Source organism: Paenibacillus sp. plas6 (genome assembly GCF_057221655.1).
Window position 1 is genome coordinate 3698059 of record NZ_CM170151.1, and the last position, 115343, is coordinate 3813401.

103 protein-coding genes, 1 tRNA gene and 4 other annotated features (2 of these 108 only partly in view) are annotated in these 115343 nt (G+C 39.8%); of the genes, 93 read left to right on the plus strand and 11 right to left on the minus strand.

Annotated elements, in window-relative coordinates:
- Positions 1-681 carry the 3' portion of an IS30 family transposase gene (locus tag AC2TDL_RS16250; protein WP_484696043.1) on the plus strand. The gene continues 279 nt to the left of window position 1, outside the view, so only the last 681 of its 960 coding nucleotides appear in the window; the start codon falls outside the window, past its left edge; it ends in the stop codon at positions 679-681.
- A gap of 675 nt (positions 682-1356) precedes the next feature.
- On the opposite strand, the gene AC2TDL_RS16255 is transcribed toward AC2TDL_RS16250, so the two are convergent.
- Positions 1357-1433: transfer RNA gene (locus AC2TDL_RS16255), tRNA-Arg, on the minus strand.
- Between the two features lie 230 nt (positions 1434-1663).
- On the opposite strand from AC2TDL_RS16255, the gene AC2TDL_RS16260 reads away from it, so the two are divergent.
- The 9 genes from AC2TDL_RS16260 to AC2TDL_RS16300 all read left to right on the plus strand — a co-directional run bounded on the left by AC2TDL_RS16260 (position 1664) and on the right by AC2TDL_RS16300 (position 13250).
- Complete coding sequence (locus tag AC2TDL_RS16260; protein WP_484697109.1) at positions 1664-2545, plus strand: hypothetical protein; 882 nt, start codon at positions 1664-1666, stop codon at positions 2543-2545.
- 100 nt (positions 2546-2645) lie between these two features.
- Positions 2646-3935: a trigger factor gene (tig, locus tag AC2TDL_RS16265; RefSeq protein ID WP_484697110.1), complete on the plus strand. Its 1290-nt coding sequence runs from the start codon at positions 2646-2648 to the stop codon at positions 3933-3935.
- A gap of 340 nt (positions 3936-4275) precedes the next feature.
- On the plus strand, positions 4276-4863 hold the full coding sequence (gene clpP / locus AC2TDL_RS16270; protein WP_484697111.1) for an ATP-dependent Clp endopeptidase proteolytic subunit ClpP: 588 nt from the start codon (positions 4276-4278) through the stop codon (positions 4861-4863).
- A 30-nt stretch (positions 4864-4893) separates the two neighbouring features.
- Positions 4894-6156: an ATP-dependent protease ATP-binding subunit ClpX gene (clpX, locus tag AC2TDL_RS16275; RefSeq protein ID WP_484697112.1), complete on the plus strand. Its 1263-nt coding sequence runs from the start codon at positions 4894-4896 to the stop codon at positions 6154-6156.
- An 81-nt stretch (positions 6157-6237) separates the two neighbouring features.
- The gene (ispG, locus tag AC2TDL_RS16280; RefSeq protein ID WP_484697113.1) at positions 6238-7347 is read left to right on the plus strand and encodes a flavodoxin-dependent (E)-4-hydroxy-3-methylbut-2-enyl-diphosphate synthase; all 1110 of its coding nucleotides are present in this window, start codon (positions 6238-6240) and stop codon (positions 7345-7347) included.
- 246 nt (positions 7348-7593) lie between these two features.
- The gene (lonB, locus tag AC2TDL_RS16285; RefSeq protein ID WP_484697114.1) at positions 7594-9300 is read left to right on the plus strand and encodes an ATP-dependent protease LonB; all 1707 of its coding nucleotides are present in this window, start codon (positions 7594-7596) and stop codon (positions 9298-9300) included.
- 32 nt (positions 9301-9332) lie between these two features.
- Positions 9333-11669, plus strand: coding sequence for an endopeptidase La (lon, locus tag AC2TDL_RS16290; RefSeq protein ID WP_484697115.1), 2337 nt, complete (start codon positions 9333-9335; stop codon positions 11667-11669).
- Between the two features lie 3 nt (positions 11670-11672).
- A complete protein-coding gene (yihA, locus tag AC2TDL_RS16295) occupies positions 11673-12416 on the plus strand; it encodes a ribosome biogenesis GTP-binding protein YihA/YsxC (protein WP_484697116.1) in 744 nt (247 codons plus the stop codon).
- A gap of 243 nt (positions 12417-12659) precedes the next feature.
- Entirely contained in the window at positions 12660-13250 is a 591-nt protein-coding gene (locus tag AC2TDL_RS16300; RefSeq protein ID WP_484697117.1) for a non-ribosomal peptide synthetase module, read from the plus strand.
- A 78-nt stretch (positions 13251-13328) separates the two neighbouring features.
- On the opposite strand, the gene AC2TDL_RS16305 is transcribed toward AC2TDL_RS16300, so the two are convergent.
- Positions 13329-13787 (minus strand): hypothetical protein, encoded by a 459-nt coding sequence (locus AC2TDL_RS16305; protein ID WP_484697118.1) that lies wholly within the window; start codon positions 13785-13787, stop codon positions 13329-13331.
- Positions 13788-14190: 403 nt separating this feature from the next.
- On the opposite strand from AC2TDL_RS16305, the gene speD reads away from it, so the two are divergent.
- The 13 genes from speD (at position 14191) to murC (ending at position 31042) form a co-directional block, all read left to right on the plus strand.
- Positions 14191-14589 carry an adenosylmethionine decarboxylase gene (gene speD, locus AC2TDL_RS16310; RefSeq protein ID WP_484697119.1) on the plus strand — a complete coding sequence of 133 codons (399 nt, stop codon included), beginning with the start codon at positions 14191-14193 and terminating at the stop codon, positions 14587-14589.
- Between the two features lie 194 nt (positions 14590-14783).
- A complete protein-coding gene (hemA, locus tag AC2TDL_RS16315; protein WP_484697120.1) occupies positions 14784-16175 on the plus strand; it encodes a glutamyl-tRNA reductase in 1392 nt (463 codons plus the stop codon).
- A gap of 64 nt (positions 16176-16239) precedes the next feature.
- Positions 16240-17058, plus strand: a complete 819-nt coding sequence (gene ccsA / locus AC2TDL_RS16320; RefSeq protein WP_484697121.1) for a cytochrome c biogenesis protein CcsA — start codon at positions 16240-16242, stop codon at positions 17056-17058.
- 46 nt (positions 17059-17104) lie between these two features.
- Positions 17105-17749 (plus strand): precorrin-2 dehydrogenase/sirohydrochlorin ferrochelatase family protein, encoded by a 645-nt coding sequence (locus tag AC2TDL_RS16325; protein WP_484697122.1) that lies wholly within the window; start codon positions 17105-17107, stop codon positions 17747-17749.
- A gap of 4 nt (positions 17750-17753) precedes the next feature.
- Positions 17754-18701, plus strand: a complete 948-nt coding sequence (hemC, locus tag AC2TDL_RS16330) for a hydroxymethylbilane synthase (RefSeq protein ID WP_484697123.1) — start codon at positions 17754-17756, stop codon at positions 18699-18701.
- Between the two features lie 5 nt (positions 18702-18706).
- Complete coding sequence (gene cobA, locus AC2TDL_RS16335) at positions 18707-20257, plus strand: uroporphyrinogen-III C-methyltransferase (protein ID WP_484697124.1); 1551 nt, start codon at positions 18707-18709, stop codon at positions 20255-20257.
- 38 nt (positions 20258-20295) lie between these two features.
- Positions 20296-21288: a porphobilinogen synthase gene (hemB, locus tag AC2TDL_RS16340; protein ID WP_484697125.1), complete on the plus strand. Its 993-nt coding sequence runs from the start codon at positions 20296-20298 to the stop codon at positions 21286-21288.
- A 39-nt stretch (positions 21289-21327) separates the two neighbouring features.
- The gene (gene hemL, locus AC2TDL_RS16345) at positions 21328-22617 is read left to right on the plus strand and encodes a glutamate-1-semialdehyde 2,1-aminomutase (RefSeq protein WP_484697126.1); all 1290 of its coding nucleotides are present in this window, start codon (positions 21328-21330) and stop codon (positions 22615-22617) included.
- Positions 22618-22636: 19 nt separating this feature from the next.
- Positions 22637-23629, plus strand: coding sequence for an RluA family pseudouridine synthase (locus AC2TDL_RS16350; protein ID WP_484697127.1), 993 nt, complete (start codon positions 22637-22639; stop codon positions 23627-23629).
- Between the two features lie 87 nt (positions 23630-23716).
- A complete protein-coding gene (locus AC2TDL_RS16355; RefSeq protein ID WP_484697128.1) occupies positions 23717-25240 on the plus strand; it encodes a LysM peptidoglycan-binding domain-containing protein in 1524 nt (507 codons plus the stop codon).
- 53 nt (positions 25241-25293) lie between these two features.
- Positions 25294-25542, plus strand: a binding site (T-box leader).
- A gap of 53 nt (positions 25543-25595) precedes the next feature.
- Positions 25596-28238 (plus strand): valine--tRNA ligase, encoded by a 2643-nt coding sequence (locus AC2TDL_RS16360; RefSeq protein ID WP_484697129.1) that lies wholly within the window; start codon positions 25596-25598, stop codon positions 28236-28238.
- 16 nt (positions 28239-28254) lie between these two features.
- Positions 28255-29628, plus strand: a complete 1374-nt coding sequence (locus tag AC2TDL_RS16365; RefSeq protein WP_484697130.1) for a bifunctional folylpolyglutamate synthase/dihydrofolate synthase — start codon at positions 28255-28257, stop codon at positions 29626-29628.
- 7 nt (positions 29629-29635) lie between these two features.
- Complete coding sequence (gene murC, locus AC2TDL_RS16370) at positions 29636-31042, plus strand: UDP-N-acetylmuramate--L-alanine ligase (RefSeq protein ID WP_484697131.1); 1407 nt, start codon at positions 29636-29638, stop codon at positions 31040-31042.
- A gap of 135 nt (positions 31043-31177) precedes the next feature.
- Here the strand turns inward: murC and AC2TDL_RS16375 are convergent, their stop codons facing one another.
- On the minus strand, positions 31178-31888 hold the full coding sequence (locus tag AC2TDL_RS16375; protein ID WP_484701239.1) for an NPP1 family protein: 711 nt from the start codon (positions 31886-31888) through the stop codon (positions 31178-31180).
- A 244-nt stretch (positions 31889-32132) separates the two neighbouring features.
- On the opposite strand from AC2TDL_RS16375, the gene AC2TDL_RS16380 reads away from it, so the two are divergent.
- From AC2TDL_RS16380 to yajC, 33 genes are all read left to right on the plus strand, one after another.
- Positions 32133-33581, plus strand: coding sequence for an SPOR domain-containing protein (locus tag AC2TDL_RS16380; RefSeq protein WP_484697132.1), 1449 nt, complete (start codon positions 32133-32135; stop codon positions 33579-33581).
- Positions 33582-33648: 67 nt separating this feature from the next.
- Positions 33649-33891 (plus strand): DUF4321 domain-containing protein, encoded by a 243-nt coding sequence (locus tag AC2TDL_RS16385; protein ID WP_484697133.1) that lies wholly within the window; start codon positions 33649-33651, stop codon positions 33889-33891.
- 27 nt (positions 33892-33918) lie between these two features.
- A complete protein-coding gene (locus AC2TDL_RS16390; protein WP_484697134.1) occupies positions 33919-34686 on the plus strand; it encodes a Maf family protein in 768 nt (255 codons plus the stop codon).
- A 110-nt stretch (positions 34687-34796) separates the two neighbouring features.
- Positions 34797-35180, plus strand: a complete 384-nt coding sequence (locus AC2TDL_RS16395) for a DUF4183 domain-containing protein (RefSeq protein ID WP_484697135.1) — start codon at positions 34797-34799, stop codon at positions 35178-35180.
- Between the two features lie 64 nt (positions 35181-35244).
- Positions 35245-35628 (plus strand): DUF4183 domain-containing protein, encoded by a 384-nt coding sequence (locus AC2TDL_RS16400; RefSeq protein WP_484697136.1) that lies wholly within the window; start codon positions 35245-35247, stop codon positions 35626-35628.
- A gap of 371 nt (positions 35629-35999) precedes the next feature.
- A complete protein-coding gene (radC, locus tag AC2TDL_RS16405) occupies positions 36000-36683 on the plus strand; it encodes a RadC family protein (protein WP_484697137.1) in 684 nt (227 codons plus the stop codon).
- Between the two features lie 41 nt (positions 36684-36724).
- On the plus strand, positions 36725-37747 hold the full coding sequence (locus AC2TDL_RS16410) for a rod shape-determining protein (RefSeq protein ID WP_484697138.1): 1023 nt from the start codon (positions 36725-36727) through the stop codon (positions 37745-37747).
- A 24-nt stretch (positions 37748-37771) separates the two neighbouring features.
- Positions 37772-38668, plus strand: coding sequence for a rod shape-determining protein MreC (gene mreC, locus AC2TDL_RS16415; protein ID WP_484697139.1), 897 nt, complete (start codon positions 37772-37774; stop codon positions 38666-38668).
- Positions 38669-38670: 2 nt separating this feature from the next.
- Positions 38671-39195: a rod shape-determining protein MreD gene (gene mreD / locus AC2TDL_RS16420; RefSeq protein WP_484701241.1), complete on the plus strand. Its 525-nt coding sequence runs from the start codon at positions 38671-38673 to the stop codon at positions 39193-39195.
- A gap of 50 nt (positions 39196-39245) precedes the next feature.
- On the plus strand, positions 39246-39908 hold the full coding sequence (locus AC2TDL_RS16425; protein WP_484697140.1) for a septum site-determining protein MinC: 663 nt from the start codon (positions 39246-39248) through the stop codon (positions 39906-39908).
- Positions 39909-39911: 3 nt separating this feature from the next.
- Complete coding sequence (minD, locus tag AC2TDL_RS16430; protein ID WP_484697141.1) at positions 39912-40703, plus strand: septum site-determining protein MinD; 792 nt, start codon at positions 39912-39914, stop codon at positions 40701-40703.
- Between the two features lie 50 nt (positions 40704-40753).
- The gene (locus tag AC2TDL_RS16435) at positions 40754-41854 is read left to right on the plus strand and encodes an FtsW/RodA/SpoVE family cell cycle protein (RefSeq protein ID WP_484701243.1); all 1101 of its coding nucleotides are present in this window, start codon (positions 40754-40756) and stop codon (positions 41852-41854) included.
- Positions 41855-42001: 147 nt separating this feature from the next.
- The gene (locus AC2TDL_RS16440) at positions 42002-42712 is read left to right on the plus strand and encodes a peptidoglycan DD-metalloendopeptidase family protein (protein WP_484697142.1); all 711 of its coding nucleotides are present in this window, start codon (positions 42002-42004) and stop codon (positions 42710-42712) included.
- Entirely contained in the window at positions 42705-43580 is an 876-nt protein-coding gene (locus AC2TDL_RS16445) for a M50 family metallopeptidase (RefSeq protein ID WP_484697143.1), read from the plus strand. Before AC2TDL_RS16440 ends, AC2TDL_RS16445 begins: the two co-directional genes overlap by 8 nt.
- Before the next feature lie 35 nt (positions 43581-43615).
- Positions 43616-44827 carry an Rne/Rng family ribonuclease gene (locus AC2TDL_RS16450; protein ID WP_484697144.1) on the plus strand — a complete coding sequence of 404 codons (1212 nt, stop codon included), beginning with the start codon at positions 43616-43618 and terminating at the stop codon, positions 44825-44827.
- 48 nt (positions 44828-44875) lie between these two features.
- Positions 44876-44949 (plus strand) — a sequence feature (ribosomal protein L21 leader region).
- Between the two features lie 15 nt (positions 44950-44964).
- A complete protein-coding gene (gene rplU, locus AC2TDL_RS16455; RefSeq protein WP_484697145.1) occupies positions 44965-45276 on the plus strand; it encodes a 50S ribosomal protein L21 in 312 nt (103 codons plus the stop codon).
- A 12-nt stretch (positions 45277-45288) separates the two neighbouring features.
- On the plus strand, positions 45289-45633 hold the full coding sequence (locus tag AC2TDL_RS16460; protein WP_484697146.1) for a ribosomal-processing cysteine protease Prp: 345 nt from the start codon (positions 45289-45291) through the stop codon (positions 45631-45633).
- Positions 45634-45649: 16 nt separating this feature from the next.
- The gene (gene rpmA / locus AC2TDL_RS16465; RefSeq protein ID WP_484697147.1) at positions 45650-45958 is read left to right on the plus strand and encodes a 50S ribosomal protein L27; all 309 of its coding nucleotides are present in this window, start codon (positions 45650-45652) and stop codon (positions 45956-45958) included.
- A 91-nt stretch (positions 45959-46049) separates the two neighbouring features.
- A complete protein-coding gene (locus AC2TDL_RS16470; RefSeq protein WP_484697148.1) occupies positions 46050-46781 on the plus strand; it encodes a Spo0B domain-containing protein in 732 nt (243 codons plus the stop codon).
- A gap of 13 nt (positions 46782-46794) precedes the next feature.
- Complete coding sequence (gene obgE, locus AC2TDL_RS16475; RefSeq protein ID WP_484697149.1) at positions 46795-48138, plus strand: GTPase ObgE; 1344 nt, start codon at positions 46795-46797, stop codon at positions 48136-48138.
- A 154-nt stretch (positions 48139-48292) separates the two neighbouring features.
- Positions 48293-48730 carry an ACT domain-containing protein gene (locus AC2TDL_RS16480; RefSeq protein ID WP_484697150.1) on the plus strand — a complete coding sequence of 146 codons (438 nt, stop codon included), beginning with the start codon at positions 48293-48295 and terminating at the stop codon, positions 48728-48730.
- Between the two features lie 73 nt (positions 48731-48803).
- Positions 48804-50090 carry a homoserine dehydrogenase gene (locus AC2TDL_RS16485; RefSeq protein WP_484697151.1) on the plus strand — a complete coding sequence of 429 codons (1287 nt, stop codon included), beginning with the start codon at positions 48804-48806 and terminating at the stop codon, positions 50088-50090.
- Positions 50091-50095: 5 nt separating this feature from the next.
- Complete coding sequence (gene thrB, locus AC2TDL_RS16490; RefSeq protein WP_484697152.1) at positions 50096-51073, plus strand: homoserine kinase; 978 nt, start codon at positions 50096-50098, stop codon at positions 51071-51073.
- Between the two features lie 2 nt (positions 51074-51075).
- Entirely contained in the window at positions 51076-51960 is an 885-nt protein-coding gene (gene pheA / locus AC2TDL_RS16495) for a prephenate dehydratase (RefSeq protein WP_484701245.1), read from the plus strand.
- 275 nt (positions 51961-52235) lie between these two features.
- The gene (locus tag AC2TDL_RS16500; RefSeq protein ID WP_484697153.1) at positions 52236-55178 is read left to right on the plus strand and encodes a LysM peptidoglycan-binding domain-containing protein; all 2943 of its coding nucleotides are present in this window, start codon (positions 52236-52238) and stop codon (positions 55176-55178) included.
- Between the two features lie 143 nt (positions 55179-55321).
- A complete protein-coding gene (locus tag AC2TDL_RS16505) occupies positions 55322-55951 on the plus strand; it encodes a BofC C-terminal domain-containing protein (protein ID WP_484697154.1) in 630 nt (209 codons plus the stop codon).
- Between the two features lie 251 nt (positions 55952-56202).
- Positions 56203-56706, plus strand: coding sequence for a crossover junction endodeoxyribonuclease RuvC (ruvC, locus tag AC2TDL_RS16510; RefSeq protein WP_484697155.1), 504 nt, complete (start codon positions 56203-56205; stop codon positions 56704-56706).
- Complete coding sequence (gene ruvA / locus AC2TDL_RS16515; protein ID WP_484697156.1) at positions 56703-57335, plus strand: Holliday junction branch migration protein RuvA; 633 nt, start codon at positions 56703-56705, stop codon at positions 57333-57335. Before ruvC ends, ruvA begins: the two co-directional genes overlap by 4 nt.
- 26 nt (positions 57336-57361) lie before the next feature.
- Complete coding sequence (ruvB, locus tag AC2TDL_RS16520) at positions 57362-58366, plus strand: Holliday junction branch migration DNA helicase RuvB (protein ID WP_484697157.1); 1005 nt, start codon at positions 57362-57364, stop codon at positions 58364-58366.
- A 14-nt stretch (positions 58367-58380) separates the two neighbouring features.
- Positions 58381-60483, plus strand: a complete 2103-nt coding sequence (locus tag AC2TDL_RS16525) for a SpoIID/LytB domain-containing protein (RefSeq protein WP_484697158.1) — start codon at positions 58381-58383, stop codon at positions 60481-60483.
- Positions 60484-60486: 3 nt separating this feature from the next.
- The gene (queA, locus tag AC2TDL_RS16530; protein WP_484697159.1) at positions 60487-61533 is read left to right on the plus strand and encodes a tRNA preQ1(34) S-adenosylmethionine ribosyltransferase-isomerase QueA; all 1047 of its coding nucleotides are present in this window, start codon (positions 60487-60489) and stop codon (positions 61531-61533) included.
- Between the two features lie 20 nt (positions 61534-61553).
- Positions 61554-62711: a tRNA guanosine(34) transglycosylase Tgt gene (tgt, locus tag AC2TDL_RS16535; RefSeq protein ID WP_484697160.1), complete on the plus strand. Its 1158-nt coding sequence runs from the start codon at positions 61554-61556 to the stop codon at positions 62709-62711.
- Between the two features lie 49 nt (positions 62712-62760).
- Positions 62761-63072 carry a preprotein translocase subunit YajC gene (yajC, locus tag AC2TDL_RS16540; RefSeq protein ID WP_484697161.1) on the plus strand — a complete coding sequence of 104 codons (312 nt, stop codon included), beginning with the start codon at positions 62761-62763 and terminating at the stop codon, positions 63070-63072.
- 110 nt (positions 63073-63182) lie between these two features.
- Here yajC and AC2TDL_RS16545 read toward each other — a convergent pair whose 3' ends face one another.
- Positions 63183-63563 carry a TIGR04086 family membrane protein gene (locus AC2TDL_RS16545; protein WP_484697162.1) on the minus strand — a complete coding sequence of 127 codons (381 nt, stop codon included), beginning with the start codon at positions 63561-63563 and terminating at the stop codon, positions 63183-63185.
- Positions 63564-63751: 188 nt separating this feature from the next.
- Between AC2TDL_RS16545 and AC2TDL_RS16550 the strand changes: the two genes are divergently transcribed.
- Positions 63752-64504: a YetF domain-containing protein gene (locus AC2TDL_RS16550; protein WP_484701248.1), complete on the plus strand. Its 753-nt coding sequence runs from the start codon at positions 63752-63754 to the stop codon at positions 64502-64504.
- A 19-nt stretch (positions 64505-64523) separates the two neighbouring features.
- Here the strand turns inward: AC2TDL_RS16550 and spoVB are convergent, their stop codons facing one another.
- Complete coding sequence (gene spoVB, locus AC2TDL_RS16555) at positions 64524-66125, minus strand: stage V sporulation protein B (RefSeq protein WP_484697163.1); 1602 nt, start codon at positions 66123-66125, stop codon at positions 64524-64526.
- A gap of 222 nt (positions 66126-66347) precedes the next feature.
- Between spoVB and AC2TDL_RS16560 the strand changes: the two genes are divergently transcribed.
- The 13 genes from AC2TDL_RS16560 to AC2TDL_RS16620 all read left to right on the plus strand — a co-directional run bounded on the left by AC2TDL_RS16560 (position 66348) and on the right by AC2TDL_RS16620 (position 81594).
- Positions 66348-66590, plus strand: coding sequence for a post-transcriptional regulator (locus AC2TDL_RS16560; protein WP_484697164.1), 243 nt, complete (start codon positions 66348-66350; stop codon positions 66588-66590).
- An 84-nt stretch (positions 66591-66674) separates the two neighbouring features.
- A complete protein-coding gene (gene secD / locus AC2TDL_RS16565; protein ID WP_484697165.1) occupies positions 66675-67913 on the plus strand; it encodes a protein translocase subunit SecD in 1239 nt (412 codons plus the stop codon).
- Entirely contained in the window at positions 67903-68823 is a 921-nt protein-coding gene (gene secF / locus AC2TDL_RS16570) for a protein translocase subunit SecF (protein ID WP_484697166.1), read from the plus strand. Before secD ends, secF begins: the two co-directional genes overlap by 11 nt.
- Before the next feature lie 127 nt (positions 68824-68950).
- The gene (locus AC2TDL_RS16575; protein WP_484697167.1) at positions 68951-69343 is read left to right on the plus strand and encodes a cation transporter dimerization domain-containing protein; all 393 of its coding nucleotides are present in this window, start codon (positions 68951-68953) and stop codon (positions 69341-69343) included.
- Between the two features lie 26 nt (positions 69344-69369).
- Positions 69370-71379 (plus strand): single-stranded-DNA-specific exonuclease RecJ, encoded by a 2010-nt coding sequence (gene recJ / locus AC2TDL_RS16580; protein ID WP_484697168.1) that lies wholly within the window; start codon positions 69370-69372, stop codon positions 71377-71379.
- Positions 71380-71410: 31 nt separating this feature from the next.
- A complete protein-coding gene (locus AC2TDL_RS16585; RefSeq protein ID WP_484697169.1) occupies positions 71411-71941 on the plus strand; it encodes an adenine phosphoribosyltransferase in 531 nt (176 codons plus the stop codon).
- Positions 71942-72135: 194 nt separating this feature from the next.
- Positions 72136-74316, plus strand: coding sequence for a RelA/SpoT family protein (locus tag AC2TDL_RS16590; protein WP_484697170.1), 2181 nt, complete (start codon positions 72136-72138; stop codon positions 74314-74316).
- A gap of 13 nt (positions 74317-74329) precedes the next feature.
- Complete coding sequence (gene dtd / locus AC2TDL_RS16595) at positions 74330-74773, plus strand: D-aminoacyl-tRNA deacylase (RefSeq protein WP_484697171.1); 444 nt, start codon at positions 74330-74332, stop codon at positions 74771-74773.
- A 250-nt stretch (positions 74774-75023) separates the two neighbouring features.
- Positions 75024-75271 (plus strand) — a binding site (T-box leader).
- Positions 75272-75422: 151 nt separating this feature from the next.
- Positions 75423-76667, plus strand: coding sequence for a histidine--tRNA ligase (hisS, locus tag AC2TDL_RS16600; protein WP_484697172.1), 1245 nt, complete (start codon positions 75423-75425; stop codon positions 76665-76667).
- A gap of 74 nt (positions 76668-76741) precedes the next feature.
- On the plus strand, positions 76742-78550 hold the full coding sequence (aspS, locus tag AC2TDL_RS16605) for an aspartate--tRNA ligase (RefSeq protein WP_484701250.1): 1809 nt from the start codon (positions 76742-76744) through the stop codon (positions 78548-78550).
- 29 nt (positions 78551-78579) lie between these two features.
- Positions 78580-79320, plus strand: coding sequence for a tRNA threonylcarbamoyladenosine dehydratase (locus AC2TDL_RS16610; RefSeq protein ID WP_484697173.1), 741 nt, complete (start codon positions 78580-78582; stop codon positions 79318-79320).
- Positions 79321-79458: 138 nt separating this feature from the next.
- Positions 79459-80262 (plus strand): class I SAM-dependent methyltransferase, encoded by an 804-nt coding sequence (locus tag AC2TDL_RS16615; RefSeq protein ID WP_484697174.1) that lies wholly within the window; start codon positions 79459-79461, stop codon positions 80260-80262.
- Between the two features lie 18 nt (positions 80263-80280).
- The gene (locus AC2TDL_RS16620; protein ID WP_484697175.1) at positions 80281-81594 is read left to right on the plus strand and encodes a replication-associated recombination protein A; all 1314 of its coding nucleotides are present in this window, start codon (positions 80281-80283) and stop codon (positions 81592-81594) included.
- Positions 81595-81671: 77 nt separating this feature from the next.
- Here the strand turns inward: AC2TDL_RS16620 and AC2TDL_RS16625 are convergent, their stop codons facing one another.
- Both AC2TDL_RS16625 and AC2TDL_RS16630 read right to left on the minus strand, forming a co-directional pair.
- Positions 81672-82829: a copper resistance D family protein gene (locus AC2TDL_RS16625; protein ID WP_484697176.1), complete on the minus strand. Its 1158-nt coding sequence runs from the start codon at positions 82827-82829 to the stop codon at positions 81672-81674.
- A 1-nt stretch (position 82830) separates the two neighbouring features.
- Positions 82831-83421: a copper resistance CopC family protein gene (locus AC2TDL_RS16630; RefSeq protein WP_484697177.1), complete on the minus strand. Its 591-nt coding sequence runs from the start codon at positions 83419-83421 to the stop codon at positions 82831-82833.
- 435 nt (positions 83422-83856) lie between these two features.
- Between AC2TDL_RS16630 and AC2TDL_RS16635 the strand changes: the two genes are divergently transcribed.
- Positions 83857-84585 (plus strand): hypothetical protein, encoded by a 729-nt coding sequence (locus tag AC2TDL_RS16635; RefSeq protein WP_484697178.1) that lies wholly within the window; start codon positions 83857-83859, stop codon positions 84583-84585.
- An 81-nt stretch (positions 84586-84666) separates the two neighbouring features.
- On the opposite strand, the gene mnmA is transcribed toward AC2TDL_RS16635, so the two are convergent.
- Positions 84667-85785: a tRNA 2-thiouridine(34) synthase MnmA gene (mnmA, locus tag AC2TDL_RS16640; protein ID WP_484697179.1), complete on the minus strand. Its 1119-nt coding sequence runs from the start codon at positions 85783-85785 to the stop codon at positions 84667-84669.
- Positions 85786-85986: 201 nt separating this feature from the next.
- Between mnmA and cymR the strand changes: the two genes are divergently transcribed.
- The 4 genes from cymR (at position 85987) to AC2TDL_RS16660 (ending at position 88475) form a co-directional block, all read left to right on the plus strand.
- On the plus strand, positions 85987-86418 hold the full coding sequence (gene cymR / locus AC2TDL_RS16645; protein ID WP_484697180.1) for a cysteine metabolism transcriptional regulator CymR: 432 nt from the start codon (positions 85987-85989) through the stop codon (positions 86416-86418).
- Between the two features lie 23 nt (positions 86419-86441).
- The gene (locus AC2TDL_RS16650; protein WP_484697181.1) at positions 86442-87605 is read left to right on the plus strand and encodes a cysteine desulfurase family protein; all 1164 of its coding nucleotides are present in this window, start codon (positions 86442-86444) and stop codon (positions 87603-87605) included.
- 117 nt (positions 87606-87722) lie between these two features.
- Positions 87723-88259, plus strand: coding sequence for a PRC-barrel domain-containing protein (locus AC2TDL_RS16655; RefSeq protein WP_484697182.1), 537 nt, complete (start codon positions 87723-87725; stop codon positions 88257-88259).
- A gap of 12 nt (positions 88260-88271) precedes the next feature.
- A complete protein-coding gene (locus AC2TDL_RS16660; RefSeq protein ID WP_484697183.1) occupies positions 88272-88475 on the plus strand; it encodes a hypothetical protein in 204 nt (67 codons plus the stop codon).
- 166 nt (positions 88476-88641) lie between these two features.
- Here the strand turns inward: AC2TDL_RS16660 and AC2TDL_RS16665 are convergent, their stop codons facing one another.
- Complete coding sequence (locus AC2TDL_RS16665; RefSeq protein ID WP_484697184.1) at positions 88642-90204, minus strand: IS1182 family transposase; 1563 nt, start codon at positions 90202-90204, stop codon at positions 88642-88644.
- Positions 90205-90450: 246 nt separating this feature from the next.
- On the opposite strand from AC2TDL_RS16665, the gene AC2TDL_RS16670 reads away from it, so the two are divergent.
- The 14 genes from AC2TDL_RS16670 (at position 90451) to AC2TDL_RS16735 (ending at position 107784) form a co-directional block, all read left to right on the plus strand.
- The gene (locus tag AC2TDL_RS16670; RefSeq protein WP_484697185.1) at positions 90451-91518 is read left to right on the plus strand and encodes an AI-2E family transporter; all 1068 of its coding nucleotides are present in this window, start codon (positions 90451-90453) and stop codon (positions 91516-91518) included.
- Between the two features lie 76 nt (positions 91519-91594).
- Positions 91595-91828, plus strand: a binding site (T-box leader).
- A gap of 47 nt (positions 91829-91875) precedes the next feature.
- A complete protein-coding gene (gene alaS / locus AC2TDL_RS16675) occupies positions 91876-94509 on the plus strand; it encodes an alanine--tRNA ligase (RefSeq protein WP_484697186.1) in 2634 nt (877 codons plus the stop codon).
- A 46-nt stretch (positions 94510-94555) separates the two neighbouring features.
- Positions 94556-94816 (plus strand): IreB family regulatory phosphoprotein, encoded by a 261-nt coding sequence (locus AC2TDL_RS16680; RefSeq protein ID WP_484697187.1) that lies wholly within the window; start codon positions 94556-94558, stop codon positions 94814-94816.
- 16 nt (positions 94817-94832) lie between these two features.
- Positions 94833-95240, plus strand: a complete 408-nt coding sequence (gene ruvX / locus AC2TDL_RS16685; protein ID WP_484697188.1) for a Holliday junction resolvase RuvX — start codon at positions 94833-94835, stop codon at positions 95238-95240.
- Positions 95241-95256: 16 nt separating this feature from the next.
- The gene (locus AC2TDL_RS16690) at positions 95257-95550 is read left to right on the plus strand and encodes a DUF1292 domain-containing protein (protein ID WP_484697189.1); all 294 of its coding nucleotides are present in this window, start codon (positions 95257-95259) and stop codon (positions 95548-95550) included.
- Positions 95550-95861, plus strand: coding sequence for a DUF1292 domain-containing protein (locus AC2TDL_RS16695; RefSeq protein WP_484697190.1), 312 nt, complete (start codon positions 95550-95552; stop codon positions 95859-95861). Before AC2TDL_RS16690 ends, AC2TDL_RS16695 begins: the two co-directional genes overlap by 1 nt.
- Before the next feature lie 94 nt (positions 95862-95955).
- Positions 95956-97089: an endolytic transglycosylase MltG gene (gene mltG, locus AC2TDL_RS16700; protein ID WP_484697191.1), complete on the plus strand. Its 1134-nt coding sequence runs from the start codon at positions 95956-95958 to the stop codon at positions 97087-97089.
- 27 nt (positions 97090-97116) lie between these two features.
- Positions 97117-98046: a peptidase U32 family protein gene (locus tag AC2TDL_RS16705; protein ID WP_484697192.1), complete on the plus strand. Its 930-nt coding sequence runs from the start codon at positions 97117-97119 to the stop codon at positions 98044-98046.
- Between the two features lie 54 nt (positions 98047-98100).
- A complete protein-coding gene (locus AC2TDL_RS16710) occupies positions 98101-99357 on the plus strand; it encodes a peptidase U32 family protein (RefSeq protein WP_484697193.1) in 1257 nt (418 codons plus the stop codon).
- Between the two features lie 340 nt (positions 99358-99697).
- Entirely contained in the window at positions 99698-101797 is a 2100-nt protein-coding gene (locus tag AC2TDL_RS16715; RefSeq protein ID WP_484697194.1) for a methyl-accepting chemotaxis protein, read from the plus strand.
- 168 nt (positions 101798-101965) lie between these two features.
- Complete coding sequence (locus tag AC2TDL_RS16720; protein ID WP_484697195.1) at positions 101966-104131, plus strand: methyl-accepting chemotaxis protein; 2166 nt, start codon at positions 101966-101968, stop codon at positions 104129-104131.
- Positions 104132-104216: 85 nt separating this feature from the next.
- Positions 104217-105230, plus strand: coding sequence for an SDR family oxidoreductase (locus tag AC2TDL_RS16725; protein ID WP_484697196.1), 1014 nt, complete (start codon positions 104217-104219; stop codon positions 105228-105230).
- A gap of 161 nt (positions 105231-105391) precedes the next feature.
- Positions 105392-107236 (plus strand): peptidoglycan D,D-transpeptidase FtsI family protein, encoded by a 1845-nt coding sequence (locus AC2TDL_RS16730; protein ID WP_484697197.1) that lies wholly within the window; start codon positions 105392-105394, stop codon positions 107234-107236.
- 59 nt (positions 107237-107295) lie between these two features.
- Complete coding sequence (locus AC2TDL_RS16735; protein WP_484697198.1) at positions 107296-107784, plus strand: GyrI-like domain-containing protein; 489 nt, start codon at positions 107296-107298, stop codon at positions 107782-107784.
- 125 nt (positions 107785-107909) lie between these two features.
- Here AC2TDL_RS16735 and AC2TDL_RS16740 read toward each other — a convergent pair whose 3' ends face one another.
- A complete protein-coding gene (locus AC2TDL_RS16740; protein WP_484697199.1) occupies positions 107910-109022 on the minus strand; it encodes an AI-2E family transporter in 1113 nt (370 codons plus the stop codon).
- A 167-nt stretch (positions 109023-109189) separates the two neighbouring features.
- Here AC2TDL_RS16740 and AC2TDL_RS16745 point away from each other — a divergent pair, with 167 nt between their 5' ends.
- Positions 109190-110500 carry a polysaccharide deacetylase family protein gene (locus AC2TDL_RS16745; RefSeq protein ID WP_484697200.1) on the plus strand — a complete coding sequence of 437 codons (1311 nt, stop codon included), beginning with the start codon at positions 109190-109192 and terminating at the stop codon, positions 110498-110500.
- 154 nt (positions 110501-110654) lie between these two features.
- On the opposite strand, the gene ilvD is transcribed toward AC2TDL_RS16745, so the two are convergent.
- Positions 110655-112340 (minus strand): dihydroxy-acid dehydratase, encoded by a 1686-nt coding sequence (gene ilvD / locus AC2TDL_RS16750; protein WP_484697201.1) that lies wholly within the window; start codon positions 112338-112340, stop codon positions 110655-110657.
- A 281-nt stretch (positions 112341-112621) separates the two neighbouring features.
- On the opposite strand from ilvD, the gene AC2TDL_RS16755 reads away from it, so the two are divergent.
- The 3 genes from AC2TDL_RS16755 to AC2TDL_RS16765 form a co-directional block, all read left to right on the plus strand.
- On the plus strand, positions 112622-113104 hold the full coding sequence (locus AC2TDL_RS16755) for a MarR family winged helix-turn-helix transcriptional regulator (protein ID WP_484697202.1): 483 nt from the start codon (positions 112622-112624) through the stop codon (positions 113102-113104).
- A 166-nt stretch (positions 113105-113270) separates the two neighbouring features.
- A complete protein-coding gene (locus AC2TDL_RS16760) occupies positions 113271-114338 on the plus strand; it encodes a BMP family protein (protein WP_484697203.1) in 1068 nt (355 codons plus the stop codon).
- A gap of 69 nt (positions 114339-114407) precedes the next feature.
- Positions 114408-115343, plus strand: partial view of an ABC transporter ATP-binding protein gene (locus tag AC2TDL_RS16765; protein ID WP_484697204.1) — the 5' portion only. The gene runs 564 nt beyond the window's last position; the window shows 936 of its 1500 coding nt (coding positions 1-936); it begins with the start codon at positions 114408-114410; the stop codon falls past the right edge of the window.

Here is a 115343-nt window from a genome sequence, read left to right on the forward strand (position 1 = left end):
CAAATTGAAGGGCGCATGAAACAAGACTATCCTGAGCAAGCGGTATCCTTCAAAACCATTTACCGCTGGATTTACCAAGGTAGGCTAGTCCAAGGGAACACCATCTTCTTACGACAGAAGGGAAAGCGTAGAAAGCCTCGTGAAAGCAGAGGTCGCTTTAATCTCGGGTTATCCATCAGGCAACGTCCAAAAGAAGTGAAGCAACGTGAATCCTTTGGTCATTGGGAGCTTGATACTGTCGTTTCTAGCCGTGGTAAAAGTAAAGGCTGCTTGGCTACTTTTGTTGAGCGAAAAACACGCTATTACCACGCTGTAAAAATGCCAGACCGTTCAGCGGCATCTATGGAGCAAGCGGTTGCTACGGTGCTAGAAGAACTCGCGTTGCCTATGCTCACAGCTACCGTTGACCGTGGAAAGGAATTCGCCTGCCATCAAGCATTGTTAGAAGAGCATGGCTTGACGGTATACTTTGCTGATCCATATTCATCTTGGCAAAGAGGCAGTAACGAAAATGCAAATGGACTTCTCCGAGAATTCTTTCCTAAGAAGTACGACTTAAACACCGTTGATCAAGCTGAACTTCAATGTGCTTTGGATTTAATTAACCATAGACCACGCAAATGTCTGAATTGGAAAACTTCTCATGAGGCAGTTATGGAAGAGTTGTCGCACTTAGCTTGACAATCTATCGTGATAATATATTAATTCATAATAATAATTTTTAACAGTAAAATATTCATTAATTTGCATGAATTATCCTTATTTTGCGATCATTAACATTGGAATAGAGGTTGTTGTTTATTAAATGATTGGAATGATAGGGATCTGAGGAAATAGAGGGCGAAAGAAAAAGCCTGAGTCCGTAAAGATCCAGGCTTGTTTTATGTATTAAAACTTTGCTTATTTTAATAAAAACGAATGTCTCGTAAGCGCGCTCTAACTATTCAAAGCGGTAATAAAAAACAGACGGATGTGATCAAGGATAAAGGTGTCATAACAGCAAATAAAAAAATGAAAACCATTGAATAATTACTGAAACTACACAAGCAATTCTCATTTGATTCGGCATTATTTTGTGTTTACCGCTCATCGCAAAATCTCCAAAGGGAAGACCAAGAGCTAATAGTATATACAGAATAGATACTCCCTTTCTAGCAAGGAACATTGTCAAAGTGGCTCTGGAGTAGAAGCTTTTTTATCTACACTTTCTACATTATTAAATGAGTCATTCTATAGTGTTGTTTTCTATCGCATTCTCACCAAATTTGCTAAGGCAACAAAAAAGCCTGAAACCCAATCATATCAAGGGTTTCAGGCTTTTTCTTTATGTATTAACTTCGCTTATTTTAACAAAACTGGCGTCCCAGGAGGGATTCGAACCCCCGACAACTCGCTTAGAAGGCGAGTGCTCTATCCAACTGAGCTACTGAGACAAGACAAAATAATTAAGCGAACGAATAATAATATAACAAATGATTAGCATTTTGACAATACCTTTTTCGAAAAAAGTTGAAAAAATTATTACGTTCATTTTTAATTTGCTGTCAACATGCTATAATTTGACGAAAGAATGTTAAGCAATAGTTATTATTAGCTTAGTTAGGCGGTGTTAGAAATTACAGATCTACCAGGTAATGAAATGCATCGAGGAGACAATGTATATTTGTTTCCATCTATGCTCGATAAATATCAGATTCAGCTAACGATGTTATTAGAAAAGGAAATGTATGAGGAAGCCAAAAGTCTTTTGCGATTTTTACTGCAATGTCAGGGGGAAGAACGGCAGCATGCAGTAGAATGGGGGAACTTGCTTAGCTGGCTAGAACAGGCGTTTCCAAGTCATGATGCTGCCGATGAGGATAATGTTGATGATACGGATAATTTGGAGCAGCAATTCAGACGAGCGGCATTAGGAGATTATGGTTCTATTGAGCCTAGAGAAGCGACTGCGAAAGTTATGGAGTTGCTGAAAAACGCAAGCTCAACTGATCAGCATTTGTTAGCGTTAGAGCGAGCTGAATTTATCCAAAGCGATGAATTAGATGAGCAATTAATCCAATGGTTAACTTCAGAAAAGCTTCATCCTGCCCTTCAATTTAAAACATTGCAAACGTTGAAAAAACGTGGGGCTACAGGAACGATTGAAATTGAGCGGCTAGGAGAGCTTGTTGAATTGGAAATTGAGGCGACCCCATTAAATTTGTCACAGTTTCCGCCAGTCGTTAATGCAATTTTAGAAAAAGTGGTGTTAGCACTTGAATCAGTTGACGTAACAATGCCAATACTTGTTACTGAGCTATGGCAGGAATGTCTGCATTGCTTATACGGTACAAGAAGTTATGGTTGGATGTTAAACGAAGATGATTATATCGAGGATTGCTTTGCTGCAGGATTGCATACTACAATTGAGCTTATCGTTTATGGTCAAGTTAACGAAGATGATATTCGTGAATTATATGGCATAACTGAGCAATATCGCTTCCGTTACGAGCAAGCAAGTCGAATAATTCGTGACGTTACATTATATTTACAGGAACTTCGTTAATTCATGCCTTGAAAAGATACTGTAACTTGTATATAATAGAGTGGTTTATTAGACGTGAAAACATGTAATGCATGAGCATTTTTGGAGGGGAAAGCATAAAATGAAAGCAACTTGGGAAAAAATAGAGCTGAACACTGTACAATTGAATGTTGAGGTTGATGCAGATAAAGTAACAGCGGCTCTAGATCAAGCGTTCAAAAAAATATTACCAAAACTTAACGTGCCTGGATTCCGTAAAGGTAAAGTACCTCGCAACATCTTTGAAGCAAAATTTGGTGTTGAAGCACTTTATCAGGATGCAATTGACATTCTTTTGCCAGAAGCTTACGCTGAAGCAGTAAAAGAAACAGGTATCGAGCCAGTTGATCGTCCAGAAATCGATGTAACACAATTCGGCAAAGGACAATCCTTCATCTTTACTGCAAAAGTAACAGTTAAACCAGAAGTTACTCTTGGTGATTACAAAGGCGTAGAGGTTTCTAAACCGTCAGTTGAAGTAACTGAAGAAGATATTAATGCTGAACTTGAGCGTCTACAACAACGTCATGCTGAGCTAAACGTAGTAGAAGATGGCGCAGCAGAAAAAGGCGATATTGCTGTAATCGACTTTGAAGGCTTTGTTGATGGCGTAGCATTCGAAGGCGGTAAAGCTGAGCGTTATTCACTTGAACTAGGTTCAGGCTCTTTTATCCCTGGTTTCGAGGATCAAATTGTTGGTATGCAGCTAGGTGACTTCAAAGATATTGAAGTAACATTCCCTGAAAACTACCATGCAGAAAATCTTGCAGGTAAACCAGCTGTATTTAAAGTGAAACTTCATGAGCTTAAACGCAAATCTTTGCCGGCGCTTGATGATGAGTTCGCTAAAGATGTAAGTGAATTTGATACGCTTGAAGAATTTAAACAAGATCTTGCTAAAAAACTTCAAGAAAACAAAGAAAAAGAAGCTAAACTAGCTCAAGAAGCAGAAGTAATTGAGAAAGTTGCTCAAGCAGCTACTGTAGAGGTTCCTGAAGCAATGGTAGTTACAGAACAAAACTACATGCTAAGAGACTTTGAAAACCGTCTTCGTGCACAAGGTATGACTTTAGACCTTTACTATCAATTCTCTGGACAAGATGAGCAAGCACTTCGTGATCAAATGAAAGGCGATGCTGAAAAACGCGTATTGAACAACCTTGTTCTTGAAGCGGTAGCAAAAGCTGAATCACTTGAAGTTTCTGAAGAAGAAATTAACGAAGAATTAGAAAACTTGGCAAAAGCATATAACCGTCCTGCAGAGGAAATTCGCAGCATCTTTACTCAAAACGGTACTATGGAAAATCTTACAGAGGACTTGTTGCTTCGCAAAGCGATTAAGTTCCTTGTTGACAACAGCGTAGCAGTTTAAGCTGATATATTTCAGTATGCTCTAGGGATAAGGCACGTACTACACGTGCCTTATTTTTAAACTGCATGTTATCTTCTAGGCTGCTTGTTAGAGACTTGCCGAACATGTGCTGATCTAGATTAAACAAATACATAACGCTTTAAGTATTTTCTATACATAAAAAAGTGAAGCAAAGTACTTCACAACCACGTATATACATACTATGAAAAGAGTATATCAAGGAAAGTGTTTATGTCATTTGGATGCAAGCTATTAATTTTACGAAAAAATGACATCATCCTTTCAACATGATACAATAGAAGTGTTCGCATAAAGTTAATTTTGAAAGAAGGTTGATCGCATGAACTTAGTTCCAATCGTTGTTGAACAAACGAATCGTGGGGAAAGGTCTTACGATATTTATTCTCGCCTGCTAAAGGATCGTATTATTTTCCTAGGAAGTGCGATTGATGATGACGTAGCTAATGCAGTTATTGCACAGTTGTTATTTTTAGCTGCAGAGGATCCAGAAAAAGATATCCACCTTTACATTAACTCACCTGGTGGTTCTGTAACTGCAGGGATGGCAATATATGATACAATGCAGTATATTAAACCTGATGTAAGCACCATTTGCATGGGTATGGCAGCTAGTATGGGGTCTCTTCTTCTTACTGCTGGGGCTAAGGGAAAACGATTTGCGTTACCTAATGCTGAGGTGATGATTCATCAACCGCTTGGCGGTGTTAGAGGTCAAGCTTCTGACATTAAAATTCATGCTGATTGGATTTTAAGAACAAAACAGAAGTTGAATGAAATTTATGTGCAATGTACTGGTCAATCATATGAAAAAATTGATCGTGATACAGATCGTGATAATTTTATGAGTGCGGAAGAAGCACTAGCATATGGCTTGATTGATAAAGTCATTACTGCTCCAGAGATTTAATGGGGTTAGCTTAGTTGAAGGGGTGAATCAATGTTTAAGTTTAATGATGAAAAAACACAATTGAAATGTTCATTTTGTGGTAAATCGCAGGAACAAGTGCGTAAATTAGTTGCAGGTCCTAGCGTTTATATATGCGATGAATGTATTGATCTATGCTCAGAAATTGTGGAGGAAGAGCTTGGTCAAGAAGAAGAAATTGATTTGAAAAATATACCGAAGCCGAAAGAGATTCGTGCAACGCTGGATTCATACGTTATTGGACAGGATTCTGCTAAAAAATCTTTGGCAGTTGCAGTGTATAACCACTATAAACGTATTAATACAGGCAGCAAAATCGAGGATGTCGAGCTGCAAAAAAGTAATATTTTGCTGCTAGGTCCGACTGGCTCAGGTAAAACGTTGCTTGCTCAAACAATGGCAAGAATTCTAAATGTACCGTTTGCAATTGCTGATGCTACATCACTAACAGAAGCTGGTTATGTAGGTGAGGATGTAGAGAACATCCTGTTAAAGCTAATTCAAGCGGCTGATTATGATGTTGAAAAAGCAGAGCGCGGTATTATTTATATCGATGAAATTGATAAAGTAGCTCGTAAATCTGAAAATCCTTCAATTACACGTGATGTGTCCGGTGAAGGTGTTCAACAAGCATTGCTAAAAATTCTTGAAGGTACGGTTGCTTCTGTACCGCCACAAGGTGGACGTAAGCATCCTCATCAAGAATTTATTCAAATCGACACCACGAATATTTTATTTATTTGTGGCGGCGCGTTTGACGGTCTTGAATCGATTATTAAACGTAGAATCGGTAAAAAAGTCATCGGTTTTAATTCAATCGGAGAGACCACGAAAGACCTTAAGCCAGGTGAATACCTATCCATGGTACTGCCAGAGGATTTATTGAAATTTGGTTTAATTCCAGAGTTTGTAGGTCGTCTGCCAGTTATCTCTACGCTTGAGCCGCTTGATGAAGCAGCGCTTGTTCGTATTTTAAGCGAGCCTAAAAATGCTCTAGTGAAGCAGTATCAAAAACTGCTTGAACTAGACAATGTGAAGCTTGAATTCGAACCTGCAGCGCTTGAGGCAATTGCTAAAGAAGCAATTAAGCGTAACACAGGTGCTCGCGGCTTGCGCGCGATCATTGAAGGCATTATGCTTGATTTGATGTACGAAGTTCCATCTCGTGATGATATTACAACATGTGTCATTACAGAGGAAACTGTGAAAAATAAGGTGTTGCCAGAGCTTGGCAGTGCCGAAAAAAATGATGGTAAGAAAGAAGAAAGTGCTTAAGCACCTGAAATATAATCAAAGGAGCCACCCCAAGCTTTTCAAAGCTAGGGGTGGACTTTGATGTTTATGGGAGAGGTTAGTATGTACCTACGTCAACACACTAAGCCTGTTAAAGTCGGTAATTTAACGATTGGCGGTAGCAACGAAGTGCTTATTCAAAGCATGTGTACCACTAAAACAGCAAATGTAGATGCAACAGTAGCAGAAATATTGCGACTTGAGGAAGCAGGCTGTCAGCTAGTTCGTGTGACGGTGAACAATGTTGAAGCAGCTGAGGCAATAAAAGAAATTAAAAAAAGAATCCATATTCCGCTAGTTGCAGATATTCATTTTGACTATCGTCTTGCATTGAAAGCAATTGAAAATGGAATTGATAAAGTTCGTATCAATCCAGGCAATATTGGACGCCGTGAAAAGGTTGAAGCAGTAGTAAAAGCTTGTAAAGAAAAAGGGATTCCAATTCGTATTGGCGTTAATGCTGGATCGCTTGAAAATCATTTACTTGAAAAATACGGCTATCCTACGCCAGAAGCGATGGTTGAATCTGCACTATACCATATCGGAATTTTAGAAGAGCTTGATTTCCACGACATTATCGTATCCTTGAAGGCATCTGATGTACCGATGGCTATTAAAGCTTATACGATGGCAGCGGAAGTCATTCCGTATCCGCTCCATCTTGGGATTACAGAGGCTGGTACACTGCATGCAGGAACAATTAAAAGCTCAGCAGGTATCGGTGCATTGCTTTCACTAGGCATCGGGAATACGTTGCGGATTAGTCTGTCTGCCGATCCTGTCGAGGAAGTGAAGGTTGCACGTGAGCTGTTAAAAACGTTCGGCTTGATTACTAATGCAGCTACACTTGTATCTTGTCCGACTTGTGGTCGCTTGGATATTGATTTGTTCTCTGTTGCAAATGAAGTAGAGGAATACATTTCTAAGCTTAAAGTGCCAATTAAGGTGTCTGTCCTAGGCTGTGCGGTTAATGGTCCTGGTGAGGCGCGTGAAGCGGATATTGGGATTGCAGGTGCGCGCGGTGAAGGTTTGCTGTTCCGTTATGGACAAATGATTCGTAAAGTGCCGGAGGCAGAGCTTGTCTCGGAACTAAAAAAAGAAATCGATGAAATTGTCCGCATTTATGAGGAAACAGGAGAAATTCCTGGTCGCAAAGAGCATGTGAAGCATTAAGAAGCATTAATTAAATAGATAATTATCGTCATTTATATTAAAGCTCCTGCCGAGCAACATTGTTTGGCAGGAGCTTTCCATTTATACGAGGACTCTTGAACTTTATATCAACACTTTTCTTTTCATAAAGCAAGATTATTCCATCTAATAGAAGGCAATACTAACGGATATGTAACGAATGGAGTATATGTATTTGTAAGTTGAACAGCTCTGTTCAGCTTATGGAAATGAGGAGAGTGAAGTTTAATGGACATGAGTCTTTTACTGATGATCATTCAAGTATTCTTTGCAGTAGTAATCGGTCTATACTTTTTCAATTTACTGCGCAATCAGAAGTTGAACAAGGCTGCGATTGAGCGAGAATCACGAAAGGAAATGGAGAAGCTTCGTAAACTGCGTTCGATTTCGTTAACAAAGCCTTTAGCTGAAAAAACAAGACCGCAAACAATGGATGATATTATTGGGCAAAAAGATGGTCTTAAGGCGTTAAAAGCGGCTTTATGCAGTGCTAATCCGCAACATGTCATTATTTATGGTCCGCCTGGCGTTGGGAAAACTGCAGCAGCTCGCGTTGTTTTAGAGGAAGCGAAGCGCAATGCTGCTTCTCCATTTTTGCCAAGTGCTAAATTTACCGAAATCGATGCAACAACTGCTCGTTTTGATGAACGCGGCATTGCAGATCCATTAATAGGTTCAGTTCATGATCCGATCTATCAAGGCGCAGGAGCGATGGGGGTAGCAGGTATCCCGCAACCAAAACCTGGGGCGGTTACAAAGGCGCACGGCGGAATTTTATTTATTGACGAGATTGGTGAATTGCATCATGTGCAGATGAATAAACTATTGAAGGTGCTTGAGGATAGAAAAGTATTTTTAGAAAGTGCCTATTATCATTCAGAGGATATGAATATACCTGCCTATATTCACGATATTTTTCAAAATGGATTGCCTGCTGATTTCCGTTTAGTAGGAGCAACAACCCGTTCGCCTCAAGAAATTCCACCTGCTATACGCTCCCGTTGTATGGAAATTTATTTCCGCCCATTGCTTCCTGATGAGATAGCGGAAATTGCCAATAATGCGGTGCAAAAAATAGGCTTTGCTCCTTGTCCAGAGGCGGTTGAAGTCGTGAAGCAGTATGCTACAAATGGACGGGAAGCAGTTAATATTGTTCAGCTTGCTGCTGGACTAGCAATGTCTGAGAAGCGAGATAAAATTACTGCGGCAGATATTGAATGGGTAGTTAACAGCAGTCAAATACCACCGCGCCCTGAACGTAAAGTCCCGCCTGCTCCACAAATAGGCTATGTCAACGGACTAGCAGTATACGGTCCGAATATGGGGGCGTTGCTAGAAATTGAAGTTAGTGCTATACCAGTTAGTAAAGGCAAAGGCAATTTTACGATAACAGGAGTTGTCGAAGAGGAAGAACTCGGAGGTTCTTCACGTACATTGCGTCGTAAAAGTATGGCGAAAGGCTCTGTTGAGAACGTTATTACAGTTCTCCGTGCAAAGGGGTTAAATCCTCAGGATTATGATCTACATATTAATTTTCCTGGAGGCTCTCCTGTTGACGGACCTTCTGCTGGCATTGCGATGGCAGTGGCGATCACTTCGGCAATTTTGAAGCTGCCTGTAGATAATCGTATCGCCATGACAGGGGAAATTGGGCTTCATGGCAATGTAAAACCAGTCGGTGGTGTACTGGCAAAAGTAGAAGCCGCTTTCCAAGCAGGGGCACTAACTGTTATAATTCCTAAAGAAAACTGGCAAGAGATTTTTTCTAATTTGAACGGGTTAAAGGTTGTTCCCGTTACGCGAATTGAAGAAGTGCTTGCCCATGTATTTCCCGAGCATGCGAAATGGAGCTCAGAGGATCAAACTGAGCAATGGAAGCTAAATCTATTTACTCAGCAGACCTATCCCTATTTGCAGGCAGAATCATTAGAGTGATAAGATAAAGATTGAGAAATGGAGGTGCTGGAATGGGAACTAGCAAAGGTAAAACACGTCGTATTCCATTGTTACCGTTAAGGGGCTTGCTTGTCTATCCCAGCATGGTGCTCCACCTAGATGTGGGAAGAGAGAAGTCAATACGTGCATTAGAACGTTCAATGGTAGATGATCAAACGATTTTATTAGTTTCTCAAGCTGAGGTTAATATTGAAAATCCGGTAGAGGAAGATATTTTCCGAGTTGGAACGATTTCCAAAGTAAAGCAGATGCTTAAGTTGCCAAATGGCACAATTCGCGTGTTGGCAGAAGGGTTAGTGCGCGCCGAAATCGTCGATTACGTCAACAATGAGGATTATTATGAGGTATTGGTAAAAGAGCTGCCAGAACCAGTAGAGCAATCTCCAGCAATAGATGCGTTAATGCGCTCTGTATTATCGCAATTTGAAAATTATGTTTCGCTATCCAAAAAAATTACTGCGGAAACCTATGCTGCAGTTTCGGATATCGATGATGCTGGGCGTTTGGCAGATGTAATAACAAGTCATCTCTCCTTAAAGATAAAAGATAAGCAGCGTATTCTGGAAACTGTGGATGTAGAGAAGCGCCTTGAGGCGCTTCTTGATCTGCTTAACAATGAACGTGAAGTGCTGGAGATGGAACGGCAAATTAATTCACGCGTTAAAAAGCAGATGGAAAAAACTCAAAAGGAATATTATTTGCGTGAGCAAATGAAAGCAATCCAGAAAGAGCTTGGAGAGAAAGACGGCAGACTTGGTGAAGTCGAAGAGTTGCGTAAGCAGATGGAGGAACTAGCGCTGCCGGAGCATGTAGCTGAAAAAGTTGCAAAAGAAATTGATCGATTAGAAAAAATGCCGCAATCTTCAGCCGAAGGTGGAATTATTCGAAATTATATTGATTGGTTGCTTGCCTTGCCATGGAGTAAAATGACCGATGATGATCTAGACATTCATAAAGCTGAGCAGATTTTAGACGGAGATCATTACGGATTGGAAAAGCCTAAGGAGAGAGTATTGGAGTATTTGGCAGTACAGAAGCTGGTTAAAAAGCTGAAGGGGCCAATCCTATGCCTTGTAGGGCCTCCAGGAGTAGGTAAAACCTCATTAGCTAAGTCGATTGCCAAATCACTTGATCGTAAATTTGTTCGCATATCATTAGGCGGCGTACGTGACGAGGCTGAAATTCGTGGACACCGCCGTACCTATGTTGGGGCAATGCCAGGTCGCATTATGCAAGGGATGAAAACAGCAGGCACGAAAAACCCAGTTTTCTTACTTGATGAAATTGATAAAATGGCATCGGATTTCCGTGGTGATCCGTCAGCAGCCTTGCTGGAAGTATTGGATCCAGAGCAAAATAGTACGTTTAGCGATCATTTTATTGAAATTCCGTTTGATCTTTCTTCTGTCATGTTTGTAACAACAGCGAACTCGTTGCATACAATACCTCGTCCTTTGCTTGATCGAATGGAGATATTGCAAGTTTCTGGTTACACAGAACTGGAGAAGAAGGAAATTGCTAAACGTTACTTATTCCCTAAGCAGCGACGTAACCATGGCTTAGAGGAAGAGCAACTCACAGTAACCGATGATGCACTAAGTTTAATTATACGTCGTTATACTCGCGAGGCTGGGGTGCGTAATCTTGAGCAGCAAATTGCATCGATTAGTCGTAAAGCAGCAAAAGCGTTTGTATCCGATCCGAATTTAACATCGATTGAAGTGGATGAGGCTAAAGTTCAAGAATGGCTTGGCAAACCAATTTTCCGTTACGGCTCAGTGGATAGTGATCATCAGATTGGTGCAGTTACTGGACTAGCTTGGACAGAAGTTGGCGGAGATACGCTAGTTATTGAAGTGTCAACAATGCCTGGCAGCGGTAAACTCAATCTTACAGGTAAGCTTGGCGATGTGATGAAGGAATCAGCGCAAGCAGCATTTAGCTACATTCGAGCTAATGCAGAGAAGCTTGGCATCGATCCTGCTTTTCATGAAAAGCTGGACATCCATATTCATATTCCTGAGGGGGCAATACCTAAGGATGGACCTTCGGCTGGGATTACGATGGCTACTGCGCTTATCTCTGCCTTAAGTGGACGCTATGTGTCTAAGGATGTGGCGATGACAGGAGAGATTACGTTGCGAGGCCGCGTTCTGCCGATAGGGGGCTTAAAGGAAAAATCACTAGCAGCTCATCGCGCAGGAATTAAAAAAGTGTTGCTGCCGTATGATAATGTGCGTGATTTGGATGATATTCCTGATAGTGTTAAGCAAGAAATGGAGTTTATTCCTGTCGCTCATCTAGACGAGGTGCTAAAGCATGCATTAGTCCAGCAGGGAGGACATTAATCAATGAAAATTAAGCAAACAGAATTTGTTGTAAGTGCGGTTCGACCGAGTCAATATCCGGTAGATGGCCTGCCAGAGATCGCTCTGGCAGGTCGTTCTAACGTTGGAAAATCATCGTTGATCAATAAGATGATTCTGCGTAAAAATTTAGCAAGAACAAGCTCACAGCCAGGTAAAACTCAGCAGTTGAATTACTATCGCGTTAATCAAGACGTCTATTTTGTAGACTTTCCAGGTTATGGCTATGCAAAGGTATCAAAAAAGCAGCGCGAGCAGTTCGGGGTAATGATTGAAACTTACTTGCGTGAGCGTAAGCAATTGGTATTGCAGCTTTTAGTCATTGATATTCGACATGAGCCATCGAAAGATGATGTTTTAATGTACAACTGGCTAAAGCACTACGAAATTCCTACTTGTATTGTTGCTACTAAGGCGGATAAAATCCCGCGTTCAAAATGGGACAAGCATCTAAAAATGATTAGACAAACATTAGGAGCAGATAAAGAAGTTCCGATTGTGCTATTTTCTTCGGAAACAGGACAAGGCAGAGATCAGCTTTGGGAAATGATATTAAATGCGATTGATGCAGCGGGGATGAATGCTGAGCAGCGACAAGCAAAAGAAGCTGAGCTAACTGCTAAGGCAACAGATACAGATGAAGTTACAGAAACCGAAGAAGCAGCTAATCACGAAATAGCTGCTAATCATAATATAAGCGAAACAAGCCCCGCTTTACATAATGAGTAGTAGCGAATTAGAGAGCTTTTGAGCAGATGATATAGATAGTGAATTATAGCTGCTTATTTGCTGGGAAATTAGCCTTATTTCTTGAAATATGTGCAATATTCAAAGTTAGTAAGCAGGAATATGAGTTTAAAATACAGTATAATATTAAATACAGTTAATGAAACTTATCGTTTCATTAGGCTTTGTCTGTATTCAGCTTTTCTGAATGCGTATCAGAAAAGTAAAGAATTGAGGAGATTTTTTATGGCTAAACGAATAGCCACAGAATATGTTCATGCAAGATTTCAATTAAGCAGCATTGAAATGCAAACTTTTATTAAATTTATGGATCAACAGCAGTTATGCCACCAAGTGCTTATTCATGATAACGGCAGTCAATCTCTTGTCTTAGAGGATTGCGTCGGTCATGAGAAAATTAAAATGACATTTGAACGTCAAAGTGATCACTATGTTTGTGAAATGTCCTGCAGAATTGTTCATGTGAAATTGACCGATGCTATGCGCAAAGCAGTTTCTTTATTCCACGGTAATGCGATAGTAAATCGAATATATAGCAATTATACAATGCAATATACTTATAAAGACGGTAAAGTGCATAGAATCGTTGAAGTTTGCGGTCAACAAAAACGTATTGTATTTGAGAAAAAGGATACTTTACAAAAGCTGCAGAACGTGTTTAATCGTGAACTAATTGAAAAAGAAATTATGCAGATATATGCAAGAATTGATGGACTGCTTGATCGTCGCAATATTGTCAGCTCTCAGGAAGAACTGATAAACATTGATGCTGAATTGAAGCAATTAACTTTTAACTTATTTAAGCTTGAAGCTTAAAAATCATGAATAAAAACCGAGCTAATTTTGAAATCTTTAGCAGATTCCAGGGATTAGCTCGGTTTTCGCTTTTAGTACTTATAACGTTCCTAGTGGATAGACACTTGATTCCAGCTTTATATTTTTTTCTTTGACCCATTTTGTAAAAATATCCTCTGTTGATGGCTGACCAGTAGAAAATTTAAATTGGTGCGCTGGTTTAATAAATTTTCTGCCCTTTAACTGTATATAATAACTCGGGGTAAAATAACCTCGCACGATAATTCTGCGTATTTCTTCCAGTTTAATTTCTGTATCGAAGATAACAAGCGCATCGTCCTTCAAAACTAGCTCGGCTTTGTATTTTTTACTTACAAAGTATGCTTTTGCATAAAAAAGATATTGAGCGGAACTTGTAGCGAGCAAAATGAATAATGGCGACAAAGCTTTATTATGAAAAAATTGTGAGATAAGAAGTGTGCCAAAAATGATTAAGCCACAGGTGATAAAAATGAAGCCGAAGGTTGAAGTTATACTTCTTATTTTAATTGGCTCCATAAAATAACATCCTTTCAAAATCATTCTTTTTATCCTATTATATTTGGAGAAAAAAGATTATTCAATTTTTATGCAAAAATATAGGCTAACAATTTTATCGCTGCTGCTGCTAAACAAAAAAACTCGCGAAATCTGTAGCAAATTAGAGCATTTGTGAGTAATCTAAAAGTAAGTCGTTGTCATATTCGTTAGCGGCTAAAATTTTAAAAAAACTGTTGCATTTCTCCTGATTAGATGGTATTTTTAATCTCGTTGAAAATAATAATACTGTTCACATTTAGGAACCAGGATTCACTCAGGACATCGAAATGTTGAGAGAGATTATCCCTCGAGAAGTGAATGACGTAGGTCCTAGCGGATGAAATTTTTAAACATTTTATTCCTAGGAAGGGGGAACCGAAGGATGGAATATTCTACTTTCGGAAGACATGTTGCTGTTGATGCATGGGGTGTTGATTTTGAATTACTAAACAGTGCAGAAGAGCTTCAATACCATATGGTAGAAGCGGCAGAAGCATGTGGAGCTACAGTGCTTTCTGTACAATCTAAGCAGTTTGAACCTCAAGGCGCTACTGTGCTTGTACTGTTATCAGAGAGTCATCTCTCCATTCATACGTATCCTGAGAAAGGATTCGCTGCATTAGACTGCTATACATGCGGTGAAACTGTTGATCCTCAACTTGCGATTGACTACATGCTTTCGGTTTTGAAGCCAAAGCAAGCTCACGCAAAAAAGTTGATACGTGGTGTAGGTGAACTTCAAATCGTAGATACAGAAACACAAAAAACTGAGCTAGTTTAATTGACGATATTGAATAACCATAGGCTGTTGTCTATGGTTATTTCTTTTCTCAGCGAGCAATACTAATACTAGGCAAGCAATGCCAATGTACATATCAGTTTTCAAATATTAGTCAAAAATTATGCCTCGAAGCATCTGCTATTATGTTATAATTAGAATTATTCTAAATTGTTTCAGGAAGAAAGGAGATCACCATGCATATTGTCGTTGTTGGCTTAAATTATCGCACCGCACCAGTAGAGGTTCGTGAGCGTTTTACGTTTTCTGAGGATCAATTGAATAGTGCGCTAATTGCATTAAAAGCGACAATGAACATTATGGAATGTGTGATTGTTGCTACCTGCAACCGTACTGAAATATATGCTGTTGTGGAGACACCACAAATATGTGGCCATGACGTTCGTTATTTTATGGAAAATTGGTTTGGCTTGCCAAGAGAGCAGTTTACAAGCTATTTATATATGTATGAAGATTCGCATGCGATTGAGCATTTATTTAAAGTGGCATGCGGCTTAGATTCGATGATTATTGGCGAAACGCAAATTTTAGGACAAGTTCGTTCAGCTTTTCTTGAAGCGCAAAGTCTAAAAACAACTGGAACGATCTTTAATATGCTTTTTAAACAAGCGATTACTTTAGCAAAACGTGCGCATTCTGAAACGAAAATTGGGGAGCTGGCAGTATCTGTTAGTTACGCTGCTGTGGAGCTAGGTAAGCAAATCTTTGGCAGCTTCAATCAAAAAAATGTCGTTGTGCTTGGAGCCGGTGAGACAGGTGAATTGACGGCGAAGCATCTTCATAGCAATGGCGCTTCCCAGATCTCAGTTGTTAACCGTACACTTGAAAAGGCACAGGAGGTTGCTGCACAGTTTAATGGCAATGCCTACACTTATGAGCAAGCTCAAACAGTGCTCGAGCAAGCTGATATTATGATCAGCTCAACAGCGGCAAAGCAATATATTATGACTGCTCCAGATATTCAAAAAATTATGGACAAGCGTCGCAATCGACCATTGTTTTTAATAGATATTGCTGTACCGCGCGATTTTGATCCTGCAATTGCCGATATTGATAACGTCTATTTGTATGATATTGATGATTTAAAGGACATCGTAGAAAGTAATTTGGCACAGCGTAAAAGTGAAGCTATTAAAATAGAGGCGATGATTTCAGAAGAAATTCATAATTTTGAAAGCTGGTATCAGACGCTTGGAGTAGTACCGCTTATTCGTGCACTGCACAAAAAAGCGGAGCAAGTTCATGCCTCGACAATGGAAAGCTTAAGCAATAAGCTGCCTAATTTAACAGAGCAAGAGCTTAAAGTGATTCGTAAGCTGACTAAAAGCATGGTTAATCAAATGATTCAAGAGCCGGTAGTACGCATAAAAGAACTTGCTGGTAAAAAAAAGGCGGATGAAGCGTTTGAATTATTTACTCAACTGTTTGCATTGGAGGATGAGTTAACAATGCAGGCGCAAGCAGAGCAAGCTGCTAAGCATAACGCTCAAGCTACCGCTGCCCCTGCTCAAGAACGAAACACAATTGTTCGTTCTGCTAAAAAACTAGCAGCTTTAGTGCGTTCATAAAATTAACGTTATTGCCCTCAAGTTTCGCAGTGCAGATTGATGTAGAACGCAGGGTGGTGTAATAATGGATTGGGAATTATTAATATCCGACAGTATTGTATATATATATGCCCTGAGTCTGTTGTTTTACTTTTCTGATTTTATTAATGAGAATCGGAAGGCGAAGCAGCTAGGCACAGGGCTGCTTGTTTTTGTGTGGATGCTTTCAGGTGCATTTATTATGATGAGATTGGTAACGGAAATGAGAGCGCCTATATTTCAATTTAGCAATATAGATATTTTGCAAATATTTTCTTGGATGATGATCACAATTTCATTTATCGTAAGCAGGTTTTATAATATTGGACTAATCGTATTTTTTGTAAATATAGTTGGATTTGCTCTGTTTACGCTGAACTTATACAGCTTTTCCAGCAAAGGTATTACACTCGAGCAATGGCAGACTACTAGAGAACTGCTATATGTTCATATTAGTCTAATCATAAGCTCATATGCGATCTTAACGGTAGGAGCTTTGCTTGCGATTATGTATTTACTGGTGCATTACGCATTAAAGAAGAAAAAATGGATGAAGTGGCTGCGTCGTTTTCCAAGCTTGGCCCTAATATCTAGCACAATGGAACGGATGGTTATTTTCGGCTTTCCATTACTGCTAATGTCATTAGCGATTGCAGTTATTTCAATCGTTTTTGAAGGTAAAGCGTATCTTTTGCTTGATATTCAAATTGTAACGAGTCTTGTAGCGATTGGCATATATGGATATTTTATATATCAACGAGCTGTTTATAAAAAGCCAGGACATGAAATAGCAAAGTTGTATTTGCTTGCTTATGCTGTACAAATTATCAATATGCTATTTGGGGAATATTCAAACTTTCATTAAAAACCTTGTTTACGATGTTTACGATTAAGGGAAAGAGGCTTGCAGAATGGACAGTTACTATCCAATTATGTTAAAGCTTAGCACGCAACGGATTGTTGTTGTTGGCGGCGGTGATATTGCTGCTCGCAAAATCGGCAATTTACTTAATAGCGGAGCGCAGCAAATTACAGTAATTGCTTTATCAATATGTCCAGAACTAGAGCAGCGACTGGCAGAAAAGCAAATTAGATGGCTGAAGCAAAGCTATGAAATAAGCATACTGAAAAGTGCGACACTTGTTTTTGCTGCTAGCGATGATAAATCATTAAATGAGCAAATTAGTAAAGATGCACTGGCTTGCGGTATACTGGTATGTAATGTGAGCGATGGAGTGCAGGGCAATTTTATTACTCCTGCTATCGCCAAACATGATGGACTAACAATTGCGATTTCATCTGCTGGCGCCAGTCCAAGTTTGCTTAAGCATATCAAAAAAGAACTTGGTGAGCAGTATTTGCCACGTTATGCTCAAGCAAAACAATGGCTGGAGCAATTGCGTAAAGATGTACTAAGAAGCCCATTAACTCAAAATCAACGGCAGGCGATGATGGAGCTTGCAGTTCGTGAAGCGATCGAGGGAAAAATAAAGTCATATGAACAATGGTATAACAGCTTATATAATGTAATTGTTCAAATAGAAGGCGAGGATTAAATACATGGAAGCTAAAGTTATAAAAGTTGGGACACGCCAAAGTCAACTTGCACTTACACAAACAGGTCAAGTGATTAAGCAGCTTGAGGAGCTTTGTGCGAAGCATGGACTTCCTTATACATTTGAAATTCATAAGATTGTAACGAAAGGCGATAAAATTCTTGATGTTACCTTGTCAAAGGTAGGCGGTAAAGGTCTTTTTGTGAAGGAGATTGAGCAAGCTCTTTTGACTGGAGTCATCGACATAGCGATTCATAGTATGAAGGATATGCCGTATGAGCTTCCACAAGGATTAATAATTGGAGCTGTGCCAAAAAGATTATCACCGCAAGACTGTCTTGTATTAAAGCAAGGAAGTTCGTTTGCAGATTTGCCGCACGGCGCAAAAGTTGGGACAAGCAGTTTACGCAGAAGCAGTCAACTAAAATTTGCTCGTCCTGACCTTGATCTGCAATGGATTCGTGGCAATATCGATTCACGTTTGCGCAAACTGGAAACAGAGGGTTTTGATGCAATTGTGTTAGCTGCGGCAGGATTAACTAGAATGGGATGGGAGGATCGAATCTCTGCGCTATTGCCGATTGATGTATGTGTGCCAGCCGTTGGTCAAGGGGCACTAGGTGTACAATGTCGCGGCGATGATCAATCAGTTGTCGAGCTGCTTGCGTTGTTGAATGATGCCGAGTCACAGCTAACCGTTACTGCGGAAAGAAGCTTTTTAGGCACGTTACAGGGCGGCTGTCAAGTTCCGATTGGTGCCCATGCGACCATTGTAGAGCAATCAGCGGAAGACGCGGTGCTAGAACTAACGGGCATCGTAGGTTCTCCAGATGGTGTTACATTGCTTAAAGAGATACGTCGTGGTCGTGATCCAATCGCGCTTGGACAAGAGGTAGCAAATGAATTGCTAAATAATGGAGCGCGCGATATTTTAGCGAAAATTGAGGGATAAAGAGGATGAATAAGGGGAAAGTGTATTTGGTTGGAGCGGGTCCAGGTGATCCAAGGCTTATTACAATTCGCGGTATGCAATGCATCAAAGAATGTACGGCAATTGTTTATGATCGCCTGGCTAGTCCGATACTGCTGCGTTATGCAAGACCAGATGTCGTACGTATCTATGTTGGTAAGCTTCCAGATCGCCATACAATGAAGCAGGAAGAAATTAATCAGTTGTTAGTTGACTTAGCGCTTCAGGGGCATATCGTTACTCGTTTGAAGGGCGGCGATCCGACAATTTTTGGCCGAGTTGGGGAAGAGGCGGAATTGCTTAATCAACACGGGATTCCGTTTGAGATTATACCAGGTATTACTTCAGCGATTTCAGTCCCTGCTTATGCAGGGATTCCTGTTACGCATCGTGAACATGCCTCATCCTTTTCCGTTATTACTGGCCATGAAAGTCCAGATAAGCTGGAACGCTCGATCTACTGGGATAAGGTTACGAATGCGACAGGAACTTTGCTATTCCTTATGGGGGTTGCCAAAATCGATTACATATCTAAACAGTTGATGAAGCATGGTCGCAGCCCTCTAACTCCAGTAGCGTTAGTGCGCTGGGGAACAACACCAGAGCAAGAAACGCTTGTTGGTACATTAGAAACCATAGCAGATTTAGTTAAGCAGCATAATTTTGAACCGCCAGCCGTTATTATTGTTGGCGATGTAGTTAAGCAACGTGAATCATTGCAATGGTATGAAAAGATGCCATTGTTCGGATTAAGAGTTTTAGTCACTCGCGCTCGCGCACAAGCAAGTGAATTTGCCGAAAAGATTGAACGGCTCGGCGGAGAACCGTGTGAATTTCCGGTTATTGAAATCCGCAAGCCGAAACAGCAAGAGGTACTTACCCATATAAAGGATTGTATTGAACAAGCTGAGCAATATGACTGGCTAGCATTTACGAGCGTTAACGGCGTCGATTACTTTTTTCAGGCATTGCTTGAACAGCAAGTTGATGTACGTCGTTTTTATCGAGCCAAAATCGCTGCAGTTGGTCCTAAGACAAAGGAAAGTTTGGAGCAGCGAGGTTGGCAAGTGGACTTGCAAGCTAGCCGCTATGACGCAGAAGGCTTGGTTGAAGTGTTGGCAGAGGCTATGCAGCCTGGAGAGCGTATACTGTTGCCGCGCGGGGATCTTGCACGTTCTGTTTTGCCAGAACAGCTGAGAAAGCATGATATAATCGCAGATGAGATTAGTGTTTATGAGACAGTTATGCCTGATAAACAGGAGCCAATTGTGCTCGACTGGATTAGAAATAATCATATTCATATAATAACCTTTACGAGTTCCTCGACTGTTCATAATTTAGTGAAAGTACTTAAGCGTCATGGCTTTGAAGATCCGATCGCTTTGTTATCCAAGTATCCAATCGCTAGTATTGGACCGATTACTTCAGAAACTATTCGTGGATATGGGTTGCAAGTGACGGTAGAAGCAGAGGAAGCAACGATTGACTCGCTAGTTGCAGCTTTAGTTCTTTATAACGCTAAAAGACAGAATTCATAACACCAAGACCAAACAAAAAAATTTAGGAGGAAGCATTTATGACTTTTCCAATTACCCGTAACCGCAGATTGCGTCGTACAGCAGCATTGCGCAGTATGGTGCGTGAGAATACTTTGCGTGCAGAAGATTTAATTTATCCGATTTTTGTAACACATGGTGAAGGCGTGAAGGAAGAAATTCCATCTATGCCGGGAGTTTATCATCTTTCTTTAGATTTATTAAAACAAGAAATTGATGAAGTTGTTGAGCTTGGGATCCCGGCCGTACTTATTTTTGGTGTGCCAGCATATAAAGATGAGCTTGGCAGCTCTGCCTACGATGATAACGAAATCGTACAACAAGCGATTCGCAAAATAAAAGAATGGGCACCAGGTCTTGTTGTAATCGCCGATACATGCCTATGCCAATTTACTGACCACGGTCATTGCGGAGTAGTTCATGTAGAGCAGGCAACAGGTGAGGCAGTGATTGATAACGATGAATCTTTGCAGTTGCTTGTTAAAACTGCGGTATCGCAGGCTAAGGCAGGTGCAGACATTATTGCTCCTTCTAATATGATGGATGGCTTCGTAGCAGCAATTCGTCAAGGATTGGATGAAGCCGGCTTTTCTCATATTGCGATTATGTCTTATTCCGTGAAATATGCATCTGCATTTTATGGTCCATTCCGTGATGCTGCTCATTCAGCGCCTCAATTTGGTGATCGTAAAACTTATCAAATGGATCCGGCTAATGCGCTTGAAGCATTGCGTGAGGCTGACAGCGATGTAGCAGAAGGGGCAGACTTCTTAATGGTTAAACCCGCACTTGCTTATCTAGATATCGTGCGTACACTTGCAGATCAATTTGACCTGCCGATTGTCGCTTATAATGTAAGTGCAGAATATTCAATGGTTAAAGCTGCGGCGGCTAGTGGCTGGATTAATGAGCAAGCGATTGTGCTTGAAACATTGCTTGGCATGAAGCGGGCAGGAGCAAACCTAATTATTACTTATCATGCAAAAGATGCAGTAAGATGGCTTAAAGGCTAATTCGTTAAAATGTTGAAAGGTTAAAGGAGGAGCTGTAGGATGAGCAAGCGTATTGATACATTGTCTAAACAAGCATTTGAACGAGCAAAAAAAGTAATTCCTGGCGGCGTGAACAGTCCAGTTCGTGCCTACAAATCGGTTGGCTTAACGCCAGTTTACGTTGAACGAGGTGCAGGAAGTAAAATTTATGATATTGATGGAAATCAATATATTGACTATATCCTATCCTGGGGACCGCTTATTGCTGGTCATGCTCATCCAGAAGTTGTTCAAGCGCTGCAAGAGACTGCTGCGAAGGGGACTAGCTTTGGCGCGCCAACAGAGCTTGAAACATTAATGGCTGAGCTTGTTGTGGAGCGTGTACCGTCCGTTGATATTGTACGTATGGTTAATTCAGGTACAGAAGCAACAATGAGTGCGTTGCGTTTGGCAAGAGGTTACACAAATCGTCCGAAAATTTTAAAATTCGAAGGCTCTTACCACGGACATGCGGATAGCTTGTTAATTAAAGCTGGCTCAGGTGTTGCAACTTTAGGCTTGCCTGATTCACCAGGCGTGCCGCAATCTGTTGCGCAAAATACGATTACAGTTCCATACAATGATTTAGAAAGCGTAAAGTTGGCATTCCAGCGTTACGGTGAGGAGCTTGCTTGTGTAATCGTTGAACCAATTGCAGGAAATATGGGCGTAGTGCCTCCGCTTCCAGGCTTTTTAGAGGGATTAAGAGAGATTACAAAGCAATACGGTACGTTACTTATTTTTGACGAGGTAATGACAGGTTTCCGTGTAGATTATCATTGTGCGCAAGGCAGATTCGGCGTTACTCCTGACTTAACTTGCTTCGGTAAAGTAATTGGCGGAGGTTTGCCTGTCGGTGCATATGGCGGCCGTCGTGAAATCATGGAGCAAATCGCGCCTAGCGGTCCGATTTATCAAGCAGGTACTCTATCAGGCAATCCTTTGGCGATGGTTGCAGGCTATACTACATTAAAGCTAATGACGAAAGAAGCTTATCAGCAGCTAGAAGTGAAGGCAGCAAGACTGCAACAAGGATTTGAAGAAAACGCTAAGGAATATGGTATTCCGCTTACCGTTAATCGAGTGGGCTCCATGGTTTGTCCGTTTTTCACTGATCAAAAGGTAATCAATTTTGAAACTGCGAAAACATCAAATCTAACTCATTTTACAAGTTACTTTGGGCATATGTTAGATCAGGGCATTAGTGTCCCACCATCCCAATTTGAAGGGCTGTTCCTCTCCACTGCACATAGTGACGAGGATATAGAGCGGACCATTGAAGCGCAACGTTATGCATTATCACAGCTGTAGTCATTGCTGTTGATTTGAGGTGAAAAAATTGAGTGTAAACTATGTTAATCTGAGCGGTTTAATTACTCGCGAAGGAACGGATTTAGTGCTTGACTATAAAGGCTTAGCGAAGCGTTTAAACAAGGAGCAGGTGAAATATCAGCCTGAGATTGGCAGTCATCCTCATATTGTTCGTCAATGGTTACTTGCATGCGACGTTTTTCCTGTCAAATGGATTAATCGCATTTTCTCAGTAGGCGGCATTAAGTGGGTTGGAGATAAGCTATATTTACTTGCCTATAATTATGCAGATCTGTCCCAGGATGATGATTATCGTGCTGCACAAACGGAGCATAAATCAGGAGCTGCACGGATTGAAGTATTGTATGAGGATGAGCATTTATTAGTTGCTAACAAACCTGCCGGCATGCCAGTTCACGGGGCAAACAAAGGACAACGTAACAGTCTAGATGTAGCTGTCGCTGTTCATATGTTGCGGCAAAATGATCCGCTTATTGTAAGACATATTCATCGTTTGGATGATGATACATCGGGGCCAGTTCTATATGCAAAAAATGAACTTGCACAGCAGCGTTTGGATGAGCAAATGAGAAATAAACAAATTGAGCGACAATATTTAGCGATTGTCCATGGCAAGCTGCGCAACAAAAAAGGAACGATTGCTGAGCCGATTGGCAAAGATCGTCATCAACCTAAACGGAGAATTGTTACTCCTAAAGGAGAAAGTGCAATTACCCATTATGAGCTGCTTGAGGCTGGAGAGCTTTATTCGATCGTTAAGCTGCAACTAGAAACAGGCAGAACTCATCAAATTCGTGTACATATGAGCCATATTCGTCATCCGTTAGTTGGTGATTTTCTATATGGCGGTAATACGGAGCTGCTTAGTCATCAAGCTTTACATGGAGCAAGCTTAACCTTTTTCCATCCGTTATCTGGCGAGAAGATTGTTATTGAAGCAAAACCGCCGGCTTGGTTTGGAGAAATAAAACAATATATTGCAAAAAGTTAGTCATGCTACGCATTCCTGCACCATATAGATAAATAGTGAAAGCTTACGTTATACAAGCATTCATTATTGGTGAAGGGAGGCTTTTTCGTGTCTAATGGCAATCAAGGACTTCGATTTGATATTTATGAGCGCGTGCATTTGCCTGATAATGTAGCGGGTATTGATGAGCTTGAGGAAATTGAGCTTGTTCCGCGTATTCAAGTGATAGAGCAAGGAGAAAATGCTATTTTACAAGGGCAGCTTGTATTGAATGGAATTTATCGAGCGCAAGGAACAGAAGGCGAGCAGGTTGCTCTTGAACATTGGATACCGGTTGAAATTACATTACCGCTAAATCGCGTTACAACATTGTCTGAGGTTACGGTTGATATCGATACATTTGATGTTGTGCTGCTATCCTCTAGAGCGCTTAATTTGACAGGGATATTGTCACTAAGAGGTATTGTGCTGGAGCAAGAAGAAAGCAATAGCTGGGACAGTGAAGTGTTCACTGTATCTCATTCGCGCGGCAGCGACGATCAAGATGCAGAATATGCATATGAGGAACAAGAAAAAACAGAGCAGCAAGCTCAAAATGAGTATTATGACTCGAATGAGAACGGCTTGTCTTTTTACGCGGAAGAGGTGCGCAATGCTCAAGAGGAAGCGGAGGAAGCAGAAAGGGTTGAGGCAGAGAAGTACGAAGGTCAACAGCTTAGCTATTTGCAGCAGCTCGAACTTCGTTATGGGCAGCTAGCTACGCAGGAGGAGCAGTATCAGAGGTCTGAGCAACAGGAGCAATACGAACAATATGAGCAATATGAGCAACAGGAGCAATATGAACAGTACTCACAAGAAGCAGATGATACACAGACGGAAGTAAATGAGCAGGAAGTTTTACTAACACGATCATCAGATAATAAAGCTGCAAATGAGGAAGAAAGTGTGCGGTACACTGAAAGTGAAAATAAACAAGACAGTAACACCGATGTTTACGCACCATTACAAACGGTGTATGCTGCAACGGAGGAAGTAGACTCGCGCACAGAACAAGAAGAGCAGTTTGCAGAGCATAATAACAATGAAGAGATCCAATGGTCTTCTTCATCATGGGATACGCCAAAAGATGCAGAAGATTCGTTGCAACAGGAGGAACGCGAGTCAACCTTGCAATCACTCCAGCTTGATGAAGAAAATCCAGAGCAGGTGCCTGAGCTGGAAAAGGTCGATCAGTCACTTGCAGAACCGCCAATTGAACGAGAGCTTCATATCGCGCTTAATGCCAATCAAAAAGAGCAAAATGAAGTGTTAGGCATTCGTACAATACTCAATTCTAGTTTGCGTGAACAGGCAGCACAGCAAGCTGCAAGTTTACAACAAGAACAAGAGCGTGAGCGTGATGAGCAAGAAAAGAAACGCTCTAATGATGAGCAAATTGAATGGAAGCAGCTATTTTTAAGCAAACGACAAGAGCAGAACGAATTTAAGCGGATCAGAATGTGCATTGTCCAGAAAGAAGATACACTTGAGCAAATCGCTTCTCGTTACAGTGTTAATCCGCGCGATATTTTACAACATAATAATTTGTTCGAATCGGCAATTACAGAAGGACAGCTATTGTATATACCTTAATAGCGAATAAAATTGACTAGTTGCTCGTCTTACGTTATTATATTGATATATGTGTAATAATGTTGATGAGGAATAATATACATTTGTTTCCTTCAGAGAGTAGAGCTGTTCGCTGAAAGGCTCTATAGGTTAACGTGTATATGGGTCGCCTCTGAATTGCCAGGCTGAACGCAAAGATTTTTGTCATTAGGTGTGGCCGGTTACAGCCGTTATCTGTTAAAGTGCCATATGCTCAAGCAGTTTTACTGCTTACATATGGAATGAAGGTGGTACCACGGAAGCTTAAGCCTTTCGTCCTTTTAATTAAGGATGAGGGCTTTTTTTATTGCATATTTAATTTGTGGAGGATGAAGATATGTCAGACAATCAATCTAAATTGAGCATGCCAACAACTTATGATCCAAAAGCTGCTGAACAAAAGTGGTATGATTTTTGGATTAAAAATAACTTCTTTCAAGCTGGCAAGCGTCCAGATGCAGAGCCTTTTACAATTGTAATACCGCCGCCAAACGTTACTGGTATGCTGCATATTGGTCATGCGCTTGATTTCACTTTGCAAGATATTATTATTCGTCAAAAACGAATGCAGGGCTATGATGCTTTATGGCTGCCAGGTACGGACCATGCCGGGATTGCAACGCAAACAAAGGTAGAACAAAAACTGCGTGAGCAAGGCTTGTCGCGTCATGATCTTGGTCGTGAGAAGTTCCTTGAGCAAGTATGGGCTTGGAAAGATCAATATGCGAATACAATTCGTGAACAATGGAAAAAAATAGGACTTTCTCTTGATTACTCACGTGAGCGTTTTACGCTTGATGAAGGGCTTTCTAAGGCGGTGCGTGAAGTTTTCGTTCGCTTGTATGAGAAAGGCTTAATTTATCGCGGCAAAAAAATTATTAACTGGGATCCTGCAGCTCGTACTGCTCTTTCTGATATTGAAGTTATTTACAAGGAAGTTACAGGAAACCTGTATCATCTACGCTATCCATTGAAAAATGGTTCAGGATATATTACTGTTGCGACAACTCGTCCAGAAACGATGCTTGGAGATACAGCAGTTGCTGTACATCCAGAGGATGAACGCTATAAGCATTTAATCGGTGAAATGATTGTACTGCCAATCGTAGGTCGTGAAATTCCAATCATCGCCGATGAATATGTTGAGAAGGATTTTGGTTCAGGTGCGGTTAAAATTACTCCAGCCCATGATCCAAATGACTTTGAAGTTGGTGAGCGTCATAACTTGCCGCAAATCATCGTTATGGATGAAACAGGAACAATGAATGATGAAGCAGGTCCATACAAGGGCTTAGATCGCTTCGAATGCCGTAAAAAATTGGTTGCTGACCTGCAAGAGCAAGGCGTGTGCATAAAAATTGAGGAGCACGTACATCAAGTTGGTCATAGTGAGCGCAGTGGTGTTGTAGTTGAGCCATATTTATCTACGCAATGGTTCGTAAAAATGAAGCCACTTGCGGAAGCAGCAATAGCTGCACAAAAAGCAGGCAAAGGCGTTCAATTTATCCCAGAGCGTTTTGAGAAAATTTATCTTAACTGGATTGAAAATGTACGTGACTGGTGTATTTCTCGTCAGCTATGGTGGGGTCATCGTATCCCAGCTTGGTACAATGACGAAACTGGCGAAATTATCGTATCTCGTGAAGATCAAACAGATCCTAAGCTGCGTCAAGATAATGATGTATTGGATACTTGGTTTAGCTCTGCGCTATGGCCATTCTCTACACTTGGCTGGCCTGAGAAAACAGCAGACCTAGAGCGCTACTACCCAACAAATGTGCTAGTAACAGGCTACGATATTATTTATTTCTGGGTAGCACGCATGATCTTTACAGCGCTTGAGTTTACAGACCAAATTCCGTTCAAAGATGTGCTAATTCACGGTCTAGTGCGCGATAAAGATGGTCAAAAAATGTCCAAATCGCTTGGCAATGGTGTTGACCCAATCGATGTTATTGAACAATACGGTGCAGATGCAATGCGCTTTATGATTTCAACAGGCAGCACGCCAGGTCAAGATTTACGTTTCCGCTTTGAAAAAGTTGAACAAGCGCGTAACTTCGCAAACAAAATTTGGAACGCGTCTCGTTTTGCTTTAATGAACCTAGAAAACTTTAAATATGAAGATATTAATCTTAAAGGTAATTTGAGCACTGCGGATCGCTGGATATTGCATCGCTTAAATGAGACTGTGCGTGATGTTACTCGTTTAATGGACAGCTATGACTTCGGGGAAACTGGTCGCTTGCTTTACAATTTCATTTGGGACGATCTATGTGACTGGTATATCGAATTTTCTAAGCTTAGTCTTTATGGTGAGGATGAAGCAGCGAAAAAAGCGACTCAATCTGTGCTTGCATATGTATTAGATCGTACATTGCGTTTAATTCATCCGTTCATGCCGTTTATTTCGGAAGAAATTTGGCAGCACTTGCCGCATGAAGGTGAAACTATTACGCTTGCTTCATGGCCGACTTATGATGAGTCATTAGTTGCAGAGCAAGCAGTAAAAGAAATGGATCTATTAATGGATATGATTCGCTCTGTGCGAAATATTCGCGCTGAAGTGAATGTACCGATGAGCAAAAAGGTGGAAATGCTTGTTAAGCCGTCTTCCCAAGCGGAATATGATATTTTAATTTCTAACGAGGAGTTTATCAAACGTTTCTGTGGAACTAGCTCGCTAGAAATTTCGCTTGACATCGTTTCTCCAGATAAAGCAATGTCGGCTATCGTAACTGGCGCAGAGCTATATTTGCCGCTAGCTGGCTTAATTGATATTGCTCAAGAGATTGCTCGTTTAGAGAAAGAATTAGAGCATCTAAATAAAGAGGTAGAGCGAGTAGAGAAAAAGTTAGCTAATGAAGGTTTTGTTGCTAAAGCTCCTGCCAAAGTTATTGAAGAAGAGCGAGCTAAGATGAAGGACTATGCTGAAAAACGCGATAAGGTTATTCAACGAATTGCAGAACTTCGTAGCTAAGGAAGGGTGAGCTAAGATGGACGATAATAAAGCAGCTGCGAAGATGAGCAGCTATGACGAAGCAGTCGAATGGATTAATAGCTTAATTCCATTCGGCATTCGTCCGGGCTTAGAACGCATGATAAAATTGCTTGAGTCCTTTAACAATCCGCATCGTCGCTTGCGTGTTATTCATGTCGGCGGAACGAATGGAAAGGGCTCAGTCTGCTCCTTTTTAACCCATGCCTTAATTAAGGGTGGATATGATGTCGGGACATTTACTTCGCCATATATTACAAAATTTACGAATCGGATTCAGTATAATGGTCAAGATATTGAAGAGGATGTATTGCTGGAGTTAGCGAATAAAGTGCGACCATATGTTGAAGAAATGGCAGAAACTGAATTAGGCTCACCAACGATGTTTGAAGTGACGACATTAATAGCAATTCTTTATTATGGAACTGTAACATTTCCCCATTATGTCGTACTTGAAGTTGGGCTTGGCGGCCGCTTAGATGTAACGAATGTTGTTCATCCAGTCATTTCTGTCATTACAACGATCGGACATGATCATATGGATAAACTCGGCGATACACTTGAAAAAATCGCTTTTGAAAAAGCGGGGATTATAAAACCCGGTACGCCAGTTGTTGTTGGGGTAACGCAGCCAGAGGCAATTGAAGTCATCCGGGAGGTTGCTAAACAGAAAAAAAGTACAATGTATCTTTACCAACAGCAATTTGATCAAATGCCGCTATATGTTGATGAACATGAGCAGCAATTCCGCTTTGAAGGTCTATTTAGAAATATTGATGATGTAACGATTACGTTACAAGGTGAGCATCAACGTCATAATGCGTCTGTTGCACTTATGACGCTTGAAGTGCTTAGACAATATTATGCGCTCGTATTAGATGATGAGGATTTACTTGCAGGATTAAAGCAAACTACATGGCCGGGGCGTTTAGAGCAAATAAGCTCAAGCCCTCGTTTAATTATTGATGGTGCGCATAATCCTGAGGGAGCTGAAATGCTTGTTAAGTCGATAAAAACGACGTTCAAGTATAATAAATTGCATGTTATGTTGGCGATGATGAACAATAAGAATCACCATGACACATTAAAGCATATACTACCAATAGCGGATTCTGTAATTATTACAGAGGCTAATTTTCGTTCGACCTTAAGCGCTGAGCAACTATATGCCCAAGCGATGGACATTGTAAGTGAGCTTAATTTGCCGCTTGCACAGAACATAACGGTTGAACAAGATTGGAAGCAGGCATTGAAGCTGTTATTGGAACGAACGAACGAATCTGATATGGCTCTCGTTACAGGTACTTTATACTTAATCGGAGACGTACGATCGCATATGCTACACAACAAGGATGCGGAAAAAGGCTGGTGAATTCTCTTTGAAAGCAAATGAACAAGTTCATTTCATCGGGATTGGCGGTTACGGAGTCAGCGCAATTGCCAAAGTTATGTTAGAAATGGGCTATAAAGTTACAGGGTCTGATGTAGCAAAGTCTGCATTAGCTAAAAAGTTAGAGGAAAAAGGAGTAAACCTTAAGCTAGGTCATCATGCGGACAATATTGCTGGTGCTTCGCTTGTCGTTTATTCTGGGGCAGTTGCTCAGGATAATCCGGAGCTAGTTGCTGCAAAAGAAGCAGGTATACCTGTACTGCATCGTGCAGAAATGCTGGCAAGATTACTTAATGACACAAATGGCATCGCTGTGGCTGGGGCTCATGGCAAAACAACGACTTCCTCGATGATTGCGTTGGTGCTTGAACTAACAGAACAAGATCCTACTTATGTTATCGGTGGAGAAATTGTTAATCTAGGTACAAATGCCAAGGCAGGAAAAGGCAGCTATCTCGTAGCTGAAGCTGATGAAAGCGATGGATCATTTTTAAAATATAATCCAACCATCGCAGTTGTTACTAATATCGAAGCTGATCATTTAGAAAATTACGGCGGAGATTTTGAAAATATTAAGAAAGCATATGCGCAGTTTTTAAAACAGGTTAAGCCTAATGGTAAAGCAATTGTATGTCTAGATGATAAAAATATTCGTGAGCTATTGCCGCGGGTTTTTGGCGAGCAAGAGGAAGCTTCTAGTGCTAAATTAATTACGTACGGTATAGAGCAACCTGCACAGTACCGTGCAAGAAATATTGTTGAAGGGGATCGCTCAGTCAGCTTTGAGCTCTTCCATCACGAAAAATCTATAGGTACATTTAAGCTATCTGTTCCTGGAGTGCACAATGTATACAATGCAATGGCTACCATTATTGCCGCACATGAAGCTGGTGTAGCCTATGAAAAAATTAGTCAAGCTTTAGTACAATTTGCAGGAGCAAAGCGTCGCTTCCAAGTGCTTGCAGATACGAATGATATGCTAATTGTTGACGATTATGCACATCATCCGACTGAAATTGCCGCTACCATTAATGCTGCCAAAGCAACAGGTAAAGAAATTACTGTTGTCTTTCAGCCGCAGCGCTTTACGCGAACATACTATTTATTTGAGGAATTCGGGAAAGCTTTTCCTGAAGCAGATCATGTAATCATTACAGATATATACTCTCCAGCAGGAGAGAAAGCAATTGAGGGGGTTAGCTCAGAAAAGCTAGTTTCGCTCATTGCTGAAAATGGTCAACCTAATGTGGAATATATCGCCACAAAGGAGCAAGTGCTCGATAAGCTTAAGAAAACTATTGCCCCTGGTCGCATTATTATTACAATGGGAGCAGGCGATATTTGGAAAGTATCTCACGAGCTTGCTGACTATGTAAAGGAAGCCGCTAATTTATAACAATAGCGAAAGTCTCCACGAGCAAATACTTTTGCGATATATGCACGAACAGAGAAGCAGCCAGTAGCGCTGCTTCTCTGTTTATTTTTTTAGCGAATATGGATTAGCTAATCAGCGGCTTAATTAAAGAGGAACTTACTGATACCAAGCTTTCGCTATATTATTCATAAAGTTAGCGTCATTCATTGGTACATTTGCAGCTTCAAAGTCTGTAGTATTAAGTGCATTTCTTGCTGCCGTTGTTAAATCATTCCAATCAATAAGCGGCTGATAACCGCCTGTTGTATTTGTAATATACAAGGCATGATTTAGCGGCCAAATACTTTTATATTCAATCTTTGGATGTGTTCCATTAGTATTTGAGCTTGTTGGTGCTGCATTATAGAATTTACCATGCTGGGAATAGGAGATGGACAGAATTTGAGGGGTTGCAGCAGATGGATTATCAATCCATACGACAGCTGCTTCCCAATCATGTCTATGACCTAATCCAGTAGATGGTGAATCCTTAGGCATATACCAGGAATACATAATAGCATAAACTCCGTTATACCAAGTCGCACGTGAGTAGACTTGTCCAATGCTTGAGCTGCAGCCAGAGCTAGAGCCTCCCGTTGGTGCTAAGCCTCCACTCGTATTACCTGCGGCATCAACAGCAGGAAAAGGAACACAACCAGTAGTAACCTTTAGTGTAGGTTGAAATTGTTTAGCGACGATTTGTGCGGTTGTCGTAGGGGTAACTTCAGAAAAACCTACGACTTGGTCATGAGGGATCACAGCTGCATATACTGTCGGAACAAGAGTTACAAGCAATGATAACACAACTACAAATGTTAGCGTTTTCATTTTGCTCTTCATTAATTTATTCCTCCTTTAATTGTGATTCCACATTTTACAGGTAATATTTGAACTCCAGAGCTTACCTGCCCGTTTATCATAAAATGTTTGATTATCCGGCGTCAATATACTATTTTCGGCTGCTATACAATTTTCTATAAAACGTTAATTCTATCTTTTTTTATAGAAATCTAGCATACTCCTCCTCTTAAATTCATAGAATGATAATGTAATTGAGAAGGGAGAGATTCAGATGGAAAAACCTCATCGCATCACTTATCGCTTTGATAATAACGGCAATCGGATCGAGAATAAGCTGACAAATAATCAAAATAATCATTTTATCAATTCAAATAGAAGACAAGAAAATTTAGAATTGCGCAGTGAACAGTCCGTTGCAAATGATTCAGCAGCTCTACAAGAGCTTGAACAATTTGTCCAAAAAAAAATGAAGCTCCAAACAGTAAATGAAGTGCAAGAAACTCCGATGAAGCAATTTAACCAAGTTGAACCGTCAGAAAATGATAGGCAGGAAGAAGAGATGGTTTATATAAAGGAATCCGATCCATTGAATGTACAAGAAGAAGTATCACAATTAGAACAGCTTATAAAAGGTTACGATAATTACGACGATAGAGAGGTATTGGAAGAGCGAAAAAATAAGACAACAAAGCGGTTAGAAAGAGAAGATACATATGACACATTCGCAAAACATAACGATGAAGTAAAACAAGCATCGGAGCATGTTGTTTATAAGCAGGAGGAGAAACAACAGGATGCAATTCGCTCACTGAACTGGGTACGAAGCGCCTTATCGGTTATTGGTGCAATTGTATCTGGTTGTTTAATAGGATATTTATTTTTAGCGCTAATATTTGGCATTCATGTTTGGCCATTGTCCAGCATCTTAGGTTCATATCAAAAAATAATATCTGCAGAAGGCAGCATGAATAGTGATAAGATGCTTAACATTAACATGCAACAAAGCTACGGGCAAACATCAAATGACTTGAATAATGACAAGCAGCAAAATCTTACTAATCAAGACGCTGTACAAGCTGGTAATATGCTTTCATTGCCCCCACAAAGTTATCAATATTATGTGCTGCAAGCAGGAGTTTTTACGAAGCAAGATACAAGAGATGAAGTGATTGCTCGCTTGCAGCAAGCTGGCTATGCAGCAGAAATAACTGTCGACGATAGCAATCGTTATGTGGTTTATGCAGGCTTAGCAGCTTCTACAAACGAAGCAGAATATGTACAAGGACGGATTAAAAATATAGAAACGTATCGCAAGCAGCTTACACTAACATTACCGCAGCAGCTGCCGTTTAATGGGGATGCAGAATTATTAGATCAATATTTTCAAACGACAAATCACTTAATTACAATGTATGCAGATTTAGTTTCTGCTCAATTTGAGCAATCCAAATTTAGTGCAATTAATAAAGCAGCTGAGTCGGCATGGCAAGATCATTATAAGCATTGGTTAGCTATAAGCGAACAAGCATTACCGCTATGGGGAAGCATGGAGGATGCGCGGTTTGCTTCTAATTTGCAGGAGGCATTGCAGCAAGCAGATAACGAGCTGCTAAGTTATCAAACTGAGCCTAAATCTAAATATCTATGGAATGTTCAGCAATGGCTTGTGAAAGCGGTAGTGCTGCAAAAAGACTGGTTTGAGCAAGCAAATGGATTGTAATAGCAAAAACATGTGCGTATAATAAATAAGTGGAAATAGCATCCTATAGAAAGGAAATGACAGACAGATGAAAAAAAATAAGTGGACATTATTTTTATTACTACTTCTAGGGTTACTGGCTGGCTCTTTGGTTGCGTATTGGCTTGATGCTGTTCCTGGTCTTTCCTTTTTAACAAATGCTATTACAACAAGCTGGTCACCCTCATTCAATTTACATGCCATATCACTGGATATATCGTTAGAAATTAATATTACCTTGCTGAGCATCATTGGCATGCTTGTTGCAATCTGGTGCTATCGAAAAATGTAAACATTGAAATTAAGGGAGCATAATCTAATGTATAATAGAATGATTGAGCATACATATGAAACAATTCATCGACTTATATTAGCATCATCCTCGCCGCGCCGGAAGGAACTGGTCGCATCACTTGACCTTTCCTTGCCGGTTTCTGTTTTTTCTGTGGAGGTTGATGAGCATATCGAGCCATCATGGCAACCAGCTGATGCTGTAGAACGTCTTAGTTTAACGAAAGCGGATGCTGTACGTAAAGCAATACTGCAAAATACAGCTCCAGAAGAGATTTTAGCAGATTTGTCATTAATTTTATCTGCAGATACCGTTGTTGTGATTGATGGTCAAATTCTCGGCAAGCCTGCATCTGAAGAAGAGGCAATTTCGACATTAAAAAGATTACAAGGCAGAAGTCATCATGTATATAGCGGGGTGGCATTAATGTACAGCAATGCTGCTTCAGCAATTGATCGGATAGAAGAACTTCTAAGGAATGGTCAAGTAAAGGAAGTTCCTTTTGGTCAAATTGGACAACATAAATTGTTTCTGGAAGGAAATGGATCGGTTGTTGCTGCAATTGGTCACACTTGCAGCAGAGTAACATTTCGACCGATGACGGAAGATGAAATTGTTGCATATGTAAAATCAGGTGAGCCAATGGATAAGGCAGGTTCGTATGGTATTCAAGGTAAGGGAGCAATGTTTATCGAAAAGCTTGAAGGGGATTTCTATAGTGTAATGGGATTGCCGGTCAATTTGCTTTATCAAATGCTTTTAGCTTTTGGGATTAGCCCGTTTGCTAGAAGTTAATATTGTACAGAGACATTTTTTCAGTTGTATACGATCGTCATATGTCTGTTTCCTATCTTAGTAAACTATCATATCGTAATAGAAATAGTATATGATATGGAGCTGAAAAAATGAAAAATAACAGTATGAAATGTCAAGTTAATGGGATGGTGAAAAAGAAGAAGTGTAAAAAACGCATTATCGTAAAGCCTATCGTTAGACGCTACTTTTTCATTTGTCCGGAGAATATTGCTTTACTCGATACACTTTATATTATCAATGCTAATCAGTTTGTTAATGATAATGGAGAAGCCGTTCAAGGAATTCGACTGTTTGGTTCATCAGGTTACACAAATGTATTCATTAATGGTGTTATGCAGGCGAGCGGCTTGTTTCATATTAGCTCTAGTTCTCTTCAATTGAAGCCAACAGGGCAAACGATCTACAAAGGAACACCAATCATCATTGAAGTGATTGGATTTAAACTACTAAAAAAAGAAAGAATAATAGTTTAATGCCGTTTCCTAGCGAAAGCCTCTATCATAAAATGCTAGTATTCTAGACTTAGGAGGTTTTCAAATGGCTTTGCAAATTATGAAAATTGCAGTTCAAGCAACTTCAAGTGTTGAAGTAAATCCAGATGTACAGCGTTTCTTTTATGTGACAACGGCTCCAACAGCTGGTGGAAGTACGTTAACAATTGATGCAGCACAATTTTTTGATGATTCAGGTGCGGCAGTAACAGATTTGCCTGCACTTGCAGCGAACAACAGTGCGTTTAATGTATATATTAATGGTGTATTGCAAATGCAGGATCTATTTGCTTATACTCCAGGAGCTACTGGAACTGGTTCGTTAGCAATTACTGTTCCAGTTGGCGATGGACCGATATTACAAAATATACCGATTGTTTTGGAAGTTATTAATTTCGCACCATCTTCCACAATTACAGTTGAAACCTAAATTGGACATTTATGTAACTTTATGGAGGGGCGAAAACGATGTTTTTCGTCTTCCTCCATTAGCATTTTTTCATAATTAAGTGGTGTATATTAATTTTGATTCAGAACTGTGTGGTAATGATTACATATTTCAATTTGCAAAAATAGCTGATAAAGCTTGTAATTACAGTGTTTTAACGTAAATTAAAACGATTTAATTTTTCCATGCTGTGGATGACGAATGAACAACAATTTAATCTCACTGTTGTGGAAGACTATTCAGGGTACTATAATAGTTAAGTATTTACCTCTGAAGTATGAGAGCGCATATGCCGCAACAGTTGTTTTGGTTCATCTCTGAAGACATAATGATATAGAAAGGCGGGAGCAAAGATGCAAGGACAATTAATGCATCAGCTTCCCCATAATCAACGTCCAAGAGAGCGCATGATCGCATATGGGGCAGATGCTTTAAGTCATGCAGAGTTATTAGCGATATTACTTAGAACTGGCACGAAAAATCAGTCAGCGATCCAACTGGCTACAAATTTATTGCAGCAATGCGGATCTTTACGAGAGCTGGTTGATATGAGTGTTGAGGAGTTAACCTCGATAAAAGGGATTGGACAAGCAAAGGCGCTGCAGTTATTAGCTGGCATTGAGTTAGGAAAACGAGTAGCTCGCAGTAAGCTGGGTGAAGTTGTTACGGTACGCAGTCCGCGCGATGCAGCGTTATATATGATGGAAGAAATGCGTTATTTAAAAAAGGAACATTTTGTATGTCTCTTTTTGAATACGAAAAATCATATTATCGGTAAAGAAACACTTTCTATGGGAACACTAAATGCATCCCTCGTTCATCCACGCGAGGTATTTCGTGCCGCTATTCGCTCTAGCAGTGCGTCAATTATATGCATGCACAATCATCCAAGTGGCGATCCAACGCCAAGTAAAGAGGATATACAAATTACACAAAGGTTAGTTGAAGCGGGAACCTTGCTTGGTATTGAGATCCTTGATCATTTAATTATTGGCGATGGAATATTCGTTAGTTTGAAGGAGCAAGGTTATCTATAATATAATGATTAAGGATTGTCCGTCTAGAAGGGAGTTACATCATGTTAGGTACGAAAGATATTGGCATTGATTTAGGTACAGCAAACACATTAGTATATATTAAAGGTAAAGGCGTCGTCGTACGCGAGCCTTCTGTTGTTGCCGTACGTAATGATACAAAAGAGGTTGTTCAAGTCGGTGAGCAAGCTAAATTGATGATAGGACGCACACCGGGAAATATTAGTGCAATCCGTCCGATGAAAGATGGTGTGATCGCTGATTTCGATACGACGACAGCGATGATTAAATATTTTATAAATAAAGCATTGAAAAAACGTTCAATGTTTGGTAATCATCCTAACATTATGATTTGTGTGCCTTCAGGAATAACTGCAGTTGAAAAGCGTGCTGTAGAAGATGCGGCTAAACAAGCTGGTGCACGTGAAGCACAAACGATTGAAGAGCCATTTGCTGCAGCGATTGGTGCGAATTTACCTGTCTGGGAGCCAACTGGAAGTATGGTTGTTGATATTGGCGGTGGTACTACTGAAGTAGCAATTATTTCGCTTGGTGGCATTGTAACTAGTCGTTCAGTAAGAATTGCTGGGGATAGCATGGACGAGGCGATTATTCAATATATTAAAAAAGTATACAATTTATTAATCGGGGAGCGTACTGCAGAGCAGTTGAAAATTGAAATTGGTTCTGCTTTGCCGATGAAAGAGCTGCTTACCATGGATATTCGTGGTCGAGATATTTTGTCTGGATTACCGAAAACATTATCAATTTCATCTACAGAAATTACAGAAGCATTGACAGATACTGTAAGTGCAATTGTAGATGCTGTCAAAATTACTCTTGAGAAAAGTCCGCCTGAGCTTTCTGCAGATATAATGGACCGTGGTATCGTCTTAACAGGTGGCGGTGCGCTTCTAAAAAATTTAGATGAACTATTAAAAAAAGAAACGGGAATGCCGGTTATGGTGGCAGATAACGCATTAGATTGCGTTGCAGTTGGAACAGGTCTAGCACTAGAGCATATGGATCTTTTCAAAGGCAAATCAACGTTAAAATCGAAGCGTTAGAGCCTGCGAACCGTCATATGGCAGGTGACATTATTGTTTAATTTTCTAAAGAATAAACGTTTATTTATCTTGATGGTTGGCTTTCTATTATTAATTGTATTAATTGGTCTTACAATTGGTGGTAGAGAAAAAATTACTTGGCCTGAACGTTTTTTAAAAGACGCTGTTGGCTTTGTGCAGCAAATTGTTTACAGGCCCGCTGGTGCAGTAGCGGGCTTCTTTCAGGATATTGCAAAACTAGATGAGATTTACGAGGAAAATGAAGAGCTTCGTAAACTTGCTGCTGCTTATGCTCGCGATAAGGTTGAATATAATTTTATTAAGAGTGAAAATGAACGATTAAAGGAAGCATTGGAATTTAAAAAGCATCAAAGTGAAATGAATGACTATAAGTACATGATTGCGCAAGTTATTTCTATGAATAATGATGCAAATAATCGTACAATTAATATTAATCTTGGCTCCAAACATGGAGTGAAAAAAAATATGGCGGTTGTCACAGTCGATGGATTGGTCGGTTTAGTGAATAGTGTTTCACCGTTTACTGCTTCAGTAACACCGTACACAGAGCTTAATGCAACGACTTCAACATTTAATCCGATTAGTGCAACTGTCATGGGCAAGGAATCAGATTCATTCGGAATTTTATCAGATTATGATACTGAGCAAGAACGTATTTTGATGAGCAAAATTGGCGAGCACGATCCGATGCAGGAAGGCGATGTTGTTATTACATCGGGGCTTGGGAATGTTTATCCGCGAGGTTTGCGCATTGGTCAGATTGAATCTCTAAAAGTCGGAGATTATGGTTTAACTTATGTTGCTACAATAAAACCATTTGTCGATTTAAATAAGCTGACTGAGGTTTTTGTCGTGTATGCTCCGCAACAAAATAATGAGATAGAGGAGACTGAGTCGTGAGCATGAATCGAATTGTACTGCTCATGCTAGTTATTTTTATACTAGAAGGCTCTTTAATGCCATGGTTAATTCCTAGCAGCTACAGTGACCGAATAATTCCTCATTTTATTTTTGTCATTGTTATTTTTTCAGCGCTTTACGGCAGCCGCTATCAAGCGCTTTTTCTAGGTATGAGCTTCGGTTTGCTGCAGGATATCATTTATTATGGACATGTGATCGGTCCGCATTTTTTCTTTATGGGCTTAATTGGTTATTTAATAGGTGTAATCTTGGAGCGAAAAAAAGCAACCTTACTGCTGGCAATTTCCGTAGTTGGCTTTGCTTGCTTGGCTTATGATTCAGCCTTATATTTTGTATATTATATTTTTAGAATTACTAATGGTACCTATCCTTGGTCGTTAATACACTATATTTTACCTAGTTTGTTTTTACAGCTCGCATTCACGCTATGTGTCTATGTTCCTCTGCGTAAAATGTTTGAAAAACGCATGAAAAATGCAGAATCATCCGATGAAATCTATGAGTAAGCAGGAAAGTACTATGAGACCCACGAATACATTAGGTTGGAGGGACTTAGATGGCTGTAAAACAACATATTATTATCAAAGGTGTAAAAGATGGTCTGATTTTCCTTCTCGACGATCAATGTGATTTCGAGGATATCATTCAAGAACTTAAACACAAACTTGAAAAAACTCATCAGCAATTGCTTTCAGGACCATTAATTCATATAACCGTAAAGTCGGGTCAGCGTGTACTTACAGAGGAGCAGACGAAGCAATTTACTGATATTGTTCGTTCACAAGGTAATCTTATGATACAAGCAATTGAAAGTGAAGCTGCTCCACAAAAGCTTCGTGCACATGCTCAAATGAAAATTATGTCATGTATTGTTCGTTCAGGACAAGAAATAGAATATGATGGAGATTTGTTGTTGCTTGGAGATGTGCATCCAGGAGGAATTGTACGTTGTACAGGTGATATTTATGTAATGGGTTCGTTGAAAGGCGCTGCTCATGCAGGGATGGATGGACGTAGAGATGCGATTATAGTAGCTTCATTATTAAAACCAACCGCACTAAAAATTGCCGATATTATAAGTCAATCTGTAAATAATGATTCAGAAACGAGCGATGGCTTAATGGAATATGGTTACATAGACAATGAACAAATCTGCATACAGAAGCTGACGCTGTTACATCATGAAAATCGTATACCAGTAATTATGAGAGGAGTGTAGTCGATGGGTGAGGCTATTGTCGTTACATCAGGTAAAGGGGGAGTTGGTAAAACAACTACCACTGCTAATATAGGTACAGCACTTGCATTGTTAGGAAAAAAAGTAGTATTAGTAGATACAGATATTGGTTTACGTAATCTAGATGTAATCATGGGTTTAGAAAACCGTATTGTCTATGATCTTATTGATGTCGCAGAAAAACGTTGCCGTTTAGAACAGGCGCTTATTAAAGATAAACGCTTTGAGGAGTTGTACATGCTTCCTGCAGCTCAAACAAAGGACAAGGATGCCCTTAAACCAGATCAAATGCTGCAAATTATAACAGATTTAAAGCAAACACATGATTTTGTTATTATTGACTGTCCAGCTGGTATTGAGCAAGGCTTTCGAAATGCGATAGCAGGTGCGGAGCGTGCTATCGTTGTAACAACGCAAGAAACGGCTGCTGTTCGTGATGCTGATCGCGTAATCGGCTTATTAGAACAAAATAAAATTCCATCTAAGCTAATTGTCAATCGCGTTCGTCCTGCTATGATGAAGCGAGGAGAGGTGCTTGAAATTAATGATATCTGTCAGGTTTTGGCAATTGATTTGCTAGGTATTGTGCCTGAGGATGAAAAAGTAATTGCAGGTGCAAATTATGGAGAACCAGTTGCTTTGAATCCTACGTTTAAATCAGGCGTAGCTTATCGCAATATTGCAAGACGCATGTTAGGTGACATGGTGCCACTTATGACATTAGATGAAAAGGTTGGAACGCTGACGAGACTCCGTAAGTTTTTCGGAATGGGATGATATAAGTGTTAAACAAAATAAAACAGATAGACTGGGTTATCGTTTTTATAATGGTAGCACTTATGTTTATCAGTTATTTTATTATTCATAGTGCAACATCTCACACGATACTGTACGCTGGGTTTGAAAAAACTCAGCTTAAGTATTATTGTTTTGGCTTTGTCGTCATGTTTATGATGGTCTTTATTAACTATCGCTTCTTATTAAATTTCTGGTGGCTGTTATATGCGATTAGCATCATATCACTGGTGCTAATATTGTTAATTGGCTCTGAAGTAAATGGCGCACAAGGTTGGTTTAAGTTTGGCGGCCTCTCCGTACAGCCAGCTGAGATTGTAAAAGTATTTCTCATTATCGGAATTGCTTATTTATTAGGTAAACGGCAGGGTGAGCCTCTTAATTTTGTTAGAGATATTTTGCCGATCGGCTTGTTTTCAATTGTTCCATTTGGTTTAGTTATGGCACAGCCTGACCTAGGTAATGCGATTATTTATTTCGTAATTGTAATTGGTATGTTATGGATGGGTAATGTAAAGTACTGGCATACGTTGATTGGAATTGGGATAATGGTTGGCGCAATCGCGTTATTTTTATTCCTGTTTACCAATTTTAATGATGAAATAAAGCAGTTTTTTGATGACCATAATAAGTCGCACTGGTATCAACGGATAAATACATTTGTTCATCCTGAGCAAGCGTCTTATGATGCAAGATTGCAATCTGAAAACTCCCAGGAAGCTATAGGCTCTGGTGGACTTTCAGGACAAGGGTATTTAAAGGGAACTATGAAAAATGGCGGCTTTATACCTTATATGTATTCTGATTCGATTTTTGTCGTTATCGGTGAGGAATTTGGTTTTCAAGGGGCAGCGGTGTTGCTCTTACTTTATTTCTTCCTTATCTATAGGATGATTATTGTCGCATACAGCTGTAAGGATAGGCGAGCAGCTTATATAATTGTTGGGATTGTTTCGATGTTTGTGTTCCAAATATTCCAGAACATTGGAATGTCAATTGGTATTATGCCTATAACAGGGATTACACTGCCGTTTATCAGTTATGGCGGTACATCGCTAATGATTAACATGTTTTCCATCGGTTTAGTTTTTAGTATTCGTGCACATCAGCAGATGTATGAAATTGAAGATTAAGAAAAGAGTCTACAGGATGCTTTTATAAGCTCTAGTAGTCTCTTTTTTTATTGTTCCTAAGATTTAACTGATTCTTGTTTCGGCATACTTGTCCTTAATGTTTCATATGGATAAATATAAAGCATATGTGATGGAGTTGATTCGGTCATGAAAGAAAATGAGCGTGATCCTGAAAAGCTATGGAAACAAGAAAAAAACCGTTGGAATGAACCAGGCTTGGAGGAACATTATGTAGATGAACATGAAAAACGAAACGTTTTTAGTTTTTTTCAACATTTCAAAATACAAGCTATTTTGGCTGTGCTTATTTTTATCGTTATGTTCATTGGTTCACAGGTAGAGCATCCTTATATTATAAAGGCAAAAAATTGGATTCGAAATGAGTTATCTTATTCCATTGATTTTGTTGCGTTAGCAGTATGGTATGAAGAACGATTTGAAGGCTCTCCCTCGTTTATTCCTCGCTTTGGCAACAAAAGTGAATTGGCGCTAGCTAATCAATCAGCCTATGTTAATGCCTCTCCGCTAAAGCAAGGAGTACTGTTAAGAGCGTTTGCCGACTTATTAAATGGTATTGAAATCGTTGGTGATAAAGGGGCAGAGGTATACGCAATAGAAAAAGGCAGAATAATCCTTGTGCCGCAGAAAAATAGCGTCGTTATTCAGCATGCTAATGATCGAATGTCGATATATTCTCGTTTAAGCGAAGTCAATGTAGAAAGTGGAGATTGGGTTGAAGCTGGAACAGTTATTGGCCGACTTGCCCCAATAGAGGGTGAAGACTACAGCGTGCTTTTCCTTGCCATTAAGCAAGGAGATCAATATATTGATCCGTTGGAAGTGATTACACTTGAATAAATGGCGGCAAATAAAGTGGAGTTTGCACCCTCTTTTTGTAATCATCTTATTGCTTTCAGCACTTACAGGCTATTTTATTGAATTAGTAACGTTATTTTGCATTGTGCTAATGCATGAGCTAGGTCATGTGTTTATGGCGCATGCCTTAGGCTGGAAGGTAAGTGCGGTCAAACTGTTGCCATTTGGTGGAGTTGTTGAGGTAGAGGAAGCCGCAGGCGGTTCAGCTTATGAGGAAATGCTTGTAGCGATAGCGGGACCTTTGCAAAATGTATTTATGCTTCTAATTGCATATTGCTTAAGGGAAATTGACTGGTGGTCTGACGAGTGGACAGGCTATTTCATAGTGGCGAATTTATGGATTCTTCTCTTTAATCTGCTTCCAATTATGCCGCTAGATGGAGGGAAAATTGTTCAAGCACTGATGAGTGTTAGCTTAAGTTATTATACGACCTTGCTTTGGTCAGCAAGAATTAGTGTCGTATGCAGTATTGGGATTATTGTTTATGCCGTGCTGCCATTTATTTTACAAGCTAAAGGGATTCGCCTTAATGAATTGATGATCGGAATTTTTTTATTTTATTCAAATTTAATGATGCTGCGTCATCTTCCTTTTCTATTTTATCGATTTCTGCTCAAGCGATATAGTAGTATTAATGAGAACGTAAAGCAAAAGGTATTTCCGATTTTAGCTCCAACTCATTTATCATTGTATGAAGCCATTAAGCGTTATCGTCGAAATCGGCGAAATGTGTTATGTGTTGTTGATTCGCTTGAGCAGCCATATTCATTATTACCGGAGCAAACGGTATTGCTGCATTATGTAAAAGACTTTGATGTAAATCGTGCAGTTGGTGATATTTTAAGTTAAAATAGAAGCAACAAGATTTAGGCGGTGACAAAACGATGAAGCATTTGCTTATTCATATGGATGAAGAGCATACGCAAGCTGCGGTAGTAAGTGATGGTAAGCTGACAGATTTTTTGGTTGAGCAAACGAAAGAACGCAGCTTGGTTGGCAATATTTACAAAGGGATTATTAAAAATGTTTTGCCCGGTATGCAGGCTGCATTCATAGATATTGGATTGACGAAAAACGCGTTTATTTACGTTGATGATTTACTCGATCCAAACATGGATAAGCATCCAGAGCAAAAACCGACGATCACACAGCTAGTGTCTCCAGGCCAGGAATTAATCGTACAAGTTGTCAAGGATGCGCTAGGAAACAAAGGAGCGCGAGTGACGACTCATTTTAATCTTGCAGGTCGCTGGATAGTTTACATGCCTAAAGCAGACTATATTGGTGTTTCAAAAAAGTTAACTGACGACCAAGAGCGAGAGCGATTGAAAGGAATCGCTGAGCGGATATTATGTTCACCTGAAGGAATTATTATGCGAACGGCTGCAATAGGTGAATCAGAGGAAGCTTTGCAGAGCGATCTGTCTCATTTACGAAAGCTATGGTCAAATATTATAACGAGAGCAGAAACGATGAAAAGCCCATGTCTATTACATAGTGAGGAAAAGCTGCTGCACCGCGTTTTTCGTGATTTTTATTCCACTGAAATTTCAGAAATTGCAGTTAGCTCTAAGGAGCTTGAAGCAGAAGTACGGATGATTGTAAAGCTTATTTCTCCTCAGCATATGCCAACGATTCGTTGCTTTATGCAGCCTCGTAATTCTGTTATTTCGCAGTTTGGGATTGATCGACAGCTATTGCAAGCATTTGAACGGCGAATTCCATTAGATAGCGGCGGATATATTGTTTGGGAAGAAACAGAGGCACTGACTGTCATTGATGTAAATACAGGTAAATTTGTCGGCAATCAAGATTTAGAGGAAACATTGTTTCAAACAAATCAAGAGGCAGCTGACCTTATCGCTCGACTGCTACGGATTCGTGATACTGGTGGAATGATTATTATAGATTTTATTGATATGGAATTAGAAGAGAATCGTTCAAAAATATATAAGCAGCTCGTTCAGGCGGTGAAGTCTGATGTGGCTAAATGTGTAGTTTTTGGTTGGACAAGACTTGGATTAATGGAGCTTACGCGCAAAAAAACTCGTGATAGTTACACTGCAAAGTATTTGCATGAAATAGAGTTGATGTAGTAAACAGCTTATGATATAATGTTTGGGTATGTTATTCTTTATAGGATAATACAGGTACCGCACTAATCGGGTTTAAGTACAGCATTTGCTGTCACCTTGACTAGGCGAGTCTTCGAAAATTAAGGAGGTGCACCGTAATGTTCGCAATTATTCAAACTGGTGGTAAACAGTACAAAGTTCAAGAAGGAGATGTACTTTACATCGAAAAACTTGAAGTTCAAGAAGGCGAGAGTGTTGTTTTCGACCAAGTTCTAGCTGTATCTGGCAGCAACGGTTTTGTAGCTGGTACTCCAACAGTATCTGGCGCTAAAGTGACTGCAACTGTTGAAAAACATGGTAAAGGTCAAAAAATCATTGTTTACAAATACAAAGCGAAAAAGAACTACCGTCGTAAGCAAGGTCATCGTCAACCGTACACTAAAGTAACAATTAGCAAAATTGAAGCTTAATTTGGAGCGGCAATGATTAAAGTTACTATTGTGCGCGATGACAAAAGCAATCGCATCGTATCATTTGCCATTGAAGGACATGCCAATTTTGCGAAACGTGGTAAAGACATTGTCTGTGCAGGTGTATCTGCTGTATCTGTCGGTACAGTAAATGCGATTGAAGCGTTGGCGGGAGTTGAGCTTCCGGTCAAAATGAAGAATGGTTGGTTATCTTCGCAGATTCCAAGCATTTCTGATGTTGATTCTGATCAGAAGGTACAGCTATTGCTAGAGTCTATGATCGTAAGTCTCGATACAATCGCTCAATCATACGGAAATCATGTAGTGGTACATGATGTTAATTTAACAGAACGATAAGAAGGAGGGACACTAGATGTTGAAATTAAATCTTCAGTTGTTCGCATCCAAAAAAGGTGTAGGTTCTACTAAGAACGGTCGTGATTCGCACTCTAAGCGTCTTGGCGCTAAACGTGCAGACGGTCAATTAGTAACTGGCGGAAGCATCTTGTACCGTCAACGTGGTACAAAAATTCATCCAGGAACGAACGTTGGCATCGGTAAAGATGACACACTTTATGCTAAAATTGATGGCGTGGTGAAATTCGAGCGTTTGGGTCGTGATCGTAAAAAAGTTAGCGTGTACCCAGTTGAATTGGCACCAGTTGCCGCAACAGAAGCTTAATAAAACAGTAGCCCCTTCCATAACGTGTGGTCGGGGCTATTTTTTAATTATACAAAGAATAAGCAAGCCGTTTCCGAAAGGTTGATTATAGATGAATAGTTGGTTGAAATGGCGGCTTTGGCTTTGGCTTTCTGCAATTATACCTACACTACTAGTCATCTTATTGCCAGGCTATAGCTGGATCAATCTGTTGGCATTGCTATGGGTGGCATTGCTTGGCTTCATTGATGTCACTACACAGCGTCAACATCATAAACAGCAATTAACTTCTACAATCTCTTCTACACATAAGCAATGGATTACAATAATGAATCATCATCGACATGATTGGATGAACGATTTACAGGTGCTTTTTGGCTATGCCCGCTTAGGTAAACAAGCTCAAGTTATTGAATATGTCGAACGGATAAAGGGAAAAATGCTAGCGGACAGCAATATTTCGAAGTTAGGCGAACCGCATTTGGTTAGTTTTCTCTATGGTTTCCGCTGTAATAGCGGTGGCTTGCAATTGGATGTAAGCTTTCACGGCGATGACGGACAATCCTTTGTAACAATAAATGACGAAAATATAGGACAGCTGATTATTGAGCTTTTGGCGGCATATCGCTTATATGCTAGCAAGGATAGTTTAGATGATCAATTGCTTAAATTGATAATAATGAAGCAGCAAGATGGACTACATATTCGTTTTATATACGAGGGCAGCTTGAGCAATGAGATGGTTTGGCGGCAAAAAGTAACACAACTAGTAGATAGTAGTAATGCGCATTTTTGTGAGCCATTGACAGCTCAGTTGCTAGAGATACAACTAACTACGACATGAACGGAGGCAAGATATGTTTGTCGATAAGGCAAAAATATTTGTAAAGGGCGGCGATGGTGGCGATGGTTTAATATCGTTCCGTCGCGAGAAATACGTGGAAAATGGAGGTCCATACGGCGGTGATGGCGGTAAAGGCGGAGACTTAATTTTTCGCGTTGATGAAGGCCTGCGTACACTTATGGACTTTCGATATCAGAAGCATTTTAAAGCTGCAAAAGGCGAACGTGGTAAAGTTAAAGGGATGCATGGTGCATCCGCTGAGGATATGATTGTTCGTGTTCCTCCAGGTACTGTCGTTACCGATGAGGCAACTGGAGAGATTTTGGCGGATTTAACGCGTCATGGTCAAGAAGTTGTTATTGCTAAGGGAGGACGCGGAGGTCGAGGCAATATGCGTTTTGCCACGCCTACTAATCCAGCTCCGTATATTGCAGAAAATGGAGAGCCAGGTGAAGAACGCTGGGTTATTTTAGAATTAAAAGTTATGGCAGACGTTGGTTTAGTTGGGTTTCCAAGTGTTGGAAAATCCACACTGCTTTCCGTAGTCTCTGGAGCTAGACCCAAAATAGGGGCGTATCATTTTACAACAATTACTCCTAATCTTGGTGTAGTTGATGTTGGAGATGGACGCAGCTTTGTAATGGCTGATTTGCCAGGTTTAATTGAAGGTGCACATGAAGGCGTAGGGCTTGGACATGAGTTTTTGCGCCACGTTGAACGGACTAAGGTTATTATCCATGTCGTGGATATGGCTGCGACAGATGGACGTGATCCATTTGATGATTGGATTAAAATTAATAACGAATTGCGTTTATATAATGCAAAGCTCGCAGATCGACCGCAGATTATCGCAGTTAATAAAATGGATATGCCTGAAGCTAAAGAAAATCTTCCGATCTTTTTACAGAAGTTAAAAGAATATGATAAAGCTCATGAGCATATTATTATGCCAATTTCTTCGCTTACGAAGGAAGGCATCAATGAGCTCATTTATAAGGCGGCTGACGTGCTTGATGAGGTTGAGAAGCAGCTTGCTGAAGAGGAAGAGCAAACAATTGCTAGCACAGAGCAAACAGAACGTAAAGTATTCAAATATGAAAGTTCTAAAAAAGAAGAGCGCTTTAAAATTTCTCGCCTAAATGAAGACTATGTTATTGAAAGTGAAGAAATTGAACGTTATATGCAACGCTTTAATTTAACAAGCTATGATTCAATGATGCGATTTGCCCGTATGCTTCGTAAGATGGGCGTAGATGAAGCGCTGCGCAAAAAGGGAGCACGTGATGGGGATACTGTCCATATCGGTGATTTTACATTTGAGTTTTTTGAGGGCTCTGATTATTACCCATATGAATAAAGTCTGTTCGTTATTTTAATAAATACAAAAGGACGATTCGTGGAGAATAGATCTGCAATCGTCTTTTTTATTTCTCTGCCTATTGCTTATTAAAGAGAATTTCGATATAATGTCCACTATAAGTGAACAGATGTCTTTTCTGGGAGGACAAAAAATGACGACTCGATTCTATGTCGTCCGTGAGGATATTTTACCTGAAGCGATCGTTAAGACGATTCAAGTAAAAGAGATATTAAAGAGCGGCAAAGCGCAAACGATTAATGAAGCCGTTGAACAAGTAGGGTTAAGTCGTAGCGCATTTTATAAATATAAAGACAGGGTGTACGAGTTGACCGAAATTGCTAAAGAGCATATCGTAACGATTGCTATGGACTTGGAGCATCGGTCTGGGGTATTATCCAATGTTTTAGCGATTATTGCAGTCCATGAAGGTAATGTACTAACGATGAATCAGAGCATTCCATTACAAGGCTATGCAAATGTTGTGTTGTCTGTAGATGTATCAAATCTTAAAATGGAGCTTGAGCCTTTTGTTGATCTGTTGAAGGAACAATCAGGGGTAAGACAAGCAAAAGTCATTGCTCAAGGGTAAGGCAGCTATCATTGCTATCTGCCAATTCGCTTTTGCAAATTAGGTAGAGCATAAAATGTTAGGAGAGATAGAGATGAAGCCAATTAAAGTTGGTTTGCTTGGATTAGGAACTGTCGGTACTGGTGTAGTACGTATTATTGAAAATCATCAGGATGATTTGCATAACCAAATCGGCAGTGCAGTTAAAATTGAAAAAATTGTTGTATCGAATTTAAATAAGCAACGCAATATTTCTGTTGATGCCAGCAAGTTGACGGATGATGCTTGGGAAGTTATTCGTCATCCAGAAATTGACGTCATTATTGAAGTCATGGGTGGAACAACAGTAACTAAAGACTATATTGTTGAAGCATTGAAGCTTGGTAAACATGTTGTAACAGCGAACAAAGATCTGATCGCGCTCTATGGCGGTGAACTATTAGCTCTTGCTCAGCAGTACGGCTCTGATATATATTATGAAGCAAGTGTTGCGGGAGGCATCCCTATTTTACGTACACTTGTAGACGGGTTTTCATCCGATCGAATTACAAAAATAATGGGGATTGTAAACGGAACAACGAATTATATATTAAGCAAAATGTCGCAGGAAGGAGCTTCCTATGCTGAAGTGCTTAAAGAAGCTCAGCAGCTCGGTTATGCTGAAGCCGATCCAACAAGTGATGTGGAGGGCTTAGATGCTGCTCGCAAAATGACGATTCTTGCGCGACTTGGCTTTCATACTCATGTGGAGCTGTCCGATGTATCCGTACAAGGGATTACTGGCGTAACGAAGGAAGATATTCAATATGCGAAGCGCCTCGGCTATCAATTAAAGCTGCTTGGTATTGCTGAATGTGATGAAAATCAAATAAGCGTATCGGTTCAGCCGACGATGGTAAAGGAATCTCACCCAATCGCCTCTGTAAACGGCGTATTTAATGCTGTGCTCGTTACTGGTGAAGCAGTAGGTGAAACAATGTTCTATGGCGCAGGCGCTGGTGAACTGCCAACGGCAACTTCAGTGGTAGCTGATCTAGTAGCAATTTGTAAAAATATGAAGCTGGGTATTAGCGGAAAACGAGTAAATTCTGCTTTTAAACAAACGGTTCTAAAAACAGAGGAACAAATTTCCTCTAAATATTTCTTATTGCTTGAAGTTGCAGATCGAGCAGGTGTTTTGGCGCAAATTACTCAAGAGCTTGCCAAATACGAAATTAGTTTGGAATCCGTTTTACAGCAAGCAAATCCTGCTGATAATACAGCGGAAATCATTATTATTACGCATGATGCTAGTAAAGCAGCGATGAATAGTCTATTAGCAAGCTTTAAAAATTTAGAAGTAATTCGACAAGTAAAAAGCGTATATCGAGTAGAAGGATAGTTGACATGAACAAAATTATGAATGGAACAGTAGTTGTAAAAGTACCTGCAAGTACAGCCAATCTTGGTCCGGGCTTTGATGCTCTTGGCATGGCTTTATCGTTATATTCATGGCTTGAATTATCTGTAGCAGACACAACCGAAGTAGAATTGTTTGGCGATAATTTAGTAGGTTTGCCAACAGATTCAAGTAATTTAGTATACAAAGTAGCACAGGAAGTGTTTAAGAAGGGGGGACTGTCTGAACAGCCGCTTAAAATTAGAATGTATAGTGACGCTCCATTAACAAGAGGATTAGGCAGTAGTGCTTCGGCTATTGTCGGAGCGTTAGTTGCTGCTAATGAAATGCTAGGCAACGTATTTGCTCAGGAAGAGCTTTTCCGTATGGCAACGGAGCTTGAAGGACATCCCGATAATGTTGGAGCCTCTTTATTTGGTGGAATTATTGTATCGTCTTGGGATGGCAAGCAAGCTCCATATGTTAAAATAACACCACCGCAAGCTTTAGAAACCATTGTCATTATTCCAGATTTTCAACTTTCTACAGAAAAAGCAAGAGGTGCTTTGCCAGAGCAATATTCTAAGCAAGATGTTGTATTCAATATTGGACGGAGTTCACTTTTAGTAGCAGCATTAGCTAGCGGCAACCTATCTTTAATTTCAACAGCAATGCAGGATCGTATTCATCAGCCTTATCGCGCTTCGCTTATTCCAGGTATGAGCGATATTTTACAGAACGCAACTAGCTATGGAGCGCTAGGTGCTGCGTTAAGTGGTGCAGGACCAACATTAATCGCATTTATAGATAGCCAAACTAAAAAAGATGGGTTGGTGCAATATATGCTTGATTCAATGAGCAATCATGGTATTGCTGCGAAAACGATGCATCTTGCTCCAGATCATTTTGGTGCCCGTATTATTTACCGTGAGGAACAGGCTCAGCAAGACCTGCCATTTATGGAGTTAGTTAAAGGGGACGTGTAATGATGGTTACAGTAGCGTTACTACCAGCAGGAACGGTATCAGATGAAGCAGCAAAGCTTTTCTTTAAGCATGAAAATGTACAATATAAGTATCATCGTTTAATTTCTGATGTGTTTTTATCTACTGCAAATAATGAAAGTCAATACTCGGTTATTCCAATTGAAAATACAATTGACGGTTCAGTATCGTTGCATATGGATTGGTTAATTCATGAAGTAGAATTGCCAATCCAGGCGGAGTGGGTTTACCCATCAATCCAAAATTTCATTGGTCGCAAATCAGAAATTGTAAATGAGCAAGGTGAGATAGACTATTCTCGTGTAAAAAAAATCTATAGCCATCCAGTTGCAATGTCTCAATGTATGAAGTTTATCCGAGAGCATATGCCTAATGCAGTGCGTGAGCATGTAAATAGCACTGCTGAATCGGTTCGTATCGTTAAAGATAGTCCAGGTGAAGGTGTTTTTGCGATCGGTACAAGAATTGCAGCAATGAATAATGGCTTGGATGTGTTGGTAGAGTCAGTTACTGACCACGATAATAACTATACTCGTTTTTTTTTAGTTGGTAATGAGCCGTATTTTTGTAAAGGTGAACCATCACAAATTCGCACTAGCATTTTAGTAACACTGCCAGAAGATTATCCTGGTGCGCTGCATCAAGTGCTTTCGGCATTCGCTTGGCGCAGACTTAATTTATCACGTATTGAATCTAGACCAACGAAGAAGAAGTTAGGCAGTTATCATTTTTATATCGAGATTAAGCATTCGCTTACTGAAGCGTTAATGCAGCATGCACTTGAAGAGATTAATGCGATTGGCTGTCATGTGCGTGTGCTTGGCAGCTACCCGTGCTATACATATGAGCAATTAGTTGCTAAGGAGTAAGCATCAGATAAGTAAGCTCATCAATCGTTAATAATGGAAATATGATAAGCCGGTCTGTTGTAAGATAGAAGGTTTAGAATATCAGCTAGGCAGTTGATGTTCTGAGCCTTCTTTTTTTACTTTGAGAATCGTTTTGCAATAAATGGAAGAGCATATATCTTTAAAGTTTTTTTATAATTTTTAGTGACGACTGCCCACTTCCTGCATAGGATGTATAGACTAAATACGGCAATAGCCCGTATCAGAAGTACATTTTTGTTAGGAGGAGTCATTAGGTGAAGATACACATCATTAAGCAGGGCGACACCTTATATCATCTTGCTCAAAAATATCATGTTACTGTTAATGAGCTAATGAGCCTAAATCCAGGAATTGATCCACAAAACCTGCAAGTAGGTATGAAAATTAAAATTCCGTCCTCATCGACAGGACATCATGGCCATCACGGTGGAGCAGCACATCACAATATTATACATCAGCATGTTGTAAAATCAGGTGATACTCTCTGGAAATTATCCCAAGAGTGGGGAGTTTCACTTTCTGAATTGATTGCTGTTAATGGACATTTGAAAAATCCAAATGTGCTCATGGTCGGGGAAATTGTAAATATCCCTAAAAAATCAGGACATTCACACTCAACTGGCACGGTATCTGCGCAAGCTACATCAGTTCCGTCATTGTTTACTTCAGAGCAAGCTACGTTTCCATCAATAGGCTCTGTAATCGAACAATTAGTGCCGGGATTTGAAATTTATACTGTTGTTGAAGGTGATACATTATCTGGTATCGCAAGCAACTATGGCATAACGCTGGATCAACTACTTGCCCTAAATCCTAGTGTAGGTGATCCTACACAACTGCAAATTGGCACTAAACTATTAGTTCCAAAACCTGGAGCAACTTCAGCTACTCCAATTGCTGAAGCTGGCATTACACAAAGTTATACTATACAGCCAGGAGATACATTGTGGAAGCTATCTCAAGCATGGAATGTTTCAATGGATGCTATTGTCGCAGCCAATAGTCAGCTTACGAATCCAGATCAATTAACTCCAGGTCAAGTTATTAATGTACCTCACAATTTAAGTGGTGGATTAACAGCTCAAGCTGGAACGAATCCGAACATTATTACAACTGGAAAGAAAAACACTGGTGTAATTGCAAAAAGTGACACTAATATTAAAGGAACGGCAGTAACACCAATTAAAGTGCAAGTTACACCAACTGCTCCAGCGAAACAAGAAGTTCAACCGTCTAAGGTACAGGCACAAGCAACAAAACCCGAAGTAAAAGATACTAAGCTACAGGCGCAAGCAGCAAAACCTGAAGTAAAGGATACTAAGGTACAGGCGCAAGCAGCAAAACCTGAAGTAAAAGACACGAAATTGCAGCCGCAAGCAACGAAAGTTGAGGCTCAAGCAAATAAAGTGATGCCACAAGCAACGAAAGTTGAGGCTCAAGCAAATAAAGTGATGCCACAAGCAACGAAAGTTGAGGCTCAAGCAAATAAGGTAATGCCACAAGCAACGAAAGTTGAAGCTCAAGCAAATAAGGTAATGCCGCAAGCAACGAAAGTTGAAGCTCAAGCAAATAAGGTGATGCCGCAAGCAACGAAAGTTGAAGCTCAAGCAAATAAGGTAATGCCGCAAGCAACGAAAGTTGAAGCTCAAGCAAACAAAGTGATGCCGCAAGCAACAAAAGTAGAAGCTCAAAGTACAAAGATACAGCCACAAGCAATTTCTAACAACATAGCGCCAAACTCCAATAATGTAGCACCGCTATCGAACAACGTAGCGCCGTTATCAAATAAAGTGGCTCCGTATTCGAATAATGTAGCGCCATTATCCAACAAAGTGGCTCCGTATTCGAATAATGTAGCGCCATTATCCAACAAAGTGGCTCCGTATTCGAATAATGTAGCGCCGTTATCCAACAATGCGGCTCCGTACTCAAATAGCGTAGCACCATATTCCAATAAAATCGCACCGCAAGCAACAAAAGCAGAGTCGGCAAATAAATTTATGCCGCAAGCATCAAAAGCAGAGTCAGCTAATAAATTTATGTCACAGGCGACTTCGAATAATGTAGCACCGCTATCGAACAACGTAGCGCCATACTCGAATAACGTAGCGCCATACTCCAATAATGTAGCACCGCTATCGAACAACGTAGCACCATACTCGAATAACGTAGCACCGCTATCGAACAACGTAGCACCATACTCGAATAACGTAGCACCGCTATCGAACAACGTAGCACCATACTCGAATAACGTAGCACCGCTATCGAACAACGTAGCGCCATACTCGAATAACGTAGCACCGCTATCGAACAACGTAGCGCCATACTCCAATAATGTAGCACCACTATCAAACAACGTAGCGCCATACTCCAATAATGTAGCACCGCTATCAAACAATGTAGCGCCATACTCGAATAACGTAGCACCGCTATCAAACAATGTAGCGCCTTACTCGAATAATGTAGCACCAACTGCAAAAGTAGAGTCAGCAAATAAAATAATGCCACAAAGTACAGCAAATAAAGTTGCTCCAGTGACAACAAAGGTTCAAGCAGTGGCAAAAGGAAACACAGCAACTGCCAATAAGGTTGCCGGAAATGATAAGTTTGCATATGCAGGCTATAAGCCGTTACCAACAGAGTTAGAAAGCAATGCATATAAATCAAATGTTAGTCCAGTATATGGCAATGCATCTGCAAACACAACAGCAAATGCAACTGCTTATACAACAGCTTATGCATCTAATAATGCTGCAGTTTACCCAACTCAAAGTAATCCTCATTATTTTGGATATGGCAACCAAGGATACGGAAATGGAGTTTATCCAAATCAAGCAAATTGGGGATATGTACAGCCGCAAACATTACCAGCAAATAATGCACCTGGAGGATGGAATATGCCATTTGTGGCACAATCAGCAATGTATCCGCCAACTTATATAGCTCCTCATGCTAATTATTATCAACCTTGGCAGGCAGATTGTGGATGTGGAGGTAATCAAGCCTACACCATGAATCAGTCAGCAGGAAAATTCGCAGGAATGAATGAATCTGCCAACAAATTTGCCGCATCGAATCAGGCTGCTTCAAAAATTTCTCCTGCAGCAAAAGGAAAACGCAGTGGAAAAAAGGTTAATATTACAGTAGCAAAAAAGCAAAAACCATCGAAGCAAAGTAAACCATTGCTAAAAATTTAGCATATAGTAGGATGCAGGAGGGGAGGTATTTCTGTTTAGCGGAATACTTCCCTTCTTTTATAGCTAATATGTTTCGTGAAAATGAAAGATTAAAATTTCAAATATTGACTACACTATGTTTAAGACTTGATGAAGGAGACAGCATGATGCAAAAATCAGTATGGAAAAAAATAAAGCAGAAGATAAGGAAAAAGATAAAACGATACGGTTCCTTAGCCTGGCAAGCAGCTCTATTAGGAATATTAGCATTTACGCTTAGCGGGCAGGTGGTTGTTCCGATAAACGTTTATGCAGCTCAGCTTGAGTCAGTTAATGATGAGGAGCTTTCAGCTTGGTTCCGAGAGGGACAAAAGTTAAGAGCGATCCTTCATCGTATTTATGTATGTGGCGAAGAAATCATTGAATTGGATAGACTTGGCTATGAAGAGGTAGTAATGCTAGCTGCGCAAAATCCGCAATGGCGCTTATCGGTTGATCAAACCCATACATTAATTAGATTTGAAGAACATCTTAATGATCTATCACCATATTGTAAAGGAAATGCGTTTTTTGGGATTGATGAGGAGGGAGTTTTCTCCTTATATGATGGTGTGCCTGCTAATGAGAAAGTAATGAAAACTTTTTTTCAATTAAATCTCCCTTATCTGGAAAGCAAGTTGCCTGAAGGTGAATTAGAGCATTTGAAATCAGGCATTCCTGTTAGGGATATTGAGGAATATGACAGTGTACTAGCTACCTTTAATGAATTTCGCTTAGATCGTATAAGCCAATAATGAAGTGAAGGGAGCTAATCTATGCAAAGAATGATAAATTAAACCCTATTACTGTTAAATGTTCAGTGATAGGGTTTTTTGTTAGGTGCAAGCAGCATCAAAAAATTATAAGTAGCTCCTTTGTCTTATATTGAAAGAATACTGAAACATTTGTTCTCATTGTTCCGTTCATTTGTTATAATGGAGGATAGACGCTTAAAAAGGGGTGTTATGCCCTATGAATTGCGCCAACTACATGATGAGGTGGATGGATGAGAGTTTTAGGAATTGATCCAGGGATTGCCATAACAGGATTTGGCTTTGTTGATAAACAAGGTCATAAGCTAGTTCCAGTCCAATACGGGGCAATCACGACAGAAGCACATACACCGCAAGAGCAACGTTTAATTCAAGTGTATGATTCAGCTTGTGCGCTAATGGATCGATACAAACCAGATACGGTTGCCGTTGAAAAGTTATTTTTTAATAAAAATGTAACGACTGCTTTTGCTGTTGGTCAAGCACGTGGAGTCATTATTTTAGCAGCAGCACAACGAGGCTTGCCCGTTGCTGAATATACGCCGTTGCAGGTTAAACAGGCAGTTGTTGGCTATGGTAATGCAGAAAAAAGACAAGTGCAAGAAATGGTTAAAATGTTTCTTAAGCTTCGTGCAGTACCAAAGCCGGATGATGTTGCCGATGCATTAGCTATAGCAATATGTCATGCTCATTCCATAGTGCTTTCACAAAAAATAGATGAGGTGAAACGGTCGTGATCGATTATTTAAAGGGAACAGTTACGTTCGTTGAGAGTGACTACGCGGTAGTTGAGGTACGGGATATAGGGTATCGCGTGTTTACTCCGAATCCTTATGCCTTAAAAGCTGCCCAGCAGCCAATAACGGTACATATTCATTATCATGTACGTGAAGATGCTGTATTATTGTTTGGCTTCCAAACTCGTGAGGAGAAGCAACTGTTTCGCAAATTACTTGATGTCTCTGGAGTCGGACCAAAGGTTGCCCTTGGCATCCTTTCTGCTGGAACAGCCGAAGCACTTGTCCAAGCTATTCAGCACGAGAATTTATCATATTTGACGAAGCTGCCTGGCATTGGAAAAAAAACTGCACAGCGAATATTGCTTGACTTAAAAGACAAGCTGGGGGATCTAGGCTTTGATGTTTATGCTGCAGGCAATCCATTTAGCTTACAATATGAAGATGCTCCTCATGAAAGCATTCCTGAGGGTAGGGCTTGGCAGGATGCCAAGGAAGCGCTAAAGGCGCTTGGTTATACGGATACTGAGCTAGATAGAGCATGGCAGGCGATGCAAGCCAATGTTTCAGAAGAAGAAAGTGTAGATGCTCTTATGAAAAAAGCATTGCAGCAATTATTTAAAGGATAATTTTTTACGGGAAGGAGTTTAGCAAAATGGATGAACGTATTATTTCCGCTAATTTAATGATGGAAGAACATGCGGTAGAGCTAAGCCTCCGTCCACGTTATTTGCATGAATATATTGGACAAACACAGGCAAAAGAAAATTTAACCGTCTATATCGAAGCTGCCAAAATGCGCAAAGAAGCGCTTGATCATGTGCTGCTATACGGACCACCGGGCTTAGGAAAAACGACTTTATCCAATATTATTGCCAATGAGCTAGGTGTTAATTTACGAACGACTTCAGGTCCTGCAATTGAACGTCCAGGCGATCTGGCGGCGCTATTAACGAATTTACAGGAAGGCGATGTACTTTTTATTGACGAAATACATCGTTTGCATCGTTCGGTTGAAGAAGTCCTTTATCCTGCGATGGAGGATTTTGCTCTTGATATTATGATCGGAAAAGGACCGAGTGCTCGCTCTGTGCGCCTTGATTTACCTCCATTTACGCTTATTGGTGCAACTACTCGAGCTGGACAGCTTTCTGCGCCGCTCAGGGATAGATTTGGCGTAGTTAGCCGCTTAGAATATTACACAGTTGATGAATTAACTTTTATCGTCACGCGAGCGGCTGAAATTTTAAATGTAGAAATCATTGGGGAAGCAGCATATGAGATTGCTTTGCGTTCACGCGGCACTCCTCGTATTGCCAATCGATTGTTGAAGCGAGTACGAGATTTTGCTCAGGTGCGAGGTGACGGGATTATTACCCATGAAATTGCTAAGGCAGCACTCGAATTGCTGCAAGTCGATCCAATGGGACTTGATCATATTGACCATAAAATGCTTAAAGCGATGATGACAAGTTTTGCAGGTCGTCCAGTTGGATTAGATACGATTGCTGCTACGATAGGTGAGGAGTCACAAACGATTGAGGATGTGTACGAGCCTTATTTAATGCAAATCGGATTTTTACAACGCACTCCACGAGGTAGAATTGCAACTAGAGGAGCATATTTGCATTTTGGTATTCCATATCCTGAAAAGGAGTAAGGAGGGGTTAAATAATGAGCAAGCGGATAAAGCAAAGTTTGATCATTGTTGTTCTTAGTATGTTATGTATATCGATTGGTGTCGTTCAGCCCGCTCATGCAGCGACAGTTCCATCTCTAGATGAAATTAGAGTAGCGATTTATTTGAATTTACCTAGTAAATATAGTAGCATTGCAAAAAGTGTAACCTTGAGTTCAGCACAAGCGATGCAAATGTCTGTTAAAGCAGATGGAAAAAGTGTACAATGGTTAACCTTTGCGGAAAATGATCAACTAAGGCTTGCGGTTAATGATTACAAAGTAAAAGTTTACGAGTCTACAAACTTTAATAATGCAAAACAAGCATTTGATGCTGTAAAATCAGCAGGCGGTTCACCGTTTCTTATTTCCTTAAATAAAAATAATAAAGTAACGTATCAAGTTATTGAAGGCGGATATGCCAGCAATAAAGATGCAACGACTGCATTAAACAAATGGAAGGGTAGTGCCAGTATAACAAAAGTAACGGGTACTTCAATGGCTATAACTGGTCCATACGCTTTCCTAAACAGTGGTCATGCGAGTAAAGCGGATGCTTTAAAAGCAGCAGCCAACTTTGGTGCCCAAGGAATCGATACTGCGTTAGGCTTATCGTTAAATAGCGCAGGGAAGCTTGAATATTCCGTACTTGTTGGATTAACGGGTTCACAAGCAGAGCTTGATCTCATTAAAACAAAAGCAAGCAAAGTATCCAGTAAACTAGAGCCGGTGTCTGGCAATACTAATGTGCTTACGATGAGAGTAGATCACAGTATAACAGCAAGTGCTTCAAGTTCTGATGAGCTATATTTGTACAATCCGAAGCAAATAGTTATTGTGAAGCCTGCAAATAATGGTACACTTAAGCTTACTGAGCGCAGTGAACGGAGCTATCGCGGGGTGATGGAGGCTGGAGTTTTAAACAATCAGCTCTATCTTGTAAATGAGTTGCCATTTGAGCAATATTTATACTCTGTTGTAGCGATCGAAATGTACACTTCTTGGCCGCTCGAAGCATTGAAGGCGCAAGCAGTAGCCGCTCGTACATACGCTTTATATGGCGGTAATCGCTTTGAAGTTGCACATGTAGTCGATACAACAACAAGTCAAGCTTACTATGGCTTTAATTCAGAGCATCCTAACTCGATCGCTGCAGTTGATGCAACCAAGGGTGAGGTGCTAATGTATAATGGTAAACTTGTGGAGACTCTGTTCAGTTCAAATGCAGGTGGTCGTACAGCAGATGCTAAGGAAATTTGGGGCAATGAAGTAGCTTATCTGAAAAGCGTTGATAGTCCAGATTCACTTGCAGAAAATGGACTGCATAGCTGGTATCGTGTCGTATTGCCAAACGGAAAAGTAGGCTATATTCGAGACGATCTTGTAAAAGACACAGGAAAAGTAAATCCAGCAGGCAAGCCGATCTTGCTATCGACGACCGATGGTACTAACATTCGCCGCAATCCAATTATTCAAAACAACGTTGCGCCAATTGCACAGATTAATAGTAATGTTGAATTAGTTGCACTTGAGAAGGTTGTTGAATCCAATAGCTATACTTGGCGTCGTGGACCATATACAAGTGAAGAATTGCTAAAAGTAATTAACGGTAAATTATCGGTTACAGGTCCAATTACATCATTAGAGGTTAGTGAGCAAGGTGCTTCAGGCAGAGCAGTTGGCGTCTCTCTTAATGGTAAAAAATTAAATGTTTCTAGTCCTGTTGATTTACGAAGCGTACTAGGAGTAGATGGTACATTGCCAAGCACTTACTTTACAATTGAACAAACCGGACAAGTTGTAATTCTCGGAGCCTCGAAGCAGCAACGCACTAAATCAGACGGTGCGGGTAACTTACAGGTGCTCGGAGCGGGTGGCCGCACTGGAACTGTTTCAGCAGATTATTTATTTGTGTTAGATGGACAAGGCAATGTACGAGCAGCTACAAAGGACGCAGAATTCCAATTTGATGGAAAAGGTAATGGCCATGGTGTTGGTATGTCGCAATATGGTGCATATGGTCTTGCCACTAAAGGGTATGACTACAAATATATACTGCAATACTACTATACAGGATCAACTATTGCTAAGGATGAATAAACAATGAACGTAGATTTGTTTGATTTTGAGCTTCCAGAGGAGCTAATTGCCCAAACTCCATTAAAAGAGCGTACGGCATCACGTCTGCTTATGCTGAATAAGCAAAGTGGCGAAATTACACACGGTACTTTCCGCAATCTTGCAGATAAATTGCAGGCAGGCGACGTGTTAGTGCTTAATGATACTCGAGTTCTGCCGGCAAGACTAATGGGAACGAAGCTAGATACAGGAGCGCGTATTGAATTGCTTCTGCTTAAGCAGCTGCAAGATGATCGCTGGGAAGTACTAGCAAAGCCAGCTAAGCGAATGAAGGTTGGTACGGTTGTTGGATTTGGTGAGACTGAAAGTGGAGCTCCACTGTTAACAGCAACTGTAGAAGAAGAGGGAGACATGGGAGCTCGTACTGTACGATTTTCGTACAAAGGCATTTTTAATGAGCTGCTAGATAAACTAGGAGAAATGCCTCTTCCACCTTATATCAAAGAAAAGCTTGATGAGAAGGAACGTTATCAGACAGTTTATTCCAAGCATGAAGGATCGGCTGCTGCGCCGACTGCGGGACTTCATTTTACAACTGAATTTTTGCAGGAGCTTGAGGCGAAAGGCGTAGAAATTGCTTTTATTACGCTTCATGTTGGGTTAGGTACGTTTCGTCCTATGAGCACAGAAACGGTTGAGGAGCATGAAATGCATGCTGAGTACTACGAATTAAGCGAGCAAACCGCAAAAATTTTGCAACGTGCTCGAGAAGAAAAACGTAGAATAGTGGCAGTGGGGACAACGTCGGCAAGAACGCTGGAAACATTAGGACAGCGATTCAAGTCAGAGCCGCTGCAAGCATGTAACGGCTGGACATCAATATTTATCTATCCAGGCTACCAATTTCAGCTTGTTAATGCGTTGCTAACAAACTTTCATTTACCAAAATCAACGCTAGTAATGCTTGTTAGTGCATTAGCAGGTCGCGAGCAAATTTTAGAAGCTTATAAAGAAGCTATTCAGCTAAAATATCGATTCTTTAGCTTTGGCGATGCAATGTTTATATACTAGAAGCAATGTTTATATACTAAATGAGAATAGGACGAGTGAGGAATTTGGCAATAAAATATGAATTTATTAAGCAATGCAAGCAATCAGGTGCACGACTAGGTAGAATTCATACGCCGCACGGCATTATTGAAACACCAACTTTTATGCCAGTTGGAACACAAGCAACGGTTAAAACGATGAGCCCAGAGGAATTAAAGGCATTAAATGCACAAATTATTTTGAGCAACACGTATCATCTGTTTTTACGCCCAGGACATGAAATTGTAAAAAAAGCAGGTGGTCTGCATAAATTTATGAACTGGGATCGCCCAATATTAACAGATAGCGGTGGCTTCCAGGTGTTTAGTTTAAGCGAACGTCGCAAAATTAGTGAAGAAGGCGTTGAGTTCCGTTCACATTTAAATGGGGATAAGCTATTTATTAGCCCGGAAAAGGCGATGGAGATTCAAAATGCACTTGGTCCAGACATTATGATGGCCTTTGATGAATGTCCGCCATATCCAGCAACATATGAGTACGTTAAGCAATCAACGGAACGTACATCACGTTGGGCAGAACGCTGTTTAGCGGCTCATCAAAGAAAACATGATCAAGCATTATTCGCTATCGTGCAAGGCGGAATGTATGAAGACTTGCGTATTCAAAGTGCGAAAGATTTGACTTCAATGGATTTCCCGGGTTATGCTATAGGTGGACTAAGTGTAGGAGAGCCAAAGCATTTAATGTATGAAGTGCTTGACTATACTGTACCGCATTTACCTTTTAATAAGCCGCGTTATTTAATGGGAGTTGGTTCACCAGATGCGCTAATTGAAGGAACAATTCGCGGTATTGATATGTTTGACTGTGTGCTGCCTACGCGTATCGCTCGTAACGGCACAACGATGACAAGTCAAGGTCGATTAGTTGTTCGCAATGCGAAGTTTGCGGAGGACTTTACTCCACTTGATCCAAATTGTGATTGTTACACTTGTAAAAACTATACAAGAGCTTATATTCGTCATTTAATAAAAGCCGACGAATCGTTTGGTATTCGTTTAACAACATTCCATAATCTTTACTTCTTAACAAATTTAATGAAACAAGTTCGTGAAGCCATTATGAATGATTGTCTGCTTGACTTCCGCGATCAATTTTTTACACAATATGGCTTGCACGATAATGATAAAGGCTTTTAAAGGAAGTTGATAAGCAAGTGATTATTTACTTAGAAAGGGGTGAAATTTGATGTCAACATACTTAGCAGATGCGACTCAACAATCTGGAAATATTTGGACATTGTTATTGCCATTTATTTTAATGTTTGTTGTGTTCTACTTCTTACTTATTAGACCGCAACAAAAGAAACAAAAGCAACGTAACCAAATGTTGTTGCAATTGAAAAAGGGCGATAAAGTCGTTACGATTGGTGGTTTGCATGGAACAATCGTTGAACTTACTGATGATACGGTTGTACTACGTGTAAACGATTCTGTAAAGCTTACTTATGAAAAAAGCGCAATTAGTTCTGTAACTCAATCAGCACCTTCAGCTGAATAATTACATACGAACTTGTAAAATACCTCTATGGCTGATAAAGCGAATTGCTCTCCGATGATGATGTTGAACACTGGAGAGCAATTCAACGCATATCGCTGCTGGAGGTATTTTTATTTTCGCAAATTTACACCAATCATACCGCCAAACGCTCCAGCGCCAATTACTGTTAATAACAGCAGTAAGCTATGCAAGCTTAACGAAACATCTGATGCCAAAAAGCTCACTGTAATAATAATTAGACCGTAAATTAAACCTAAGCTAACTCCATAATACCAGCCCTTTGATGAAGCTCGTTTGCCTGCACAGAAACCGCCTACAAAAGCTGAAAAGCTATGAACGACGAATGCCATCGTTTCCAAATTACTTTCCTTAAATGATGTTAAATGCAGCAGCAAAGAAAGCAATAGTGCACCAATAGCGAGCCATATTAATGCATACGTAATACCTGCAAGCATCGGCATTGCCATAAATTTGCGTGAATCAGAATTCATAAGCTACCCTCCAAGCTTTTAGTTTTCTAATTTATTACACGATATGCGATTGTCCAGTAAATAGTACAAGTTTCATCACATTTATTCCATAATGTGTATTGGCATATTATTCGTAAAGCTAAACTGAATGAACGATCTCTCCTGCGGTCACAATAGCACATACGATGCTGCAAAGAGAGGTGAAGATGATGGAATGGTTCGTATTAACATGGCACACTATCGTCATGTATATTTTCGTGTTTATTGTTTTGCGTGTAATGGGTAAACGTGAAATTGGTAAATTATCCGTACTCGATTTAGTAATTTCTGTTATGATTGCAGAAATTGCGGTCATTAACATAGAGGACCCGAAAAGCCATATTCTTAGTGGGATCCTTCCAATCATCATCTTAATGCTCATACAGTTATTAACCGCTTATTTATCCATGAAAAGTCGAAAATTGCGATTAGCGCTTGATGGCAGTCCGTCAGTCATTATTGCACAAGGGCAAATTTATTATGATGAACTGCAAAAACAACGCTATAACTTAGACGATTTGTTATTGCAACTGCGTGAACAAGGAATAACCTCAATCGAGGATGTTGATTTTGCAATCTTGGAAACGAGCGGAAAATTGTCAATTGTTCCACGCCAAAATGAAACAACAACTCAAGAGCAAGCGACTGAGGTTAATTCATCCTCTAATTCACAAACAAGCAATAAATCTTATGAGGATCAATATTCCAGTATTATACCACCAGGTTTTCGTTATGAAATGCTGCCGATTCCGCTTATTATGGATGGCAAAGTACAGGATAGCAATTTAGAAAAATTGCAAAAAACTAGATTTTGGTTAAAAAATATTTTGCAGGAAAAAGGCGTTACGCAGTTTAAAGATGTGTTATTATGCACCATTGATCATAAAGGTCGAATTTATGTTGATAGCAAACGTCAAAAATAAAGCTATTTTGAGGAAGTTGTTATTGAAACCATTTGCCAACGTATGGGATTCGTGATAAATCATCACGATCAATAATCTTCATAATAAACATGAAATAAAGATAAAGCACCATTGTTGTTGTGCTTGCAGCAAGTAGGCTTAACCATTCTGGCTGGCTATGTAACAACGATTTAACATAATGAGCAAATGCTCCTGATATGATGATTGCTGCGCCTACCTTTATAAAATCAAGGATATTCATTTTATAACCAACAAATTTTTTAACGCTGAGACTATGCAACATTGTTACGAAGACCGTATTTACAGCAATCGCGATAATTGCACCTTTTATACCTAGAGCAGGATTAGATGCAAGCCAAATAATTAGGCCAATTCTTACAATGGAGCCCACCAAAGTGTTTTTTAATGCAACACCAGGCTTGTCTAACGCCTGAAGTGTAGCTTGCAGAGGGGCCTGTAAATAAATAAATATTCCGAAAAGAGCAATTAACTGCAAGTAAGAGCCGTATTCACCATGAGCGTAAAGCAATTCACAAATTGGTTCTGCAAATAAAAACATAATAATGGTAAACGGCGCACCAGCTACTAAGCAGATTCGCATTGATTGATGCAGTCGCTTATGTATGAGTTGATATTGCTTTTGCACGGCTGCTTCAGCTAATGAAGGTACAAGTGATACTGCCAATGAATTCGTTAAGGCAGTTGGCAATAATACTAGCGGCATTACCATTCCTTGCAGCGCACCGTATTGCGCGGTTGCAATTGCTGTAACTATGCCTGCGGCTGCCAGGCTCCTTGCTGTAAAGATCGACTCTAACAAATAGCTGATAGAGCCAACAAGCCTGCTTCCTGTCACAGGAATGGACAAGGAAAGCAATTTTCTTAATATATTATCTTTCCCCTCTTTTTCGCTAGTCATTTCACTGGGATCTAATAGTTCTTTTTGCTCTGTTGCTGTAGTTGAGGTACTTATCGTTGAGCGACGTCTATTTTGCTCTCGATGATAGTTAAACAGCATTACAGCTAGTCCAGCAAGCTCGCCTAAAACTACGCCTAGCATTGCCCCAGCAGCCCCCCAATGAAGTCCCCAAGGTAGCAAAAGAAATGCTAGCAACAAAGAAAAAATAATACGAACAACGGTTTCAATCGTTTGAGCCCAAGCACTTGGTATCATATTTTGCTTGCCTTGAAAATAACCGCGATAAACAGCACTTATTCCAACAATTAAAAGCATAGGTGACATAACGATAAATGACTGAAAAACACGCGGCTCAGGAATAATATATTTAATAATAAGTGGAGCAAATAAAAGCATCAGACTTGTTAAAGTTAGCGCGATTGTGACACTTAATGTCATTGCCGTTCGATAAATACGCTTTACTCTTGCAGTATCGCCAATTGATTCAGCCTCAGCAATCCATTTGGCAATTGCAAGCGGGATTCCTCCTGTAATAATTGTTAATAGAACAATTAAAAATGGATAACTCAGCTGGTAAATTCCAACACCTTCAGCCCCAATAATACGTGGAAGCGTAATTCGTGGAATAAAGCCAAGAATACGATTGATAATGCCAGCTAATAGCAAAATCATCGCGCCTTTTATAAAGTTTTGCTTCGTCATTGCTTACACCTCTCTTAATATGCCTGTTACGGTTACGGTAATTGTTATGTCGATTGGATTTAGAAGCCTGTACAATTCATCCTATGCTTGTCACCTGCATTTCCATGCTAAAATTAAAGGATGCAGCAGGAAATATGTTGTATCTGGCGAATTATTTTAGGAAGTTGAAGCAAGCTCAGATGATGTCGCTGCTCTAGTCAGCGTGCAGATAGGGAGGCGATCATGATGGAGGATAAGGAGTTAGAAGCGATTATTAAGCTATTATGTGAAAGCAAGGTGGAGGAACTACGCTTGCTCGGATACGAACATGCAGAAGTGGAAGAGGTATGGAGTTGTGTCAGCTCGAAATATAAAAAGACAGGAATGCCTAACCTTCATCAAATTGTTAGTGATATATTGTCATTAAAGCCAACTCAATTTATGAACTTTTTAATGATGGGAGTATATAAAGGGGACTCTTTCTAATTGTAAAGAGTTTCTTTTTTTTGACGTTATTTTGCACGATCTGTATAATAGGAATATTGAGATTTTAAGGAGGCCTATAGACATATGGTTATGAAAAGACTGCTAGCCTTTGTTGCTGTCGTTGTTGTACTGGCTGCAGCAATTATTGGGACAAGCCCATCTATCCTTAAAGATGTTAAGCTTGGTTTGGACTTAAAAGGTGGCTTTGAAGTTTTGTATGAGGCTTCTCCATTTGATGAAGGTGGAGAGGTTACTCCGGAAAGCTTAAAGCAAACTGCAAAGGCATTGGAAAAACGTATTAACAGTACTGGGGTTACAGAGCCAGAAATTTTACCTGAAGGTACGAATCGTATTCGTGTTCGTTTGCCTGGTGTAGAAAATGAGGAAGAAATTCGCGAGTTATTAGCGAAGCCAATTAACCTAACTTTCCGTGCACCAGACGGTACCATTATGTTAGACGGACGTGATTTTAAAGAAAATAGTGCTGGTGTTGCTTATGATAACTTTAATCGTCCAGTTGTAACAATTGAACTTAAGAACGGCGATAAGTTTTATGATGTAACTAAACAGCTTGTTGGAAAATATTTAGCGATTTATTTGGATGATGAAGAGATTTCTCGTCCTAATGTAGAATATCCAATTTCAGGGGGCTCTGCACAAATTACTTTAGGTAACAATGCGAAAAAAGCAGAGGCCGAGGAATTGCGTGACTTGATTAATATGGGCTCGTTGCCGCTTAAATTAACTGAGAAATATACGCAAAGCGTTGGTGCAACACTAGGTTTGAACTCCTTAAAAGATACGGTAACTGCAGGGGTAATCGGTTCTATAATCGTTCTGCTCTTTATGATTATTGTGTATCGTTTACCAGGATTTGTAGCAGGTGTTTCCATTATTACGTATGCATGGCTATTAATTCTTGTTCACGTATGGTTAAATGCAACGTTAACTTTGCCAGGTATTGCGGCATTTGTGCTTGGTGTCGGCATGGCTGTGGATGCGAACATTATTACTGCGGAACGGATTAAAGAAGAAATTCGTAGCGGCAAGAGCATGTTGTCCAGTTTAAAAGCTGGTTCAAAAAGCTCCTTCCATACAATTATGGATGCGAATATTACAAGTATTATTGCTGCCATTGTGCTTTATGTCATTGGTGATGGAGCAATTAAAGGTTTTGCTTTAACGATGATTTTCAGCCTTATCGTCAGCATTATTACGAATATTTATTTAGCTCGCTTTCTGCTCTCCTTGCTCGTAAGCAGCAACAAGTTCAACAAGCCAAAATATTTTGGAGTAAAGGAGGAACAAATCCGTGCGCTATAATACGAATATTCGCTATGACTTTGTAAATAATCGGAAAAAGTTTTATATTTTCTCTGGTGCACTTGTCATCATCGGTATTCTTTCCCTGCTTATTTTCCGCTTAAATTTGGGCATTGATTTCAAAGCAGGCACAACAATGGATACCGCAACTGAAAGAGCAGTAGAGCAACAAGAGGTTGTAACAATCTTAAAACAGCTTGGTTACGATGAAACACCAACTATCGGCGGTTCCAATAATGATCGAATTTCTATTCGTTTTGGGGATGAGCTGGCAAGTGATAAGATCCGCGAAATTCAAAATGAATTCAAGGCCGCTTTTGGTGAAAATAGTTCTTTTGAGGTCAACGTAGTCTCAGCAGATATGGCTCGTGAGCTGGCAGTAAAAACGATTTGGGCGGTTATTGCTGCATCAGTATTAATTATGCTGTATGTTATGATTCGATTTGAATGGCGTTTTGCTGTATCAGCTAATCTGGCAATTTTATATGACTGCTTTGTGGTCGTTGCCATCTTTTCAATTTTTCGTTTAGAAGTGGATTTACCATTTATTGCTGCTGTGCTTACGACTCTTGGTTACTCGATTAATGATAAAATCGTTATTTTCGACCGAATCCGTGAAAATATGCGGTTTCATCCTGCGAAAAATAAAGTTCAGCTAACAGAGCTTGTTAATGCTAGTATTTGGCAAACAATGGCACGTAACCTATATACAGTATTAACAGTATTTATCGTGACAATATTTATTTTCTTATTTGGCAGTGAGTCGATTCGTCTGTTCTCACTTGCAATTTTGATCGGGTTAATTAGTGGAGCATACTCCACCATTTGTATTGCAAGCCAATTCTGGTTTGATTTCAAAAAAAATCAAAAGAAAAAACCTGTGGCGGCGGCTAAGCAGCCTACCGTATAGGTAGTATTATCGTAAAAGGCTGACTATGGAGGAATCGTGACAACCCATAGCCAGCCTTTATTATTATGATATAATAAGAAAATAATTAGTGTTTAAGCGATATCATGAATGGTTTTAGGAGGATAATATGTCTGCTGATGTTGATAAGGGAAAAAGCATATTACATCGCCTTTTTGGAGCTTTGCTCGGTAAGCAGAGAGCTTCAGCGCAAACGGGACGATTAGAAAACAGTGATGATATTAAAAATGTTGTGTTAAGAATGAATGGAGTTATTGCTGTTGAATCATGCGAAGCTCGTGAGCAAGGTCATTATGTAGTTGCTACCTTAACGATCAATGTTAATCCGAGAATTACGGTGCAAGAAGGGCATGAAATTTCACAAAGAGTTCGTTGGTTGTTAATGCACCGCTTTACGCATCTGAGTGATGTTATTATATATGTGAAGCCATTTGTACCGGAATATCCTTATAAAAGCAATGATACGAGCTCTCAAGAGGAGATATCTACGATATTGCAATAGCATTCGTAGTGAAAGGAGCTTAAGTAATGGTGGAGCGAAAAACGCGCTGGCAGCTTGCTGCATATAGTGATGAACTAGAGAAATTAGCAGAAAAAGCTAGTAGACAGTTTAATATTCCAATTCTAGTTGCAAAGCTGCTTATCCAGCGTGGCTATCAGGATGAAGAAAGTATTAGAGCTTTTCTATACAGTTCGCCAGCAAATTTGCATAATCCTTACGAGTTGGCGGGTATGCAAGCTGCAGTTGAGCGAATTAAGCGAGCAAAAGAATTGGGCGAAAATGTAAGAATATACGGTGATTATGATGCAGACGGTGTATCTAGCACCTCACTGCTCTATTATACATTTCAACGCTTCGGACTAAAATTTGACTATTATATTCCGCACCGAATGTTAGAAGGCTATGGTTTAAATAAAGCTGCAATTGATAAGGCTAATCAAGATGGAATTAATCTAATCGTAACGGTTGATACTGGTATTAGTGCGTATGAAGAAGTTTTGTATGCATCATCTCTTGGGATCGATATTGTAGTAACTGATCATCATGAACCGCCTGAGCAATTACCGCCAGCCGTTGCAGTAGTTAATCCGAAGCAGGAGCATTGTCCATATCCATTTAAAGGCTTGGCTGGAGTAGGGGTTGCGTTTAAGTTGGCAACTGCACTGCTTGAACGTCCACCAATGGAATGGAGTGGCATCGTTGCTCTTGGTACAATTGCCGATTTAATGCCGTTGTCAGGAGAAAATCGTATTTTAGTAGCATCAGGCTTAGCCGAACTGCAAAAGGGAGAGCATCTAGGCTTTAACGCTCTTGCAGAAGTTAGCGGAACTAGCATTGAGGAGCTTACTGCAACAAAAGTCGGCTTTGGTTTAGCTCCACGGATAAACGCTGCTGGCAGATTAAAGCATGCCGCACTTGCGGTAAAACTATTAACGACAAATAATGAGCAGGAAGCAGTTCAACTAGCGAATCAGCTTGATTTGTTAAATAAGGAACGTCAACAAATTGTTGAAGATATTGTAGCTGAAGCAGAGGAGCAATGGCAAAACAAGGTTAAACTAGCAAAAGAGCAAGGTGTAGCCGAACCTCATGTGATCGTAGTAGCAGGACCAAATTGGAATGTTGGAGTAATTGGTATTGTTGCTTCAAAGCTGCTAGAACGCTATTACAAGCCTGTGCTCGTATTTGGCATAGATGAGGAGACTGGCAAGGCAAAAGGTTCTGCCCGTTCGATTGATAATTTTGATTTGCATGCCGCATTAACAGAGTGTGAGGATTTATTAATTCATTATGGTGGACATCAGGCGGCTGCAGGAATGACTTTAATGGCAGAATTGCTGCCTGAGCTAGAGCAAAGATTGAGTAAGCTAGCTTATGAGTGGCTTAATGAGGAAGATTGGATACCAAAGCTAACGATTGATCTAGCGTGTGAACTTTCAGAAATTACGCTTGAAACGATTTCTCAGTTATCATTGCTAGAACCTTTTGGTATGGGAAATCCATCTCCACGTGTATTAATCAAGGGTGCGCAATTAAAAGAGCGTCGGGCGATAGGTAAAGATGGTAAACATCTTAAGCTGCAATTAAAGGATCGTCAGCAAACCTTAGATGTTATTGGTTTTGGTATGGGTGAGTATGAGGCGAGTTTACCGCTAAATACTACACTTGAAGTTGTTGGAGAACTGAGCATTAATGAATGGAATTTCACAAGAAAGCCACAATTGCAATTATTTGATATGCATGTCGAAAAAGAGCGAATTAAAGTATTCCCATCGCGCGAACAATTTGGTATCATTTATCAGTACATTCGCAAGGCTGGAATGGTTTCACGAAGTGACCTTATTGATACATTGCAAAAGGTTAGCGGTTTAGGAGCGCCAGAAATATCATTAATTATCGATGTTTTCGAGGAGTTACATTTTATAACAAAAACATCCTCTCATATAAAGGCGGTTGCTTTACCACAGAAGCGAGAGCTTTCAAGCTCTGCTCGTTATCATCGTGCACAGCTGGAATATCAGCAGTACCAAGCATAATATGCGAACAGGTCAAAGAAAGGATTGAATAATGTTGAGCAGCACAACTGTAAATTTAAAGGAATATATTAGAGTGATCGAGGATTTTCCAACACCAGGCATTTCATTTAAAGACATTACTACATTACTTAAAGATGGAAATGCGTACAAAGCAGCAATTGCTCAATTACGTCAAGCAGTAGAGAAATATCAAATTGATGTGATTGCTGGTCCAGAGGCGCGCGGCTTTGTTATTGGAGCACCGTTAGCAGTAGAGCTTGGCGTTGGATTTGTGCCGGTGAGAAAAAGTGGTAAGTTACCTGGTGAAACGATTAGTGCAGGCTATGCGCTTGAATATGGCTCTGATCAGCTTGCAATCCATAAGGATGCTATTACACCTGGACAACGTGTTTTAATTGCTGATGATTTATTAGCAACTGGAGGCACTATCGCTACTGTTGTAGAGCTAGTTAAAGAGCTTGGCGGCGAGGTTGTTGGGGCTGCTTTCTTAATTGAACTAGAAGAGCTGCAGGGTAGAAAGAAGATTGAAGGTATTGAAGTGCATTCACTAGTTACGTACTAGGATCAACATATTGTTTTATGGACCGATTACACATGCAGCTGATTTTATTTCACGCATATGTGACGGTCTGTTTTTTTACTTAAATTACTAACAATCTAATTGACGGGATATGTCGTTTACAGGCATAATTAATTAGTATATCACACATTTTGTTGTGAAAAAGGCGAGCATTAGCTTGGAAAGGGAAAGGGATCATGGGCATAGAGCAATTAATTGAAAAAGCATCAGAATATATGAAAGAGCATGAGCTCGTGCTAATTAGAGAGGCCTATGATTTTGCTGATCAGGCTCATAAGGGACAAATACGTAAATCAGGAGAGCCGTATATTCTTCACCCTCTTGCAGTAGCGGATATTGTACTTGATATGCATTTGGATGTTATATCGATCGTAACAGCTTTGCTGCATGATGTTGTTGAAGATACTACTGTTGATTTGGAGACGGTTCGTGAAAAATTTGGTGATACCTGTGCGATGCTTGTAGACGGCTTGACAAAGCTAGAAAAGATAAAATTTCAGTCTCGCGAGGAGCAGCAAAATGAAAACTATCGCAAAATGTTTGTAGCGATGGCACAGGATATTCGTGTCATTATCATTAAGCTAGCCGATCGCTTGCACAATATGCGTACCCTTAAGTATCAATCGGAAGAATCTCAGCGTCGAATTGCCTATGAAACATTAGAGATCTTTTGTCCTATCGCACATCGACTTGGTATTTCGCGAATCAAATGGGAAATGGAGGATATTTCGCTAAGATATTTGAATCCTCAGCAATATTATCGCATTGCCAATTTGATGAAGAAAAAACGGATCGAGCGCGAGGCATTTATTGAAAATGTAGTGGCTACTATTCGTGAGAAGCTTCAAGAGATGGGAATTGAAGGGGATATTTCAGGACGTCCTAAGCATTTATATAGCGTTTACCAAAAAATGATGACACGTAATAAACAGTTTAGTGAAATATATGATTTATTTGCGATTCGAATCATTGTTGATAATATAAAGGATTGTTATGCAACGTTAGGGATTATCCATACATTATGGAAGCCGATGCCAGGGCGGTTTAAAGATTATATCGCGATGCCGAAGGCAAATATGTATCAATCGCTGCATACTACGGTTATCGGACCTAACGGAGAACCGACTGAGGTTCAAATTCGTACATGGGAAATGCATCGTACGAGTGAATACGGGATCGCAGCACATTGGGCGTACAAGGAAGGGCGCGTAGTGCCTGATGCTAGTTTTGGCGATAAAATGGGCTGGTTCCGTGAAATTTTGGAGCTGCAAAAGGAAACAAAGGATGCAGCGGAATTTATGGAATCGCTCAAAATGGATTTCTTCTCTGACCTAGTCTTCGTCTTTACGCCAAAAGGAGAAGTGTTAGAACTGCCAGCTGGCTCGGTTCCGCTTGATTTCGCATATCGTATTCATACAGAGGTTGGTAACCGTACGATAGGAGCGAAAGTTAACGGTCGTATTGTACCGCTAGATCATAAGTTGAAGACCGGTGACATCGTAGAGATCTTAACTTCTAAGCATTCTTATGGACCTAGTACAGATTGGTTGAAAATTGCTCAATCGTCACATGCTCGCAGTAAAATTAAACAATGGTTTAAGAAGGAGAAACGCGAGGAAAATGTTGCAAAAGGTAAGGAAATGATTGAGCGAGAGCTTAAGCGACTTGGTTTGGAGCCGCATGTCTGGATGACGGAGGATAAGTTGCAAGAGGTGGCGACAAAATTTACCTTTAACGATATCGAGGATATGTTAGCAGCGATTGGCTTCTCTGGAATTACGGCGGCACAAATTGTAACTAAGTTAACAGAAAAGTTGCGTCGTGAGCAAGAGGCTGCTAATCAGATTGAGCTAACGAGAGATGTAACAGAGATCAAAGGTAATGCAAGCAGTCAAAGCAAAAAGCATAACAATAATGGTGTTACGGTTAAAGGTGTTGATAATTTACTTGTGCGCTTTGCTCGCTGCTGCAACCCAGTTCCAGGCGATAAAATTATCGGCTATATTACTCGTGGTCGTGGAGTATCTGTACATCGTATGGATTGTCAAAACATTCCGATGGATAACGAGGAAGGCGATCGCGTAATCGAGGTTGAATGGGCGGATACGAGCAACGCAAACTATAGTGTTGATATTGAGATTACCGGCAGTGATCGTCGTGGCTTCTTAAACGAAGTTTTACAAGCTGTATCGGAAACAAAAACGAATATAAGTGCTGTTTCTGGACGTACGGATAAAAATAAAATGGCTATTATCCATATGACAGTGCTTATTAGTAACATTGACCACTTAAATAAAGTAGTAGACAAAATTAAGCAAATAAAAGATATTTATTCTGTGCATCGGATAATGCAGTAAGGAGATTATATTCGTGAAGGTTGTATTACAACGAAGCAAAGAAGCAAGTGTTAAGGTAGATGGAGAAATAGTGGGCAGTATTACTCATGGTTTTGTATTGCTTGTCGGCATTACGCATGAGGATACTGACCAAGATTTAAAATGGATGGCAGATAAAATTGCAGGTTTAAGAGTTTTTGAAGATGAAGACGGCAAAATGAACGATGATATTGGACAAGTAGGCGGTTCCATTTTATCTGTATCACAGTTTACGCTATATGGGGATTGTCGCAAAGGCAGAAGACCTAATTTTATGGCTGCTGCACGCCCAGATCATGCTGAACAACTGTACAATCAATTTAATGAATTGCTTCGTGAAAAAGGGTTGCATGTCGAAACAGGTCGATTTGGAGCGATGATGGATGTGCAGCTAGTAAATGATGGACCAGTTACTTTAATTATTGATAGTCGGGAATAGGCGATAATTGCCAATAAGTTAGCGAAGGACAGCGTTTTCTTTTTTGTAATCAAGTTGTAATATTACGATAATCTTAATTTAACATCGCTAACCTATAATAATACTCGACCCCCTTTTTAATGATATATATAATACATTTGGACCTGTGGATATGCCGCAGGTTTTTTTCTGTCTAATTTTTGAGAATGTTGTCATATGCTTGACTTTAACATTGACGAACAGTAAAATAACTTATCAGATACAATTTTATAGTTATTCGGTGAGAGGAAGAAGTAACTCAGCCACCGCTGCTGCAGAGAGAGATGCCATTGGCTGGAAGCATCTTGCAACGATTGAGTGAATAACATCCTTTAGAACATAAGATGAACGTGCATCAACGCGATGCATTATTAGTTTTATGCGTGTAGCGAGCGATATTCGTTAGAGCGAATAAATCATAACCTGATTTATTCGGAAATTGGGTGGTACCACGTGAGCAATAATACTCTCGTCCCTTTGGTTGTAACCAAAGAGACGAGAGTTTTTTGTTTAAGAGAGAGTTCAAAAAGTTCGACTTTGATTACGAAGCTTAGCGTTGCAGTTTAACAGACATCGAATTTTGAACTCAGCCGTAATTTTATCTTTGAATTAGTTTTAAGGAGGGTTATCCATGTCATTCCAACGATCGCCTGGTACTCAGGATATACTGCCAGGTGCTGTAGAGAGATGGCAATTTGTTGAAGAAAAAGCACGCGATATTTGCCGTCGTTTTAATTTCCGAGAAATTCGCACCCCAATGTTTGAAGCAACAGAGCTATTTCATCGCGGTGTTGGTGAGACGACAGATATCGTTGAAAAAGAAACATATAACTTTACGGATCGAGGCGGACGTAATTTAACACTTCGTCCAGAAGGCACTGCAGGGGTTATGCGTGCTTATGTAGAGAACAAGCTATATGGTGAGCCTGATCTTTCCAAGCTGTACTATATCGGTCCAATGTTTCGTTATGAGCGTGCGCAAGCAGGGCGCTATCGTCAATTTAATCAATTTGGTGTAGAAGCAGTTGGCTCTGTTGATCCTGCCCTTGATGCAGAGGTTATTGCGCTTGGCTATACTTTCTACACAGAAGTTGGTTTAAAAGGGGTTCGAGTTGAAATTAACTCAGTCGGTACACCTGCTGTCCGTGCAGCTTTCCGCGAAAAGCTATTAGCTTATTTAGAACCTAAGCGTGAAGGCTTATGTAAGGACTGTCAAAGCCGTATGGAGCGTAATCCGCTTCGCGTGCTTGATTGTAAAGTTGATCAGCATCAGTTTGCTGATGCACCTTCGATACTAGATAGCTTGGATGAGGAATGTGAACAGCATTTCAGCAAAGTAAAAGAACATTTGAGCAATATGGGCATTCCTTTCGAAATTAACCATCGTCTAGTAAGAGGCCTTGATTATTATACTCACACAGCTTTTGAATTTAAGGCTGAAGGGATCGGGGCAATTGATACTGTGGGCGGCGGTGGACGTTATAATGGTCTAGTTGCCGATATTGGCGGTCCAGATCAACCAGGAGTTGGGTTAGGTTTAGGCTTGGAGCGCACAATAATGCTATTAGAGCATCAAGCGACAGAAATTCCTAATCTTTATGGCCTAGACGTATATTTGATCGCTTTAGGCGAGGCTGCAGAAAGCGAAATTACAAAATTAGTGTATGAGCTGCGCAGTAAAGGTTTACGTGCAGAGCGCGACTATCAAGGCCGTAAGATGAAGGCGCAATTAAAATCAGCCGATCGCATGAAGGCGCGTTATGCGGCAATTTTAGGTGATGACGAGCTTGCGAATGGCGAAATTACGCTGAAAGAAATGGCTACTGGTGAGCAACGCACAGTCAAACTAACAGAATTGGCTGAGGCATTAGCTTAAAAAATAATGTGCAGCTAGCTTTGATTGAAAAAATATAATTGTAATTATTGAAAAGAGGGGACAATCAAATGGTAATGCTAAAAACAACTAACTGTGGAACTTTATCAATGGCAGATGTTGGTAAAGAAGTTATTCTAAATGGCTGGGTACAACGTCGTCGTGACCTTGGGGGCGTATTGTTTATCGACTTACGCGACCGTACAGGTATCGTACAAATTGTCTTTAACCCAGATTTCTCTGGAGATGCGTTGAAAATCGCAGATCGCGTACGTAATGAATATGTGCTTGCTGTTAAAGGTACAGTTGTTGAGCGCGATCCTGAAACGTATAACGAGAACATTTTTACTGGTAAAATCGAAGTTCGTGTAACTGAAATTGAAGTACTAAATGCGGCTAAAACTCCTCCATTTGCTATTGAGGATGGCATTGAGGTTGATGAGTCCATTCGTTTGAAATATCGTTACTTGGATCTTCGTCGTCCAGAAATGCTAAAAACGCTTCAGCTTCGTTCAAAAGCAACGAAAATCTTCCGTGATTTTCTTGATCAAAATGAATTTACAGAAATTGAAACACCTATTTTGACAAAAAGTACGCCAGAAGGTGCGCGTGACTATTTAGTACCTTCCCGTGTACATGAAGGTGAGTTCTTCGCATTGCCGCAATCTCCACAGCTATTTAAGCAGCTATTAATGGTTGGTGGCGTTGAACGGTATTATCAAGTAGCTCGTTGCTTCCGTGATGAAGACCTTCGTGCAGACCGTCAACCGGAATTTACACAAGTCGATATTGAAACTTCCTTCATGTCACAAGATCAATTGCTTGATATGATGGAGCAGCTTATGGCTAAGCTATTGCGTGAAACAGTAGGTGTAGAACTTCAATTACCGTTCCAACGCATTACGTATAAAGATGCAATGAACAAATATGGTTCAGATAAGCCAGATCTTCGTTTTGGCTTAGAAATTCAAGATATAACAGATATTGTCGCAAACAGCGATGTAAAAGTGTTCGCTTCTGTAGCAGCTAAAGGCGGCGTTGTTAAAGCGTTGAACGCAAAAGGCTGTGCTAGCTGGAGCCGTAAAGAGCTTGACGATTTACAACCATTTGCTGCTCGTTATGGCGGTAAAGGTCTTGCTTGGATTCAAGTTAAAGATGGCGAGTGGAGAGGTCCAATCGTTAAATTCCTTAAAGAAGAAGAAATTGCAGCGTTGACTGAGCGCTTGCAAGTTGAAGAAGGCGACCTGCTAACGTTCTCTGCAGATAAACCAAAAGTAGTTGCAGATGTTTTAGGTAACCTTCGTCTAAAACTAGGTAAAGATTTGAATCTAATTGATGAGTCTGTGTTTAAATTTGCATGGGTCGTTGACTTCCCGCTATTAAGCTATGATGAAGAAGAAAAACGCTATGTAGCTGAGCATCATCCATTCACTCGTCCAAATGATGATGATCTAGAATACTTTGATACAGATCCTGGTCAAATTCGCGCACAAGCTTATGACCTAGTGTTGAACGGCTATGAAGTTGGCGGCGGTTCAATGCGTATTTATAAACGCGATGTACAAATGAAAATGTTTAAAGCACTTGGCTTTACTATGGAAGAAGCATATGAGCAATTTGGTTTCTTATTGGATGCATTTGATTATGGTACTCCGCCGCATGGTGGTATTGCTTTCGGTTTAGACCGTCTAGTGATGTTGCTTGCTGGTCGTACAAACTTGCGTGAAACAATTGCATTCCCTAAAACTGCAAGTGCGACAGACTTGCTATGTGATGCACCTTCTGAAGTTAAATTGTCTCAACTAGAACAACTTCACATTCGTACAGTTGTTAAACCTAAGCCTGCTGCAGCTCAAGCAGAAGCTGGTGAAAAGAAATCGGAATAAGATGAGCTTAAAGAGGAGAGAAGAGCAGTATGCTACATCAATTTTCTCGTACTGAGCTAGCAATTGGTCCTGAAGGGCTAGAAAAAATGAGAAATAGTTCGGTTGCTGTGCTAGGTATTGGCGGCGTTGGCTCATTTGCTGCTGAAGCATTAGCAAGAACCGGGATTGGTCGAATTGTGTTAGTTGATAAAGATGTCGTTGATATTACAAATGTTAACCGTCAAATTCATGCACTTACAACTACGGTAGGTCAACCTAAGGCCGAGCTAATGCGTGATCGGATAAAGCAGATTAATCCTGAATGCGATGCAATTGCTGTAAGAATGTTTTATACCGAAGAAACGTATGAGAAATTTTTTGAGTATGGCCTTGATTATGTTGTAGATGCTTCTGATACGATCATTTATAAGGTGCATCTTATTAAAGAATGTTTGAAACGAAATATTCCAGTTATTTCAAGCATGGGTGCAGCCAATAAAATGGATCCAACGCGCTTTAGAATTGCGGACATCTCCAAAACTCATACCGATCCAATTGCGCGAGTTGTTCGCACAAAGCTGCGCAAGGATGGCATTAAAAAAGGAGTTAAGGTGGTATTCTCTGACGAGGATCCAATTAAACCGCGCGAGGATGTAACGCAGCGCATTGTCCCAGAAAATGCTCCAGAAATTCGTAAAGCGCAAATGCCGCCTGCCAGCAATGCTTTTGTACCAAGCGTTGCAGGACTAATTATGGCTAGTGCTGTTATTAAGGATTTGTTGGAAAAATAGCATACGGACAAGGCTGTAAAAGTCCGAATAGATAGCTGTAAATAAAAAGATTGCAATAAAACTGCTTGATTGAAGCGAGACTGTAAGGTTTAGCTCGATTCAAGTAGTTTTTTTGCATCTAGGAAGCAGGTGCGCTACATGAAAACAACCGAACGTTTTACAGGTCGTTCTGAAAGCTATGAGCGTTATCGTCCAAGTTATCCAAAGGAGCTTATAGCATTTTTGCAGGACAAGTTAGAGTGGCAGAGTGGCAAGGTTATTGCTGATATTGGTGCAGGTACAGGAAAATTTACAGAGCTTTTACTTCAGCAAGGAATAAATGTTGTAGCAGTCGAGCCTAATGATGAAATGAGGCATAAGTTGCTAGAAAAGCTACGGCCATATTTAACCGTCAGTGAATCAAAGCTTAATAAAGAAAAGCGTGCTCACAAGCCACTTACGGTAAACAACGGCTCCGCTGAGACTACGCTATTGTTAGATAAAAGCGTAGATGGAATTGTTTGTGCCCAATCATTCCATTGGTTTGATGTTGGACTTGCTAGAGCAGAATTTAAACGAGTGCTAGCGCCTAACGGTTATGTAGCGCTTATATGGAATCAACGAGATGAAGCAGCCTCTCCATTTATGGAAGCCTATGAGCAATTATTTATGCAATTTGGGGAGCAGTATGATAAGGTAAAGCATAAGCAAATTAGTGTGGAGCGATTAATTCCGTTTTACGGTGGTCAGCAACCGACACTTACGAGCTTTACATATGTGCAAAAGTTAGACGAGGAAGGCTTAATCGGTAGAATTTCTTCGTCCTCATATAGTATTCCTAGCAACGATTATCGATATGAAGCTTTTATTACAGCAATAAAAAAGCTATTTGCCGAACATGAGCATCAAGGGCAAGTTACGATGCACTATCGTACTGATGTATATTGGGGGAAATTTAGCTAGTAGAAAGGAAGTGAGGGGATGGATTTATTTTCAATTGAGGAGGAACAGCCGATAGCGCAGCATAAGCTGCTTGCAGATCGTATGCGTCCACGGACTCTAGATGAATATATTGGTCAGGAGCATATTGTAGGGCAAGGTAAGCTGCTGCGGCGTGCGATTGAAAGTGATCAAATTAGCTCGATCCTGCTATATGGACCTCCAGGCTGTGGTAAAACAACGCTGGCACATATTATTTCCAATCGCACAAAAGCAAAATTTGTACGCTTAAATGCGGTTGATGCCTCTGTTAAAGATGTGCGAGATGTCATCCAGCAGGCGAGAGATGAAAAAGCGCTTTATGGCAACAAAACTATTCTCTTTTTAGATGAAGTTCATCGCTTTAATACTTCAAGACAAGATGCACTGCTGCCTGCAGTGGAGCAGGGGATTATCATTTTTATCGGGGCTACCACTGAAAATCCGTTTCATCATGTAAATGGAGCGCTTTTGTCACGCTCTACGTTGTTTCAACTTGAGCCATTAGAGCCTAAGCATGCTAGATTAGCGATGGAGCGAGCATTAAATGATGCTGAGCGTGGACTTGGTTTTATGAAGCTAAAAGTTGATGAAGAGGCGCTAGACCATCTTGCTTTAATGGCTGGCGGAGATATTCGCCGTGCATTAAATGCACTTGAGCTAGCAGCCGTAACAACAAGCTCTCAGCCTGATGGAACAGTTCATATTACGCTTGAGATAGCGCAAGAATCCATTCGCAAGCGGACCGTGCGCGCTGATACCTCCATGCAATATGATGTTTTATCTGCTTTTCACAAAAGTATTCGCGGCTCGAGTGATGCTGCGTTGTTTTGGTTTTTTTACGCTGTTGAGAAATTAGGAATGGATCCGATGATTTTTTTACGACGCTTAATCGTTGCATGCAGTGAAGATATTGGCTTAGCTAATCCGCAGGCAATGGTTCAAGCAGTTACTGCGATGGATGCTTACCATAAAATCGGCTTGCCAGAAGCGAAATACAATATTGCCCAGGCGATTTTATTTGCTGTGGAAAGTCCAAAGTCTAATGCAACTGCACTGGCGATTGAAAAAGCGTATCAGCTCATAGAACAACATGGTGTTGATGAAGTGCCGCATCATTTGCGTGATACTCATTATAAAGGAGCTGAGCAGCTAGGCCATAAAGGCTACTTATATCCTCACGATTATCCGAACCACTATGTGAAGCAGCAGTATTTACCTGATCGCATTTCGCATGTGGAGCTTTATAAAGCGACAGAGCAAGGAGCGGAAGCGAAAATAGCAATTAATCAGGAGAAGCGTAGAAGGCAAAAGTAATGATAAAGGCAAGCTGAAAGAGCCTACTGCTACTTTAATTAAAAGTAAAAGCAGTAGGCTTTAAAAAGCGCAATATATCAAGGAATTAATGACAATTGACTATCATTGAATAACATCAGTAACGCCGCCTCTTCAATTTCAACCTCTTGTGCCTGTATCCCAAACATAACAATTAAATAAATGAACAGTATCATCATTAAGGAAAGAATAATCGTCCACAAGAAGCTGCGCTGTTTAAAGGCGATCGTAATACCGTACAGAACAACTAACGTTGCTACGATAAGCAGCGAATTACTTACATTTAACTCCCAATGTAATTGCAAATCAGGGCTGAATTTACCTTGAAATATTGCAAGAAATAGTGGAGCGGGCGTTTCTGTGCGCAATGTTTCTACGACGGTGTGCGGCGGAACAGATTGCCCCATCACTGCAGTAAAGCCAAGCACAAGCAAGGCAATCATACTTTCTGCACGTAATAATTTACGTTGTGAAGAGAGATTGTGCGTACGTGCATATCTCGGGTATAGAAAGCCGTTACTAAATGCCAGCCATAATAATGGAAGAAGAGTCGCGTGCTTCATGAGTAACAGCTGTCCATAGTTAAGCATTAACGCATTATTATACTCTGGAACGGTATAACTCATTAGCGTGATTCCTGCAATGATTGCAACAAGGACGCAAACAATCGCTAGCGGTGAAAACCATTTTAAGAACGCTTGCCAATGCAGCTCATCCTTTGAGAACCAGCTAACGACAAATAATATACCTAGCCAAATCGAAACTGCAAGGAAATGCCCGGTATGGACGATTAGTCCCCTCACCGCATCTAAGGATGCAGTATGGCTGCCATAGCCTAACCAAAACGCAATCAGTAGGATTAGCAAAAAGGCAACTTTGGGCATATGACGATCTTTTGCGAAAATAGGTGCGCCCATAATAATGGCTAATCCTAATGAGCCGAATGTCATCCATACCCAGCCTTTACCAATCTGTAAATCTAGCAAGATGCTTTTAATCATCGCACCGTAACTTAGCTGAAAAGAGTCCGCATAGCTAATTGCTGTCGTATGGAGCGGCGCATAAGCGAACAGCGGAATGCCAATGATACAAGCGATAATTAACCATTTCGGTACAGCAATTGTTGGTTTATAGGAAACTGCAATTAGCTGTAAAATGCTGTTTCCCATTAATATAGCAAAACAAATGTATAATAAAAATTCAGCAATATAGCTCATTTTATTTCCGTTTACGCAAAGCAAAACCAATTATAGCTACTACAACAACGCCGATTACAACATATGGCCATACTGGTTGCTTGCTTTTTTCAGTAGTTTGATTACTATCATTCGCTTGTTGTTCATCAGCAGTTGCAGCAGGTGTTGGCGTAGTTGTTTCAGCAGGTTCGTTTGTTGATTGATCATTTGCATCAGCATCAGCAGCATCGTTTTGAGCAGTTGCTGTAGGTTCTGGTTCTTCCTCAAGCTCAACTTTAAAGCCGATAGAGCCTTCAACTGCATGACCATCAGCGCCAATTATATTCCATGTCACAGTATAGTTGCCATTGTCTAGCTTTTCTGCAGGTTGTCCGCTAATTGTAGAATCATTTACAGTAATATCGTTAAGCGTCAGTTGTTCTCCGCTTTCATTTAGTAATGTTATCCGACTTGCTGAAGAAATTGTTGTATTAAAGGTTAAGCTGATTTGCTCAGGAGATGTATGAATAGTTGAGTCTGCCTCTGGTGTAGATTCAGTTAATTTGGAATGTGCAAATACTTGGAGTGGCATTAAGGCAAAAAGTACACACATGAACATAACTATTTTTTTCATTTTAATTCCTCCTACAATTGATAATCCATTTGTTCAGATGTGGTTATTAGATTTGAGAAAATAAGGGCTAGCTACAACCTAGCATTAAGCAATGCTTTTTGAATTATACCAAATCTTAGCTGAAAAAAAGCTAAAATTTTACACCAAATTTCGAACAAGTAATGAACAATTAAAAGTAAAGTAACACTAAAAAATAATGAGGATTTCAGCTTGTTAGTCAGCTTGTGAGAATATATCGTAATTTTGACATTCGAAAAACTAAGGGATATTTATACCAAAAATTAGAAATTTAAGAGATGAACGTGTATAATGGAGAGGTGATGTTAATTTTAGGGTGGGATTGTAATTTATGAAAACGAAAATATTGATTGCAACGTTTATCATTGGATTTTTTAGTTTTTTAGTTTTTTAGTCATATATAATAGCGTAACCGAAGTGTCGGTTTCGAATACGGATAACAATTCTGCTCAATATGAAGATTACGAACGTTATGAGAAATTCGCCGCTGACTACATTACTAAAACCTATTATTTCAATGAGCTGGGCTTACTTGGAATTACGAGCAATGGGGATATTATTTACGAAATGTCAGCAGCAAAAAGATCATTAGCAGCTATACACGATGTTTATCCGATTGAATATAAAAGACAAATTGACGATAAGCTGCTGTATGTTGTTTATAAACTGGAATCTGAGGAGAAGCAGCCTTATTATATGTATTTGTTTTTTGAAAAGCAAAATTCACAGCAAGAGAAGGATCAAGGAGATGATTGGTGGCTTACGGAGCGTGCATTATTTGCAGCAAAGTCGCTATCTATAAAAGACTTTGAGCATATTACGACTGGCTCATCATTAGCAGAGGTGTCTAGCATAGACCCGTTAACAGCACTTTACGAGCCTAAAGAAGCTGCTCCGTATACCGTGCAAAAATATGATTCCAATCTTAATCAATATGTTGAGGATACAGCTTTCGATAAACCCGCAAATACATTTAAAGCATATTATTTATTGACTGATGGACTTCTTTGTATTCAATATAAGCGAGCAAGTAAAGAAGAAACGTTTACTGCAAGTCAATTAGAGTTTATTCATGCTGATGGGCAGGCTAAAACACAACTAGCCAAATTAGCTAGCAGCATTCATCCTGAAGATTTTCCTACATAACTAGAAGAAGGCTGTCCGAAACGTCAGGAGGACGATTCGCGACAGCCTGTTAGTCGTTATTCACAATCAACTAGATTGAAATTAGTATTTTACTTTATTGACCTTATCGATAGTTCCGCCGCCAAGGCAAACTTCACCATCATACAATACGACTGCTTGTCCAGGAGTAATCGCTTTTTGCTTTTGGGCAAATGTAATTAACGCTTCACCATTTTCCAGTTTAGTTACAGTTACTCCTTGGTCAGGTTGACGGTAACGGAATTTGGCGGTGCATTCGAATACAGTTCCAACCGCAGCATCATGATATTGCGGCAAAATCCAGTTCATATTAGTAGCCAGCAAGCTTTCTGAATATAAACTTGGGTGGCTATCTCCTTGGACAACATACAAAATATTATTTTGTAAATCTTTATCTGCGACAAACCACGGCTCACCATTGCCGCTGCCACCAATACCAAGCCCTTGTCGTTGTCCTAACGTATAATACATTAAACCGTCATGGCGTCCCTTTTCCTCTCCAGTTACAATATCAATCATTTTGCCGGGCATTGCAGGCAAATATTGACTTAAAAATTGCTTGAAATTTCGTTCGCCGATAAAGCATACTCCAGTACTATCTTTTTTCTTCGCGGTATATAAACCAGCAGCCTCTGCAATTTTACGCACTTCTGGCTTAGGCAAATGCCCGATTGGAAACATAGCTTTAGCTAGTTGCTTTTGATTAAGCGCATTTAGAAAATAAGTTTGATCCTTGTTAGAATCAACGCCTCTTAGCAATTTTGTTACACCGTTTTCTAAGCGTTCAACTCGCGCATAATGACCAGTTGCCAAATAATCGGCGTTAAGCTCCTCGGCTTTTTTTAGAAAATCACCAAATTTGATTTCACGATTACACATTACATCAGGATTTGGTGTTCTTCCGCGCTTATATTCCTCAAGGAAATATGTGAATACTTTATCGTAGTATTGCTTTTCAAAATTAACTGTGTAGTAGGGAATATCGATTTGCTCGCACACACGACGAACATCTTCAGCGTCTTCTTCAGCGGTACAGTGGCCAAATTCATCTGTATCGTCCCAATTTTTCATAAATATGCCGATTACTTCATAACCTTGTTGTTTTAACAGAAGAGCTGAAACTGAGGAATCGACACCGCCAGACATTCCGATTACGACGCGTTTCCCTTTATTGTTTGACATATATACACCACCTTGTTCATTAAAAAGGAAGAAAGAACTAATGAAATAAAGTTATACTAACACTTCAAGCAGATCATATTGTATCATATAAAATTAAGATTTTCATGAATTTGATGTTTGAAGTAGCAGACGTTCGTAAATAGTTATGATACCATATAATAATAATAGGATTACATTGTATTAGAAAAAGGAGTATATCTTATGAAAATTTCGACAAAGGGAAGATATGGGCTTACGATTATGATGGAGCTTGCTGCTAAATATGGAGAAGGTCCAATTTCTTTAAAAAGTATTGCCGAAAAAAATAATTTATCTGAGCATTATTTAGAACAGCTTATTGCGCCGTTGCGCAATGCTGGTTTTGTTAAAAGTATTCGCGGTGCATATGGAGGTTATGTATTGTCAAAGTCTCCATCTGAAATTACTACGGGCGACGTAATTCGTGTACTGGAGGGTCCGATTTCTCCTGTTGATTTTACGGAAGAAGATGATCCAGCAAAACGTGATTTGTGGCTAAGAATTCGTGACAGTATCGCAAATGTTATGGATTCCACTACACTTGAACATTTAATTAATTTCAAGGAAGAAGAGCATCCTGATTCCAATAATGATGCTTATATGTTTTATATTTAACGGCAGTGGAGTGAACAAGTTCTATGAAGTCTTTTTATTTTGATCATGCTGCGACAACACCGATGCATCCTGAAGTTATTGCAGAAATGGTGAAGGTGATGGAGCAAGGACCAAGCAATGCATCTAGTGTCCATCACTTCGGCAGAAGTGCAAAAGCACATTTAAATAAAGCGCGTGACACAATTGCTCGTCATTTAGGCTGCAAGTCTAATGAGCTTATTTTTACTTCAGGCGGAACCGAAAGTGATAATCTTGCAATTATCGGCGCTGCACGTGCTCAAGCTGCAAAAGGCCGCAAAGGGCTAGTAACTTCAGCAATTGAACATCATGCTGTGCTGCATACAATGAATTGGCTTGCAAAGCATGAAGGATTTACGTTGCATGTTATCGGTGTGGATGCTAACGGCATGATTAACCTGGATGAGCTAGCGCAAGTACTAGATGACAGTATTGGGCTCATTAGCATTATGCATGGTAACAATGAAGTCGGTACGATTCAGCCAATTGAGCAAATTGGAGAGCTCGCTAAACAATGCGGGGCACTGCTGCATGTTGATGCAGTGCAAACACTTGGTCATATTGATTATGACTTGCAATCGTTACCAGTGCAGTTAATGAGCTTTTCATCACATAAAATTAATGGCCCGCAAGGCATTGGTGCGCTTTATGTTGCAAATGGTACACTGCTAGAGTCTATTTTGCATGGTGGTTCCCAAGAAAGAAAACGTCGTGCAGGTACGGAAAATATCGCAGGAATCGTTGGCTTTGCGAAAGCTCTTGACATTTGTGTGAACGAACGAAAGTTTTGGCAACCTTTTTTGCATGAATTACGTAATAAATGGGTAGAGCTGTTACAGCAGGATCTAGATCGTAGCAACATCGTAGTCAACGGACACCCAATCCATACGTTACCGCATATCGTCAATATTAGCTTCATTGGTGTAGACACAGAGAGCATGCTAATGAACTTGGACATTGAGGGAATTGCCGCATCAAGCGGTTCAGCATGTACCTCAGGGTCCTTGGAGCGCTCACATGTATTAAAGGCAATGGGGCTGGACGGAGAAAGGTTGAATAGTGCGATTCGTTTTAGCTTTGGCATGGGAAATAGTCTTGAGCAACTGGAAGAGGCAGCGCCAATTGTAACTAATATTGTAAAACGATTATCCCCTTCGACTTCTCAATAGCATAGCAGATACTCCTATTGAATCGAGTAAGCCCCTTTTTGGACAAGCTATATGCAAGCAATTGATATGGATAGTTTATATTCGTGTCATAACAGCAAGTTGCAAGGGGGATTTACATTGATTTCACTACAGCGACTAATTGGTTTGCCTGTAATTGTTATGGATACGGGCAAGCAGGTTGGTATCGTATTGGATGCGTGGTTCGATGAGCATTGGCAGTTGCAAGGTCTAGTACTTGAATATACAAAATGGTTTGCTACAAAGGTTCGAACTGTGCCGTGGAGCTGTGTGCTATCATGTGGTGAAGATGCGATACTTATTAAAGATGAATCGCAGCTTCAGACAAGTAGACGAGAGCTTCTGCAACGAGGATTCAGTACTGGTGTCATTCATTTAAAGGACATGCCCATCGTTACGGTAACTGGTTCTCAGCTAGGTCGTGTATCGGATGTATATTTTCATCCATTTCAGGATACACAGATAATAGGCTATGAGCTAACAGATGGTTTTATTTCGGATCTTATGGAAGGTCGAAAATGGCTAAAAGCACCGAAGGATATGTCAAATATATTACTTGGTCAAGATGTCATTATCGTTCCTGCTGTTAGTGAATCAGAATTGGAGCCAGTCGCAGCTTCCAATTTTATAGGGTAGGGAGAAATGTATATGAGATGTCCGAATTGCAACTCGAAGGATATAGGTAAAATCGGAACACACCAATTTTATTGCTGGAGCTGCTATATTGAGCTAACTGTTAATGGCGATAAAATGTCAGTTTATCAAGTTGAGGAAGATGGCACATTAAGCTCACTTGATGATTTGTTCTTTGAAGAACAGCAGGCTTCAACAGATATGCAGTTAAATAATTAATTTGGCGAGAATATAGAAAAAAATCTAACACTAATCGCATTAATGTATATGACAAGTGTGTTAAGAGAGGCTGGGACATAACTAGTCTCTAAAGCAAGAAAAAGGTGAAATCCGCAAGTGGATTTCACCTTTTTCCTATTTTAAGTTCTATTTTCTCTGTACTCGTCTACGTTCGTAACACATATTTTCTTAAATTTACTGCCATTAAGGCTAGTCCTATCTCATGTTCTACTTTTCGTTTTCCACGAACTGAAAAACGAGTGAAACCTAAATTAGCCTTCAAGAATCCAAAAACTGGCTCTACGTCGATTTTACGTTGACGGTAGAGTTCACCTGTTTTTTCTTCTGAAAGCTGTTCTTGTACATATATTTTTTGTTGTTCCCAACGATCGTTTATTAACAGTTGTCGATTTCGTCCTTCTCCTGCCTTTGTGCAGCTTGTTCGGAAGGAACAGCCTGTACAATCCGAACATGAATAGATCTTAAACTGACGTTGGAACCCGCCTTTATCTTTACGAGTAGCATAGCGTTGAAAGGTGAGATATTGATCATTAGGGCAGGTATATCGATCTTCCTCCGTATCGTACTGCCAGTTTCTCGGTTGAAAGGGATCGTTCTTTACCTTCTTCTTTTGTTCGCGCTCATACATCGTATACTTCATCAATGGAACACGCTTGCGATTGGTGATGACATCCTCATAGTTTTGTTCACTTCCATAGCCTGCGTCCGCCACGATGTAGGTAGGTAAGTCGAAGTATTGGTTTTCAATTTCATTAAGAAAAGGAATGAGCGTCTTCGTGTCTGTTGGATTAGGATAGATCCCATACGCCAGTGTATATTGTCCTTCTGTCGCAATTTGTACGTTGTATCCAGGCTTTAACTGACCATTCTTCATATAGTCATCTTTCATCCGCATAAACGTCGCATCCGGATCGGTTTTCGAATAGCTGTTTCGATCTCCAAACTGTTGTTGATGCTGCTTGTATTTTTTCTTTCGTTCAATCCATTCACGGACTTGCTTGAGCATTTGTTTTGGCACTTTACGCTTGCTTCGTAATTGCTTTCGTTCGCTCGTATTTTCGGATGCTTCCATCTTTTCTGTATAGCTTTCAACCACGTGTTCGAGGTGTTCTGCGATCTCCAACAAGTTTTCCGTAGAGAGTTCCTGCTCATGTTCGAGCTCTGGAATAATCTTTTGTTCCAATAACTCGTTGTACAATTGATTCGACTTCTCGATTAGACGAGTATGATGCTTGTCCACGGCTTTTTTCCATACAAACGTAAACTTGTTGGCATTCGCTTCAATCTTTGTACCATCAATGAAAATCGCTTCTTGGTGAATGATCTTTTCTTCTACTAACTTCGAGCGAAATTGAACAAAGCACTGGCGGATTAATTCCTTCATCTCAGGATGAACACGGAAACGATTGATTGTGCGGTAGCAAGGTTCGTAGCCTTGTGCCAACCACATCATCCGAATACTGTCTTTCGTTAGAGCTTCAATTTTACGACCAGAAAAGGCAGATTGGGTGTAGCCACATAGAATGATCTTGAGCATCATGCGAGGATGATAGGATGGACAACCGTCACGACGAACAAACGAACGAAACGCTTCATCTGGAATACTTTCGACCAAATGATGAATGGCAAATGCGATATCATGTTTATCTAATTTAACTTCTAAATTTAGAGGCAAAACTAATTGATTCATGTTATAATCTTTAAACATAAGGAACACCTTTCTTTTGAAATTTTTGGGGTGAGATACTTAAATTTTAACAGAAAGTGTTCCTTTTGTATGTAAAAAATGAACTCCTGGCATTCTACTTTGTAGAGCACCAGGAGTTTTCTTTCATTTAGCTGGGTTTTGTCCCAGGCTCTTTTTATGTCCTATTTTCTGTGCTTAACGAGAATACTTGTACATATAATGGCACAGAATAGGTAGGAAGTGTCTTAAAAATGGGTGGTGAGGAACGTGGACAAATTTACAAAGAGTCGTTTTTTTGTAGCTTTAATTTATACAATTTTGCTCTTATTTATCGTATATTTAATTCTTTTGCTAAAGCCTATCCTTTTATCTATTTTTGCTTTTTGCAAGGCAGTGTTAGGCCCTTTTATTGTCGCAATGATAATTTCTTATATCCTTAACCCGATTGTCAGTATGTTGCATGATCGGAAAGTGCCGCGAACGATGGCAGTGCTGCTTATTTATGCAGTGTTTTGCACCATGATAACGGTGCTGCTTGTTAATGTCATTCCGATGTTTATTGATCAAATGCAGGAGCTAAATAAACATTTGCCTGAGCTTTCCATGCGCGCGCAAAGTCTTGTCGTTGATATTAACAATAGCTCGCTGCCAGAAAGTTTCCGAGAAGGGGTAAATAAGTCACTTGTCCTATTAGAGAGAAAAATATCCGAAACATTGATAACGTTTGTTAACAATATTGGCGACATGGTGAATGCGCTCTTTGTTGCATTTGTTGTACCGTTTCTCGCATTTTATATATTAAAAGATTTCGACGTGTTTGAGCGAGCAATAATCAAATATGTTCCCAAGTCACATCGCAAAAATACGATTCGACTGCTTAAGGATGTCGATGCTGCGCTAGGAAGCTATATCCGCGGGCAATTGCTTGTCTGCTTCATAATTGGAACGTTTGCTTATATTGGCTATTTACTGGTTGGCATGCCATACGCACTGCTGCTTGCGAGTATCGTAGCAATTACCAATGTCATTCCTTATATCGGTCCATTTATCGGGGCAGCACCAGCCCTATTGATGGCTTCCACTATTTCTGTAAAAATGATGCTGCTGGTTGTCATCGTCAACACGGTATGTCAAATATTAGAGAGCAATATTATTTCCCCTCAAGTTGTAGGGCGAACGCTTCATCTTCATCCGCTAGTCATAATTTTTGCTGTGCTGGTAGGCGGTCAATTAGCTGGTGTTATGGGTATGATATTAGCAGTGCCAATCTTTGCGTCAGGCAAAGTAATCATTCAGCATATGTTTGCCTATTATGTGCGGAGAAAAATAATTTAACAAACATCATTTGACAGAGGTACTAGCACTAGCTATAATTTGAAAAGACATATTGTATAATCGAATTATCCATAATGTAAAAACGTTGATGAAAACCAGTACGTTATAGCCCATTAGCCAGAGAGAGTGCTTCATTTCTTGTAGTGAAATGGTTGAAAGAGCACTTCTAATGAAGAATAACGGAAGCTATTTTCAGAGTATGAGTCAAACTCATCGGCTGAACCCGTTATCGTTCATGAAGGCGATTGTTCTAAGCTTAGATCTTAGGATAATAACCAGGGTGGTACCGCGAACAAACTTCGTCCCTGTATGTTGCAGGGGCGTTTTTTATTTATACAATCAAGGAGGAAATAATTAATGAAAGCAAGTGAAATTCGTGAAAAATGGTTAAAGTTCTTTGAAAGCAAGGGACATAAAATTGAACCAAGCGCATCGCTTGTACCTAATAACGACCCATCCCTTTTATGGATCAATGCTGGTATGGCACCATTAAAGCCTTACTTTGACGGCCGAGTAAAACCAGAAAATCCAAGAATTGCAAACTCACAAAAGTGTATTCGTACTAATGATATTGAAAACGTAGGGAAAACTCGTCGTCACCATACGTTTTTTGAGATGCTTGGTAACTTCTCAATCGGTGACTATTTCAAAGAAGAAGCAATTACTTGGGCTTGGGAGTTTCTAACGGACAAGCAATGGATCGGCTTTGATCCTGAACGTTTATCCGTTACGATTTATCCTGAGGATGAAGAAGCATTCAAACTATGGAACGAGAAAATCGGCTTACCAGCTGAACGAATTTATAAGTTAGAAGATAACTTCTGGGATATTGGCGAAGGCCCATGCGGACCATGTACAGAAATTTTCTACGACCGCGGTGAAAAGTATGGCGATCTAAATGATCCTGAGTGCTGGCCAGGTGGGGAAAATGAGCGTTTCCTAGAGGTTTGGAACTTAGTATTCTCACAATTTAATCATAACAAGGATGGCAGCTATACGCCGCTTCCTAACAAAAACATTGATACAGGTGCAGGTCTTGAGCGCTTTGCATCGATTTTACAAGACGTTGATTCTAACTTTGATACAGACCTATTTATGCCAATTATCAAAGAAACTTGCAAAATTGCAGGGGTAACTTATAAAACAAATAATGATCACGATGTTGCATTAAAAGTTATTGCTGACCATATTCGTACTGTATCGTTTGCAGTAGGTGATGGTGTAATGCCGTCTAATGAAGGCCGCGGTTATATTATTCGTCGTTTGCTTCGTCGTGCAGTTCGTTACGGAAAAACACTTGGCATCAACAAGCCATTCCTATACCAATTGACAAAAACTGTTGGCGATATTATGGGCGTATACTATCCAACTGTTGTGGAAAAACGCGAATTTATCGAGAAAGTTATTCGCACTGAGGAAGAAAGATTCCACGAAACACTATCTGATGGTCTAGTGCTGCTATCAAATTTGGTTGAACAAGCAAAAGCTGACAATATTTCAGTTATTAATGGTGATGATGCATTTAAGTTATACGATACGTATGGCTTCCCATTTGACTTAACTGAAGATTTTGCAGCTGAACATGGCATGACTGTTGATCGCGAGGGCTTTGATGCTGCGATGGAAGCGCAACGTGAACGTGCTCGCGCAGCTCGTCAAGATACAGGCTCAATGAAAGTTCAAGGCGGTCCATTGTCTGATTTGACAGTAAAGAGCCAATTTGTTGGTTATACTGAACTAGAGACCGAAGCTACAATTACAGCGATTGTGTTTGATGACAGATTAGTTGATGAGGTGCCTGCAGGCAACGATATTTTACTTCTGCTTGATACAACGCCATTCTATGCAGAAAGCGGCGGTCAAATTGGCGATCGCGGTTTAATTAAAGGCGAAGGCTTTGTTATTGAAGTAAATACTGTTACTAAAGCTCCACATGGTCAAAATCTGCATCATGCTTCCGTAATTGAAGGCGTTGCTAAAGTAAATAGTGCTGTTACTGCAACAGTGGATAAGAGCGTTCGCGAGGATATTGAGAAAAACCATACAGCGACTCACTTGTTGCATAAAGCATTGAAGGAAGTGCTTGGTGAGCATGTTAACCAAGCAGGTTCTCTAGTTGAAGGTGAACGTCTGCGCTTCGACTTCTCACACCTAGGTTCAATTTCAGCTGAGGAATTGGCAGATATTGAGCGTCGCGTGAATGAGCAAATTTGGTTAGGTACACCGGTAGTAATTGAGCAAATGCCAATTGATGAAGCGAAAGCTATGGGGGCAATGGCTTTATTCGGCGAGAAATATGGTGATATCGTTCGCGTTGTTCAAGTTGGAAAATATTCGATCGAGTTATGCGGCGGCTGCCATGTGAACAATACATCAGAAATTGGAATCTTTAAATTGCTTGGAGAAAGCGGAATTGGTTCTGGTGTTCGCCGTATTGAAGCAGTAACAGGTAAGCATGCATATTTGTATTATGAGTCTCAGCTTGATCTATTGAAACAAGCAGCAAACCAATTAAAAAGCAATGTAGCTGATGTTCCGAAACGTATTGATGCAATTCATAATCAAGTGAAGGAATTACAACGTGAAAATGAATCGCTGCAAAGCAAACTAAGTCACATTGAAGCGGGTTCTTTACTTGATGCTGTTGAAAAAGTTGGAGATATTTCTGTACTATGTGCAAAAGTTAATGCATCGAATATGGAAGCTTTGCGTAATATTGTAGATGAGTTGAAAACTAAACTTCCGACTAGCGTCATCGTTCTAGGTGCTGCTAGTGAGGATAAAGTGAACTTTGCAGCAGCTGTATCTCAAGATCTAGTGAAAAAAGGCTTCCACGCTGGAAAAATTATTAAAGAAGCAGCTCAACATTGCGGCGGTAATGGCGGCGGCCGTCCAGATATGGCACAAGCAGGCGGTAAAGATGTGAATAAGTTAGAAGAAGCATTGAAACTTGTGCAAAATGTAGTAGTTGGGCAGGCAAATGTGATATAGTAGAGATATGCCATGTATCGTGGTTATGTTAGAGGGGGTGTTGCTGATGAGTTCAATGGATCAGACGATGAAGTTTAATGTAATAAATGAGGGAGAACAATCCTCAGAGGATGTACTGCTAAAGGTATATGATGCCTTGTTGGAGAAAGACTATAATCCGATTAATCAGATCGTCGGCTATCTGTTGTCAGGAGACCCTGCATATATCCCACGACATAATAATGCAAGAAGTTTGATTGGCAAGAAAGAGCGTGATGAGCTTATCGAAGAGCTTGTGCGCTATTATCTCTTGCATAAGAAGAAATAGCGAGGTAACGTACAAGATGAGAGTCATGGGGTTGGATTATGGCGATCGTCGTATAGGCGTAGCAATTAGCGATGCCTTGCGATGGACGGCACAGGGGCTAACCGTTGTTGAGCGAAGACGTGACGGAAGCGAGATTGATAAAATCGCTGAACTTGCCCAGCAAAATGAAGTTTCTGAAGTCGTGGTTGGACTACCCAAAAACATGAATGGTACGATTGGCACTCGCGGAGAGATTTGCATAGCATTTGCGGAGCAAATCAAGCAAAAGCTAAATATACCTGTTCACCTTTGGGATGAGAGATTAACCACTGTTGCAGCAGAGCGCACATTGGCAGAAGCGGAAGTCGGTCTTAAAAAACGTAAGCAAGTTGTTGACAAGATGGCAGCTACGCTGATCTTGCAAAATTATCTTGATTCTAAATGAAAAGGTGAGGGTTAATATGTCAAATCACGAGCATAATTATGATGAGCCAGAAATCATCTATATTCCAGATGAGGATGGTAATGAGGAAGAATTCGAAGTCATTATGAAATTTGAGGTAGATGACTCAGACGCGAAATATATGATGGTCGTTCCTCTTATTTCTGAAAATGAAGAAGAGGACGAAGTGTATGCATTCCGCTACACAGAGGATGGCGACGATTTGCAGCTGTATACAATTGATGATGAGGAAGAATGGGCAATTGTTGAAGAAACGTTCAACACATTGCTTGGAGAGCTGGAGGAAAAATAATGGCATTCCAATATCCAAACTCATCGCCACAGCGAGTTTCAACCTTGCATGAGCAATTTGGGAAAGAAATTGAGCTGCTGACTGATGACGGTGAAGCAGTATCCTTCGTTATTAAGCAAGAATTTCAATGGGGCGATGTCACCTATGTTGCTTTATTGCCGCTGGCAACTAAAGACGAAGATGAGCTTCAATTCATGCGAGTCATAAAAGATCAGGCTGAGCCTGAACTTGAAAGCATTGTTGACGAGGATGAGTGGGAAGCTGTATCAGAAGCCTATGATGATTTATTTTTTGTTGACGAAGAAAACTGAAAAGTTTTTCGTAAAAAGGGCGGCTAATGACCGCTCTTTTTGCCGATATTTTGTTCGTAAGCTGAATGCATGTTAAAAAGAGAGGTGCAAAGCTTTGAATCATGTTGAAGAGGAAACACTGGATCAAGGTCCAGTCAAAGCAAAGAAGCCAAAGCGCCAAAAACCACGTGTATGGCTTGTTTCCTTCTGGGTTTGCTTTTCCTTGCTGTTTTTAATGCTCGTTGTTGCTGTAAGTGGCTTATATTATGTATGGAACCAGCTTAGTCCGACTAAAGCTGGCCCACCTGTTGAAGTAACGATTAGTAAAGGAATGTCTGCGAACAGTGTAGCTAAGCTGCTCGAAGAAAAAGGTATAATAAAGAACAGTTTTATTTTTGGATATTATTTGGTGCTTAAGGATGAAGGTTCAAACTTCCAGGCAGGAAAATATGAACTGAGGCCAGGTATGGACAAGCTTGAAGTTATCGCGAAGCTAAATGCAGGGGATGTTATTGCCGAGGAAACGGTTAAATTTACTATCCCTGAAGGGTATACAATTGAGCAAATTGCTGATAAGTTATCTAGTGAAGGCATTGTAAATCGAGAAAAGTTCCTTGCATTGGCAAAAGAAGATCGATCGTGGTCTGGAGCAGAAACGGTGCTCTTCATTCCTAAAGATATTGCAAATGCAAAATATCGCCTAGAAGGCTATTTATTCCCTGATACGTATGAAGTTGCCAAAGGGGTATCAGAAGAAGAAATTATTTTGCGTATGCTCAAAGAGCAGGATCATAAGTTAGCAACGTTGCCTGAGGATTGGGTTGACCAATTAGATGTTCTTGGTATTTCAATGCATGATATGTTAACAATCGCCTCGATTATTGAGCGAGAGGTTGTTGTTGACGAGGAGCGTGCAAAAGTAGCAGGTGTCATTTACAACCGTCTAGCAAAGCCGATGAGATTGCAGGTCGATGCTACGATTCAATATGCGCTCGGTGAGCAAAAAGAACAACTAAGCTATGAGGATACTGAGCTGAAGGATCCGTATAACACATATTTAATTGATGGTCTTCCTCCTGGTCCGATCTCTAACCCGAGTTTGGAGTCGATTAAAGCAGCGCTTTATCCAGAGGAACATAAATATTTATATTATGTAACGAAAAAAGATGGAAGCAATACACATTTATTTGCTGAAACCTATCAGCAGCATGAACGAAATATTGAGAAAAGTAAGCAGACGGCACAATAAGCCGTCTGTTTAGATGAGGTGAAGAATATGTCGTATCGTCCTGAATTGTTAGTGACAGCTGCCAGCTTAGAGGAAGCACAGCAGTTGCTAGAAGCAGGAGCAAACGCTTTGCTAGTAGGCGAAGCAAAATTTGGAAGTCGTCTTGCGGGACAATTTAGTTTAGAGATGATTGAACAAGCGGTAAAACTAGCAAAAGCTCATAATGCCAAAGTATATGTGTCAATGAACAACTTAATCGATAATGCAACAGTTCCAGAGCTACCAGCTTATATTAAAGCTATTCAATCTTTCGGCGTAGATGCAATAATGTTTGGCGATCCAGCAGTTTTAATGGCTGCTAAAGAACATGCTCCTGAGATGAAGCTGCATTGGAACACAGAAATGACGTCAACGAATTATGCCACAGCCGAATACTGGGGCAGACGCGGTGCTTCTCGATTTGTTTTAGCACGTGAGTTGAATTTGGATGAAATTATTGAAATTAAGAAAAATTGCAGCTTAGAGGTCGAAGTGCAAGTTCATGGGATGACTGCCATTTATCATTCTAGACGCTCATTAGTTAAAAGCTATACTGAGCATCAGAAGCAAGCAGAGTATGCTAAGCTGCAAAAAGCAGCAGGTTTATATTTAATGGAAAATGATCGTCCGAACGAAAAATACCCAATCTTTGAAGATGATTATGGCACGCATATTATGAGCTCTGATGATATTTGTATGCTAGACAGTTTACATGAGCTGCTTGCCGAAAAAATAGATAGTTTCAAAATTGAATGTATATTAAAATCTACTGAATACAATGTAGCGGTAGTTAAAGCATATCGTGCGGTAATCGATGCTTATCTTGCTGATCCAGAAGGTTATCAATTTGATGAAAGCTTATTAGATTCAATCAAAGAGTTGCAAGATGAGGGAAGAGAGTTAACCTACGGCTTCTTCTTCAAAGAACAAGTCTACTAGAGGTAGCTTAAAAGTATAAATTTGATAACGAAGTAAGTCATAGAGGAGGAAATGATGAGTACAATTATGAGAAGGAACCAGCGCTATTTCGGTAAACGCAATCGCCTGGAGCGTCCTGAATTGCTTGCACCTGCAGGTAATTTAGAGAAGTTAAAGTTTGCTGTACATTATGGTGCCGATGCAGTTTACATTGGTGGTCAACAGTATGGCTTGCGTTCTAATGCAGATAACTTTAGCTTTGAGGAAATGCGCGAAGGTGTTGAATTTGCTAAAAAATATGGTGCGAAGGTTTTTGTTGCGACAAATATTTATGCACATAATGAAGATTTAGCAGGAATTGAAGAATATCTTCGTAACTTAGAAGAGGTAGGAATCGCAGCGATCATTGCTGCTGATCCAATTATTATAGAAACAGCGCAACGCGTTGCGCCAAAGCTAGAAGTGCATTTAAGTACTCAGCAATCTGTATTAAACTGGCGTACAGTGCAATTTTGGAAAGAAGAAGGGCTGCCTCGTGTTGTGCTTGCCCGCGAGACAAGCTTTGAAGAAATTCAAGAAATAAAAAATAATGTCGATATTGAAATTGAAGCATTTATTCATGGCGCAATGTGTTCTTCTTTTTCTGGTCGATGTGTATTGTCAAACCACTTCACTGATCGGGATTCAAACCGAGGTGGATGTTGTCAATCTTGCCGATGGAAGTATGATCTTTTCCTAGAAGGAGCACCTGTAAATGGACCTGAGGACGATCAATTTACAATGAGCTCTAAAGATTTATGTATGATTGAGCATATACCTGATTTAATAGATGTAGGTATTGATAGCTTTAAAATCGAAGGACGGATGAAAAGTATTCATTACGTAGCAACCGTTGTTAACGTATATCGCCAAGCTATTGATGCATACTTTGCAGATCCTGAAAATTATGAGCTGAAGCCTGAATGGCTTGAAGAAATTCAAAAAGCAGCCAATCGTCCTTTAAATACAGGATTTTTCTTGGATGTTCCAGGTGGCGAGGATCATATTTACACAGCTGAGGAAAAACCAGTACCATATGACTTTGCTGCAGTTGTGCATGATTATGATCCTGCGACGGGCTTTGCTACAATTGAACAACGCAGTTATTTTAAAGTCGGTCAAGAAATTGAGTTTGTTGGTCCGAAAGGACGCTTCTTCAAGCAAACGGTAACTGAAATAACTGATTTAGCAGGAAATCCGCTTGATGTAGCTCGTCATCCATTGCAAAAACTTCGGATTCGCACTTTAAAACCAGTCGAGCCGATGGATATGATGCGTAAGAAAATTAGATAACTTTCGCTTTTATTAAATATAAATCGACAAACTTTATATTACAGCGTTTATTTAAAAAGCACTTTAATCATTGCTATATTGAGACAATGATTAAAGTGCTTTTTATGTTATTAAGTACAAAGTTATCGCAATTAATTTATACTATTACATAAAAATCAATTAATATTTAATGATATAATTAACAATTTTGTTAATGAATTTAGGTGTTCTATAAAACTATTTTATTAAATCGTCTCATTGACAATTTGTAGGTTATCACAAATAATATAGATAAGAAAAAAGATAAAGATTTGTTTTATAATGTAAGCGTTTCACTTCATTAGAAGGCGGTGCTTTTGTTATGAGTCAAAACAAGTCAAAGGAGTTTGATCAAAGTAAAAATCTTAGGAGTAAAGAGGCATCGATAAGTTTAAATCCATTAAAATCTGTTGTAGTGAAATTATTTGTTTACATCATTGGTGGTATTTTAGCATGTGTCTTAACGATGGGAATTCTTGCTTACAACGAATCAAAAAACATTATTGAATCAAAGGTTTCACAGTCTAGTCAACAGACGCTAGTGCAGCTTGCAATTAATTTAGACAATATTATGAAAATGTATGAAGATGTAACGTTGCAGCTACTGGTTGACAATTCTTATCATGAGTTAGTTAGTAATTATGTAAATCCAGCCCTTGGTGAGTATGAACGTTTTTCTGTAACTCGAGACTTAACTTCAAAGCTGCAAAACCTGATTTATGGCAATGAAGATATTACAGGAGTAGCATTAATACCAGTTGATGAGCAATTAAGCATAATCACTGGTGGTAATAGCCAAACTTCTAAAATCAAAGAATTAATGGAAGAGCCATGGATTGAAGAAGTAGTCGCAGAGGCTGGTCGTCCTGTATGGCTAGATGCGCGAAATCATTCTTATTCTACAAACAGCTCGATGCCTAGCTTTGGAATTGCACGTTTACTTAAAAATACAAATTCTAATATGGCCAACTACATACTAATGTTAGAAATTCCAACTAGTGCTATTGCAGATGAGTTATCCAAAATCTCTCTTGGAGATAATAGCAGTGTAGCAATTGTTAATGCAAAAAATGAGTATATGATTCATGCTAATAATGAACTAATTGGCACTGCTGCTCCATTTACATTGGTTGACAGTGATAGTAATGCTGATACTCAAGAAGTTGAAGGTATTGGTGAAGTTCTATTAATTCATCAAAAGCTGCAACTGAACAACTGGCAGGTTGTAAGCGCTGTTCCTGTGGAAGAGTTAGTTAAGGATGCAGCAATTATTGGCAGATTAACTATTACGATTGCTATTGCTGCTGCGATTATCGCAGTATTAATTGCTCTTGTTGTCATGATAACGATCGGCAGACCGTTAATCAAATTACGTGATCTTATGAAGGAAGGGGCTACCGGCAATCTTACTGTAAGATCTAGCAACAAAAAGCGTAGTGATGAAATTGGTCAACTAAATAATAGCTTTAATCAATTGATGGAGCAAATTACTAATTTGGCAACACAAACAAAATTATCAGCAGATGCTGTTCTTAGTACTGCCGCTACACTTACTGAAGCTTCAAAGAAAACAGCATTGTCTGCCAAAGAAATTGCTGTTGCTACAGAAGAAATTGCTAAAGGTTCAACAAGCCTAGCTATTGAAGCTGAGCGCGGAAATGATATTACAGTTGCTATTAACGAGCAAATGAAGCAAGTACTTGTTTCGAATGAAGAAATGGTTCAATCAGCATTTGAAGTAGAACATGCAAGTGGACAAGGTACAGCTTATATGGCTGAATTGATAGAGAAAACAGGAAAAACTGAAGAAATGACGAGAGAAATGGTGTCTAAAGTAGACTCTCTGAAGGAAAGCACCTCGTCCATTGTTAAAATTCTTGATGTGCTCAATGCTGTAACAAAGCAAACGAATATATTATCGTTAAATGCTACGATTGAGGCGTCAAGAGCTGGAAATGCAGGAAAAGGATTTATGGTTGTAGCTAATGAAATTAGAAGCCTAGCAGATCAATCTACAGAATCTATTGATGTCGTCGCACAAATTACAGATCGAATTCAAAATGAAATTGTTGAAACCGTTGAGGTAATGTCTCGAGCATACCCTATGTTCCAAGAACAAATAGTATCTGTAAAGGAAGCTAATGTTATTTTTGAAAATGTTCAACGACAAATGAGCCGCTTAATTAATAAGTTAGAGGAAGTTATGCAATCTGTTAAAAAGCTAGAAGCTTCACAGCATGTGCTAAATGAAGCGATGAGCAATGTCAGTGCAGTAGCAGAACAATCCTCTGCAACTAGCGAAGAGGTTGCAAGCTTAAGCGCTGAGCAGTTGAACATTAGTGACAACTTAGTAGCATTGTCGACTGAACTAGGTCAGGTTTCGGAGAGACTTAAGCAAACATTGTCACAATTTAGATCATAGGTAGTGTGCGAATAATCAATAAATTTATTGATTATTCGCTATTTTTTTAGTAATTATTCGTATCTAGTAGAAAAAAATTGTAGAATAATGTTATCATTATAAATGTGGTCGATATAGGAATAAACACTACATATTTCATAATAATATTTCAAGGTGGTGCCAGACAGCATGAAGGATAGTTTAAAAAAACAGACTTCAAAAGAACAAGGAAAGGAGAAAAAGCATCTAGGTAATCGCTTGAATGATACAAAAACGCAGTTGAAAAGCTTGAAAATTGACAGTAACTTTAAATTTTTCCGAAGTATAGGTGCAAAGTTATTTATCATCTTTTTTGTTAGTATTGTTCTCTGTGTTTCAACTGTGGGGGTTATTTCCTACATAAAAGCAAAATCTTTATTAGTGACTAATGTCTCAGAAGCTAGTGTGCAAACGATAAAGCAAGTAGGCTATAGTGTTGATACAGTTTTAAAGAGCTTTTCTGACATATCATTCCAAATTGTTGTAGATGATTTATTAGCTGATGAAATGAAGGCGTATGTTAATTCAACTGATGCATATAATCAAATAGCAGCATCTCGAAAAATCAATGATCGATTAACGCAATACACTGCAACGAATTATACGATCAAAAAAATTGCCCTCATCCCTATGAAAGAGGGAGTAAAAACAGTTATTGCAGGGCCTTCAACTACAAGCTATGCTGAGGAAAAAACTACAGAGCAATATTACAGTGAAGAGTGGTATAAACAAGCACTTGATAAAAAGGGTGCAATTCATTGGATCGAGCCACAAGCAAACGGTATTTTAACTACTCAGCCATATGAAACCGTTGCACTTGCACGTTTAGTGCGTAATTTAACGACAAATGAAGATTCATTTGTTGTCGTTCTTGAATTGGATAAGGCAAAGCTGTTTGAAGCTGTTGCACAAGTTGATTTTGGCCTAGGCAGCGATGTTTATATTCTTAACAATCAAAACCAATTTGCGTTCAGCTCAAAAGCTCTATACGGCTCTGAGCCAAATATAACAATATCTGAGTCAGAATCTACACTGGATCATCTCAATCAAAAAGGTGCAGATGGTGAAGAATACTTAGTTGCCTTCCAAAAATTCAGTAACTATGAAGAATGGACGCTTATCGGTACAATTCCAGTTGTGCATCTAGCGGAGCAGGCAGCACAAATTAGCGGTATTACATTAATTGTTTGTATTGTAGCAATTATTATTGCAATATTAATTGGTATTTTTGTTGTCAAAAATATTGGCGGACCGTTGGCGCGACTAAGCAAGCAAATGGAAAAAGGTGCGAAGGGTGATTTAACGGTACGTTCTGAAATTAAAAAGCGAACTGACGAAATTGGTATGCTTGCAAAAAGCTTTGATGAAATGATGGTTCAAATTGCAGCCCTTGCAACTCAAACTACGGTTTCCGCGGCTGAAGTGCTAAAAACAGCAACTTTGCTAAGCGATACATCTAATAAAACGGCAATTGCTGCGAAAGAAATTGCTGTTGCAACAGATGAAATTGCTGGCGGAGCAACTAGTCTAGCAATGGAAACAGAGCGAGGAACAGATTTAACGTATAAAATTCATGAGCAAATGAATCAAGTAAATCAATATTCTCAACAAATGAGCGAATCTGCATCTAAAGTAGAGGAAGCGAGTCAACAAGGTATCAATTATATGAAAGAATTAATTGATAAAACGGTGTCAACTGAGCAAATGACTCGCTCAATGGTTGAGAAGGTAAATGCTTTACAAGATAGCACTAAATCAATTGTAAAAATTCTAGATGTATTAAATTCGATCACACAACAAACGAATATTTTATCACTTAATGCAACAATTGAAGCTGCAAGAGCTGGAGCAGCAGGCAGAGGCTTTATGGTCGTAGCTGATGAAATTCGTCAGCTTGCAGATCAATCTCGTTCTTCCATCGGTGTTGTTGCGCAAATTACAGAAAAAATTTCTGAAGAGATTACTGATACAGTAGATGTTTTAATGAAAGCATATCCATTATTCCAAGAGCAAATAGGCTCAGTTAAGGAAGCAAATGAACTGTTCCTTTCTGTACAAGCGCAAATGGACAGCTTTAATCAAAACTTGCAGCTAGTAGAAGAATCCTTTGCAGAGGTTAATAAATCGCAAGAAGTATTACGAGATTCAATTAGCAGTGTAAGTGCTGTTGCAGAGGAATCATCTGCAACTAGTGAAGAGGTTGCTTCTTTAAGTACAGAGCAGCTTAATATTAGTGAACAATTAGTTCAGCTTTCAGAGCAATTACAACAAGTATCTAACAACTTAAAAGACAGTTTAACTAAGTTTAAGCTATAATAATGCAAGATTAAAGGGATGATTAGAGTTTAGCGTTACGCTGAACATCTAATCATCCTCTTTTATAAATTAGGAGGTGTTACTTTTGAAAGCGTTATTAATCGGTGGTACTGGAGTCATTAGCACTGCGATTACTGAACAATTGCTTTCTCAAGGCTGTGAGCTTTATCTATTAAATAGAGGTAATCGTATTGATAGATTACCAGCAGGTGCTCATATAATGACTGCTGATATTCATGATGAAGAACATGTAGCTAAATTACTTGAACCTCATACTTTTGATGTTGTTGCTGATTTTATTGCGTTTCATCCATCACATGTGGAGCGTGATGTACGATTATTTCAAGGCAAAACAAAGCAATATATTTTTGTTAGCTCTGCATCTGCTTATCAAACGCCATTATCCCATTATCAAGTTACAGAAGGAACTCCTTTATCTAATCCGTACTGGGACTACTCACGTGATAAAATCGCTTGTGAGGAATATTTAATAAAGCAATATCGAGAGACTGGTTTTCCAGTAACCATCGTTCGACCAAGTCATACCTATAGTGAGCGAAAAATCCCATTAGGGGTTCAAGGCTTAAAAGGCTCTTGGCAGGTTGCAAAACGGATGCTGGAAAACAAGCCGGTCATTATTCATGGCGACGGCACATCACTTTGGACAATGACGCATAGTCGTGACTTTGCTAAAGGCTTTATCGGATTAATGGGAAATATTCATGCGATCGGAGAAACCGTCCAAATAACTTCCGATGAGATACTCACTTGGAATCAGATTTATGAAGCAATCGCAGATGCGCTAGGAGTGAAACTAAGAGCAGTATATGTTTCCTCGCATTTTTTAGCAGCATGTGATGAGCGATTCAGAGGAGGACTACTTGGGGATAAAGCAAACAGCATTGTATTTGATAATAGTAAGCTTAAACGGCTTGTCCCAGGCTTTACAGCAACCACTCGTTTTGACCAAGGAATAAAGGAGACTGTTGCTCATATCCTTGCTCATCCAGAGTTGCAAATCGAAGATCCGGAATTTGACGCATGGTGTGATAAAGTAATTGCTTCACTAGAGCAGGCTATACAGCAAATAAAAGGTTAATCAATCGTTCAACTTCTTATTATCTCTCAGCTAAAGGAGAGAAGTAAGAAGTTTTTTTATTTTGCTGCGTTTGAAGCAGCTACGTTTAGTGTTTAATTGCTAGAGGAATAATAAAGTTATCAAGCTATGGATAAGCGTTATTACTTAGGAGGTAGTCAGCAATGCAGCGCAGATCCTTTTTTGTTGGCATGATTTTTACGATTATTATTGCAGCATATTTAATTCGTTTGCTTTTACTGCAAGCTCTTCCAACCTCGTATTTGATGCCCATCGTCGAAAGTAAATATAAACAGAGCAATTGGAAACGTATGGCCGTTATTCAGCGCAGTAAACAATTGCAATTTAGTGATGGCAGAGCTATTTTTTTGGACGAGCATTATAAGCCGCTTCAATCGGAAAATTATATGACGATCGCTTTCTTTCCAGTGAAAGCGTGGAAAAGTTATTCACTTGTACAATATACCCAGCTTGCGAATATCTTAAATCAGTCACCTGAGCAGCTTCGTAACTGGCTAATGAATTTACAGTATGCAGAGTATTTGTTAGATGATAAGCAGCTTCCGCTAGTTTTAACCGCTGAACAAGTAAGAAAGTTGCAACAGATTAAAATGGAGGGCTTTGAGCTTGTTTACTATACTGCTAGAAACGGTCATCAGGGCAAGTACAGGCATATTATTGGCTTTACAGGAGAAAACCCTGAATGGGCAGAGAAACATTATGAAAAGGAAATAAAAGAGCTTGCACATTGGGATCGAAATATGAAAATTGGCGTAAATGGCTTGGAGCATTCTCTAGATCGTTTAATTCATGGATTAGGGCCATCCTATTTATCGTATACAATAGATGGACAATCCCGTTATATGTCTGGAATTGGACCTAGAATTGTTGAAAGCAGCAACGCCTATTATCCGCTGCAAGTGGTAACAACTATTGATCTGAAGCTTCAAGTGAAACTTGAGCAATATATGGAGCAGCAGGGGGTTGCGGAGGGAGCTATTGTTCTGTTAGATGCGTCAAATGGTGACATTAAAGCGATGGTATCCCGTCCGAACTTGACTCCTGGGAGCTGGACAACGATTGATGGGAACAGCTGGAGAAACCATGCTCTGACTGCCTATGAGCCAGGATCGATTTATAAAATAGTGACTGCAGCTGCTGCGCTAGAGTATGGTGTAGTTTCTGAAGAAGAGTATTTCCATTGTAACGGAGAATATGGGAAATACGGATTATCCTGCTGGAAGAAAGGTGGGCACGGTAAACAAACATTAGCAGAGGGGTTTGCAAACTCCTGTAATATTGTATTTGCAACGCTTGCTGAGCGGTTAACGCCGCAACAATTTTATGATACCGCCACTGCATTAGGGGTTATTTATCCAGTAGGCTGGCATACCAATAAAGCAGTTGCACCATTTACGGTTCCTCTTAGATTGTTGGAAGAAGAGGAAGGAGGGGTAGCAATATTGGATCTTGCACATCGAGATGGGGGGATTTTAGCTCAAACAGGGATTGGACAACGCGATGCAAGGCTGACTCCGCTGCAAGCAGCGAATATGCTGGTGACGATTATTCATGATGGCAAGCAGTTTCAAACAAGAGCAGCCAAAAGTATTAACTATCGAGACGGGTTACCACTTATTGAGTTTCCCGTACAATATGGTCACGAGCATCGTTATCAGATCCATCCCTCTACAGCAAGAAAGCTAATGTCCTTTATGAATGGTGTAGTCGAACACGGTACAGGTCGAGTTATTTCTGAAAATAAAAGAGAAAACGATAGGAGCTGGAAGCTTGCAGGAAAGTCAGGAACGGCAGAGCTAAGTGGAGCATTAAATGGGTTAAATAATCAATGGTTTATTGGTTATGGTCCAACTGACCATCCTAAATATGCGGCAGCAGTGCTTATTCGCAAAGCAAAGTCTAACACAAATAATCAAGCCACAATAATTTTCAAGGACGTAATGATGATCGCAGAGCAGCATGATATGGAAGAAGAGAAATCAAACTGACAAGACATTAGAAAATATGGTATGATATAGAAGCGTATTTAAAGGTTGGAGGAAAAAAAGTGAGCTATGAAATTATTACGATGCCTAGCTTTCGAGCAGTTGGCTTAAAATGGCAGGGAACATTTTCAGAGATTAAGCCACATCTAAAAGATGTCATTAATAAAATGGAAGAGCGAGCTAATGAGTTAACATTTAAGTTAAATCCAACTGAGCAACTAGGGCTATCCTATCATATTGTAGAAAATGGTTTTGTTCATTATGCGGTATATAAAGTAAGTGAGGAACAGCAGCTTCCAGATGGCATGCTTGAAATTAAAATCCCACAGTGGACTTATGTTAAGACTACGCATCATAAAGGACAAGACATAGACAAAACTTATCGAGATCTCCAGCAATGGATTCATACGAATGGATATAAAGTATTTAGAGAAGCAGGAGTAAAATATTATGATCCTGAGTTACCAATAAAGCACGAATACTATCCTGCCGACCTAGATAGAAATGATCCTCATTTTGATATCTATATTCCTATTATCCAAAACGCATAATCTCAATACGTTCGTTAACAGTACAAAAGGAGTGAGCTATGAAGGAAGTACTACCTTCACTGCTCACTCCTTTGTTTAATAGCTGCATTAAACAGCTTATGATTACCAGTTTTTTGTGACTGCTATTAGTCATCTTGTAAGTCAATAGTATCGTATTCGCCAATCGGCTTACGAATCCATTTTTCCAAGTAACCTTGCTCGTATAGAGCTTTAATTAAAATTACGAGAACAGGAGATAGAATCATTCCTGCTACGCCAAAGATGGAAAGCGAAATAATCATAAAGGACAGCATTGTAAATGCTGATACACCAAGTGAATCACCTGTAATTTTTGGCTCCAGCAATTGACGAGCGATTACTACAACAAGCCAGATAGCAGTAATCCAAATTCCAAGATGATAGTCTTTGACAATAAATAAATATGTAATCCAAGGAATAAATATTGTACTAACACCAAGTAAAGGCAATATATCAAAGATTGCTGCCAGCAAAGAAATTACTAGCGCATGCTTGACCCCGAGCAATAGAAGTGAAACTAAAATTACAATAAACGTTAAAGTGATCAGCTTTAATTGCGCTTTAATATATACCCAAATTCCTTTTAATACATTGTCACGCAAAAAGAAAAAAGCAGACTTAAATGTATTAGGTGTTTTTTCTTTAGCAATTCTTTTCCAATCAAGTATTTCGATGCTTAAAAAATAAGCAAGGATTAAGCCGATAGCAGCATTAAATACAAAGGAAGTAAAAGATGTAATGGAATTAATAACAACTGTCAAACCGGTCATAAGCCATTTTTGGATTTTGTCTGAAGCATTTTGCAATGCTGTTGTTATTTCATCTACAAGATTAACATTAAACGGCAGACGCCCTAATTGCTCCTCTAAAAAAGATGTTCCACTAGCGATATTAGCAGTAAGAATTTGTTGATATTTTGGCAAGTTGGATATCAGTTCGGTACCTTGGGCTGCAGCAATAAAAATTAAAGCTCCGATTACACCAAGAACAAGTAATGTGAACAAAATGACTGAGATCGCCGCAGCAATACTTTTCTTCATACCAAGTTTATTAAGTTGTTTAGCTAATGGCTCTATACAGACAAAAATAACTAGTGCAAAAAAAATCGGCTTAGCAATGTTATATACTAGACTAAAAAGCCACATTGCAAGGAAAACGGTTATGACAATTAGTGCAATATCAAATATCGTTCTCCAATATTTTTTATAGAAGGGTAACAACTAGAACCATCCTTTCCTATCTAGTGTAGATATTTAATTAACATGAATTAGTAATGTGAAAAAATATTAAATATGCTACAATATTAGCTGTGACTTTATTGCATTTAATTCCGATCAGACAGCTAACATATATAGACTATATCATTTATTTGGTGAGGAATACAATCATGTCTAACCTATTTATCTGGGGATTTTATTTTGCAGCACTTTATGCTTTTATACCTGGACTGCTAAGCAGAGTGTTTGGTTATCGTGTGTTTAAACGAGGTACAGCTAAACAGGAAGTAGCACTAACCTTTGATGATGGTCCAGATCCTGTGTATACAGAAAAATTACTTGATCTGCTACAGAAATATAACGCTAAGGCTACATTTTTTGTTGTAGGTGTTCATGCTGAGAAGCACCCGGAGTTATTACTGCGGATGAAAAATGAAGGCCATGTCATTGGTATTCACAATTATGAGCATAAAACAAATTGGTTGATGCGTCCAAAAACAGTTAGGAAGCATATCCAATTAACGAATGACATTATTGAAAAAGTAACTGGTGAACGTTCTATTTACTATCGACCTCCTTGGGGAATAATGAATTTATTTGATTATCGAAATGTAACAACCCTAAATATTATTTTATGGTCGGCTTTATTTGGAGATTGGTCCGCGAAAATTACTGCTGAAAAGTTAAAAAATCGAATGCTTAAAAAAGTTGCTCCTGGTGAGGTGTTACTGCTGCATGACTGTGGACGAACTCCTGGAGCAGATGTGAATGCTCCCCGAAATATGCTTATTGCGCTAGAAGCTTATTTAGAAGCTGCTACGGCAAAAGGTTTGAAAATGGTTACAATTGATCAAATGATTAAGCTGTCTGAGAAAAAAAATAAAACGAAGTTACCGTTAGTTAAGCAATTGATTGTAAAGCTTTGGCTAGGATGGGAGCTGCTTTTTCATAAAGTGATGCGGCTTAAGCCAGTTAGTGATGGTGCGGCGCCGTTTTTGTATTATCGGATTTTGACTTATAAAGGCAAGGAACTTCCGATGCAGGAAGGACAAGTATTACGTAAAGGTGATTTATTTGCAGAAATGCATTTTGATAATAAAAAGCTCTCAGAGATTGCGTTTGCTTCCAAAAATCCGCTAGTAGTTGCAATAAAAGTAATCCGGGAAGTAGAAGCTGCATTACCGTTACTTGCGAAGGCAATTTATGAAGAAAGTAAGGTTAAGCCCGTTAAAGCGTTACATGGTATAACAATGATAAATCGTGGAGCAGATAAGCTTGGGTTTGTTATACACGAATTGCCAAATGGTCTATTTAAGAAAAGCACTAAGATTTATCTTTCCTTGTTAATGAAAGTATTAACCCCAACTCGTAAAGGGGAAAAAAGTAATGAAGCCAAAGCTGGCCTATCTGCACAACAAGGAGAAGAACCAAGAATTTTATTGATGTCGACGGATTACTTAGTAAAGAATTTTATGAAATAGTATAAATAAAGGATGCTTGTCATTTCAGGTTTAGCTATCGGCTGATCTGAAATGATAAGCATCCTTTTTAGTTTTTAAATCCTATAAGCATTAAAAAAGCTGCTTAGAAAATCAGCAACATTACTGACTTTCTAAAGCAGCTTTCTAAATAGAACTACATTTTCATTACTGCACCAGTGTTGGCACTTGTAACTAAATGAGCGTAACGAGCTAAATAGCCGCGTTTAATTTTTAGCTCAAAGCCTGGCCATGCAGCTTTACGAGCTTCCATTTCTTCATCGCTAATTAGAACGTTAATTGTACGGTTATTCATATCGATTTCGATAATATCGCCGTCTTTAATGAACGCGATTGGACCACCGTCTGCAGCTTCAGGTGATACGTGACCGATTGAAATACCGCGAGATGCACCAGAGAAGCGACCATCTGTAATAAGCGCAACTTTTGCACCCAGCCCCATACCAGCGATTTGTGAAGTTGGAGCAAGCATTTCAGGCATACCTGGACCGCCGCGTGGACCTTCGTAACGAATAACGACAACGTCGCCTTCTTTAATTTTTCCGTTTGCTAGACCTGCAAGACATTCATCTTGTGAGTCAAACACAACAGCAGGACCTTTATGGTAGCCGCCAACAGATTTATCAACCGCACCAGTTTTAATTACAGATCCGTTAGGAGCTAGGTTACCGAATAGGATAGCTAGTCCACCGCGTTCTGTGTGCGGGTTGGACAGTGGGCGAATAACGTTGTGATCTTTAATTTCGCAGCCCTCAACGTTTTCACGAAGTGTTTTACCTGTTACAGTAATACAATCGCCATGAAGTGCGCCTTCTTTTTTAAGAAGTTCATGGATAATTGCACTTACCCCGCCAGCAGTGTGAAGATCTTCAATATGATGGTCAGAGGCTGGAGCTAGTTTTGCTAGATGAGGAGCGCGTTCAGCGATTGCATTAATATCCTCGATTGAATATTCAATGCCAGCTTCATGAGCGATTGCCAATGTATGAAGAACGGTATTTGTTGAACCGCCCATTGCCATATCAAGCGCAAATGCATTGTCAATGGCTTCTTTGGTAATAATATCACGAGGTTTAAGGTCCATTTTAATAAGTTCCATCAACTGACGAGCAGATTTTTTAACGAATTCTTTACGTTCAGGTGATACAGCAAGAATTGTACCGTTACCTGGCAACGCAAGACCGAGCACCTCTGCAAGACAGTTCATAGAGTTTGCTGTAAACATACCAGAACAAGAACCACAAGTAGGGCAACCGTATTGTTCAAGCTCAAGCAATTGCTCATCATCAATGATTCCTTTTTGGTGAGCTCCAACACCTTCAAAAACGCTAGTTAATGAAATAGCTCGGCCATCTTTTGTTCTGCCGGCTTTCATTGGTCCGCCGCTAACAAACATTGTAGGGATGTTTACACGAAGCGCACCTAGCATCATCCCTGGTGTAATTTTGTCACAGTTTGGAATACAAACCATACCGTCAAACCAGTGTGCGTTAACTACTGTTTCAACAGAGTCAGCAATAATTTCACGGCTTGCTAAGGAATAGCGCATACCGATATGTCCCATAGCAATACCATCGTCAACACCGATTGTATTAAATTCGAACGGTACGCCGCCAGCTTCACGAATTGCTTCTTTAACCAGTTCACCAAATTCCTGCAAATGTACATGTCCAGGAACGATGTCAATATATGAGTTACAAACCGCGATAAATGGTTTGTCAAAATCCTCCTCTTTAACCCCAGCAGCGCGCAACAAACTACGGTGAGGAGCACGATCAAATCCGCGTTTGATCATATCAGAACGCATTTTTTGTCTAGCCATAATGAAGAGCCTCCTTGTATAAATACATACAGTGCAATGATTCACTGCATTGTCAACTAAAAAACACTTATAGTTGTAATATTATCACAATGAACATATTCTGGCTACAAACTTATGAATTAGCATAAAGGAATTAAAGCAAGAGAGATATAATTTTGCTATACTAGTTCTGTACAAAGTTTGAGTAAGGTTACTAGAATAATAGGATAGGGTTTGAATATTAAGTAAGCAGTAACATTTGCCAAAATTGCTTATTAGTAATTGAAAGGAGGTATTCGTAAATGAGCAATGAACAGCAAAATATGGAAATGATGATTAAGCTTGATGAAGGATTTCGTGAAATTCGCAGCATGATTCAAAATTATTGGAGCAGGCACGGTACAGTGGGAATTGGTTTAAATCATTCAAGATTACTGACGATGATCGCAGAAAATGGACCAATGAAGGCTTCTCATTTAGCAGATAAACTTCATATTACATGTGGGGCAGTAACTGGTTTAGCTGATAAATTAATCGAATATGGCTTACTAATGCGTGAAAAAGATAGCAGTGATCGCCGAGTTGTTATGCTTGCGTTAACAGAATTAGGTAAACAACGGGCAAAAGAAATAAAAGCGAAGCGCGAAGCACTTATGCTGCATTTATTTGCTGATATGACTAATGAAGAAATGAGCTTTGGGTTACACTTATTTACAAAGCTTCAAAATAATTTACTGAAGTTTGAAGAGGAACTAGAGCAAGATCCAAACCGTGAAAGAATATAAAAAATGAAAAACTGTTGTAAACGGATAAATTTTTAATGGTAACATAGTGTAATCGTTTTAACTTTGTCTATTATGTGAATTTTGCTTTATTTTACTTAAATTTGTTTATGGATTGTGTAAGATGAAGTAGAAATATGTCGAAACTTATATTAAAGGAGAGAACACTGTGAAAAAGAGATTGGCTTTACTATTAACATTAGTGCTAGTTATTGGATTGCTGGCAGCATGCGGCAACAGTAACTCTGCAAACAATGCAGGAAACAGCGCTTCTAACAACACTTCGAACAACACTGCGTCAGGTACTGATAGCGAGAAGAAGGATATAAAAGTAGCTGTCGTATTACCTGAAAAAATCGGAGTGAACCCTTTCTGGGAATTGATGGATCAGGGTCTTAAAAAAGCAGGCGAAGATTTTGGAATTGAAGTAAAAACTGTTGAATCTGCAGATCCAACTGCGTTTGAACAAAACTTCCGCTCTGTAGTCGCTGAAGACTATGATTTGATTATTACTGCAACATTCCAAGCTGAAGACGTACTTCGCAGAGTAGCTGCAGAAAATCCAGATAAACCATTTGCTTTGATTGACCAAGTTATTACTGATGTACCAAACGTACGCAGTGTAGGCTTTGTTGAAAATGAAGGAGCATTCTTGCTTGGTGCAGCAGCTGGTTTGATTACAAAATCAAATGTTGTTGGTAATGTCGTTGCGATCGAAAGTGAATTGATGGATAAATATACAAAAGGCTTTGAAAAAGGTCTTGCATATACAAATCCAGAAGCTGAAGTGCTTGTTAGCTATGTAGGAAGCTTTGATGACACTGCAAAAGGTAAAGAGCTTGCTCTTGTTCAACATTCTCAAGGTGCTGACTTTATCGCTGGTATGTCTGCTGTTAGTGATTTCGGTGTATTTGAAGCTGCTAAAGAAAAAGGCTTCTACACTTCTGGTCAAGACGTTGACCGCACAGTAGAAGATCCGGAGCATGTTATTTTATCTCAGCTAAAAAGTGTAGATACAGTTACTTATCAAACTGTTAAAGACTTTGTTGAAGGTAACTTTGATTATGAACCTAAATATTATGGATTGGCTCAAGATGGTGTAGGTCTTACATTCGTAACTAGAGATTCTGAGTCTCCATTAAGCGATGCAATTGGTGAAGAAAACATTGCTAAGCTAAAAGAAATTGCTGAGGGGATTAAAAACGGTTCGATTGACGCTTCAATCACTGCAGAATAAAAGTATTTCTAGTTATTTACCGGCTGCATCTGATGCAGCCGGTTTAATTATTTGAAAGGAGCGTACCTTATGCTGCTTGAAATGGACAATATTACAAAGTCATACGGATCAGTGATAGCGAATCGCAATGTTAGCTTTAATTTACGCAAAGGTGAAGTACATGCCCTAATTGGTGAAAATGGTGCGGGCAAAACAACGCTAATGCGTATTTTGTATGGTATGGAAAGTCCGACAAGCGGCCATATCAAGCTAAACGGTCAAGAAGTTACTTTCAATGATCCAACGGATGCTATTAAACATAAAATTGGTATGGTTCATCAGCATTTTATGTTGTTTCCTGCATTTTCAATTGCTGAAAATATCGTAATCAGCAGAGAGCCGAAAAAAGGCGGTATGTTTAACCGCAAGCAAGCAATAGAAGAGACAATTAGGCTGTCCAAGCAGTATAACATGCCAGTTGACCCAAAACAAAAGGTTGGGGATTGTTCACTTGGCATGCAGCAGCGAGTAGAAATTTTGAAAGTGCTTTATCAAGGAGCCGAAATTATTATTCTTGATGAGCCAACTGGTGTTCTTACTCCTCTTGAAGTAAAAGAATTGCTGGCTTCAATAAAACAACTTTCTGCTCAAGGGAAAAGCTTTATTATTATTAGCCATAAGCTTAGTGAAATTATGGAAGTATCCGATCGCATTACTGTATTGCGAGATGGAGTTGTAACAGGGACAGTTAACGCTGCAGAAACGAGTGAGGAAGAGCTTTCCCGTATGATGGTTGGTCGTGAGCTTATTAAATTGGAGCGCAGCAAGCTGGAAACTGGAAAGACAGTTGTAAAAGTGGAAGGTTTAACGATTAAAGGACATAAAAGCAAGCCGCTTCTCGATCAAGTCAGTTTTCACGTAAATGAAGGCGAGATTGTCGGGATAGCAGGAATTTCTGGTAATGGACAATCTGAGCTGCTTCAGGCGTTATCAGGTTTAACATCAATTGATCAAGGATCAATTACA

Coding starts and splice junctions, on each gene's coding strand:
- yajC (WP_484697161.1), top strand. CDS start 62,761: ATGTCAACATACTTAGCAGATGCGACTCAACAATCTGGAAATATTTGG.
- AC2TDL_RS16560 (WP_484697164.1), top strand. CDS start 66,348: ATGATGGAGGATAAGGAGTTAGAAGCGATTATTAAGCTATTATGTGAA.
- mnmA (WP_484697179.1), bottom strand. CDS start 85,785: ATGTCAAACAATAAAGGGAAACGCGTCGTAATCGGAATGTCTGGCGGT.
- AC2TDL_RS16485 (WP_484697151.1), top strand. CDS start 48,804: ATGAAGCCAATTAAAGTTGGTTTGCTTGGATTAGGAACTGTCGGTACT.
- AC2TDL_RS16665 (WP_484697184.1), bottom strand. CDS start 90,204: ATGTTTAAAGATTATAACATGAATCAATTAGTTTTGCCTCTAAATTTA.
- thrB (WP_484697152.1), top strand. CDS start 50,096: ATGAACAAAATTATGAATGGAACAGTAGTTGTAAAAGTACCTGCAAGT.
- AC2TDL_RS16660 (WP_484697183.1), top strand. CDS start 88,272: ATGAGATGTCCGAATTGCAACTCGAAGGATATAGGTAAAATCGGAACA.
- rpmA (WP_484697147.1), top strand. CDS start 45,650: ATGTTGAAATTAAATCTTCAGTTGTTCGCATCCAAAAAAGGTGTAGGT.
- AC2TDL_RS16470 (WP_484697148.1), top strand. CDS start 46,050: ATGAATAGTTGGTTGAAATGGCGGCTTTGGCTTTGGCTTTCTGCAATT.
- lonB (WP_484697114.1), top strand. CDS start 7,594: ATGGACATGAGTCTTTTACTGATGATCATTCAAGTATTCTTTGCAGTA.
- AC2TDL_RS16625 (WP_484697176.1), bottom strand. CDS start 82,829: ATGAGCTATATTGCTGAATTTTTATTATACATTTGTTTTGCTATATTA.
- ruvC (WP_484697155.1), top strand. CDS start 56,203: ATGAGAGTTTTAGGAATTGATCCAGGGATTGCCATAACAGGATTTGGC.
- AC2TDL_RS16360 (WP_484697129.1), top strand. CDS start 25,596: ATGTCAGACAATCAATCTAAATTGAGCATGCCAACAACTTATGATCCA.
- ispG (WP_484697113.1), top strand. CDS start 6,238: ATGTACCTACGTCAACACACTAAGCCTGTTAAAGTCGGTAATTTAACG.
- ruvB (WP_484697157.1), top strand. CDS start 57,362: ATGGATGAACGTATTATTTCCGCTAATTTAATGATGGAAGAACATGCG.
- AC2TDL_RS16380 (WP_484697132.1), top strand. CDS start 32,133: ATGGAAAAACCTCATCGCATCACTTATCGCTTTGATAATAACGGCAAT.
- lon (WP_484697115.1), top strand. CDS start 9,333: ATGGGAACTAGCAAAGGTAAAACACGTCGTATTCCATTGTTACCGTTA.
- AC2TDL_RS16680 (WP_484697187.1), top strand. CDS start 94,556: ATGAGTTCAATGGATCAGACGATGAAGTTTAATGTAATAAATGAGGGA.
- AC2TDL_RS16325 (WP_484697122.1), top strand. CDS start 17,105: ATGGACAGTTACTATCCAATTATGTTAAAGCTTAGCACGCAACGGATT.
- AC2TDL_RS16450 (WP_484697144.1), top strand. CDS start 43,616: ATGAAGCATTTGCTTATTCATATGGATGAAGAGCATACGCAAGCTGCG.
- AC2TDL_RS16440 (WP_484697142.1), top strand. CDS start 42,002: ATGAAAGAAAATGAGCGTGATCCTGAAAAGCTATGGAAACAAGAAAAA.
- tig (WP_484697110.1), top strand. CDS start 2,646: ATGAAAGCAACTTGGGAAAAAATAGAGCTGAACACTGTACAATTGAAT.
- AC2TDL_RS16385 (WP_484697133.1), top strand. CDS start 33,649: ATGAAAAAAAATAAGTGGACATTATTTTTATTACTACTTCTAGGGTTA.
- hemA (WP_484697120.1), top strand. CDS start 14,784: ATGCATATTGTCGTTGTTGGCTTAAATTATCGCACCGCACCAGTAGAG.
- alaS (WP_484697186.1), top strand. CDS start 91,876: ATGAAAGCAAGTGAAATTCGTGAAAAATGGTTAAAGTTCTTTGAAAGC.
- queA (WP_484697159.1), top strand. CDS start 60,487: ATGAACGTAGATTTGTTTGATTTTGAGCTTCCAGAGGAGCTAATTGCC.
- AC2TDL_RS16650 (WP_484697181.1), top strand. CDS start 86,442: ATGAAGTCTTTTTATTTTGATCATGCTGCGACAACACCGATGCATCCT.
- cymR (WP_484697180.1), top strand. CDS start 85,987: ATGAAAATTTCGACAAAGGGAAGATATGGGCTTACGATTATGATGGAG.
- AC2TDL_RS16610 (WP_484697173.1), top strand. CDS start 78,580: ATGCTACATCAATTTTCTCGTACTGAGCTAGCAATTGGTCCTGAAGGG.
- hemB (WP_484697125.1), top strand. CDS start 20,296: ATGACTTTTCCAATTACCCGTAACCGCAGATTGCGTCGTACAGCAGCA.
- AC2TDL_RS16300 (WP_484697117.1), top strand. CDS start 12,660: ATGGCTAAACGAATAGCCACAGAATATGTTCATGCAAGATTTCAATTA.
- minD (WP_484697141.1), top strand. CDS start 39,912: ATGGGTGAGGCTATTGTCGTTACATCAGGTAAAGGGGGAGTTGGTAAA.
- obgE (WP_484697149.1), top strand. CDS start 46,795: ATGTTTGTCGATAAGGCAAAAATATTTGTAAAGGGCGGCGATGGTGGC.
- radC (WP_484697137.1), top strand. CDS start 36,000: ATGCAAGGACAATTAATGCATCAGCTTCCCCATAATCAACGTCCAAGA.
- AC2TDL_RS16375 (WP_484701239.1), bottom strand. CDS start 31,888: ATGAAAACGCTAACATTTGTAGTTGTGTTATCATTGCTTGTAACTCTT.
- AC2TDL_RS16755 (WP_484697202.1), top strand. CDS start 112,622: ATGAGCAATGAACAGCAAAATATGGAAATGATGATTAAGCTTGATGAA.
- AC2TDL_RS16585 (WP_484697169.1), top strand. CDS start 71,411: ATGTTGAGCAGCACAACTGTAAATTTAAAGGAATATATTAGAGTGATC.
- AC2TDL_RS16480 (WP_484697150.1), top strand. CDS start 48,293: ATGACGACTCGATTCTATGTCGTCCGTGAGGATATTTTACCTGAAGCG.
- AC2TDL_RS16715 (WP_484697194.1), top strand. CDS start 99,698: ATGAGTCAAAACAAGTCAAAGGAGTTTGATCAAAGTAAAAATCTTAGG.
- AC2TDL_RS16305 (WP_484697118.1), bottom strand. CDS start 13,787: ATGGAGCCAATTAAAATAAGAAGTATAACTTCAACCTTCGGCTTCATT.
- pheA (WP_484701245.1), top strand. CDS start 51,076: ATGGTTACAGTAGCGTTACTACCAGCAGGAACGGTATCAGATGAAGCA.
- cobA (WP_484697124.1), top strand. CDS start 18,707: ATGAATAAGGGGAAAGTGTATTTGGTTGGAGCGGGTCCAGGTGATCCA.
- AC2TDL_RS16550 (WP_484701248.1), top strand. CDS start 63,752: ATGGAATGGTTCGTATTAACATGGCACACTATCGTCATGTATATTTTC.
- hisS (WP_484697172.1), top strand. CDS start 75,423: ATGTCATTCCAACGATCGCCTGGTACTCAGGATATACTGCCAGGTGCT.
- AC2TDL_RS16615 (WP_484697174.1), top strand. CDS start 79,459: ATGAAAACAACCGAACGTTTTACAGGTCGTTCTGAAAGCTATGAGCGT.
- AC2TDL_RS16505 (WP_484697154.1), top strand. CDS start 55,322: ATGATGCAAAAATCAGTATGGAAAAAAATAAAGCAGAAGATAAGGAAA.
- aspS (WP_484701250.1), top strand. CDS start 76,742: ATGCTAAAAACAACTAACTGTGGAACTTTATCAATGGCAGATGTTGGT.
- AC2TDL_RS16435 (WP_484701243.1), top strand. CDS start 40,754: ATGGTAGCACTTATGTTTATCAGTTATTTTATTATTCATAGTGCAACA.
- AC2TDL_RS16695 (WP_484697190.1), top strand. CDS start 95,550: ATGGCATTCCAATATCCAAACTCATCGCCACAGCGAGTTTCAACCTTG.
- ilvD (WP_484697201.1), bottom strand. CDS start 112,340: ATGGCTAGACAAAAAATGCGTTCTGATATGATCAAACGCGGATTTGAT.
- AC2TDL_RS16365 (WP_484697130.1), top strand. CDS start 28,255: ATGGACGATAATAAAGCAGCTGCGAAGATGAGCAGCTATGACGAAGCA.
- yihA (WP_484697116.1), top strand. CDS start 11,673: ATGAAAATTAAGCAAACAGAATTTGTTGTAAGTGCGGTTCGACCGAGT.
- hemL (WP_484697126.1), top strand. CDS start 21,328: ATGAGCAAGCGTATTGATACATTGTCTAAACAAGCATTTGAACGAGCA.
- AC2TDL_RS16575 (WP_484697167.1), top strand. CDS start 68,951: ATGTCTGCTGATGTTGATAAGGGAAAAAGCATATTACATCGCCTTTTT.
- AC2TDL_RS16590 (WP_484697170.1), top strand. CDS start 72,136: ATGGGCATAGAGCAATTAATTGAAAAAGCATCAGAATATATGAAAGAG.
- clpX (WP_484697112.1), top strand. CDS start 4,894: ATGTTTAAGTTTAATGATGAAAAAACACAATTGAAATGTTCATTTTGT.
- clpP (WP_484697111.1), top strand. CDS start 4,276: ATGAACTTAGTTCCAATCGTTGTTGAACAAACGAATCGTGGGGAAAGG.
- AC2TDL_RS16395 (WP_484697135.1), top strand. CDS start 34,797: ATGAAAAATAACAGTATGAAATGTCAAGTTAATGGGATGGTGAAAAAG.
- AC2TDL_RS16720 (WP_484697195.1), top strand. CDS start 101,966: ATGAAGGATAGTTTAAAAAAACAGACTTCAAAAGAACAAGGAAAGGAG.
- rplU (WP_484697145.1), top strand. CDS start 44,965: ATGTTCGCAATTATTCAAACTGGTGGTAAACAGTACAAAGTTCAAGAA.
- AC2TDL_RS16730 (WP_484697197.1), top strand. CDS start 105,392: ATGCAGCGCAGATCCTTTTTTGTTGGCATGATTTTTACGATTATTATT.
- ccsA (WP_484697121.1), top strand. CDS start 16,240: ATGGATTGGGAATTATTAATATCCGACAGTATTGTATATATATATGCC.
- AC2TDL_RS16630 (WP_484697177.1), bottom strand. CDS start 83,421: ATGAAAAAAATAGTTATGTTCATGTGTGTACTTTTTGCCTTAATGCCA.
- AC2TDL_RS16745 (WP_484697200.1), top strand. CDS start 109,190: ATGTCTAACCTATTTATCTGGGGATTTTATTTTGCAGCACTTTATGCT.
- hemC (WP_484697123.1), top strand. CDS start 17,754: ATGGAAGCTAAAGTTATAAAAGTTGGGACACGCCAAAGTCAACTTGCA.
- spoVB (WP_484697163.1), bottom strand. CDS start 66,125: ATGACGAAGCAAAACTTTATAAAAGGCGCGATGATTTTGCTATTAGCT.
- AC2TDL_RS16390 (WP_484697134.1), top strand. CDS start 33,919: ATGTATAATAGAATGATTGAGCATACATATGAAACAATTCATCGACTT.
- AC2TDL_RS16710 (WP_484697193.1), top strand. CDS start 98,101: ATGAGTACAATTATGAGAAGGAACCAGCGCTATTTCGGTAAACGCAAT.
- AC2TDL_RS16690 (WP_484697189.1), top strand. CDS start 95,257: ATGTCAAATCACGAGCATAATTATGATGAGCCAGAAATCATCTATATT.
- recJ (WP_484697168.1), top strand. CDS start 69,370: ATGGTGGAGCGAAAAACGCGCTGGCAGCTTGCTGCATATAGTGATGAA.
- speD (WP_484697119.1), top strand. CDS start 14,191: ATGGAATATTCTACTTTCGGAAGACATGTTGCTGTTGATGCATGGGGT.
- AC2TDL_RS16620 (WP_484697175.1), top strand. CDS start 80,281: ATGGATTTATTTTCAATTGAGGAGGAACAGCCGATAGCGCAGCATAAG.
- AC2TDL_RS16425 (WP_484697140.1), top strand. CDS start 39,246: ATGGCTGTAAAACAACATATTATTATCAAAGGTGTAAAAGATGGTCTG.
- AC2TDL_RS16410 (WP_484697138.1), top strand. CDS start 36,725: ATGTTAGGTACGAAAGATATTGGCATTGATTTAGGTACAGCAAACACA.
- mreD (WP_484701241.1), top strand. CDS start 38,671: ATGAATCGAATTGTACTGCTCATGCTAGTTATTTTTATACTAGAAGGC.
- secD (WP_484697165.1), top strand. CDS start 66,675: ATGGTTATGAAAAGACTGCTAGCCTTTGTTGCTGTCGTTGTTGTACTG.
- AC2TDL_RS16400 (WP_484697136.1), top strand. CDS start 35,245: ATGGCTTTGCAAATTATGAAAATTGCAGTTCAAGCAACTTCAAGTGTT.
- ruvX (WP_484697188.1), top strand. CDS start 94,833: ATGAGAGTCATGGGGTTGGATTATGGCGATCGTCGTATAGGCGTAGCA.
- AC2TDL_RS16705 (WP_484697192.1), top strand. CDS start 97,117: ATGTCGTATCGTCCTGAATTGTTAGTGACAGCTGCCAGCTTAGAGGAA.
- AC2TDL_RS16525 (WP_484697158.1), top strand. CDS start 58,381: ATGAGCAAGCGGATAAAGCAAAGTTTGATCATTGTTGTTCTTAGTATG.
- tgt (WP_484697160.1), top strand. CDS start 61,554: ATGAGAATAGGACGAGTGAGGAATTTGGCAATAAAATATGAATTTATT.
- AC2TDL_RS16545 (WP_484697162.1), bottom strand. CDS start 63,563: ATGAATTCTGATTCACGCAAATTTATGGCAATGCCGATGCTTGCAGGT.
- AC2TDL_RS16460 (WP_484697146.1), top strand. CDS start 45,289: ATGATTAAAGTTACTATTGTGCGCGATGACAAAAGCAATCGCATCGTA.